Source organism: Pseudomonas sp. NPDC088444 (assembly GCF_044900175.1).
Classification (GTDB): domain Bacteria; phylum Pseudomonadota; class Gammaproteobacteria; order Pseudomonadales; family Pseudomonadaceae; genus Aquipseudomonas.
In genome coordinates, this window is the sequence record NZ_JBJDNK010000002.1 from 393,917 (window position 1) to 509,259 (window position 115,343).

The following is a 115,343-nucleotide window of genomic DNA, read 5'->3' on the forward strand; positions in this document are numbered from 1 at the left end:
GACTTCTTGTCGGACTCGACATATCCGGTATCGTTCCGCCCCCCTTGCCACATGCCGTTCCTGGCCTTCAACACACCGCTCACGCTGCGCTCACGTTTTTTTCACGTATCCAAAAACATACTCCCGCCCCTCTGTAGAGCGTCTCTTGAGCTGCCCAGCCACGCAGTTCGCGCTCTACGACCCACGCGGCGGCCAAAGGGTCGCCCGAAAGATCCATAGCGGGAGCGCCTGATGGCAACAACGAAACGGAGCACCACGACTCCGAAAGGCTTCGACTGGACTGGCCTGATCTGGCTTTTCGTCTTCTTCTGGTACTTTTCCGGCATCACCCAACTGTTGATTCAACTGACCGGCATCACCGGCTTCTCCGGGTTCCGTCAGGCGTTCGTGATGAGCGGCATCTGGCTGGCACCGATGCTGCTGTTCCCCAACAAGACCCGAATCATGGCCGCCGTTATCGGTGTGGTGCTGTGGGCCTGCTCGATGGCCAGCCTGGGTTACTTCTTCATTTATCAGCAGGAGTTCTCGCAAAGCGTCATCTTCATCATGTTCGAATCGAACATCTCGGAAGCCGGCGAGTACATGACCCAATACTTCGCCTGGTGGATCGTTCTGGCCTTCGTCGCCCATACCGCATTCGCGATCTTCCTGTGGACCCGCCTGCGCCCGGTGTACATGCCGCGAGGCCGCGCGCTGGTCGCCGCAACCGCGTTGTTGGTGGCGATTGTCGGCTACCCGCTGGCCAAACAAATGTCTCGCTTCGACACGACCGAAGCCGGCCTTGAAGCCTTCGAATCGCGCATCGAGCCCGCCGTGCCCTGGCAAATGCTGGTGGCCTATCACCGCTACACCCAGCAATTGAACAGCATGCAGGACATGCTCACCACCAGCAGCAACATCGCGCCGCTGAAAAACCTCAAGGACCAGCAGGCAGGCTTGCCGACAACGCTGGTGCTGGTGATCGGCGAATCGACCAACCGTGGCCGCATGCATTTATATGGCTACCCGCGGCAGACGACGCCAAACCTGGACGCGATGAAAGACGAGTTGCAGGTCTTCAACAATGTCATCACGCCGCGCCCCTACACCATCGAGGCATTGCAACAGGTACTGACCTTCGCCGACGAAGAAAACCCGGACCTGTACCTGAAAACCCCGTCCATCGTCAGCGTGATGAAACAGGCCGGTTACAAGACCTTCTGGATCACCAACCAGCAGACGATGACCAAACGCAATACCATGCTCACGACCTTCTCCGAGCAGGCCGACGAGCAGGTGTACCTGAACAACAACCGCAACCAGAACGCTCGCCAGTACGATGGCGATGTACTGGAACCGTTCGCCAAGGCGTTGACCGACGCAGCACCGCGCAAGTTGATCGTCGTGCACCTGCTGGGCACGCACATGAGCTATCAGTACCGGTATCCGCAGGAATACGAGAAATTCACCGGGCGTGACGGCGTCCCGGCAGCCATCGACGACAGCAAACTTGAGTTGTACAACAGCTACGACAATGCGGTGCTGTACAACGATTTCGTGGTATCGAGCCTGATCAAGACCTACAGCAAGGCCGACCCGAATGGCTTCCTGCTGTACCTGTCGGACCACGGCGAAGACGTCTACGACTCACCCGGCCATGACACCCTGGGTCGCAACGAGGCCAAACCGACGATTCCGATGTACACCGTGCCGTTCATTGCCTACGCCTCGCCCAAATGGCGTGAAACCCACAACTGGAACTTTGACAGCATCCACAACCGCCCCTATAGCAGCTCCAACCTGATTCACACGTGGGCGCAACTGGCGGGTCTGAGCTTCGATGAACTGGACACTACCAAGAGTTTGGTCAGCTTCGACTTCGTGGCACGTCCGCGCTTGATCGGTGATCCGTATGCTCAAAAAGGTTTGAGTGATTTTGCGGTGATGGAGAAGACCGCCAAGCAGGAAAACCCAACGCCCGAAGTGGCTGCCAAGTAATAACGCCGTGAGCACCAAGGGAGGGCTCTTTGTTTGACCTCGACCTGTGGGAGCCGGCTTGCTGGCGAACGCGATATTTCAGTTAACTATCAATGACTGACACGCCGCTTTCGCCAGCAAGCCGACTCCCACATTGGAACGGGGCGGGCAGCGAAGTCGTTACACGCCCGCCTTGCGCAACAACACCTGCGTCACCCGCCGCTCTTGCACCTGAACCACCTTCAGGTCCCAACCGTCGCACTGCACCTGATCACCGACCACCGGCAAACGGTCCAGCAGGCTCATGATCAGCCCTGCCAAGGTTTGATACTCATCACTGGCAGGCGCCCTGAAACCGATGCGCTCACGCAGATGGCTCAGGTTCATGGCGGCATTGGCCAAAACACCCTCCCCCTCCTCGACCAGATCCGGCGCTTCGGCCTCACTGGCATCCGGCAGTTCACCAGCAATGGACTCCAAGATGTCGGTCATGCTCAGAATGCCGACAAAATCGCCGAACTCGTTGACCACAAATGCAATGTGCGTCGACTCGGCGCGCATCTGGTCCAGCGCGTTGAGAATCGAGAAGCTATCCAGCAGGTTGATCGCGTTGCGGGTCAGGTGCTCAAGGTTGGGTTCAGCGCCCGCCAGCAGGGCGTTGAGAAGTTCCTTTTTATGCACGAAGCCCAACGGCTCTTCCACGCGGCCATTACGGATCAGCGGTAAACGCGAGTAGGACGACGCCATCAGTTGCTGACGGATCTGTGTTTCATCGTCCGCCAAGTCGATCATGTCGACGTCGTTGCGCGCGGTCATCACGGTGCGAATCGGGCGCTGCGCCAGTTGCAGCACGCCACTGATCATCACCCGCTCGCGACGCTCGAACACCGGTTCTTCACTGTCGCCTTCCAGCATGTCGACGATGTCCTCGCCCACCTCTTCCACACCCGGCTTGCGGCCGCCCAACAGACGCAACACGGCATGTGCCATCCGTTCACGACGCGGCAAATTCCCTTTCAGGCTGCGTTTGCGCCGCGAGCGGGCAATCTGGTTGAACACCTCGATGAGGATCGAGAAACCGATCGCCGCGTACAGGTAGCCCTTGGGAATATGAAAACCCAGGCCATCGGCGGTCAGACTGAAACCGATCATCATCAAGAAGCCCAGACACAGCATGATCACGGTCGGGTGGGCATTGACGAACGCCGTCAGCGGCTTGCTGGCAACGATCATGATGGCAATGGAGAACACCACAGCGATCATCATCACCGACAGTTCATCGACCATGCCCACGGCGGTGATCACAGCGTCGAGTGAGAACACCGCATCGAGTACCACGATCTGCGCGACGATCGGCCAGAACAGCGCATACGTCGTGCTGCCCGAGTGTTGAGCGACCTGGCCTTCCAGTCGTTCATGCAACTCCATGGTGGCCTTGAACAGCAGGAAAATGCCGCCGAACAGCATGATCAGATCACGCCCGGAGAAGCTTTTGCCGAAGACATCGAACAGCGGTTCGGTCAGGGTCACCATCCACGAAATACTGGCCAGCAGGCCAAGGCGCATGATCAACGCCAGCGACAGGCCCAATACACGGGCGCGGTCGCGCTGCTCCGGTGGCAGTTTGTCGGCAAGGATGGCGATGAACACCAGGTTATCGATACCCAGTACCAGTTCCAGCACGACCAGGGTCAGCAGGCCAAGCCATGCTGTGGGGTCCGCAAGCCATTCCATGGGTCAGTGTTTCCTTGTCAGAGGCAAGACAACGGGCACAGCAAAGCGCGACACACGTGAACGCGGGTCGGCAGCAGGGATCGTCATCGAGGGGAAGCGCGACGCGGCGCCACGGATAGAGAGAAAGGCATCACTGTTCAAGGAACAGGAGGGGCAACTGGGAGGTTCCAGTGAAGGAGACATGAGGGTCCTGAAATCAATACGGGAGGCGATCCTACATCGCCCTCTGAATCGTCTTACAGGATAGAACTGTTACAAATGTTTTGGATGGTGTTGCTCGGGCAACAGCTTTCGTCGGAACGCCGCCCGCACCAAGGCGGCTCCCACAAGGATCGCGCCAAGCCTAAATCTCGTGTGCGACGCAGAAACTGTGGGAGCCGGCTTGCTGGCGAAGGCGTCGTGTCAAAAACATTAACGTTGACTGACACGCCGCATTCGCCAGCAAGCCGGCTTCCTACAAAGACTGCGCACCACCAGTGCCAGTCGTTGTGCTCTTTCCTGAAGCAGCCTTAAAGCGCCTTTTGCCAGAACAGCGCACGGCCCATCTGCGGGTCGAGTTGGTAATCAGAGAAGCCCATCTTGCGGTAGGCGCCTTGCGCCACTTCGTTGCCTTCGAGCACTTCCAGCGTGATTTTGCAGCAACCGCGCTGACGGGCGATTTCTTCGACCTTGGCCAACATTTTCTGGCTGATGCCCTGACCACGCGCCGAACCGATCACAACCACATCGTGAACATTCACCAGCGGACGGCAGGCGAAGGTCGAAAAGCCTTCGAAGCAATTGACCAGCCCGACCGGCTCGCCGGAGATGAACGCCAGCACACTGAACGCGTGGGGACGCTTGGCCAGTTCAATCGCCAGTTGCTCACGGGTGTCCAGCGACAGGGACTGCCCACCGCCCATGGCGTCTTCAGCGTATTGATTGAGCAGGAAACCGATGGCTTCCGCGTGAACCGGGTTGCTATAGCTGGCTTGCAGGACCAGCACCTCAGGGGCTTGCATTGACTTCCTCTACCTCGGGGGTTATCAGGCAATGGATTGAACATCCGACTGCCGCGTGGTCCGGATTCTACCGTGGTGTGCACTAAAAGATCCCGAGACAAAAGTAGGAATTTTCTCGCCATGCACAGGAATCGGTCTCTGCTGCACCGAGAAAAGGCGACACGAGACAGAGCGTGACCGACCAGTCGCGAAAAACCCACGAACAGCTATGCTCCTCCAGCCACTATGGCTTGATTGTCGAACAATCCGACCGACGGTTTGAAACATCGGAATACGATGCTTGATGCGCCAGAACAGCGCATTCAGCTGTCAGAGAGATGCTGTAGTGATCTGCATTTTTCCCTACAAAAAACCGCCATGCCGCATGCCAGACATTTCCTTGAAAAAAAGTCGAAACTTCTGGCGATCGCCATGGGTCAGGTGATTAGAGCGCCTATGCTATTGGATGAAGCCCGAGCAGAGGCCGCTTTCACCCTGTCCTTCACTATGCAGTCGGTAAATGGGTATCGATTTTGCGTAGGTCTTGTGTGCCTGGCCATAGGACATGGCCAATTACAACTCAAGTGCTGTACCAACACTGCGTATCGAATGGGAGAAAACGATGATTAGTGCCGCTGTCAAAACCCAGAAGGGAGAGAGTTTTAATCAGCCGGCCAGCGAGCTGACCCATCTGCCGGTCTTCGCAACGACGAGCGCACCTGTGCTGCAACTGCCCCCTGTACAACCAGGCATGTCCATGGCGAACCGGAAAAAGATCCTGTTCGTCACCTCGGAAATGGCCGATCTGGTGAAAACCGGCGGACTGGGTGATGTGTCTGCTGCACTGCCGCGCGCCATGCGCCACCTGCACGATGTACGCGTGCTGATTCCCGGCTATCCACAGGTCATCAATAGCGGAAACCCGATTCACATCATCAGCCAACTGAGCGGCCATGCCGCACTGCCTCCCTGCAAGATCGGCCGTATGGACATGAAAGACGGCCTGGTCATTTATGTGTTGATCTGCCCGGAGCTCTATGAGCGCGAAGGTACGCCGTATGGCGACAACCATGGCCGCGACTGGTCTGACAACCACATCCGTTTCGCCCGCCTGGGCCTGGCCGCTGCCGATTTCGCAGCCGGTGCCGTGAAAACCCAGTGGTGCCCGGAGCTGGTCCACGCCCACGACTGGCCTGCCGGTCTGGCCCCTGCCTACATGAAGTGGCGCGGGCAGAACACGCCGAGCATTTTCACCATTCACAACCTGGCCTACCAGGGTTTCGTCAGCACCGCGTCGAGCCGCGAACTGGGCATTCCCGATGAAGCGCTCGGGCCGGACGGCATGGAGTTCTACGGTCGTCTGTCGTTCATCAAAGCGGGCATGGCCTATGCCAGCCACATCACCACCGTGAGCGCCACCTATGCGAAGGAAATCACCACCCCGGATTTCGGCTGCGGCCTGGAGGGATTCCTGCAAAGCAAGGCCAATCGCGGCCAGCTAAGCGGCATTCCCAACGGCATCGATGAAAGCTGGGACGCGGCCACCGACGACCACCTGATCTGCAACTTTGCCCCGAACGAGTGGACGCGCAAGGAGATCAACGCCGACCACGTACGTGAGTTGTTCGAGCTGGAACCCTCCACCGGCCCTCTGTTCGCCGTAGTGTCGCGTCTGGTCTATCAGAAGGGCCTGGACCTGACCATCGGCGTGGCTGAGCACATCGTCAACAACGGCGGCCAGATCGCGATCATTGGCCGTGGCGAGCCGGATGAAGAAGACGCCATGCGCGCCCTCGCCGCCCGCTTCCCCGGTCAGATCAGCGTGCGTGTCGGTTTCAACGAAACCGACGCCCGTCGCATGTTCGCGGGCAGTGACTTCCTGCTGATGCCCTCGCGTTACGAGCCCTGCGGCCTGAGCCAGATGTATGCCCAGCGCTTCGGGTCGCTGCCGGTGGCCCGTCGTACCGGTGGCCTGGCGGACACCATCGAGGACGGCTGCACCGGTTTCCTGTTCGACGAATCCACTGTGGAAAGCTACACCGAAGCGCTGACTCGCGCCTTCAACGTGTTCGCTAACCCGACGCTGCTCAACGCCATGCGTTGCCGCGCCATGGCCGCGCCGTTCGATTGGCACAAGGCCGTTGAACCCTACGCTGATCTGTACCAGGAACTGCTGAAAAAGAACGTGGGGACTGCACTGCATTATTGATTCATGAACCGAAAAAGGGGTAACGGATGCCTTCGCGCACGGATGAGAAGTGGCGCCACGGCGCCGTCTTGCTGGATCCCGAACACACCCGGTTTGCCCTTTGGGCACCGGACGCCTACCACGTCAGCGTCGAGATAGAAGGAGGGCCTTCACGGGCCCTGCTCCCGCAGGAGGACGGCTGGTTTGTCCTGGAAACTCGATGCTCGGCAGGCTCACGCTACCGCTACAAAATTGATGAAGACCTTCTCGTACCTGACCCGGCTTCCCGGGCTCAGGTCAGCGAGGTGCATGGCGCCAGCGTGGTCGTCGATCCGCACGCCTATTCATGGCAGCACGCGGGCTGGAGCGGACGGCCCTGGCATGAAGCGGTCATTTATGAGTTGCATGTCGGTGCCCTCGGCGGCTTTGCCGGGGTGGAACAGCGCCTGCAACATCTGGTGGACATCGGCGTCACCGCCATCGAACTGATGCCCATCGCGCAGTTCCCTGGCAATCGTAACTGGGGTTACGACGGTGTACTGCCCTATGCACCGCAGTCCTCCTATGGCACGCCAGAGCAGCTCAAGCACCTGATCGACACCGCCCATGGCGTGGGTCTGGCGGTGATTCTCGACGTCGTCTACAACCATTTCGGCCCGGACGGCAATTACCTGGGCCGCTATGCCAAACACTTCTTTCGCAGCGACAAGAAGACCCCGTGGGGCGACGCCATCGATTTTCGTCGTCGGGAGGTGCGCGACTTCTTCATCGACAACACCTTGATGTGGCTACAGGACTATCGCTTCGACGGACTGCGTTTCGATGCCGTGCACGCCATCGAGGACCCGACCTTCCTCAAGGAGCTAGCCGAGCGTGTTCGTCAGGACATCCCGCCGACGCGCCACGTCTGGCTGATGCTGGAGAACGAGTTCAACCAAGCCCATCGCCTGGAACAGGGCTACGACGCGCAATGGAATGACGACGGCCACAACACCCTGCACGTGTTGCTGACCGCCGAAACGGACGCCTACTACACCGACTTCGCTCAACAACCGACCCATAAACTGGCGCGCCTGCTGGGAGAAGGGTTTGTGTATCAAGGCGAACCCACTCGCCACGGGCACACCCGAGGAGAACCCAGCGCGCATCTGCCGCCCACCTCATTCGTGCTGTTCTTGCAGAACCACGACCAGATCGGCAACCGCGCGCTGGGCGAGCGATTGGTGCAACTGTGCGCCCCGCAAGCCTTGCAAGCGGCCACTGCTCTGCTGCTGCTGTCGCCGATGATCCCGTTGATGTTCATGGGGGATGAATGGGGCGCCTCCGAGCCATTCCTGTTCTTCACCGATTTCCATGACGAACTGGCCGATGCCGTGCGCGAAGGTCGTCGCGGGGAGTTTGCCGATTTCGCCGCGTTCGCCGACCCGGCCCAGCGCGAGCGGATTCCCGACCCCAACGCCTTGCAAACCTTCGAGGCCTCACGCCCGGCTTTCGATGCCCTGCTGCTGGAAACCGACAAGGGCCAGGACCACCGCAACTGGCTGGCGCTCTACAAAACCCTGCTGCAAGTTCGCCAGGATCACCTTGTCCCGCGCCTGAAGGGGGCGAGAGCGTTGGGCGCTGAGGTACTGGCCGACAAGGCTGTCAGCGCGCGCTGGAAAATGGGCGATGGTTCGGTGCTGCGCATCGACCTGAACCTGGGCGCTCACGCCGTGGAAATCGACCCGCACCGCGTGCAACAGGTTCTTCATGAATCACACCCAAAATCGGCAGAACTTTCCCAACGCGGCACCCTCAATCCCTACACGGCCATTGTCAGCCTGATATCGAGTGATGTGGTGGAGGAACAGGATGAGCAATGACCCACTGGAAATGCTGGCCGCTGAGGCCGGACTGTCAGTCGACTGGAAAGACGCCAACGCCCGCCCGCAACGGGTCAGCCCCGCGGTACTGCGCAAAGTGCTCGACGGCCTGGGCTACCCGGCCGAAAACGACGCCCAGATCGCCGAGAGCCTGAGACGCCTGCAAAGCGAAAGCCTCTCGGCCACCCCGCCACCGCTGTTGACGGTGGACCACGGCAGCAATCTGGACCTATCGGCGTGGTTCAAACCCGAGACGCCCTTCGTGCTGGAGCTGGAAGACGGCTCGCGGCTCGACGCCAAACTGACCGCCAACGCCGAGTTGCCCGCACTGGCGACCGTGGGCTATCAGCAACTGGCCATCGACGGCCAGCACCTGACCATTGCCGTCGCACCCAAAACCGCCTACACCCTGGCGATGGCCAGCGACGTCAGCGTGCCGCGCACCTGGGGCCTGACGCTGCAACTCTATTACCTGCACCGCGAAGGCGATGGCGGCTTTGGCGACACCCAGGCGCTGGAAGCCTTCGTGCGCTCGGCGGGTGAACGCGGCGCGGCAGCCGTCGCGATCAGCCCCGTGCACGCGATGTTCGCCAACGACAGCCAGAATTTCAGTCCTTACTCCCCGTCCAGCCGCTTGTTTCTCAACGCCCTGTATGCAGCTCCCGGCGCCATTCTTGGTGAACGCGCTGTCCGCGCGGCCATTGAACAAACCGGCCTGAGCGAAGAGCTGCATCGCCTCGAAACCCTGCCCTTGATCGACTGGCCCGCTGCCGCTGCCGCCAAATGGAAGCTCTATCGCGCGCTGTACGCAGCGTTCATCGGCGGCGCTCATCCGCTGCACGAGGACTTCAACAGCTTCCGCCATGCCGGTGGCGAAGCGCTGGAAAATCATTGCCGTTTCGAGGCCCTGCGTGACCAGCGCGAAACCCTGGGCATCAGTGGCAACTGGCATGAATGGCCTGAGCAGTACAAGAACCCGCGCAGCAAGGCCATCGACACCTTCGCGGCCCTGAACAGCGCGCAGATCGGTTTTCACGCCTTCGCTCAATGGTTGATCGCGCGAGGGCTGGAACGGGCGCAGACCGCCGCGAAAAGCAGCGGCATGAGCATCGGCCTGATCGGTGATCTGGCGGTCGGCGCCGACGGCGCAGGCAGCCAGGCCTGGAGCCGTCAGGACGAACTGCTCTCGGCACTGACCGTGGGCGCGCCGCCCGACATCCTCAACCGCGCAGGCCAGAGCTGGGGCATCTCGGCATTCTCACCCACGGGGCTCAAACGCAACGGTTTCCGCGCCTTCATCGAAATGCTGAGGGCCAACTTCGCCCACGCGGGCGGTCTGCGCATCGACCATGTGATGGGCCTGCAACGGTTGTGGGTCGTGCCGCTCGGCTCGCCTCCCAGTGAGGGTGCGTACCTGAATTACCCGCTGGACGACATGCTGCGCCTGCTGTGCCTGGAATCCTGGCGGCACAAGGCGGTGGTCCTCGGCGAAGACCTGGGCACCGTGCCTGACGGCCTGCATGAGAAGCTTTCCACTCGCGGCATTCTCGGCATGCGCGTGCTGTTGTTCGAACAGGACAACGGCCACTTCAAACCGATCATCAAATGGTCCGACGACGCGCTGGCGACCACCAGCACCCACGATCTACCCACCCTCACTGGCTGGCTCAGCGAGCTGGACATCGACTGGAACAAAACCCTCGGCCATATCGATGACGACACCGAGCGTCACTGGCGTGAAGGCCGTGAACGAGAATGTCAGGGTTTGCGGGCTGCGCTGCGGCAGAACTACGGCATGCATGACAGCAACGACAGCGACATCATCGACGGCAGCGTGCGTTATCTGGGCCACACCCGCGCGCCGCTGGTGCTGCTGCCCATCGAAGACGCGCTCGGGGTCGAGCAGCAGGCCAACCTGCCGGGCACCATCGACAGCCACCCCAACTGGCGGCGACGGTTGCCGGGGGACAGTGCCACATTGCTGGACAGCGCCAATGCCACCCGGCGGCTGGAAATCCTTGCACTGGCGCGGCGCCAAGCAGCGGAGCGTGATCAATGAGTGCTTCCGTCAACCCCCCGCTCAAGTCACTGCGTGCCACTCAACGCCTGCAATTCCACAAGGACTTCACCCTCGACCACGCCACGGCGCTGGTCCCCTACTTCGCGGCACTGGGCATCAGCCATCTTTACGCGTCCCCCCTGCTCAAGGCCCGCGCCGGTTCGATGCACGGCTATGACGTAGTCGATCCACGCATCATCAACCCCGAGCTGGGCGGTGAACCCGCGCTACGGCGTCTGGTGGCCGAACTGCGCAAGCACGGCATGGGGCTGATTCTGGACATTGTGTCCAACCACATGGCCGTCGGCGGCGCGGACAATCCCTGGTGGCTGGACCTGCTGGAATGGGGGCAACGCAGCCCGTATGCGAAGTTCTTCGATATCCAGTGGAACTCCCCTGACCCGCTGCTCAAAGGCCAGTTGCTGCAACCGTTTCTGGGTACCGATTACGGCACCGCGCTGCAAAACGGTGACGTGCCGCTGCGCTTCGATGCCGAGCAAGGCAGCTTTCGCGTCGAGCACTACCAGCACCACTTCCCAATCAACCCTGGCACTTACACGCCGTTGTTGAAGGCGGCGAAAAGGCCGGAGCTGGATGAGCTGGCCGAACGCTTCGCACACCTGGACAGCCAGCCTGATGCCTATGGACTGGCATTGATTGCCAAAGCGGATCTGGCCGCGTTGGTCAAGGCCAATCCGGCGTTGGCCGAGGCCATTGAAACCGGTCTGGCGCAGTTCGACTCCCGCGAGCCGCAGGGCTTCACGCGCCTGCATCAGTTGCTTGAGCGCCAGGATTATCGCTTGGCCAGTTGGCGCACTGCAGGCGATGACATCAACTGGCGGCGCTTCTTCGACATCAACGAACTGGGCGGACTGAAGGTCGAGCGCTCGCAAGTGTTCGAAGCCACCCACGGCAAGATTTTCCAGTTGATCGCCGAGGGCCTGGTGGACGGTTTGCGTATCGATCACATCGACGGTCTGGCTGATCCGCGCGGTTATTGCCGCAAGTTGCATCGACGCGTCGACAGTCTGCTACGCCTGCGCCCGAAAGGCACAGAGCTGAACCATGTGCCGATCTTCGTCGAGAAGATTCTTGGCGCTGACGAACAGGTACGTGCCGACTGGAACGTTGACGGCACCACCGGCTACGAATTCATGAATCAGGTCTCGCTGCTGCAACACGACCCGAAAGGTGAATCGGTGCTCGGCGAGCTATGGAGCCGCATCAGCGGGCGCACCGCAGACTTCAACCAAGAGGTGCGCGAGGCCCGCGATCTGGTGCTGCACGGCACTCTCGCCGGGGATTTCGAGAACCTCGCCCAAGCCTTACTGCAAGTGGCGCGCAGTGACGTCATGAGCCGCGACCTGACCCTCGGTGCGATCCGCCGTGCATTATTGGCGCTGGTGGGCAACTTCCCGGTCTATCGTACGTACATCACCGCCTGCGGGCGCTCGGATGAAGACGAGCGATTTTTTCAGCAGGCCATGGAGGGTGCACGAGCCACCCTCAGCGAAGGCGACTGGCCAGTGCTGGATTACCTGGCTCGCTGGCTTGGCGGCGAAAGCCTGCGTGATTACCCTACAGGTCCGTTGCGTGAGATGCGTCGCAAGGCGTGCAACCGCTTCCAGCAACTGACCTCCCCGGTGGCGGCCAAGTCGGTGGAAGACACCTCGTTCTACCGCAGTGCCGTGCTGCTCTCACGCAACGACGTGGGCTTTCATCCGCAACATTTCAGTGCACCCGTCGAGGCATTTCATGCGGCGTGCGTCGAACGCGGTGCACACTTCCCGAATAACCTGCTGACCACCGCCACTCACGATCACAAGCGCGGTGAAGACACGCGAACACGTCTGGCCGTGCTCAGCGAACATGCGCCGTGGTATGCCGAACAGGTCGAGCGCTGGCTGCAATTGTCCGCGCCCTTGAAGACCGGCGAGACACCGATCAGCCCCGGTGACGAGTTGATGCTGTACCAAGCGATTCTTGGCAGTTGGCCGCTGAACATGGACGGTGAAGGCGCTTTTGAGGACTACGCAAAACGCCTCACCCAATGGCAGGAAAAGGCCCTGCGCGAAGCCAAATTGCACAGCAGTTGGAGCGCGCCAAACGAGGCTTACGAGACGGCGTGCCGCGAGTTTCTGCAGACACTGCTGCTAAGCCCTGACGCCCTCGCTTTGCGCCAGTCCATCGGTGCCACAGCTAACCGGATTGCCCCGGCGGGCGCCTTGAACAGTCTGGCGCAAACTTTGCTGCGAATGACCGTGCCCGGTGTCCCTGATCTGTATCAGGGCACTGAATTCTGGGACTTCAGTTTGGTGGACCCGGACAACCGTCGTCCGGTGGATTACCCCGCTCGCCAGCGCGCGCTGACCGACGCCACGCCGCTCACCGAGCTGCTCGCCCAGTGGCAGGACGGCCGCATCAAACAGACGTTGATTGCGCAGGTGCTCATGCTGCGCAATCAACACCCGACCCTGTTCAGTGACGGCCACTATCAACCCCTTGAAGTGATCGGTGAAAAAGCCGCCCACGTCATGGCTTTTGCCCGGATAAAGGAGGATCAGCGGGCTATCGTTGTGGTTCCACGTTTGCCGGCTGAACTATTGGGCACCGCGCAAACTCCATTCATCAACGCGGCAAATTGGGGCGATACAAGAATCATCCTGCCGTTCGCTGATTCGAATCCAAATTGGAAGGGACTTTTTGCGCAAGCTACAGTCACAACCAACAAGGAATTGTCGCTCAGCGCAGCGCTCAAGGATTTTTCCGTCAATCTGCTTTTTCAAACCTTGTAATACCTGGGAGTGTCGAGATGAGTGCCGACGAAAAACGAATCAGCGAGCTAGCCCACCAGATCTGGGAATCCGAGGGTAAGCCCCACGGTAAAGATGCCATCCATTGGGAGCAGGCCCGCAAGCTGGCGGAGGCGGAAGCCAAGGCGCCGAAGAAAGCCGCGGCTCCAAAAGCCGCTAAAGCCAAGGCCGAACCTAAAGCGGCAACTGCAAAACCTGCGGCCAAAGCAGCGGCCAAACCTGCTGTGAAAGCGGCGGAAAAGCCAGCGGCAAAACCCAAGGCGCCCGCCAAGCCGAAAGCGGCCGCCAGCAGTGCCGAAGCAGCCCCCAAACCGGCTGCCAAGCCTGCCGCCAAACCCGCAGCCAAACCTGCTGTGAAAAAGGCCCCGGCCGCCAAGCCTCCCGCGCCTTGACTCGCTCACGGCGACGCTTCGCAGCACAGCAGACCTCTACCGCAGGGATCGCCTGAAAACGATCGTCTGAACCTGCGGTAACCCCTTTGCCCGTTTCAACCAATCACGCAGTTCCGGCCGCCTGCCCGCCGCCTGCGGTATAGGTGTTGTTCGCCTTCAGGAAATCATTCGACCGTCAGGAATCCCCATGAGCAAGCAAGACAAAAACACCGCCCCCAAGAATGACTCCAGCAAGGCCGACGTGCCGGAAATCAACCCCTCGCGCATTCGTGAAGGCCTGCCCTTCCCCCTCGGCGCGAACTGGGACGGATTGGGGGTCAACTTCGCGATTTTTTCGGCCAACGCGACCAAGGTCGAACTGTGCCTGTTCGACTCTTCCGGCGAGACGGAGCTTGAGCGCATCGAACTCCCCGAATACACCGACGAGATCTTTCACGGCTATCTGCCTGACGCCCACCCCGGGCTGGTTTACGGCTATCGCGTGTACGGTCCCTATGACCCGAAAAACGGTCATCGCTTCAACCACAACAAACTGCTGATCGACCCCTATGCCAAGCAATTGGTGGGCAAGCTCAAATGGTCAGAATCGCTGTTCGGCTACACCATCGGCCACCCGGATGGCGACCTCAGTTTCGACGAACGAGACAGCGCCCCCTTCGTGCCCAAGAGCAAGGTGATCGACCCGGCCTATACCTGGGGCCGGGATCAGCGGGTCAACGTGCCATGGGAAAAAACCATCCTATACGAGACCCATACCCGTGGCTTCACGATGCGGCACCCTTCGGTGCCAGATGAACTCAAAGGCACGTTTTCCGGGTTGATGGTCGATGAGGTCATCCAGCACATCAAGGGGCTGGGCGTGTCGTCCGTGGAACTGCTGCCGATTCATGCCTTCGTCAACGACCAGCACCTGCTGCAAAAAGGCATGACCAACTACTGGGGCTACAACAGCATCGCCTTCTTCGCCCCGGATCCGCGCTACCTGGCCCACGGCAAGATCGCCGAGTTCAAGGAAATGGTCGCGCATATGCACCACGCAGGGCTGGAGGTGATTCTCGACGTGGTCTACAACCACACCGCCGAAGGCAACGAGCTGGGGCCGACACTGTCCATGCGGGGCATCGACAACGCCTCGTATTACCGATTGATGCCTGACGACAAGCGCTTCTACATCAACGACTCCGGCACCGGCAACACGCTGGATTTGAGCCACCCGTGTGTGCTGCAAATGGTCACCGACTCCCTGCGCTACTGGGCCAGCGAGATGCACGTGGACGGCTTTCGTTTCGACCTGGCAACCATCCTCGGTCGGTATCACGACGGTTTCGACGAGCGCCACAGCTTCCTCGTCGCCTGCCGTCAGGACCCGGTGCTGCGTCAGGTCAAATTGATCGCCGAACCGTGGGACTGCGGCCCGGGCGGCTATCAGGTGGGGCACTTTGCGCCGGGCTGGGCCGAGTGGAACGACAAATTCCGCGACACGGTGCGCGCTTTCTGGAAAGGCGACGAAGGCCAGTTGGCGGACCTCGCCAGCCGCCTGACGGCCTCCGGCAACCTGTTCAACCAGCGCGGCCGCAGGCCGTTTGCTTCAGTCAACTTCGTCACCGCTCATGACGGCTTTACGTTGCACGATCTGGTGTCGTACAACGACAAGCACAACGAGGACAACGACGAGAACAATCAGGACGGCAGCAACGACAACCGCTCCTGGAACCATGGCGTCGAAGGCCCGACCGACGACCCGGAAATCAATGCGCTGCGCCTGCGTCAGATGCGCAACTTCTTTGCCACCCTGCTGTTCTCACAGGGCACGCCGATGATCGTGGCCGGGGACGAATTCGCTCGCACCCAGCACGGCAACAACAACGCCTATTGCCAGGACAGCGAGATCGGCTGGGTCAACTGGGACTGGGACGCTGACGGCACCGCGCTGCACACTTTCGTCAAACGCCTGATCAAGTTGCGTATCACCTACCCCGTCCTGCGTCGCGGGCGTTTCCTGGTGGGCGATTACAACGAAGAGCTGGGGGTCAAGGACGTGACCTGGCTGGCGCCAAACGGACAGGAAATGAGCATCGAGCAGTGGCACGACCGCAATGCGCGCTGCCTGGGCATGCTAATCGACGGGCGCGCGCAGGAGACCGGCATTCTGCGTCGTGGCGCTGACGCGACCATGCTGCTGGTGGTCAACTCGCACCATGAAGGGGTCAACTTTACCCTGCCGGAAGTCCCGGAGGGGGTGAACTGGATCAGCCTGATCGACACTAACCAGCCGGACATCAAAGGCAAGGACCGCTTCGAATTCGGCACCGAATACACCGTCAGCCCGCGTTCGCTCCTGCTGTTCGTACTGCACAAGGAAGATGAGGCTTAAGGCAGCGGCCTTCCTCTCTGCACATGGCGGGCGACGAGGGCATGCACTCGCCGCCCGCCATTGCGACACACTCTGCAACACCTACTACACTGAGCCGTGACCACGTCCCCCCTCCGCCCTCCTGACCGGGTGCCTGTCATGACCACACTCCCGCTCGTCGCTGCACGCCGTGGCTGGTCTTTCTGGTGGAAACCGCTGCTGTTCTTGCTGGTCGCCGCCGCTGGCCTGTACTACGTCAAATGGTCGCCGTACTACCTCAAATCCTTCGTTGCCGCCGACACCCACACCATCGGCGGCTCAATCATCAACGACAACCCCGCCAATCCATGGGCCGCAGCACTGGCCTATGCGCAGGTGTATTTTCTGGCGATCTGGAAAGCAGCCGTGCTGGCGGTGATTCTCGGCTCGCTGTTGCAAGTATTGATTCCCAGAGACTGGCTGCTACGCCTGTTCGGGCGCGCCGGGTTGGGCTCGACGATACGCGGCGGTCTGTTCGCTCTGCCCGGTATGATGTGCAGTTGCTGCGCCGCGCCCGTCGCGGCCGGCTTGCGCAAACAAAGGGTCTCGGTGGGGGCTGCGCTGGCGTTCTGGATCGCCAATCCTGTGTTGAATCCGGCCACGCTAGTGTTCATGGGCTTCGTCCTGGGCTGGGGATTCACTGCGCTGCGTCTGGTGGCGGGTATCGTGCTGGTCATCGGTGTGTCCCTTGTGGCGCAACGCATTGCCCCACCGGAAGTGCCGCCGGAAGAAGCCCTCGATGCCGTGAGCGACGCCGAGGCGCCGGACCATGGCAGCCTGCTCAGCCGCTGGGCCAAGACGCTGTGGCAACTGTTCTGGACCACCATCCCGATCTACGTCATCGCCGTGTTGGCGCTTGGCGCCGCCCGGGTCTGGCTGTTTCCCCACGTGGACGGCGCCATGGGCAACAGCCTGTTGTGGCTCGTCCCGCTGGCGATTGTCGGGACCCTGTTCGTGATTCCGACAGCGGCGGAAATTCCCATCGTGCAGACCTTGATGGCGCTCGGGCTGGGCACCGCCCCCGCCGTCGCACTGCTAATGACCTTACCCAGCGTGAGCCTGCCGTCACTATTAATGCTGCGTAAATCTTTCGACAGCAAGGTGCTGGTGACCGTGGGTGTGCTGACGATGGTGATTGGTGTTGTCAGCGGACTGGTGGGCGCGGCGATTCTGTAAAGGAAGCGCCTGACGGTCAACGCCGCCTGCCCGGCGGCGTTACTCTGCGCGGCGGATCAGAACACCTCGACCGCCAGCGACCCTCGTTCGACGAACTCGCCAATGGGCGACAGCGCCAACCCCAGCTCGCTCGCCATCGCCAAAAAGGCAGGTTCTGCGCCAGGCTCGACCGCCAATAACAGCCCGCCGCTGGTCTGGGGATCACAGAACAGCCATTTTTGCAGGTCGGTCAGTGGGCCGATGCGCTCGCCATAACTGTCGAAATTGCGATGAGTACCGCCAGGAATGCACTGTTGCTCGATGTACCCGTCAACATGGGCCAGACGCGGTACGGCCGAGGCATCAAGGCGCGCAGTGAGTCGGCTGCCATCGGCCATTTCCACCAGGTGCCCCAATAGACCAAAACCGGTCACATCGGTCATGGCCTTGACGCCGACCAGTTTCGAAAACCGGCTGCCGGGGGTGTTCAGGGTGCACATCACATCCCGCGCCACCCCGACGTCGGCCTCGCGCAACAGCCCCTTCTTCTCTGCGGTGGTGAGGATGCCAATGCCCAAGGGTTTGGTCAGAAACAACTTGCAGCCTGCAATGGCGGTGTCATTGCGCTTCATGAAGCGTTTTTCGACCAACCCGGTGACTGCCAGGCCGAAGATCGGCTCGGGCGCATCGATGGAGTGCCCACCGGCCAAGGGGATACCCGCCGCATCGCACACGGCGCGACCACCTCGGATGACCTCCCGGGCAATCTCCGGGGCCAGCACGTTGACCGGCCAGCCCAGAATGGCAATGGCCATCAACGGATTGCCGCCCATGGCGTAAATGTCGCTGATGGCGTTGGTGGCGGCGATGCGCCCGAAATCGAAAGGATCGTCGACGATGGGCATAAAGAAATCGGTGGTGGACACCACGCCCTTTTCATCATCGATCGCGTAAACCGCTGCGTCGTCTCGGGAGGCATTGCCCACCCAAAGGCGCGAATCGAGGTGCTGAGCGCCGGAACCGGCGAGGATCGTTTCCAGCACTTTTGGAGAAATCTTGCAGCCACAACCGGCGCCGTGGCTGTATTGGGTCAGACGAACCGAATCGCTCATAAATGACCTCCCGAGGTAGCGAGGCACTGAAGTTTATCAGAGGCTACACAAAGCGAAGGTTCGCCACCAAGGCGCAGAGGCAAGATCAGGATTGCGCCTTGATCAGTGCCTCCAGTGAGGTGTCGAACTTCTGCAGGGCGTTGACCTGAACAGCACGTTGTTCATTGATCTGTGCCGCAATTTCGGGGGCGCGTTTGGTGTGCGCCCAGATCGGCGACATGGATTTGGCATCGCTGCCTTCAGCCTTGCCGATGAACTTGAAGTTGCTGTCGAAGAACTCGGCGCTGATGCTCGCTTGCACGTCGGCGCTGCGTTCGGTGATCAGCGTGTTGCGGGTGTCGAGCAGCACGATTACATCAGGCCGTGCGGCCACGACGTCGTCCAGGTTTTCGTAGAACGCGACTTTGGAGAACTGCTTTTCCAGCGATTGCGCGAACCAGTTGATCGCCAACTCCGGATCGGAACTGTTCACGTAGGCCTCAGTAATGCGGCTGTCCGTCAGCTTCGCCACCAGACCGCTCTGAGCCGCAGTGTTGTAGCTTTTCATGTAGGCCAGGTTGGCAACCGTGTTTTCGGAGAAAATCACGCCCACGGTTTGCGTGCGCTTGAGGGTCACGCCCGATGCGACACCGGAAGCGTGGAACGGCGCGTCTGGCGCATTGGAATAACGGGGCGCACCGGGCACGGCACAACCGGCCAACACAGCGACAAGGGCAATCAGGGCAGCCATTTTGATTTTCACGGGGGAGACGTCTCCGAAACAGGGGCTCAGGGCATGGGGCCATGCTGAGCCTTTGTCGGGGAAATCAGAACTTGAGCGGGTCGATGGTGAACATTGATCAAAGCGATAATGCCGAGCACGTTTCGCGGCTCAGAACCTGGAACCGCCGAGCCACGGCAAAACGCTCACATCATAGGCGCCACCATGCTCACGACCCGCAACGCCAGCCCCTCATAAGCGTCGAGGGTGATGGTGAATTCGCCTTCTTCGGTCAGATCCCCTTCGACCCGTTCGTTGATGATGTCCACTACCGGCCCCGGTGCGATGCCCGGCAGGTGCAGGGTTTCGACCAACGGCTCGGCGCTGAAGTTGAGCGCGGTGATTTGCGTGCCCTTTCCCGCCGGGAGTTCATGAACCATGATCAACAGCCCCGGATGCTCGACATCGGGGATCAGGATCTGGCGACTGGCGGCGATGTCGTAGGCACGGCGTACAGCGAGGATTTTCTTCAGTTGCGAGGCGAATGAGTCCGGCTTCTGCAATTGCTCGGTGAGGCTGCCATACAAGGTCTTCGCGCGAGGCATGCCGCCTGCCGAGCGTTCGTTGTCGGGGTCCAAGTCCACCAGATCGTAGGCGCCTCGGTGGATCCAGCGGGTGTCACCATCGCCCATCAGGTGCTCGACCTGCTCGGCGGGCAGTGGCAAGGCGCCCACCAGGTCCCAGCCGGAGAGCGCGAAGACGCCCGGCTGCATGGCGTTGAACATCACCAGCAGCAAATGAATGTGGCGGATCCGTTCAATGTCGCTCAACGTGATGGCGTCCAGATCGCGAATGCCCAAGGCAGCAGTGATGATGCTGGCCGTGGTGCACGACACCCCGTTAGTGACGAACTTGAGGTTGTACGGCGCGTGTTCCCCTGCCAGTCGCTCGTACATTTCCTCGCGGATGTGCTCGCGCAGGATGTTGCCGGGAAAGGTCTGGCCCATGTACAGATACTGATCGTGGGCGTGCAACGTCCAGAAATGCACGAGTTCCAGGGTCAGTTCGTCGTGATTTTGCAGCGCATGAATCAGCGAAGCCGGGTCGATGCCGAATTCATGCACCTGGCGCAGCATCAGGCGTAGAAACTCGGTGCGCCCGGTCAGTAACGCGTGCTGATACGCCGGGCGCGTGATGAAGTCGTAAGACAGGTCGGCGCCGCCATGGGACATCGCGGCAATGTCATCGATGGTCAGGTTCAGCTCCTGAAAACTGAAGCCCCCTGCCTTGCGAATCGCCCCGGCCAGCAATTGGTTGCCGGTGATCGACAGCGGATGGCTTTCCGACCACGCCGTGCCTTCAGCCTTGCGCTCGACGCCGAGAAACCCGTTGGCATCCAGACGCAGAACCCGCGCGCCCATCACATCGATGGCGTGCAGGGCATCGCCGATGATCATCTGTTGCGCGGCGAAGCTGGGATCAAGCCAGTTCAGGGACGGCTGCCCTTCTTTGAAATAATGCAGGTAGACCCAGCGCCGGTCCTTGCCGTCAACTCCGGTGATCACCGGCGTAGCGCTCCAGTCAGTCTCCTTGACGCCCGGCTCGAAGAAGATCACCCGTTGCAGCTGGCCGACGATGTAATGTTTGTCCCGCAACGCATCGACGGTCGCCGGCGGCAAGTTCACCGCGTCACGTCCCGCTGGAACATCAGGCAACAACGGCCAGTCTTCTTCCTTGATCTCGACCATGTGGTACAGGCCCGGATAATCCTCGTACGCCAGTTCGGCGAGGCGGAAGTCGGCACCTTTGCCCGTGTGAGACGGAATGACGTCGTCGACGATCACGGCGTTGTGGGCGGCGGCGATGCGGCTGAGGTTGAGGAACTGGGCATCGGTGCCCAGCTCGGCATCGACCTCGAAGCTGATGCGGTCAAAATTGCCGTCAATGCTCGGGGTTTTCTGCCTCCCTTTGAGGCCACCGGAGGCTTTCAATGGGCCGTTGTGGATGCCCTGAATGCCGATTTCGGAGAGGGTGTGCCAGAGCTTTTCGTCACCCAGCGCCTCCAATACCGAGCCGCCATCGCGGGTAATGATCGACGCCGGATAAGCCGTGAACCAGACGGAGGCAATCGCCGAGGCGTCTCTAGGTCTGGCCTGCGCATAGGGCCGTTGCCAGAGGCGCCCCTGACCGCCATAGAGTTTTGCCCGTTGTTTTGCGGCGTTGAGCATCGATTGCCCAACCAGCCACTCCACGTACTGCGTGTCCGGTGTGGTCATGGGGTCTCCGTCTTCAAGAAGTTCGAACAGGCCGCCCGTCGTGCTCACAAAGTGGCTCGGAACGATCCTGTCTACGCCGTTGCTTATGTCTATGAGCACACATGGCCGTAAACGTTCGGCGCTTGAAGAAAGCGCAGCGAACGATGATTGTCCCTAGCATGAGGCTGGAGGACCTTGTGACCGATTGCGGATCTCTTATGAGAGCCGGCTTGCTGGCGAAGCGCTGTGTCTGTCAGCTCAGGTGTCGCTGATGCGCCGCAATCGCCACCAAGGCGGCTCCCACAAGGGCACGGCCATACCGGATATCGGTGTCAGGTGTGCGCAGCGTTGACGATGAACTCCCGATAACCGGACACCATCACGTACACCGCGAAGTAGCAGAAGATCGCTGCCGACACCCAGTAGGAATACTTCAGTAAGCGGTCGCCCAACAAACGACCGCCGTGGCTAGCAGCAAAGCAGATGAACGCGCACCAGGCCACGCCTGCGCTGAAGAAGCCAGACAGAAAAAACGCTGTGCTCAGGTTGCCGTGGCCGCCCGCCCGGGAAATCAGCGTGCCGCCCACCGCCGCGAACCAGAGAATGGCCGTGGGTGACGACACGGCCAGGAATATCCCTCGCGAGAATTCTCGCAAGCCGGATCGGTTGTCCGCGTCGCCCGCCACGGCCAGCTCGCTGTGGCTGCTCATGGCCGACAGGATCATCTTGATCGCAAACCCGATCAGCAGAACTGAACCGCCCAGCCACATCACCCAACGTACCCAGTCGTATTGCAGCAACACGGTCATGCCTGCCAAGGCGAGGACCGCGTAGAACAGATCACCGAAACAGGTGCCCAGCCCCAGCCAGAAACCCTGCAAATAGCCGCGCTGCATCGCCAGGGTGATCATTGCGATGTTGGCCACGCCAATGTCCAGGCACAGGGAGAGACTCAGTAAAAAGCCGCTGGTGAATTCCATATCGGGTATCCGTCGAGCTGCACGTCAAAGGGAACGAAAAACCGCGCGCAGGATAACGGGATTGACCGGTTTTGCCGATGGCGAAGTTGCCACTAACGGCTCGCATCGGCTGCGGTCTAGAATTCGATTCGCCCGTTTTGACCCTCGGATGCTGGAGCGCTGTGCGTGGAACTTCATATTGTCATTCATGGCCGCAAGGACCTGGCCAATCAGCTGTACGAACAATTGCGCGAAAGCATCGAATCAGGACGTCTTGCGCCCGGCGTGCAGCTTCCGCCAAGTCGGCTGCTCGCGGCCCAACTGGGGCTGTCGCGCAAGACCATTTCCGACACCTACAGCCGTCTGACCTACGAAAACTACCTGGTGGGCAAGATCGGCAGCGGCACCTTCGTCAACACCCTGAACACACCCTCGCCCCGCAACCAGAGCGCCACGCATCTGGCCAGCCAGAAGCGGGTCGACGCCTGGCAGAACCTCTCCCTGCCCCTGCGCCACCCGACGCGTGAAGGCACGTTGCGTTGCGACTTCATTGGCGGCGCGACGGCCAAGACTCAATTTCCTCTCGACGAATGGCGGCGCTGCACCCAGTACGCGTTGCGCCAGATGGCTCAGGCGCGAGGGTTCTACAGCCAGCCTGAAGGCGTCCCTGAGTTGCGAAGCGCGATCGCGGGACACATCGCGTTCGCGCGCGGGGTCAGGTGCGTGGCCGACGACATGGTGGTGTGCAACGGCGCACAGCAGGCACTGGACCTCGTCGCCCGGGTGTTGATCGAACCGGGTTGCACCGTGGCGATGGAAGACCCCGGTTACACGCCCGCCCGCCTGCTGTTCGCTGCACAGGGCGCAAACGTGGCGAGCATTCCAGTGGACGCTGAAGGCATCGTCGTGGAGCGCATCCCCGAAGACGCCCACGTGATTTATGTCACCCCGTCGCACCAAATGCCGTTGGGCATGCCCATGAGCCTGGCCCGGCGTCAGGCGTTGCTGGAAAAGGCCAGCCGAATCGGCGCGATCATCATCGAAGACGACTACGACAGTGAATTCCGCTATGAAGGCCGTCCGACCGACTCGTTGCAAAGCATGGACGCCTTTGGCGTGGTTGCGTATGTCGGCACCTTCTCCAAGACGCTGTTACCCGAACTGCGGCTGGGCTATGCGGTGCTGCCGAAGGCGATTCGCGAAGCGGTGATCAAAGCCAAGCAACTCAGCGACTGGCACACCAGCACCCTGCCCCAATGGGCGCTGGCCAAATTCATCAGCGACGGGCTGCTGAACAAACACATTCGCCGCTGCCATGGCGTCTACGCCGGGCGTCGCGAGCGAATTCTGGCGCGCTTCGCCAGCGACCTGTCACCGTGGATGGAAGCCATACCGTCCACGGCTGGCTTTCACATGGCGGTAATGTTCAAAGTGCCCGTCGATCTGCCGCTGTTGATCTCGCTGACCCGCAAAGTGGACATCGGCTTCTATTCGCTGACGGGTTTTTATCACGAAGTCACGCCCCGCAACGGCTTGATTCTGGGCTTCGGCGCCATTGAAACCCTGGACATCGACCCGGCGCTGGACCGGCTACGGGATGTACTGACGCAAATCACCTGAGCGCAATACGCCCGAACAGCCACCGGTTGCGGGCAAAAAAATGCAGTTGTATGATGTCCGTCAACAAAGAATGACCGACTTCCTTCCCGGTCATTCTTCACGCTTCATCCAACCCATCGATTGTCTTTCAGGCCACTGCCTGATGGCTTTGATCCAACAATCGTTTCGACCCAACAATAACAGGAGAAGCAGATGCCTAACGTTCTCGGCCAGAACTTCATCGGCGGCGCCCGCAGCGGCCTCGGCGAAGCCCGTCACAAGAGTCTGGATGCCACCACGGGCGAAGCCCTGCCTTATGCCTTCCACCAGGCAACCGACGGCGAAATCGACGCCGCCGCCCTCGCTGCCAAAGAAGCCTTCGCTGAATACCGCCAACTGAGCCCCGCTCGTCGCGCGGAATTCCTCGACGCCATCGCTGACGAACTGGACGCACTGGGCGATGACTTCGTTGCCCTCGTTTGCCAGGAAACCGCTCTGCCAGCGGGCCGTATCCAGGGCGAACGTGGTCGCACCAGCGGCCAGATGCGCCTGTTCGCCAAAGTGCTGCGCCGCGGTGACTTCCTCGGTGCGCGCATCGACCAGGCCCTGCCAGATCGCAAGCCGCTGCCTCGCGTTGACCTGCGTCAGTACCGCATCGGCGTCGGCCCGATTGCCGTGTTCGGCGCCAGCAACTTCCCGTTGGCGTTCTCCACCGCTGGCGGTGACACCGCTTCGGCACTGGCCGCCGGTTGCCCTGTGGTCGTCAAAGCCCACAGTGGCCACATGGCAACCGCTGATCTGGTCGGTCAGGCCATCGTCCGCGCCGCCGAGAAAACCGGCATGCCAAAAGGCGTGTTCAACATGATTTTCGGCAGTGGCGTCGGTGAAGGTCTGGTCAAGCACCCGGCCATTCAGGGCGTGGGCTTCACCGGTTCCCTGCACGGCGGTAACGCCCTGTGCAAACTGGCCGCCGAGCGTCCACAACCGATTCCGGTGTTCGCCGAGATGTCCAGCATCAACCCGGTGGTCCTGCTGCCAGGCGCACTCGCTGCCCGTGGCGCAACCATCGCTGGCGAACTGGCCGCGTCGGTCGTGCTGGGCGCAGGCCAGTTCTGCACCAACCCAGGTGTGGTGATCGGTATTCGCTCTCCAGCCCTGACCGCTTTCACCGAACAGCTAAAAGAGCACATGGGTGGCCAGGCGCCGCAAACCATGCTCAACGAAGGCGGCCTGCGCAGCTACAGCAAAGGCGTGCAGAAACTGCTCGCGCACCCGAGCGTCACGCACCTGGCCGGTAAGGCGCAGGAAGGCCGTCAGGCGCAGGCACAACTGTTCAAGGCCGACGTGAGCATGCTGCTCAACGGCGACGAACTGCTGCAAGAAGAAGTGTTCGGTCCGACCACCCTGCTGATCGAAGTGGCTGACGACGCTGAACTGAAAGCCGCGCTGCTGGCCCTGCGTGGCCAACTGACCGCGACGCTGATCGGTGAAACCGCCGACCTGCAAAAGTACCAGTGGCTGGTGCCGATGCTGGAAGAGAAAGTCGGCCGCATTCTGGTCAACGGCTACCCGACCGGTGTGGAAGTCTCTGACGCCATGGTCCACGGCGGCCCGTACCCAGCGACGTCCGACGCACGTGGCACCTCGGTGGGCACGTTGGCCATCGATCGCTTCCTGCGCCCGGTCTGCTACCAGAACTACCCGGACAGCCTGCTGCCTGCTGCTCTGCAAAACGCCAACCCGCTGGGACTCAAGCGCCTGGTCAACGGCGAATGGAGCAGCGACGTCATCGCCTGATGAGCGTCCGATGCGCCAATAAAAACGGCACGCTCTGAACAGGGCGTGCCGTTTTTTCATTCCAGAGGCGTTGTGCCCTATGCGCTCAATCGAGAAATCACATCATTCAACCCCACCGACAATTCATGCAGGTCCTGACTCGCGGTCTGGGTGCGCTGCACGTTGCTCTGGTTGGTCGTTGCAATGGCGGTGATTTCAGTGAGGTTGCGCGAGATGTCTTCGGCCACCGAGGTCTGCTCCTCTGCCGCCGTGGCGATCTGTCGGTTCATGTCACGAATCGCCTCCACCGCCTCGGTAATGCGTGCCAGCGAAGAACCGGCCAAGGCCACCTGATCGACACTTTCCTGACTGCGCGCCTGACCGCTTTCAATGGCCAGCGCTGCATCCACGGCACCGGTCTGCACCGAACTGATGATCTGATTGATTTCAGCCGTCGAGGCCGCCGTGCGCTGGGCCAGGGTGCGTACTTCATCCGCCACCACGGCAAAGCCGCGACCGGCATCCCCCGCCCGCGCCGCTTCAATTGCGGCGTTCAAGGCCAGCAGGTTGGTCTGCTCGGCGATGCCGCGAATCACTTCCAGCACCTTGCCGATGCGCCCGCTGTCGCTTTCCAGACGACGAATCACCTCCGCCGTGTTGCTGATCTCGGCGCGCATCTGACTGATCGCGGAGATGGTCGCACTCATGACCTTGCCGCCGTCCTGAGAACTGCGATCTGCCTCATCCGCGGCATTGGCCGCCTGCGCCGCATGACGCGCCACTTCCTGTGCCGTGGCAGACATTTCGGTCATCGCGGTGGCAACCTGATCGGTGCGCTCGAATTGCTCGTGGGTGCCCTGCGCCATCAATGCAGCGATGGCTTTCAACTCTCCACCGGCACTGTCCAGATCCGTGGTGCTGCGCTTCAGGCGAGTGAAGGTGTCAGCGAGGAAATCACGCAGGGTATTGGCGGCGACCGCCAGGCGCCCCAGTTCGTCCTGACGGGTCACGTTCACTCGGTCACTGAAACGCCCTTGGCTCAATTGCGCCACGTACTCGATCAACATGCTGATCGGGCCAACAATGTTGCGGTTGACCATCCACAGCGTCAGCACGCCCACCAGCAACGCTGAAGCTAGCATCACCAGGGTACCGATGAGAATGGTCTGGTCGGCGGTGCTGCTGATCACGGTCGCTTGCACATCGCTTTGTTTGCGCAGACTGACCACCAGTTCGCTCATCTGGTCACTGGCGGCGCGGTCCACACCTTTGACCGCCTGATCGCCCGCGACCGGGTCACCGCCAGCGGCCACGAAGGCATCACGGCCCTTGCGATAGGCCACACCCAGCGCCCGGTGCTCGTCACGCAGCTTGTCGACCTGATTTTTGGTAGCAGCATCCAGATCGTTCATCGCACTCAAACGGCCCAGCGTGTCCTGCACCTGACGCTCCTGATCCTCGAACTGGCCCCAGAATTTGTCGCGATCCGCCGCCTGTTTGCCACGCAGCAGCACGTTCTTCCACTCCTGCACCTGAACCTTGAACTGAAGATTGGCCTGATCGACCAGTTGGGACGCCTGCAGCGGGCCATCCAACAGGCCGCGATAGGCGTGAACGTTACTGGAGAGGAATTGGAAACAGGCCAGCGCGATCAACAGCACCAGCACCAGGCTGGCGCTGAGCAGCGCGAGGATCTGCAATCTCAGGGATTTGAACATATGGGGAATCTCGTCAGGGAGGACTGCGGTCTTCGGTCTGCCGGTATGGCAGTTGCCGAAAGTTGCCTGCTGGCCACATCCCTGTGCCGCCGTTTCAGCAACGCTCAAAACGGTGGGCTTACACAGGCTGATTCGACTTCGCGCGGGGGTTCTTTAAGCGCTGTGGGCGAGATCCGACAGGCGGTCTGAAAGCGTCAAGGGACAGTCGAAATGTGCAGTCAACAACCTGACGCGCCCCGCCCTAACGTGTTGAATTCAAAGCGATCGGCTCTGCACGCGTCGACAGCCAAACAGGTGTCGCCGGTTTATGCATCCTTCTGCCCAAACACCTGCGATGGCCTGCGCAGCACCGGGTCAAACGGATTGATCTTCTGCCCGATGGCGGCCGCTTCCCGTTTGAGCATCTCGACCACGGTCGGCATGCGTTCGGCGTTGAGCCGGTCGGTGATGGTCGCCACGCTCAGCGCCGCCACTGCACGCCCTTCTCGATCAAGAATCGGCACCGCGAGACCCGCCATGCCCTCCAGCACCCCGGTGTTGCGCGCGGCATAGCCCAGACGTCGGACGTTGTCGATTTCCGAGCGCAGCATGACTTCGTCGTACAGGTGAAAATCCCGCAGCCGTGGCAAGTTGTAGCGGATGACGGTGTCGCGCTCCTCCTCGGGCAGAAACGCCAGAATCGCCAAGCTACCCTGCCCCACCCCCAACGCCACCCGCCCACCGATGTCGCCGGTAAAGGTGCGAATCGGGTACGGCCCCTCGCTGCGGTCCAGGCACACCGCATCAAACCCGCTGCGCGCCAGCAAAAACAATGAATCCCCCAGCGAGGCCGACAGGCGCAGCAGGCTCGGCCGCACCACATCCCGCAGGTTACCGGTCTGCCCGGCTCTGGCAGCCAGCGCGAAGAATTCAAGGCTCAGGCGATAGCGTTTGCTGCGAGCGTCCTGCTCGACCATGCCTTCGTCCATCAGGCTGCGCAGCAGCCGGTGAGTCGTGGGTTGCGACAGGCCGATCTGCTGCGCCAGTTGCGTCACCCGCTCGCCGCCTTCAGGGCATTCGCCCAGGCAACGCAGCACCGCGAACAGTCGCGACACCGCGCCCACTCCTGTTTCTTTCGTTTCTTCATTCCGATCAGTGGAATTCATTTTTCACTTTTTCCTTTTTCTATCCATTGAGTGAATAAACTTGAAAATACTACTCGCTCAATGAAATTCGTCGTTGAGCCCATCCTATTCTTCGACCTAGGATCAGTCCACAGGGCGATTTGAACAACAGCGGCAGCCGACACCAGATCGAGCGCCAGCGTCCAGAGTGCTTCGACGTTGAAGTGACGTCGCAACGCGCATGTTTTCTCTCTTCGCATCTGCCCATAAAAAACGCATGCCGACGGCGTGCACGAACAAGAGGTGGAACGCAGCCATGGCATTTCTTCAGCTCCAGGCACTCTGCAAACGTTACGGCGCCGTCGACGCGGTGGTCGCCACGGATCTGTCGGTGGAACAAGGCGAATTCGTGTCCTTGCTCGGCCCTTCCGGCTGCGGCAAGACCACCACGCTGCAAATGATTGCCGGATTCGTCGACGTCACCTCGGGCAAAATCCTTCTCGATGGGCGCGACATCACCCACGCCAAACCGGCCAGCCGGGGCCTGGGCGTGGTGTTTCAGTCTTACGCGCTGTTTCCGCACATGACCGTTCGCGACAACGTCGCGTTCGGCCTGAAGATGCGCAAGGTGCCAGGCGCCGACATTCAGCGCCGCGTGGCACGGGTGCTGGAGCTGGTGCGGCTGGACAGACACGCCGAGCGCTACCCGCGCGAATTGTCTGGCGGCCAGCGCCAGCGGGTGGCGCTGGCCCGAGCGCTGGTGATCGAACCGCCGGTGCTGCTGCTGGACGAACCGCTGTCCAACCTTGACGCCAATCTGCGTGAAGAGATGCAGTTCGAGATCCGCCGTATTCAGCGCGAAGTGGGTATTACCACGCTGATGGTCACCCACGATCAGGCCGAAGCGCTGTCGATCAGTGACCGCGTGGTGGTCATGCAGGCCGGGCGCATCACCCAGATCGACGAGCCGTACAAACTGTACGAGCACCCGCGCACGCGGTTCATTTCCGGCTTCGTCGGCAAGGCCAATCTGCTGCGTGGCGATCGCGATCACAGCGGCGCGGCGCAAGTACGGGAGCAACATGGCGACGGCGAACTGACCCTGAGCCTGCGTCCGGAAAAGATCGACCTGGTGAGTGCCGGTGAAGGCCGTTTGCAGGGACGGATCATCACCCGCTACTTCCTCGGCAGTCAGTGGCTCTATCGCATCGAAACCCCGATTGGCGAGTTGACGGTGGTGCGTCGAAACAACGGCGATGCGCCCATGATCGAAGGCACCGCCGTGGGCCTGGACTGGCCCGCGCAACTGCTGCGGGTGCTCAGTGCTGACGAGGTGTCGGCATGAGTGCCACAACCCTGATGCGCGACAGCGGTCGCGGCTACCTGCTCTCGACCCCGGCACTGGCGCTGTTCGTCGGCCTGCTGGTGGTGCCGTTGCTGTTGACCCTGGTGCTGTCGTTCAACGTGTTCGACTACGAAGTGGGGGTCAAGGGCAATCACTGGACCTTCGCCCAGTACCTGAACCTGATCACCGACTCGTACTTCTACGAGATCTTCTTTCGCACGTTCTGGATCAGCGCACTGGTGACGCTGCTCTGCGTGCTGATCGGCGTTCCCGAGGCCTACATCCTCAGTCGCATGGGCACGCCGTGGCGCTCGATCTTTCTGATTCTGATCCTGACCCCGCTGCTGATCTCAGTGGTGGTGCGCGCCTTCGGCTGGAGCCTGTTGCTGGGCGCCGACGGCTTGATCAATCAGGCAATTCAGGCCTTGGGCGGGCGCCCGCTCAAGCTTCTCTATACCCCGTTCGCGGTGGTGCTGGCGCTGGTGCACGTGATGCTGCCGTTCATGATCATTCCGGTGTGGACCTCGTTGCAGAAACTCGACCGCTCCGCCGAGCAGGCCGCCCTGTCACTGGGCGCCAGCCAGGCCACAGTGATGCGTCAGGTGGTGCTGCCGCAGGTCATGCCCGGTGTGTTGTCCGGCACCCTGATCGTGTTCGGCCTGTCGGCCAGCTCCTTCGCGATCCCCGGCCTGCTGGGCGGTCGCCGTCTGAAGATGGTCGCCACCACGGTGTACGACCAGTACCTCTCGGAACTCAACTGGCCCATGGGCGCCGCCATTGCCGTCGCGCTGTTGCTGATCAACCTGCTGGTGATGCTGTCGTGGAACCGGCTGGTGGAAGGCCGCTATAAAAAATCCCTGGGGGAATGACCGATGTCCAAGAACGGCCCTCTGGCCCTGTCTTTTCACGCCCTGATCGTGGTGTTCATGCTAGCGCCGCTGCTGGTGGTGTGTCTGGTGGCGTTTACCCCGGAAAACACCTTGAGCCTGCCGTGGCATGGCTTTTCCCTGCGCTGGTTCCGTGCCGTTTTCGAACGCGCCGATTTCATTCAGTCGTTCTACAACAGCCTGATCCTGGCCGTGGTCGCTGCGACCCTGGCAACCCTGATCGCGGTCCCCGCTGCGCTGGCGATCACCCGCTATCAGTTTCCGGGGCGCGACTTCCTCAACGGCCTGTTTCTGTCACCGATCATCATTCCCCACCTGGTGCTGGGCGTGGCGATGCTGCGCCTGTTCGCACTGATGGGGGTCAACGGCAGCTTTGTCTGGCTGATGCTCGCTCACGTCGTGGTGATCACGCCCTATGTGCTGCGTCTGGTGATCGCGGCCGCCATCGGCATGGATCGCAGCGCCGAACAGGCGGCTGAATCGCTGGGTGCCAGTCGCTTCACGCTGTTCCGCCAGATCACCCTGCCAATGATCCTGCCAGGTGTGGCGGGTGGCTGGCTGTTGGCGTTCATCAACAGTTTCGACGAAGTGACGCTGTCAATCTTCGTCACCTCACCCTCGACGCAAACCTTGCCGGTGCGCATGTACGTCTACGCCACCGAATCCATCGACCCGATGATGGCCGCCGTGTCGGCGCTGGTCATCGCCCTGACGGCGGCCACGATGATCATCCTCGACCGGGTCTACGGCCTGGACCGCGTATTGGTGGGGCGTCACTGATGACCGACCTTTTGAACATTCACCGCTGCAGGGGCCTGAAGGGGAACGCACCATGGCATTACTGAAACGACTGGCCGAACACGACCGCCAGATTCTGTCCTTCACCCTCGACGGCCAGCCCGCCCACGGCCTGCAAGGCGATACCCTGCTGACCGCCGTGTTGACCTGTGCCGACCATCTGCGCGGCAGCGATTTTAGCGCCGAACCCCGGGCCGGGTTCTGCCTGATGGGCGCCTGTCAGGACTGTTGGGTCAGACTGGGCGATGGCCGCCGGGTGCGCGCTTGCGCCACACCGCTGGAAGCCGGACTCACGGTGGCCCGCGAACCGGGGCGCTGCCTATGAACGGATCGGACATCGTCATCGTCGGCGCAGGCCCTGCCGGTATCCGTGCCGCACAAACCCTGGTCGCCTACGGTATGCGCCCTTGCTTGATCGACGAAAGCCTGCGAGGCGGCGGCCAGATCTATCGGCGTCAGCCGGAGAACTTCAAGCGCTCGGCCAAAGCGCTCTACGGCTTCGAAGCGGCGAAAGCGCAAGCCGTGCATTCGACGCTGGATCGGCTGGCGAACGACATCGACTACCGCCCTGAAACCCTGGTGTGGAATGCCGAAGCGCAGACGCTGGACACCCTGTCGAATGGGGTCGCCACGCAGGTGAGCTACCGGCGCCTGATCGTCGCGACCGGCGCCACCGACCGGATATTGCCGGTGCCGGGCTGGACGTTACCCGGCGTGTACAGCCTCGGCGCTGCGCAGATCGCGCTGAAGTTTCAGGGCTGCGCCATTGGCGAGCGCGTGGTGTTCGCGGGCAGCGGGCCGTTGCTCTACCTGGTGGCGTATCAATACGCCAAGGCCGGTGCGAAGGTTGTCGCCGTACTCGACAGCTCGCCGCTGTCCGCCCAGACCCGCGCCCTGCCCGCGCTGCTGGGACAACCTGCCACGCTGGCCAAGGGCGTCTATTACCGAAGCTGGCTCACCGCCCATGGCATCACCGTGCATCAGGGCGTTGCGCTGGACAGCATTCAGGGGCAGCAACGGATCAACAGCGTGCAATGGCGCGAGGGTGAGCAACTCAGACGTCTGGATTGCGATGCCGTCGCGTTCGCCCACGCCTTGCGCAGCGAAACCCAATTGGCCGACCTGCTCGGCTGCGAGTTCAACTGGAGCCCGTTGAATCGGGCCTGGCTGCCCCGTCGCGATGCACAAGGCCGCAGCAGCCGGGAAGACGTTTATCTGGCGGGAGACGGCGCAGGCATCATGGGCGCCGACGCTGCGGAAATGGCCGGTGAACTGGCCGCGCTGACGTTACTGGCTGACACCGGGCATCAGACCGACAAGGCCCGCAGCGAGGAACTGCAACGCAAGCTCGACCGTATCCAGCGTTTTCGCCACGGCCTGGAAACCGCGTTCCCCTTCCCCGAACACTGGGCGGCCAACGCACCGGACGAGATGACCGTGTGCCGCTGCGAGGAAGTCAGCGCGGGGGACATTCGTCGCACCGTCGCCGAGGGGCATTGGGAGGTGAATCGGGTCAAGGCCATGTGTCGGGTCGGCATGGGCCGCTGTCAGGGGCGAATGTGCGGGATGGCGGCGACTGAGCTCGTCGCGCAGGCGTCGGGCAGGGAGATCTCCAGCGTTGGGCGTTTGCGCGGGCAAGCGCCGATCAAACCGCTGCCGTTTGGCGTGGAGATCGAACCATGAGTCGGCCACTCGAAGTGGATGCTGTGGTCATCGGCGGCGGCATTGTCGGTTCATCGGCTGCGCTGTTTCTGGCCAGAGCGGGCAAACGCGTGGCCTTGCTGGAACGGGATTTTTTCGGCTCGCACTCCAGCGGCGTCAACTATGGCGGTGTGCGGCGCCAGGGACGCCCGTTGTCGCAATTACCCTTATCGCAACGCGCTCACGGTCTCTGGACCGACTTGCAAAACCTGATCGGGATCGACGGCGAATACCTGCGCTCCGGCCATCTGAAGCTGGCACGCAGTGACAAGGACATGGCCGCGCTGGCGGCCTATGCACAGGCCTCGCGAGGCTTTGCCCTGAACCTGCAATTGCTGGATCGCGCGCAACTGCGCGCGCGCTTCCCGTGGGCAGGCGACGTCGCGGTGGGCGCCTCACTGTGCGCGGACGACGGCCACGCCAACCCGCGCCTCGTTTCTCCAGCGTTCGCCCTGGCAGCACGGCGGGCGGGGGCGCAAGCCTTCGAACAGGCGCACGTCACCAGCGTCAGCCATGACGGACACACCTTCGATGTACGCACCGCCAGCGGCCAGAATTTCCGCGCACCGTGGCTGTTGAACTGCGCTGGCGCCTGGGCGGCTGGATTGGCCGAACAGTTCGGCGAGCCGGTGCCGATGCGCTCCGGCCATCCGGCCATGCTGGTCACCGAACCACTGCCGATGTTCATGGACGTCAGCACGGGGGTCGAGGGCGGTGGCATTTACGCCCGGCAGGTGGCGCGGGGCAATTGCGTGCTCGGCGGCGGTCAGGGCTTTGCGCTTGATCCAACCCGGGCGCGGCCAGGCCAGGCGGCAATTCTGGAGATCCTGCGCAACGCCGTCGAACTGTACCCGCCGCTGGCGGGCGCTCAGGCGATTCGCACCTGGAGCGGCACCGAGGGTTACCTGCCGGATCGCGAACCCGTGCTCGGCGCCAGTGCTACGCAACCCGGTCTGTTGCACGGTTTCGGCTTTGCCGGTTCGGGCTTTCAGATTGGCCCGGCGGCAGGAGAAGCGCTGGCGCAGATGGTCTGCAAGGGCGCGCCGGACATCGCCCTCGATGCCTTCTCGATCACCCGTTTTCAAGCGGTACAGCCTGCCACTGCCGCGCCTCAAAGCGCGGACAACGTTATCCCTTTGCTCAGAGGAAGATCGCAGCCATGAACACCCTGAAAAAAATGAAACGTCTGGCCCTGACCGGCCTGCCACTGGCCGCCGCCACGCTGGCAGCGGCCACCGCCCACGCCGAAACCACGCTGTATCTGGGTATGAACGGCGGCACCATGGAACGCCTCTACGCCGATCAGGTGCTGCCTGCCTTCGAGAAGGCCAACAAAGTCAAGGTGGTGATCGTGCCGGGCACCTCCTCGGACATCCTCGCCAAAGTGCAGGCCAGCAGGGACAACCCGCAGATGCACGTCATGTTCCTCGACGACGGCATCATGTACCGGGCGATTTCCATGGGGCTGTGCGGCAAGCTGCAACCGAACGCAACCCTGGCCGACATCCCGGCCAAAGGCAAAATCAAGGACGAGGCAGTGGCCGTGAGCCTGGGCGTCACGGGCCTGGCCTACAACACCAAAATGTTTCAGGAAAACGGCTGGAGCGCACCGACGTCATGGGCGGACATGGCCGACAAGCGCTACAAGGACAAACTGGTATTCCAGTCACTGGCTTCCAGCACCTTCGGCCTGCACGGTTTCCTGATGTTCAACCGCTTGCAGGGCGGTAACGAAACCAACGTCGAACCGGGCTTCAAAGCCTGGCCGAAAACCGTCGGCCCGAACGTGCTGGAATACATCGCAAGCTCGGCGAAAATTTCCGAGATGGTCCAGACTGGCGAAGCCGCGCTGTTCCCGCTGACGCCGACCCAAGTGACGGCATTGAAGCTCAAGGGTGTGCCGGTGGAATACGCCCCGCCCAAGGAAGGCGGTGTGGTGTTGAACGTCGCCGAATGCACCATCGCCAACAACGATCAGCCGGAACTGGCGCAGAAACTGGCCGAGTTCCTGCTCACCCCCGAAGCCCAGGCTCCGGCGCTGGAGTTGGGCGACCAGATCCCGTCCAACCCGAAAACCCCGACCAGCGACCGCACCCGTGGGCAGGTCGAAGCGATGAACAAGTACCTGGAAACGGCCGTGACCATCGACTGGGATCAGGTCAACCAGATCCGCCCGGAATGGAACGCCCGCTGGAGCCGCACGATCGAGCGGTAGATCAGCGAGTGGAGATCCAGCAAGGCCCGGACACCTACACCGGCTCGCCTGTCCGGGCCTCGCGGGCTTCCATGATTCGTGGCAGATTCTGCTCGATCCAGGTGGTCAGCCCGTCAACCTGCACCGCCACTTCCTTGCCCAAGGGTGTCAGGCTGTACTCCACGTGAGGCGGCACCACGGGCAGGGCCTTGCGGTCGACGAAACCGTCCTGCTCCAGACTTTGCAGGGTTTGTGAGAGCATTTTTTCGCTCACCCCGCCAATCTTGCGCCGCAGTTCGCTGAAGCGGTGCATGCCGTCCAGCAACACCACCAGTACCAATACGCCCCAACGGCTACAGACGTGGTTGAGGATTTCTCGCGACGGGCAATCCCGCGCCAGGACTTCCCCCATGCGGATGCGCTCAAGCAGTGAAACGCTTTCGGGAGAGGGGCTGGACATATCGTTCATGGCACTTACCTTTTTGTGCGTACTTACGAAAGGTTAGCATGCGCTCTATGCTGGATGCACATCCCAACTCACTAAAGGAACTCCACATGATCGTCATCACGGGTGCATCGGGCCAACTGGGCCGTCTGGTCATCGAACGATTGCTGAAGAAAGTGGCGGCGTCGCACATCGTCGCGGCCGTGCGCAGCCCGGAAAAAGCGGCTGATCTCGCGGCGCTGGGCGTTCAGGTGCGCAAGGCCGATTACTCGCAACCTGACACGCTGGACGGTGCCTTTGCCGGGGCCGAGAAGGTGCTGCTGATTTCTTCCAGCGAAATTGGCCAGCGCTTTGCTCAACACAAGGCCGTGATCGACGCCGCCAAACGGGCCGGTGTGAAATTGCTGGGCTACACCAGCGTGCTGCGCGCCGACACCTCGTTGCTGGGGCTGGCCGCAGAACACCATCAGACGGAAATTGCCCTGACGCAATCCGGAGTGCCTGCGGTGGTGCTGCGCAATGGCTGGTATCACGAAAACTACACCGCTGGCATTGCGGGTGATCTGGCCCACGGCGCGCACTTCGGCAGCGCCGGTGAAGGTCGCATCAGTTCGGCAGCGCGGGCCGACTACGCCGCCGCAGCGGTTGCCGTGTTGACCGCCAGCGATTCACAGGCAGGCAAGACCTATGAGCTCGCAGGGGACAGCTCGTACACCTTGAGCGAATTCGCCGCTGAAGTGGCCCGACAAGCCGGTAAACCGGTGGTCTACACCGACCTTCCCGAAGCCCAGTACAAAGCCGCGCTGCTGAACGCCGGGTTGCCCGAGTTCGTGGCCGAACTGCTGGCCAACTCCGACGCGGCCGCTGCCAAAGGTGCGTTGTTCGATGACGGCCACCAGTTGAGCGCGTTGATCGGCCGGGCGACGACGCCGTTGAGCCAGAGCGTCGCCGAAGCGCTCTAACCCTCTCTGTAGCAGCCCGGCTCGCCGACGGCGGCGATTGAGAGGCCGCCGCCGCAGGCAAGCCATGCTGCTACGAATCCGATGCGTGCTCCTTCTCTCTGCAACACAAATCCCTTGTAGCCGTCCGGCTCGCCGGCGGTGGCGCGCTGCCGATGGCTGCCAACCGCTCTGGCTCAGTCCTCCGCCGACATTAAAATCTCGTGTCAAGGGCGAGAAAGGTTGGACGCTCACGATTTCCGACTTTAATCTTTGCCGCTTGTTTCAACGCGCGCCTTTCGAAGCCGTTCGTCAACGCCCCTTCTTAAGCGTCCCCTCCGAGAAAGCCCGAGCCGAGATTCAATGTCTTCCGTTTTGAACGTGCTGTTGCCCATCTTTGCCCTGATTCTGGTCGGTTATCTGTGTCGTCGCACCAACCGCCTTGGCCCGACCGCCGCGTCGGAGATCAACCGGATGGTGGTCTGGCTATGCCTGCCCGCGCTGCTGTTCACCGCCACGGCAACGGCCACTTGGGAGCAGATCTGGCACCCCGGTTTTGTCGCGGTCTTTACGCTGTCGACAATGGCAATGTTCGTCGTCACCCTCCTGCTGCTGCGCAAGAAAGCCGGCCATTTTGCCGACGCCAGCATCGACGCCTTGAGCGCGTCCTACGCCAACACCGGTTACATCGGCATCCCGCTGTGCGTAATGGTGCTCGGGCAAAGCGGGCTTGAACCGGCGTTGATCGCATCGTTATTGGTGGTCTGCGTACTGTTCGGTATCGCGCTGATCTGCATCGAGATTGGTTTGCAGAGTGAAGCCCATGTACACCGCATCGTGCTCAAGGTGCTGACCGCGCTGGCGAAAAATCCACTGGTCGTTTCGCCCATCCTCGGTGCCTGCTGGGCCTCAACGGGGATTCCGTTGCCCGGTGCACTGGACAAGTTTCTCAGCCTGCTCGGCGCGGCCACGACGCCCTGCGCACTGATTTCCCTCGGTCTGTTTCTGGCCCATAAACAAGAAGGCCCGCGCCATGGCACGAGCCTTCTTGTGCTGATCAAACTGATCGCCCATCCGTTGCTGACCTGGTTTCTGGCGTTCAAGGTCTTCCACCTGCCGCCGCTGTGGGCCAACAGCGCCCTGCTGCTCAGCGCCCTGCCCACTGGGACCGGCCCGTTCATGCTGGCCGAATACTACAAGCGCGAGGCGTCGGTGGTGTCCAGCACGATCCTGATTTCGACCATTGGTTCGCTGGTCACCCTGTCGCTGTGCATCTATTACATCAACGGATAAGCACCCTCACAGTCTGGATCAGACGAACATGCCGCCCGACGCTTCGATGCGCTGGGCGGTGATCCAGCGACCACCGTCGCCCAGCAACATCGCAATCGCCGCGCCGATGTCATCGGGCACGCCTGCACGCCCCATCGCCGTATTCGCCGCCACCCACGCGTTGACCTCAGTATTGTCACGCACCGTCCCGCCGCCGAAATCGGTCTCGATAGCGCCAGGAGCCAGGGCGTTGACGGTGATACCGCGAGGCCCCAGTTCGCGGGCCAGGTAACGGGTCCACACCTCGATCGCCCCTTTCATCGACGCATACGCCGCGTAGCCGATGGGCGAAAAGCGCGCCAAACCCGACGACACGTTGACGATGCGTCCGCCATCCGCGATCAGGGGCAAGAGCTTCTGGGTCAGGAAAAACGGCCCTTTGAAGTGGACCTTCATCAGTTGATCGAACTGCGACTCGGTAGTGTCCGCACAACTGGCGTACATCCCGACGCCAGCGTTGTTCACCAGAAAATCAAACCGCTCGGCCTTGAAATACGCGTTCAGCACAGCCGCAACCTGAGTGGCGAACGTGTCGAAACGGCTGCTGTCACCGACGTCCAGTTGCAGCATTTTTGCCTTGCCACCCAGCGCCTCGATTTCGGAGACGACCTTGTGCGCGTCGTCTTCGCGGCTGTGGTACGTGCCGATGATGTCCACGCCCTGACGTGCCAGATGCAGTGCAGCGTTCTTGCCCAGCCCGCGGCTGGCGCCAGTAATAATTGCGATCTTGTTGCTCATGTATCACCTCGAATGGGTTGTTTGCAGTTCATGAGGCGCACTGTATTGTTCGCAACTGCCCTAGATAAACCGGTGCAATTCGACAGCACTGATCGCACAGGCCGAACAATCAGGCGTAAGAGCATGAACACACTCGACTTGCTGAAGACCTTTGTCCGGGTCGCCGAACTGTCCAGTTTCACATTGGCCAGCGCTGCGCTGGGCCTGCCGCGCTCCAGTGTGTCCGAGCAGATTCGCGCCCTTGAGCAACTGCTCGATACGCGTCTGCTACAACGCACCACGCGCAAGGTCCAGACCACCCCGGACGGTCAGGCACTCTACGAACGCAGCAAGGATTTGCTGGCGCAAATGGATGAACTGGAGAGTCTGTTCCGTCAGGACAGCGCGGCGCTCTCTGGCCGCCTGCGGGTCGACATGCCCACCGCCGTGGCGCGTCGGCTGGTCATGCCACGGCTAGGTGAGTTCCTGGACCGCCATCCATTGATTGAAGTGGAGATCAGCAGCACAGACCGCCGCGTCGATCTGATTCGGGAGGGCTTCGATTGCGTGATGCGCGTCGGCGAATTGCCCGACACTTCACTGGTGGCCCGTAGCGTCGGGCATTTTCGGATGATCAATTGCGTGAGTGCCGAGTACGCGCAACGCTATGGCGTGCCGCAGACACTGGACGACCTCCAGCAACACCGGCTGATCAACTACGTGTCGGCCTTCGGCGCCAGCCAGGCCAGGTTCGAATACCATCGCGAGGGTAAAGACCATTACGTCACCATGCCCTGCAGCGTCACGGTCAATTACATCGAAGCCTACGAAGCCGCCTGCCTCGGCGGGCTAGGCATCGTGCAGGTGCCCTGTCTGTCCCATGATTACCAGCTTCGGCGCGGCGAACTGGTGGAAATCCTGCCTGACTTCCAACCTGCGCCGATGCCCGTCTCACTGCTCTACGCCCACCGCCGCCATGTGCCGCAACGCTGCCGGGTGTTCATGGACTGGATGGAAGCGTTGTTGCTGGAATACGGCGTTTTGCCCTGAAATCCCGGGACAGGGTGGGAGATGACTGTCGCTTCGGTGCAGCGTTGTGGCGCAGCAGACACGTAACCCTGTGGACGCGAATTCATTCGCGAAAGCGGAGTGCCAGGCGACTTAATAATGTCGCGGGTACCCACGCCTTCGCGAATGACTTCCCACAGGGGCTCATCTCACCAGCGTTCAAATCGCCCGGGTCTGCAAGGCATCGGCAATGAACTCCGCTTGCCGAATCGCCAGGGTCACGATGGTCAGCGTCGGGTTCTCCCCAGCGCTGGTGGTGAACTGGCTGCCATCGGAGATGAACAGGTTGGGAATCTCATGGCTTTGGCCGTGCTTGTTGCACACGCCATCCTGAGGCTTCTCACTCATCCTGCAGGTGCCCAGGTTGTGCGTCGAGGGGTATGGCGGCACCCGGAAGGTGTTCACCGCCCCCACCGACGAATACAACGCCTCCCCTTGTTTGAATGCATGCTCGCGCATGGCCACGTCATTGGGGTGATCGTCGTAATGCACGTTGGGCACCGGCAATCCGTACTTGTCCTTGACGCTGTCGTTGAGGGTGATGCGGTTGTTCTCCTGCGGCATGTCTTCGCCGACGATCCACATCCCGGCCAGCTTGCTGTATTGCTCCATCACGTCGGTGAAATCCCGCCCCCAGGCGCCCGGATTGAAGAACGCCGCAAGGAACGATGGCCCCAGGGAAATGGTTTCCATCTCGTAACCACCCACGAATCCGCGGTCCGGTTTGTGATGGATTTCGTCACTGATGATTCCGGCCATGATGGTGCCGCGATAAAAATGCACATCCTCCTTGAACGACGCGTAAACGCTGCCCGTGGTGTGGCGCATGTAATGCTTGCCCACCATGCCCGAGCCATTGGCCAGCCCATGAGGGAATTGGCTGCTGGCCGAATTGAGCAACAAGCGCGGCGTTTCGATCGAATTGCCCGCCACGGCCACGACCCGCGCTTTTTGCCGCTGCTCCTTGCCCAGACCGTCGAAATACACCACGGCGTTGACCCGGCCCTTATCGTCGTGCTCGATCTTCGCCGCATGGCATTGGGTGCGCAGCTCCAGTTTGCCCGTGGCCTCGGCGGCGGGGATTTCCGTGTACAAGGTCGACCACTTTGCACCCATCTTGCAGCCCTGGAAGCAGAAGCCCAGTTGCTGGCAACCGGCGCGACCTGCACGGGGTTTGCTGTTGATCGCCATGTGGCCGGTGGAGCACTCGGTGTAGCCCATTTTCTGCGCACCGTTGTACAGCACCTTGAAGTTATTGTTGCCCGGCAGGCCATCGATGTTATTCGTCCGGGTTACGCCCATCTTGTCTTCGGCGCGGGCGTAATACGGCTCCATTTCGGCGAGAGTGATCGGCCAGTTCAACAGGTTCGCGCCCTGCACTTGCCCATAAGTGTCCAATGCGCGGAATTCATGCTCCTGAAAGCGCAGGCTGGCACCCGCCCAGTGGGTGGTGGTGCCGCCGACGGTCTTGCAGATCCAGGCGGGCAGGTTCGGGAAATCCCTGGCCACCCGCCACGAGCCTGACGTGGTGCGCATGTCGCCCCAGGACAGTTGCGAGAACGAAGGCCATTCATCGTTGATGAACGTGCCCGGCGATTGCCGCGCTCCGGCTTCCAGCAGCACCACGGGTATGCCTTTCTGGCACAGCTCGTTGGCCAGCGTTCCGCCGCCTGCGCCCGAGCCGATGATCACCACCACTGAATCGTCGTCCAACGTGTAAGTCGTCATGATTGCGCTCCTCAGGCAGGCACAGCGGGACTGGCATCGACCGGCGGGTTCGGCAACCACTTGAGGTCGTTGAAACCGCGATGGATATAGCCGCCATGGGGGAAGGAGGCGCCTTCATAACCGAAGTGTTTGTAGGCCAGTTCGTTGCTGTACAGGCTGTTGACGGAGACCCCGCGTACCAGCGCGAAAAATGGCTCGCCCTGTATTTGTTTGAGCAAGCCCACTTGCTGGTCTTCGGGCAGCTTGCTCCAGTCGCCCCCGGCGCGCTGATCCAGATCGGCCAGGCCCTTTTTCAAGAGGTCGGCGATGCCGGGGTCTTGGGAGGCTTTTTCATCGAGGGCTTTGACGGAGAACGCATAGACAGCGTCTTCCATGGTGTCGTGGGGGAAGATGCGCCGGATGACCAGCAGCAAGCGGCTGCCGGTGGCGCTGTCGAGGGTGTTCATTTCCAACGCCCAGGTTCGGCTAGGCGCAAGCAGTGCAATGGGTCCGGAACCAAACAGCAGTGTTCCCAACAACAGCCCGCCGCTTCCCTGCAGAAAGCGGCGACGATCGAGCGTCAGGTCTTTCATGGCTTTTGTCCTTGTTATTTTTTTTGTCGGTGCATCAAGCTGTTTTGATAGTAGTCGGGCGAAAATCGGGTAGGTAATAGCGACCTACTACGTGGTTATAAGCCCGAAAATTTCATGATCGGGCACGGGATTAATGGATTGCGCCACCCCCTCTGTAGCAGTCCGGCTTGCCGGCGGTAGCGATTTGATGGGCGCTACCGCGGCAAGCCGGACTGCTACAGAGGCGGTGGAGTTCTTGTTCGTAGTAATCCGGTATTACCCGCTGCGCCCATGGGCTTTCTAGACTGGCGTCTCTTTCAATACGAGCGCCCTGCCATGTCTTTCGTCAGCGAAACCCAACCCGGTGTGTGCCTCACGCCCGATGCCGTCACTCAGGAGTACGTGTTCAACCACACGATGTTGCGGGTGAAGGACCCCGAGCGCTCGCTGGATTTCTACACGCGGGTATTGGGCATGCGGCTGCTGCGCAAGGTGGACTTTCCCGAGGCGAAGTTTTCGTTGTTGTTTCTGGCGATGACCCAGGGCGAACCCGTGCCAGACGACACATCAAGCCGCATGAGTTACACCTTCAGCCGCGAATCGGTGCTGGAACTGACCCACAACTGGGGCACGGAAAGCGATGACTCTCAGTACCACAACGGCAACAAGGATCCGCGTGGCTTCGGTCATATCTGCTTTTCCGTGCCGGACATCGAAGCGGCGTGCGCACGCTTCGAGTCGTTAGGCGTGCCCTTCGTCAAACGTCTGGATAAAGGCATGAAACACGTGGCCTTCATCAGCGATCCAGACGAATACTGGGTGGAAATCGTGCAGGCTGACCTGCTCGGCAACCTGGGGCAGTAAGCTTATTTCACCGCCTCGACCACCGCATCGAAGAACGCCAACGGCGCGATGAGGTTTCTGCGCAACGGTTTGGGCTGGTCACCAAAGGTCACGATCACCACCTGCTGCGCAGGGTTGATGTAGATGTTCTGGCCCTGCATGCCGATGGCCGAGTACGCACCGTCCCGAATCGATGCCTCGGTCTGAGCGGGCCACCACATGTAGCCATAATTCAGCGGTTTGCCGCCCTTGAGGGTCGTGGGCGATGTCGCTTCCTTGACCCACCCGTCCGGCAGGATCGACTGCCCGTTGATCTTGCCGCCATTCATGAAAAACAGCCCGAAGCGCCCAAAATCCCGCAGCGTGGCGCTGATGCCGCTGCCACCGATTTCCATGCCACCAGGCGAATCCAGCCACCATTTGGCGTCGTGTTCCATGCCAAAAGGCTGCCAGATTTTTTGCGTCAGGTAATTGGCCAACGGCATTTTGATCGCGCTGTGCACCACCTCGGCCAACACCTGACTTTCACCCGTGTTGTAGTTATTGGCCGCGCCCGGCTCGGCGATGCGAGTCAGACTGGCCATCAACGCCATGACCGAGCCGGGCGTCTGCGACATCTGCGCCCTGAGCAGCGCTCGGCGGTCCGAATCCGGATTGGTGAACGCTTCGGTCCACTTCACGCCTGAGGACATCATCAACACGTTGCGAATCGTCACGCCGTCGTACGCGCTGCCTTTGAGTCGCGGCACATAATCGACCACTTGTGAATCCAGGCTGTTGATCGAGCCGTCGTGCAGCGCGGCAGCGGCGAGCGTGGAGGTGATGGATTTGGCCATCGACATCGACATCCAGCGGGTCTTTTCGGTGTTGCCGCGCTGATAGGTTTCGTAGGCGATCTTGCCGTTCTTGAGCACCAGCATCGCGGTGACGCTGTCCAGCGCGACATAGTCGAACAGATCGTACTTTTTGCCCTGCCAGGTGAAGGCCACGTTTTCCAACTGCCTGGGCGCCATCGGCAACGGATAAGGGTGATTTCCTGCCGTAATGGTGCGCGTCGGGAACAGTCGGTCGATGTTGCGGTAGGTGCTGACCGCCAGATCCGGCAACATCGTGCCTTCGTACAACTGTTCCACGGTGCCGATGGGTTCGTGGGCATGAGGGTATTCGTAATCATCGGCCCAGGCGTCGAAGGCGGCACCGAGGGTCAATACACTCAAGGAAAAGGTCAGCGGCTGCATGCGTTGCAGGGGGCGGGATACTGCTCGTGCGAACATAAAACATCCTTGCTTTGGCCTGTTTGTCGGGCAGGTGCCCGCTGAAGGCGTGAATGGTGGGAGCCGGCTTGCTGGCGAAGGCTGTGGGTCAGTCGGCTCAACTGTGTCTGATATACAGCAATCGCCAGCAAGCGGAGCGCCACCCGGCCGTCTCCCACAAGAACGGTGTCTGACCGAGGGAATGTGATACTCCAAAACAAAACCACCGCCTGTTGGCGGTGGTTTTTTATCGCTTGCCGTTCAGGCTCAGACCTTGACGACCCAGCCCGCCGGGCCTTCGATCTCGCCGAACTGGATGCCGGTCAGCTCTTTGTACAGACGCTGAGTCACCGGGCCGACTTCAGTTTCACTATGGAACACGTGCAGCTTGTCTTTGTAGCTGATACCGCCAATCGGCGTGATCACGGCGGCGGTGCCACAGGCGCCCGCTTCCTTGAACTGGTCGATCTTGTCGATAAACACCTCGCCCTCGGTGACTTTCAGGCCCAGACGGGTCTCGGCCAGCTCGATCAGCGACAGGCGTGTGATGCCCGGCAGCACGGAAGGCGACTTCGGCGTGATGAACTGGTCATCGTGGGTGATGCCGAAGAAGTTGGCCGAACCGACTTCCTCGATCTTGGAGTGGGTCAACGGGTCAAGGTAGATGGCGTCGGCGAAGCCGTTTTTCTTCGCTTCGCTGCCCGGCATCATGCTCGCCGCGTAGTTGCCACCGACCTTGGCAGCGCCGGTGCCTTGCGGCGCAGCGCGGTCGTAGCTGGAGATCACAAAGTTGTGTGGCTTCATGCCGCCTTTGAAGTACGGGCCGACCGGGATGCAGAACACCGAGAAGATGAATTCCGGTGCCGTGCGAACGCCGATGTTGTCACCGACGCCAATCACGAACGGACGCAGGTACAGCGCGCCACCGGTGCCGTAAGGCGGGATGAAACGCTCGTTGGCGCGCACCACTTCCTTGCACGCTTCGATGAACTGTTCAGTCGACACGTGCGGCATCAGCAAACGCGAGCAGCTGCGCTGCATGCGCGCGGCGTTCTGGTCAGGGCGGAACAGGTTGATCGAACCGTCTTTGGCGCGGTAGGCCTTCAGGCCTTCGAAGCACTGCTGGCCATAGTGCAGCGCGGTGGAGCCTTCGCTGATGTGCAACACGTTGTCGTCGGTCAGGGTGCCTTTGTCCCACTCACCGTCGCGCCAGTGAGCCAGGTAGCGCTTGTCGGTCTTGATGTAGTCGAAACCCAGCTTGTCCCAGTTAATGCTTTCGTTACCCATGACACCCTCTATTTCCTGGCCAGCGCGCCCGTCGAACGCAGGGGCTGGCGTTTCATCAATATGGTCGTGAAGGCTCGGCAGAAGGCGCAGCCCTCACCGATGTTGCGCCATATTACTGATTTTTTGCCTGACAAACTGCCTCCAACGCGCATGCCATGAAAAAGAACGGCGAGCGGGTGAATCCAGCCCTTCAAAAAACTTCGCCAACCTGCGAGTCTTCCAGACTTTCCCGTTGATCGAGGCACCGGAGATGCTCAGGAAAGTTGCAGACCAGTGGTACGCGTTCAACACGATCGACGACGCCATTACCCTGATCACCGAACCCCACGTCACCCCATGGCTGCGCTGCAACATCTGGCACATTCGCGGGCGCGATCAGGACGTGGTCGTCGATACCGGCATGGGCATTTGCAGTTTGCGGGAAGCGGCGAAACACGTGTTCGGGCAGCGCATCAGCGCCGTCGCCAGCCATGTGCACCTGGATCACGTGGGCTGCCACCACGAATTCGACGAATGCCTGGTGCACAGCTCAGAGGCTGAGGGCCTGCGCACATCGGACGGCTATTTCACCCTGGTAGAGCCGGATTTCGACCCCAACGACTTCAGCCTGGCCACGCTGGGCGGGGAAAAGCTCGGCCCGATCATCAGCGCCCTGCCCTCACCCGACTACGACCTTGAGAGCTGGAAAATCCAGGCTGCCCACGTCACTCGGACGCTGGAAGAAGGCGACATCATCGACCTGGGCAACCGACATTTCGAAGTGCTGCACCTGCCCGGCCATTCGCCGGGCAGCATCGGTCTGTGGGAAGCCTCGACCCAGACGCTGTTTTCTGGCGATGCCATCTATGACGGTGAGTTGTTGGACAACCTTGCCCACTCCTCAATCGACGACTACATCCGCACCATGCAGCGCCTGCGCGAATTGCCAGTGCGCGTGGTGCATGGCGGCCATTGCAACAGCTTCGGCCGCGAGCGTTTGATCGAGCTGGTGGACGCGTATTTGAAGAAGTTCGACGAATAACCCTGAAAACAACCGATCAAGGAAGAGCCATGACTGAATCTGCCCCCTCGTTGCCCAAACACGGCGCCGTGCTCTTTGCCAAAGACCTGCCTCGGGTGGCCGCGTTTTACCGCGAACTGCTGGGAATGGCCCAGACCGTTACGGAAAACCGCCTGATTGTGCTGGAGTCCGAGGTATACCAACTGGTGATTCACGGCATTCCGAAAGCAGTGTGCGACCGAATCAATATCACCGACCCACCCGAACGCCGTGAAAACACGGCCCTCAAGCTGGTGTTCCCGGTGAAAAGCCTCGCCGAAACCCGCGCGGCGGCACCTGCGCTGGGCGGACACGTGGATGCGCCGTCTGGCCAGTTTTCAACCCGGGGATTTACGGCGTGTGATGGGTTTGATCCAGAGGGCAACGTGGTGCAGTTTCGCGAACGGGCATGAGTTTGCCGCACATCATTGTGGGAGCCGGCTTGCTGGCGAATGTGTTGTGCCAGCTATGAAAATATTGGCTGACACAACGCATTCGCCAGCAAGCCGGCTCACACAGTTACAGCGTTGGACACGCGATTTGGGGTCGGCGCGATACTTGTGGGAGCCGCCTTGGTGGCGAAAGCGGTTGATCAGGCGACATAGAATCTCCCACACGTTGGCGGTTATCCAGCACCCTGTGTGTCACCATCCTGCTATCTGTGGAGCCTGTATCAAAACCTGATCACCCGACGTGCAGATTCGCCAATCTTGCCTATGGTGTTGTAAGTCAGACGAAACAGGAGCAAGGCCATGGGCATCGAGCAACTCTTCGCGGATTTGGGCAGTCTTCCGAGCATCCCCAAAGTGGCTCAGGACCTGATTCAACAGTTCGACAACCCGTCGTCGAACCTGGAAAACATCGCCCGCAACATTGAGAAGGATCCGGTGATTTCGGCAAAAATTCTGCGCCTGGCCAACTCGGCGCGGTTTCGGGGGGCGCGGGAGTCGTCGAGTATCGAGGACGCCGCCATGCGGCTGGGCTTCAACACCCTGCGTACACTGGTGCTGGCGTCGGCGGTAACCGGCGCGTTCAAGGCCAGCGCCAGCTTCGACCTCAAAGGCTTTTGGCTGAAAAGCTTTCAAGTGGCCGGGATTGCCCGTCTGCTGGCCAAACAGTCCAAATCCGACGCTGAAATTGCCTTCACCTGTGGCGTCATGCATGACATTGGCGAACTGCTGATCCAGACCGGCGCGCCACAGGTGGCCGAGCGCATCAACAGCGTGACCAAAACCGGCACCACCAGCCGCGCGGCGCTGGAAACGTTGCAACTGGGCTTCGGCTACCCGGAAGTCGGGGCGGAACTGGCGCGGCGCTGGCAATTGCCACCCGTGATTCAACACGCCATTGCCTATCAGGCGCGTCCGATGCAGGCGCCCGGCGATGCGACCCATGCGCGGATCGTCGCGCAGGCCATCCTGGTTTCCGATGCCCTGGAAAACAACGGCGGCGCCACACCACAGGCGCAGCAAGCCGTCGATGGGCCGCTGTTCGAAGGCGTTGACCTAGACGCGCTGTTCGCTGCATTGCCTGCGGTGCTGGAGGCCGACAAGGCGTTTGCCGAGTTGTTGAGCTAAGCGGTGCACCCCGTTCCTGCGCCTGACCGCTTGCCCGGTGGGAGCGATTCATTTGCGATAGCGGTGAGTCAGCCTGAAGCGACGCTGGCTGTCCGGATGCAATCGCGAATGAATTCGCTCCCACGAGAGTCTGCAGCTGTCCTTGAAAGATGAACCCGCTTTAACCAGCGCTGACACTCCTCGTTTAATATCAGCCCACCCGCCGTATTCACGAGGCCCCGCCCATGCTCGACACGCCCACCCCCTCCAGCGTCGAATCCCTCTTGCACTGGATGAGTGACCGCTCCTTCGCCGTGCTGACCGGCGCGGGCATCAGCACCTCATCGGGCATCCCCGATTACCGCGACAGCGAAGGCGTGCGGCGCGGGCGCCAGCCCATGATGTTCCAGGAGTTCCTCAACGCGCCCGAAGCCCGTCGTCGGTATTGGGCGCGCGCCATGCTCGGCTGGCCTCGGGTGCGTGCCGCGCAGCCCAATGCCGCCCATGAGGCACTGGCGACCCTGGAGCAACATCGCGTGATCAGCGGTGTCATCACCCAGAATGTCGATACGCTGCACGATCAGGCCGCAAGCCACGACGTCATCGAATTGCACGGCAGCCTGCACTGGGTGCTGTGCCTGGATTGCCGCCAGCGCACCGCGCGAGACGTAATCCAGCTGACGCTAGTGGAACAGAATCCCTATATGGCTAAGGTCGCCGCGGTACAGGCCCCGGACGGCGACACCTTGCTGGACCCTGCCTTTGAAGAACACTTTCAAGTCCCCCATTGCCCCTACTGCGGCGGCCAGCGGATGAAGCCGGACGTGGTGTTCTTCGGCGAGAACGTTGCCCCAGCCACCGCCGCCAAAGCCATGGCCCGGGTTCAGCACGCCGATGGGCTGCTGGTCGTCGGCTCATCGCTGATGGCCTATTCGGCGTTTCGCCTGTGCCGCGCGGTGATCGATCAAGGCAAACCCTTGATCGCCATCAATCAGGGCAAGACCCGCGCCGATGAACTGCTGAATTGGAAAGTCGGCGATCCGTGCGAAGTGTTACTGCCGGAACTGGTGCAGCGAATCGTCGGACCGTCCACTGCCCGATAGCCTCATGGCATCGCCTGCCTGCCCCCACTTTCCGCACGACTCATCCCCCTCGAACACCGTCAAACCTCCGGCGCATCAAAAATGTTACAAAAAGGCAGCTTTTTGGCACATTTCTTTCAAGTGGAACGCCCGTACCACGAATAGCGGCCCAAACAGGCCGCAAAATCGTGGGTTAAGGCTGCCCACCGGTGCGCAACACGCACCACGGTGCAGGAGATGGACATCACCCTGTCCAATAACAGTGCAGGACGCTCACCAAAAGTTTCGCGTCCGTTCGATAAGGAATTCGATTCGTGTCTGACCTGTTCTCGCCATTTGCTGTACGCCTCCGCTGCTCATCACTGCCAGGATCGGCACGGGAAGCCTTGATCCTGCTTCAGCGCACCGTTTTGCCCTTCGCCGAAGGCATCCGCCAGCCTTAACGCTATACCCTCCGATTTTTTCTCATATACCGCCCGCCACGGCTTCGGCTTTCGCGGGACGTGATGCGTCTTTTTTATTGCCGTCACTGATATTCGTCCGTATTGGCCTCATTGAGAAACAAGAATAAGACGACCTTTTAAAACTTATACATTCGGGACATTCCCGTACACCTTGCGACAACAAAATATTAAATAGCCATCAATATCCGATGGACGCTGTCGCTCGCCCTTAAAAACAATATTCACAACCCTGTGACCCATAAGTCACATAACAAGGACTTTCTACGCATGCACTCTTAATTCTTTGACGCACCATTTCGAGTCTCAATTAACACGTTTGGTGCATTGATCATCGGCCTTCCAGGACCGGACTCTTTCGAATTCACTTCGTTCAGTTCGACGGGCAGGCTCATCCTGCGTTTTTTAATGAAGGCACTCGACAACCCTTATGAAACAGCCAATGAATCGTGAGATCGGTAAAAAATTACAAGAATGCGACATTAACGCCGAATCGGTGGAAACCCGCGCACCAGAGGCCCGTAGCTGGCATACCGGTTGCTAAATCAGTCCTGTAACCGTTGAAACACGGTCTCGTACATGAACGTACACAACAAAAATCAGGACATCGTCATGCCATCTTCTTAATCGCTTCACCGACACTCTTTCTGACCTGAAGCTGACCCGTATCCGTCCGCTAATGGATAACTTACGCCTGGTCATTGCGCAGGCGTCATGCAGTCGAACATTCGTGAAATGTTCGAACGGATCCGTATTGCCCTTCCATTTTCCGAGGGAGCTTTAATGAACGACGCGGTAAACATGAAAGCCATACCCGGGCCGCCCCCGAATGAACTTATTGCGGGGTGGCCGAGTATTCCTTTCAAGGAAAACACGTCGCGACCGGGCGGTTTGAACAGGTCGCACGTGTTGCTATTGATCGCAGCGTCAGTGCTCATTCACGGGGCCATCTGGTGGTATATGCAAACGGCAAAGGCCGATGTTCCGGAAGTTGCGCCGCAAGTTCCGGAAATGACCGTTGAACTGACCAGCCCGACGCCGCCGACACCGGAACCACCCCCTCCGGAACCGCCGCCGCCACCACCGCCACCGCCCCCGGAACCGGAGCAGCCCGTGGAGGATCCGGACGCGGTCAAGCCACCGCCCAAACCGGTGGAAAAGCCGAAAGTCGAGAAACCCAGGCCCGTCAAGAAACCGGAGCCGGTGAAAAAGCCGACACCGCCCGCGCCGCCCCTTCCGGCTGCGCCGAGCACGCCAGCCCCGCCGGCGCCGACACCTGCGCCACCCGCTCCCGCTGCGCCTGCCGCGCCGGCTGCCCCGGTCAAGGAGTCTGCAGCGATTTCAGGCCTCGCCAGCCTGGGCAACCCGCCGCCGGAATACCCCGGTGCGGCACTGCGCAAGGGCCTGGAAGGCCGGGTGATTCTGCGCATTAAGGTGTTGCCCAACGGCCGCGCAGGTTCAGTGGAGGTCACCAAGTCCAGCGGCAAACAGGTGCTCGACGATGCGGCCGTGGAAACGGTGCGCAACTGGAAATTCATTCCGGCCAAGCGCGGTGACACGCCCATTGAAGGCTTTGCGACCCAGACCATCGACTTCAAATTGCCGGAATGACCCGGCCAACCAACAGACAACTTTTATAGAGCGGGTGAGGTGTAACCATGAACGAATCGCTTTCTTCCATGATTGTTCCCGGTGTGTTGTGGGCGCTGGTGCTGTTCAGCGTGCTGAGCTGGGCCATGTTGCTGATCAAGTCGGCGCAGTACATGCGTCAGAAAACCCAGAACCGGCAGTTCAGCAAAGTGTTCTGGACCGCACCGGACCTGCTGACCGCCGCCGAGCACGCCAGTCAGTATCCGGGGTCGCTGGCGCGCATCGCCAACAGTGGCTTCGAAGCCATGTCGGTGGACGAACACCCACGCACCACCCAGCAACTGGCCCACACCATCAATCGTGCTGATCGCCTGGAGCGCAACCTGCGCCAGCAGATCCAGAAAGAGCGCCGGGCGCTGGAAGCCGGGCAAGCCATCCTCGCCAGTATCGGCAGCACCGCCCCGTTCATCGGCCTGTTCGGCACGGTGTGGGGGATCATGGAAGCGCTGCAAAGCATCGGCGCCAGCGGCTCAGCCAGCCTGGAAACGGTTGCGGGTCCCATCGGCCATGCGTTGATCGCCACCGCCGTGGGTATTGCGGCGGCGGTGCCCGCGGTGCTGATTTACAACTACTTCCTGCGTCGTCTGAAAGCCGCCGTCGGCGACATGGATGACTTCGCCCACGACTTCGACGCCCTCGCCCAGCGCAGCGCCTTCGCCGTCAACCGCCAGCCCATCGCTCAGAAGAATGGTCAGGCCGTTCGGGAGGCGAGCTGATGTCGTTTTCTACCCAAGACAGCGATGAAGTGCTCAGCGAAATGAACGTCACGCCGCTGGTGGACGTGATGCTCGTGCTGCTGGTGGTGTTCATCGTTACCGCACCGCTGATGACCAACGCCATCAAGGTCAACCTGCCGAAAACCGACGCCGTCGCCCCCGCAGAAAAGAAAGACCCGGTGGTGGTCAGCGTCGATCAGGACGGCAAGTTCTACCTGGCCAAATCCGAGATCGCGCCGGAGTCGCTGGAGCTCAGCCTCAAGGACGTCAAGGCCAAAGACCCGGAGGTGCGCGTGCAGTTGCAGGCCGACACCAGCGTCAACTATGGCCAGGTGGCGAAAGCCATGGCGTCCATCGAGCGCTCGGGGATCACGAAGATTTCCGTGATGACCTCCAAATGACGCCCCCATGAAGCAGGGCTGCGTCTGACGCGGCCCTGCTCACCCAACTCCCGATGTAACGGCCGTCCGTGGTTTTGCCATGGAGGGGAGCGGCTTGCTTGAAAAACGGAATTCCCGACCGCCACCACCGCGTCGGAGCAACGAGGGCTCACAAGGCCATTTCAATAACATCTGGAATAAGTCGGAAATTACCATGCTGATGAGTTTTCCCGGTTTTACCCTCAAGCCTTTGGTTCTGGCCGTACGACGGCAGCCTCGCGCATTGATCTGCGCCCTGGCCGTGGGCATCAGTCCGGCGTACGCCGCCGAGAGCACCGAAAGCAGCGTCGAAGCCGCGCCCGCCAGTGAGGCCGCCGTTCCGGCCGCCGCTGCCGTGCCTGCGACCACGCAGCTCAAACGGGTCGAAGTGACCGGTTCGGCCATACGCCGCGCAGATGCCGAAACGGCCGTGCCGGTGACGGTTCTGCGGGCTGATGAGCTGAAAAAGCAGGGCGTGACCACCACGGAGCAATTGGTGTCGCGGATCACCGGCAGCCAGTCGCTGTACAACAGCTCCGGCTCCGTGGGGGCTTCCACCGGTGGTGCCTCCTATGCCGACATGCGCGGCATCGGCGCGAACAAGACGCTGGTGCTGCTCAACGGACGTCGGCTGGCCAACAACGCCTTGTCTGGGGTCGGCACGCCCAATGGCAGTGCCATCGACCTGAACATGATTCCCTTCGCCGCCATTGACCGTGTAGAGGTGTTGCGCGACGGCGCGTCGGCCCTGTATGGCACCGACGCCATCGGCGGGGTGATCAACTTCATCACCAAAAAATCCCTTACCGACGGCACCCTCAGCCTGGGCGGCGATACTCCGACCGCCAGCGGCGGCGGTGCCAGCAAGGACACGAGCGCCAGTTGGGGCTTTGGTGATCTGGACGAAGACCGCTTCAACGTGATGGGCGTGTTCAACTACAGCAAACAGCAGAATCTGGACGCCAATGATCGCTCGTTCGCAAAAGACTACGTGCCCGGTCGCGGACTCAACCAGACTTCCGGCACCGCCTACCCCGGCAACTACTACCAAAACGGCAACGCGGCCAACCCGCTGGGCCCGAACTGCGCAGGCCCAAGTCTGGTCGGCGTCGACGGGATCTGCCGTTTCAGCACCCGCGAATACATCGACCTGATCCCGCAAACCGAGAAGACCTCGTTCTTCGGACGCGCCACCGGCAAGCTGGCCGAAGACCACAACGTCAGCCTCGAATACTTCTGGGCACGCAACAACAACGCTACCAGCATCGGCCCGGCGCCATTGACCGGGCTGAGCGTCGACCCGTCGTCGCCGTACTATCCGGGTAACGGCATCACTCCGGCGCCGACCAACTTCGCCCTTGACCCGACACAACCGGTGGACACCGCCTGGCGTGAAACCGCCGCAGGCCCGCGCGGCAGCAAGGACGAGAACACCAGCCAGCGCTTGCTGTTGACCTTCGACGGTAACGTCGGCGGCTGGGACTACAACGTAGGTGCCTCCTACAACCAGAACAAGGTCCTGTCTTCGGTGACCTCCGGCTACGTCAGCGACTCCGCCCTCAGGTCAGGTCTGGCCAGCGGCCTGCTGAACCCGTTCGGACCACAATCGGCCGCTGGGCAGCAGTTCATCAATGACAACACCTACCACGGCCAGTACTCCAGTGCGGTGGGCCGCGTGTACGGCTTCGACGGCAAGATCAGCCGTGAAATCGGTGACTGGTTCGGCGCAGGTCAAGCCGGGCTGGCGCTGGGCGGCGAGTACCGCAAAGAGAAGCTGCATCAGGACTACGAGGCATTCGTCGACGACATCAGCAGCCTGGGCCTCGACTCGGCGGGCAGTGTATCGGGGGATCGCAGCGTCAAAGCTGAATACGCCGAACTGAACGTGCCGGTGCTCGACAGTCTCGAACTGACCGCCGCGGTGCGTCACGACAAATACAGCGACTTCGGCAGCACCACCAATCCCAAATACTCGTTCCGCTTCCAGCCGTTCAAAGAACTGGTGATGCGCGGCGCGTACAGCGAAGGTTTCCGTGCACCGTCGTTGTATGAGCTGTATGCCCCGCAAAGCCTGAGTTACAGCCAGGGTTACTACGACGATCCGGTGCTGTGCGCCGGGGGCACCGTGCAGCCCGGCGGGCAGGCCGGGCGCGACTGTAATCAACAGTTCCTCAACTTGAGTGGCGGCAACCAGAACCTGTCGCCGGAAAAAGCCCGCAACGTGACCTTGGGCTTTGTTTATCAACCGACCAACAGCCTGTCCATGGGGCTGGACTTCTGGTGGATTCACATCTCCAACCAGATCCAGTCGTTCCCGGAATCCACGGTGTTCGATCAGGCCGACCTGTACGGCGACCGCATCATCCGCAATGCCGACGGTTCGATCGCCAATATCGTCACCGGCAACGCCAACCTGGGTATCGTCAAGACCAACGGTGTGGACGTTACGCTGGACTACCGCTTCCCGAACACCCCTTACGGGCAATTCGGTCTCGGCCTGACCGGCACCTACGTCGATCGCTATGACTTCCAGAACATCATCGATGGCCCATACACCGACAAGGTCGGTGACTTTCAGGGTGATGGCGTGATCGCGCGCTGGAAACATGTGCTGATCGGCACCTGGAACCTGGGCGACAGCCGCGCCTCGCTGACCAACCGCTTCACCACTGGTTACAACGACTATGACCGGTCCGCCAACGACCGCGTCGCGTCGTATTCGGTCTGGGACCTGTCGGTGGGCCACACCTTCGACAAGGTGCTGGACATCGACGCCGGGGTGCGAAACCTGTTCGATCGCGACCCGCCGTTCAGTAACCAGGCCTACAACTTCCAGTCCGGCTATGACCCGCGCTACGCCGACCCGCTGGGACGTACCCTGTTCGCCCGCGCCACGTACCACTTCTAAGCCTCCCCCCTGACGCGTTGTGCTCCGGCGCGTCAGGGTCATTTCTGCGAAATCGCGCCCCCGGCAGCTAGGTCTCATCCACCTTCCCCGGCCGGGGGATTTTTTCTCAGCGCCAGGCGTTGTACGAACCGTTGTGCGTCGACCCGTACCCCAAGGACTGTCCGACCATGTGCGTCTCCCCCCTTTCATTGCGACGGCTGCTGCCCGGCATCGCACTGCTTTACACCGTGGCGTTTTTCATCGCGTTTCTCAGTGGCGTGCCGCTGGCGATTGCCGCCCCTCAGCACGCCTTGACCGTGTACGGCGAGCCGCCGAAATACCCGGCGGATTTCAAGCATTTCGACTACGTCGACCCCTACGCGCCCAAAGGTGGCTCGCTGAGCCGCGCTGCCGAGGAAATCGGCCAGTTCAATTACCTGTCGCCCTACGTCGATCAGGGTATTTCCGTGAGCCAGATCGACGCCTGGGTTTACGCCCCACTGGCCTACCGCTCGCTGGACGAGCCCTACACCGTTTACGGGCTGGTGGCAGAAAAACTCGAACGCGACCCGAACAACCTCTGGGTGCGCTTCTACCTCAACCCCAAGGCACGCTTTGACGACGGCACACCGATCACCGCCGAAGACGTGCGCTACACCTATCAGACCCTGATCACCCAGGGTAGCTTCAGCTACCGACCGCTGTACGCCGACGTCAAGGACGCGGTGATCGAGGCCCCCGGGCAAATCCGTTTCGACTTCAAGAACAACCTCAACCGCACGTTGGCGCTGGACCTGGCCAGCATGCGCGTGTTGCCCGAGCACTGGTGGAAAACCCGCGACTTCACCAAAGGCGGTGGTTTCGAGCCGCTATTGGGCAGCGGGCCGTATCGGGTGTCGCGCGTCGATGCCGGGCGCAGCGTGAGTTTTCAGCGGGTGAAAGACTGGTGGGCCAAGAATTTACCCGTCAGCCGCGGGCTGTACAACTTCGACAGCTTGACCGTGAACTTCTACGGTGACACCGACGTTGCCCGGCAACTGGTGCAAGCAGGCACTTTCGATTACAACCGCGAGTTCTCATCGGCCGGTTACGTGGTTGGCTACACCGCACCGACGCTCGCGGACGGCCGCCTGCAAAAGACCATTCTGGCCAAGCAGCGCCCCGTCGCCGGGCAAGGCTTCGTGTTCAACCTCGATAAACCGATGTTCCAGGACCGTCGCGTGCGCGAGGCACTGGCGATGCTCTGGGACTTCGAATGGATCAATGGTCAGATCATGCGCAACTTCTATGTGCGCGAAGAAAGCTACTTCCCCAAAAGCGACATGGCGGCCACGGCGCTGCCCGACGCTCAAGAGCTGAAGATTCTGGAGCCGTTGCGCGGCAAGGTGCCCGACGAAGTGTTCACTCAGGTCTGGCACGCACCGAAAACCGACGGCAGCGGCTACATCCGCGACAAGCAGCTCAAGGCCCTGAAACTGCTGGCCGACGCCGGGTGGCACGCGAAAAACAACCGCCTGGTCAATGCCGCAGGCAAACCGCTGGAGTTCACCTTTCTCGATGGCCAGGGCGGTTTCGAACGGCTGGTGCTGCCCTACAAACGCGTGCTGGCGCAGATCGGCATCACCCTGAACTTCCGTCGTGTCGATTCGGCGCAGTACATGAACCGGCTCAACGCCCGCGACTACGACATGATCGTGGTCAGCCTGCCCAACAACGGCAACCCGATCCTTTCGCCGGGGCGCGAGTTGTACAACCTGTTCGGCTCACAAAGCGCGCGGCAGATAGGCAGCTCCAACGCCATGGTGCTGCGTGATCCCGCCGTGGACACCCTCATCGACGGCCTGGTGGCCGCCAACAGCCGCAACGACATGCTGCATTACGCCCGCGCGCTGGACCGGGTGCTGCTCTGGGGTTTCTACATGATTCCGAACTACTACTCGCAAGGCACCCCAGTGGTGTACGCCAACCGTTTTGGCAAACCAAAGGTCGAGCCGATCTACGACGTGGGGCTGGAAAGCTGGTGGCAGGTCAGCCCGGTGCCGCTGACCGATCAGCAGATGGCCGAGCGCATGGCCCCGCAAACCAGCGCGCAGCTCAGCGTGCCGTCCACCTCCGCCTCGGAGGAGCACTGACATGCTGGCGTATTCATTAAGACGGTTGGCGCTGATCATTCCGACGCTGCTGTGCATTCTGGTGGTCAACTTTCTCATCGTGCAGGCCGCACCGGGCGGTCCGGTGGAGCAGGCCATTGCGCGCGTCCAGGGCTTGGGGCCCGCAGGCGGTGTGGGCGGTGGTGGCGGCGAAATCGCTGCATCCGGTACGGTCAGCCGCAGCGCACAGGGGCTGGATCCGGAGTTGGTGGAAGCCATCAAACACCAATATGGCTTCGACAAACCGATGCACGAACGCTTGTGGCTGATGCTCACCCACTACGCACACCTGGACTTCGGCAACAGCTTCTTTCGCGGCACCACAGTCACCGGCCTGATCGCCCAGAAACTGCCCGTAACCCTGTCACTGGGCCTGTGGGCGACGCTGATCACCTATCTGGTGTCGATTCCGCTGGGCATCCGCAAGGCCGTGCACCACGGCAGCCGCTTCGATGTCTGGAGCAGCTCGCTGATCATCATCGGCTACGCCATTCCCGCGTTCCTGTTCGCCATTCTGCTGATCGTGCTGTTCGCCGGTGGCAGCTACTGGAGCTGGTTTCCGGCACAGGGGCTGTTTTCCGACGATTTCGACAGCCTGTCGACGCTGGGCAAGTTGCGCGACTACTCGTGGCATCTGGTGCTGCCGGTCAGCGCGCTGGTGATCGGCGGCTTTGCGACCTTGACCCTGCTGACCAAGAACAGCTTCCTCAACGAGATCAGCCGCCAATACGTGGTCACGGCGCGCGCCAAGGGGTTGAGTGAACGCCGGGTGCTGTACGGCCATGTGTTTCGCAACGCCATGTTGCTGGTGGTGGCGGGGATTCCGCAGGCGCTGATCGAGGTGTTCTTCGCCGGTTCTCTGTTGATCGAAACCATCTTCGGCCTGGATGGCATTGGCCGCATGAGCTACGAGGCCGCCGTGTCTCGGGATTACCCGGTGGTGTTCGGCACGTTGTTTCTGTTCACCCTGTTCGGCCTGTTGATCAAGCTGGTGGGCGACCTGTGCTACACGCTGGTCGACCCGCGCATCGACTTTTCCGCGAGGAGCGCCTGATGTTCGAGTTTTCTCCGCAAAGCAAACGGCGCATGGCCCTGTTCAAAGCGAACAGACGCGGCTGGTGGTCGCTGTGGGTCTTCGTCGCGCTGCTGGTGGTCTGCCTGTGTGGCGAACTGATCGCCAATGACCGGCCCCTGATCGTCAGCTATCAGGGCAACCTGTACTACCCGACGCTGCATCAATACCTGGAAACCGATTTCGGCGGGGAATTGCCCTTCGAACCCGACTACAGCAGCGATTACGTGCGCAAGCTGATCGCCGACAAAGGCGGCTGGATGCTGTTCGCGCCGATCCCCTTCAGTGACGACACCGTCAATTACGACCTCAAGGCACCTTCTCCCAGCCCACCCAGCGCCCGCAACTGGCTGGGTACTGACGATCAGGCTCGGGACGTCATGGCTCGCGTGTTGTTCGGCACGCGGGTGTCGATCCTGTTTGCCCTGGCGCTGACCCTGATCAGCACCGTCATCGGCGTGATTGCCGGTGCGATTCAGGGCTATTACGGCGGGTTGGCCGACCTGATGGGTCAGCGCTTGCAAGAGATCTGGTCCGGCCTGCCGGTGCTGTACCTGCTGATCATTCTGTCCGGGTTTGTCGAACCGAATTTCTGGTGGTTGCTGGGGATCATGGCGTTGTTCTCCTGGCTGGCGCTGGTCGACGTGGTGCGCGCCGAGTTCCTGCGCGGACGCAACCTTGAATACGTGAAAGCGGCCCGCGCACTGGGCCTGACCGACAGCGCGCTGATGCTGCGCCACATCCTGCCCAACGCCATGACCAGCACCCTCACCTACCTGCCCTTCATCGTGACCGGCGCCATCGCCACGCTGACCGCGCTGGATTTTCTCGGCTTCGGCATGCCCGCAGGCAGCGCCTCACTGGGTGAGCTGATTGGCCAGGCCAAACGCAACTTGCAAGCCCCCTGGCTGGGCCTGACCGCTTTCTGCGCGCTGGCGTTGATTCTTTCCCTGTTGGTGTTCATTGGCGAAGCCTGCCGTGACGCTTTCGACCCGCGAACCTGAGGCCTCTTGCGATGGATGAACAACACTCTGAAACCCTGATCGACATCCGCCAACTGCGCGTGGCCTTTAACGGCGCTGAAGTGGTCCACGGCATCGACCTGACCATCCGGCGCGGAGAGTGCCTGGCGTTGGTGGGTGAATCCGGTTCGGGCAAATCGGTCACGGCCCATTCGATCCTGCGCCTGCTGCCTGCGAAGAAAGTCAGCACCCAAGGCCAGATTCGCTACAACGGCGTCGACTTGTTGCACGCCACCGACCGCCAGTTGCGTGAACTGCGCGGCAACCGCATTGCAATGATCTTTCAGGAACCCATGACCTCGCTCAATCCACTGCACACCGTGGAAAAGCAGATCAACGAGATTCTGGCCCTGCACAAAGGTCTCAAAGGCAAAGCCGCCCGCGAGCGCACGCTGGAACTGCTGGAACTGGTGGGGATTCAGCAACCGCTCAAACGCCTCAAGGCCTACCCCCATCAACTGTCCGGCGGCCAACGGCAGCGGGTAATGATCGCCATGGCCCTGGCCAACGAGCCGGACCTGCTGATCGCGGATGAGCCGACCACCGCGCTGGACGTCACGGTGCAGCTGAAAATCCTTGAACTGCTCAAGTCGCTGCAAGCCCGGCTGGGTATGTCGCTGCTGCTGATCAGCCACGACCTCAACCTGGTGCGCCGCATCGCCCAGCGGGTCTGCGTGATGCGCAACGGCGAAATCGTCGAGCAAGCGGATTGTCAGACCCTGTTCACCGATCCTCAGCATGAATACAGCCGCCTGCTGATCAACGCCGAACCCGACGGCGAACCGGTGCCGAGCCAGCACCCTCACACGCTGCTGTCGGTGGATGCGCTGAAAGTCTGGTTCCCGTTGCCCAAATCGATGTTCAGCCGTGAACGGCAGTACATCAAAGCCGTGGACGGGGTCAGCTTCGAATTGCTCAAGGGCAAGACACTGGGGATCGTCGGCGAATCCGGCTCGGGCAAATCGACGCTGGGTCAGGCGATCCTGCGGTTGATCGATTCCGAGGGCAGTATCCGCTTTGCCAACAAGGAATTGAGCCTGCACAGCCAGCACCTGATGCGCCCGCTGCGCAAACGGATGCAGGTGGTGTTTCAAGACCCGTTCGGCAGCCTCAGCCCGCGTATGACGGTGCAACAGATCATCGCCGAAGGCTTGTTGACCCACGGCATCGGCACGCCTCAGGAACGGGAACAAACGGTGATTCGCGTGCTGCGGGAAGTGGGCCTCGACCCGGGCAGCCGCCATCGCTACCCCCACGAGTTTTCCGGCGGGCAGCGCCAACGCATTTCCATTGCTCGTGCGCTGGTGCTGGAGCCAGAGCTGATCCTGTTGGACGAACCCACCTCAGCGCTGGACCGCACCGTGCAAAAGCAGGTCGTCGCCCTGCTGCGCGATCTGCAAATCCGCCATGGCCTGACGTACCTGTTCATCAGCCACGACCTGGCGGTGGTCCACGCACTGGCCCACGACCTGATCGTGATCAAGGACGGCAAAGTGGTCGAACAAGGCGCCTCACGAGAGATCTTCGCCCGCCCGCAACAGACCTACACGCAAGAGCTGCTGAAGGCGTCGGGGTTGGTATTTGGCGACGATGCAGTGCACTGACCTTGGCCGACCAGGAAAACGAGGGCACAGAAACCTCAACGGTGCCGGATAAACCGCTTTCGCCAGCAAGCCGGCTCCCACAGGTTTAGCGTCGAACAAAAATTCTAAATCCGACGCAACCTTTGTGGGAGCCAACGGGCTGGCGAAAGCGGCTGACCAGACAGCATAGAATCACCCACAGATACCCTGTCGGCCCGGAATCTTCGGTCCGACGCCATCGTTGTGGGAGCCGGCTTGCTGGCGAAAGCGGTGGGTCAGTTACACAGTGGACTCATCCCTCTGGCGGCCCGCCCCTACCCCGCAAACGCCTCCACAATCACAATCTCCGCATGCGCCACGCCCAGCCGGTGGCTCATCGCTTCCTGGTACTCGGCCGAGTGATAACAAGCCAGCGCCTGCTCGTAGGATTCAAACTCGATGATCACCGTACGCTGTGGGGTCTTGCGCCCTTCCAGTGCTTCGGCGCGACCGCCACGGGCGAGAAACTTGCCGCCGTATTTGGCGAACGCCGCAGGGCCGCGCTGGGTGTATTCGGCGTATTGCGTTGGGTCAGTGATATCTACGTGAGCAATCCAGTAAGCCTTCATCGCACTCTCGCTGTTTGATCAATGGGTGGTTTCAAAACGGACGAATCTGTGAAATATTCTGTCTTATGGTATACCACGAAAAACCAGTGTAAGCATCTACACCACTGCACAGAGATCCCGAGTATGGCGTTCGACCGCATCGAAGACATCATCGAAGACTACCGCCAAGGCAAGATGGTCCTGCTGGTCGACGACGAGGACCGGGAAAACGAAGGCGACCTGCTGCTCGCCGCCGACCGTTGCACCGCACAGGCCATCAGTTTCATGGCCAATGAAGCGCGGGGCCTGATCTGCCTGACCCTGACCGACGAACACTGCCAGCGTCTGGGACTCGAACAGATGGTGCCGAGCAACGGCAGCGTGTTCTCCACCGCATTCACCGTGTCCATCGAAGCCGCAACCGGCGTGACTACCGGCATTTCTGCCGCCGACCGCGCCCGCACCGTGCAAGCGGCGGTGGCCGCCAATGCCACGGCTGAGGACGTCGTCCAGCCTGGCCATATCTTCCCGCTGCGCGCCCGCGAAGGTGGCGTGCTGACTCGCGCCGGTCATACCGAAGCCGGTTGCGATCTGGCGCGGCTGGCTGGTTTTACCCCTGCGTCGGTGATCGTCGAAGTTATGAATGACGACGGCACCATGGCCCGACGCCCGGACCTTGAGCGTTTCGCAGCGAAACACGGCATTCGCATCGGCACCATCGCCGACCTGATCCACTATCGCCTGAGCACCGAACACACGGTCGTGCGCATTGGTGAACGTGAGCTGCCGACTGTTCACGGCACCTTCCGCCTGATCAGCTACGAAGACCGTATTGAAGGCGGTGTGCACATGGCGATGGTCATGGGCGATGTGCGTCGCGACGAACCGACGCTGGTGCGGGTCCACGTGGTCGATCCTTTGCGCGACCTGGTGGGCGCCGAGTACAACGGCCCGCCCAACTGGACGCTATGGGCTGCCCTGCAAAAGGTCGCCGAGGAAGGTCGGGGCGTCGTCGTGGTGCTGGCCAATCATGAATCGTCTCAGGCACTGCTGGAGCGTATTCCGCAGCTCACGCAGGCCCCACGCCAGTACACCCGTTCCCAGTCACGGATTTATTCGGAAGTCGGCACCGGGGCCCAGATCCTGCAAGACATCGGCGTGGGCAAGCTGCGCCACCTAGGCCCACCACTGAAGTACGCCGGCCTCACCGGGTACGATCTGGAAGTGGTTGAAAGCATTCCGTTTTCGGTCTGAAACGACAGCTCATCAAAGCGGAAGCCTTTCACCGGTCAATACGGATTTGGCCCTGTAAACACGGGGTCGAATCCTACAAAAAAAATTTAAAAAACGCGGTTTACGGAACGGCAAAATGCTTGCAGAAAGTTTGGAATACCATAATATGACATTCCGTAGGCCTAAGCATTTGTCGTCAGGTGCGCCCGCGAGGGACAGCACAAATAAAAGCCCCTGACAGGCCCCGTTTTTTCAAGGTCCGAGGATGTCACCGTCCAGAGGCCCACTGCTCCCGACAGGCGGGCAATTGAAAGCCCGCTCAAAAACACAACAAATGAGGGCGTGAAAATGGTGTTGATTCAACGTGCAACAGCGGTCCTGACAGCAGGTGTGTTGGCGCTCTCTTGTCACGCAGCCATCGCTGCCGACAGCGTCAACTTCGTCAGTTGGGGCGGCTCCACCCAGGATGCGCAGAAAGAGGCCTGGGCCAACGCGTTCACCAAGAACACCGGCACCGCCGTGGTTCAGGACGGCCCGACTGACTACGGCAAACTCAAAGCCATGGTCGAGAGCGGCAACGTGTCGTGGGACGTGGTCGATGTCGAAGCCGACTTCGCCCTGCGCGCCGCCAGTGAAGGTCTGCTTGAACCGCTGGACTTCAGCGTGATCAAGAAAGACCGCATCGACCCGCGCTTCCAGTCCGACCACGGCGTCGGTTCCTTCTTCTTCTCCTTCGTGCTCGGCTACAACGAGAACAAGCTCGGTAGTGCCAAACCGCAAGACTGGTCAGCCCTGTTCGACACCAAGACCTACCCCGGCAAACGCGCCCTCTACAAATGGCCAAGCCCTGGCGTGCTGGAGCTGGCCCTGCTGGCCGACGGCGTACCCAAAGACAAGCTCTACCCGCTGGACCTGGACCGCGCCTTCAAGAAACTCGACACCATCAAGAAAGACATCGTCTGGTGGGGCGGCGGTGCGCAGTCCCAGCAACTGCTGGCCTCCGGTGAAGCATCGCTGGGTCAGTTCTGGAATGGCCGCACCTACGCGCTCAAGCAAGACGGCGCCCCGGTGGGTGTGAGCTGGAAGCAGAATCTGGTCATGGCGGATTTCCTCGTCGTGCCAAAGGGCGCGAAGAACAAGGCCGCCGCCATGAAGCTGATCGCCGAGGCGTCCAGCGCCAAAGGGCAGGCCGACTTCTCCAACCTGACCGCTTACGCACCTGTGAACCTGGACAGCGTGCAACGCCTTGATTCGACGTTGGCGAAGGATCTGCCGACCGCCTATCCTGACGATCAAATCACTCTCGACTTCGCGTACTGGGCCAAGAACGGTCCGGCCATCGCGACACGGTGGAACGAATGGCTGGTCAAGTAAAAATGACGGCCCTCGCGACCCGTCAAACCCAGCCAGCCGGTGGTGCATCCAGCACCGCCGGCGCGGTACCCGCTCAGGCCGTGGCGATGAAACAGACGCCCTCTTTGTCGCAACGCTGGAAAGGCAGCCGCAACCTGCTGCCCGCCCTGCTGTTTCTCGGCCTGTTTTTCTTCGCCCCTCTGATTGGCCTGCTGTTGCGCGGCGTGCTGGAACCGACGCCGGGCCTGGGCAACTACGAACAACTGTTTGCCAATTCGGCCTACGCCCGAGTGCTGTTCAACACCTTCTCCGTCGCCGGTCTGGTGACCCTGTTCAGCCTGCTGCTGGGCTTCCCGCTGGCGTGGGCAATCACGCTGGTGCCCCGTGGCTGGGGCCGCTGGATGCTCAACATCGTCCTGTTGTCGATGTGGACCAGCCTGTTGGCGCGGACCTATTCGTGGCTGGTGTTGCTGCAAGCGTCAGGCGTGATCAACAAGGCCCTGATCGCGATGGGCATCATCGATCAGCCGCTGGAAATGGTGCACAACCTGACCGGTGTGGTGATCGGCATGAGCTACATCATGATCCCGTTCATCGTGCTGCCGTTGCAGGCCACCATGGCGGCCATCGACCCGATGGTGTTGCAGGCCGGTTCCATTTGCGGCGCCAGCCCGTGGACCAATTTCTTCAGGGTGTTCCTGCCGCTGTGCCGCTCGGGGCTGTTTTCCGGGGGCCTGATGGTGTTCGTGATGTCGCTGGGTTACTACGTGACCCCCGCCCTGCTTGGCGGCGCCCAGGACATGATGCTGCCGGAGTTCATCGTTCAGCAGGTGCAATCGTTCCTCAATTGGGGCCTGGCCAGTGCCGCCGCCGCGTTGCTGATCGTGATCACCCTGGTGCTGTTCTACTTCTACCTCAAGCTGCAACCGGAATCGCCGGTCGGCTCGAACCACGCGAGGTAAACCGCCATGCTCCTGACACCCAATGCCATGAGCCCGCGCCTGCGCTGGGGCCTGTATTCGGTCACAGGCTTGATCGCGCTGTTTCTGCTGTTGCCCATCGTGTTCATCGTGCTGTTGTCGTTCGGCTCCTCGCAGTGGCTGGTGTTTCCCCCGCCGGGCTGGACGCTGAAGTGGTACATGCAGTTCTTCAACAATCCCGAGTGGATGAGCGCGGCGCTGGCCAGCCTGAAAGTCGCGGTGCTGACCACGATCTTCGCCGTGCTGCTGGGCCTGCCCACCGCCTTTGCGCTGGTGCGCGGGCGCTTCCCCGGTCGCGACATGCTTTACGGCCTGTTCACCCTGCCGATGATCGTGCCGCTGGTAATCATCGCTGTGGCGGTCTATGCGCTGTTCCTCAAACTCGGCTACACCGGCACGCTGTTGTCGTTCGTGGTCAGCCACGTCATCGTCGCGTTGCCGTTCACCATCATCTCGATCATCAACTCGTTGAAGTTGTTCGATCAGTCCATCGAGGACGCTGCGGTGATCTGTGGCGCGTCGCGGATGCAGGCCGTGTTCAAGGTGACCTTTCCGGCGATTCGTCCGGGCATGGTCGCCGGTGCCCTGTTCGCCTTTCTGGTGTCGTGGGATGAGGTGGTGCTTAGCGTGATGATGGCCAGCCCCACCCTGCAAACCCTGCCCGTCAAGATGTGGACCACTCTGCGCCAGGACCTGACCCCGGTGATTGCCGTCGCTTCGACGCTGCTGATCGGCCTGTCGGTGTTGGTCATGTTTATCGCCGCGACCCTGCGTCGCCGTAATGAAGCGAGGATGCCTAAATGAGTGCCGTGATCAAAGATGCCAAGCAACCCGCCCAGACCCTGGTCAGCCTGCGTAACCTGAACAAGCATTACGGCGACTTCGCGGCCGTGGACAACATCTCGCTGGACATCCAGGACGGCGAGTTCCTGACCTTCCTCGGCTCCAGCGGTTCGGGCAAAAGCACCACGCTGTCGATGCTGGCCGGTTTCGAAACACCCAGCTCGGGGGAGATTCTGGTGGCCGGTCAGTCGCTGGTGAACGTGCCACCGCACAAGCGCGACATCGGCATGGTGTTTCAGCGTTATTCGCTGTTCCCCCATCTCTCGGTGCGCGACAACATCGCCTTCCCGCTGACCATCCGCAAGCTGGCGGCGGCAGAGCGCGACAAGCGGGTCGACGCCATGCTCAAGCTGGTGCAACTGGACAAATTCGCACACCGCCGCCCTTCGCAACTGTCTGGCGGCCAACAGCAACGGGTCGCCATCGCCCGCGCGCTGGTCTATGAACCGCGCATTCTGCTGATGGACGAACCCCTGGGCGCGCTGGACAAAAAACTGCGCGAAGACCTGCAGGACGAACTGCGTCAACTGCATCGTCGGCTGGGCATCACCATCGTCTACGTGACCCACGATCAGGAAGAAGCCATGCGCCTGTCCCAGCGCATCGCGATCTTCAGCCACGGCAAGATTGTCGGTCTGGGCACCGGCTATGAGCTGTACCAGAACCCGCCGAATGCCTTTGTCGCCTCGTTCCTCGGTAACTCGAACTTCCTCAAGCTCAAGGCCCAGGGCAATGGCGTGGCAACGTTCGAAGGCCAGCCGCTGTCGATTCGACTGACCGCCGGACTGGTGATCGATCAGGATGTGCTGCTGATGATCCGCCCGGAAAAAGCCCAGGCGCTGAGCGTCGAACAAGCGAATGCACAACCGCTGCAAACCGGTTGGAATGAAGTCAGCGCCAAAGTCGGCGAAGTGCTGTTTCTGGGGGAAAGCCAGACTTGCACGGTCATGACCACAGGCGGCACCTCAATGACCGTCAAGGCGCTTTCGGCGGCGGGCATGCCGCTCAAGGCCGGCGATCAGGTGCGCGTGCGCTGGGCAACGGCGGACGCCTGCGTGTACACCGAATGGGCGGAAAGCGATTTGAACAAGGCGGCTGGCGCGCACTGACGCACCGCCCCGCCATCTACGACATTCGGGTCGCTGCCAACAGCGACCCGAACGTGTTTTGGCTTACCGCTTCCAGTCGCCCCCCTCGACGATCACCGCCGCCGGATCGGTGCCATCCGCCAGTTGGCTGCGCACGTACTGGTCGTAGAGTTTGAGCAGGTATTTTTCCTTGCCCAGCGTGGCCAGTTCGGTGTTCACCCAGTCCCGCAGCTCGACGTTACCCTTCTTGACCGCAGGCGCGATCGGCGCCTCGTCACCGAGTTTTTGCGCCAGCACGCGGTAACCCGGATTCTGTTTCGCCCAACTGAACAGCACCAGATTGTCTTGCGCGTAGGCATCGCCACGGCCGTTGGCCAGCGCCTGCAGCGATTCGGAGTTTTTCTCGAACTTCAGCAGTTTCCAGTCCGGGTGGTTCTTGGTCAGCCACAGATCAGCGGTGGTCCCGGTGGTAACGATGGTGGTCTTCTTCGCCAGGTCATCCAGCGTCTTCACGTCGCTCTTTTCAGGCACCAACGCCTGCACGGCCACGCGCAGATTCGGGTGGGTGAAGTCCACCACCTGAGCGCGCTCCGGGGTGACGGTCATGTTGGCCAGGATCAAATCCACCTTGTCGCTTTGCAGGAACGGAATCCGGCTGGCGGGCTCGACGACCACGAACTCGATCTTCTTCTCGTCACCGAGCAAGTCCTTGGCGAAACGACGTCCCAGGTCGGTGTCGAAACCAACGTAATCGCCCTTCTCGTTGACGAAGCCGAACGGCGGTTTGTCGCTGAACACCCCGACAATCAGCTTGTCGCGAGCTTTGATTTTGTCCAGATAACCGTCGGCGTGGGCAGTGACACCCGCCAGCAAGCCGATGGCCAACAGAGGAAAAGCGAGGGCAGTTTTAAGATTCACGAGGCGTTCCTTTTGGGCATGTTTTCGACATAGGAAAATTTCTCCAGAAACTGCTGCGCACGTGCGGTCTGCGGGGAGCTGAAGAAGGTATCGGGATGGCCCTGTTCGACGATACGGCCGCCGTCCATGAACAGGATCCGGTCCGCCACGGCACGGGCAAAGGCCATTTCGTGGGTGACGATCAACAGGGTCATGCCGCTGCGGGCCAGGTCGAGGATCACCTCCAGCACTTCCTTGACCATCTCAGGGTCCAGGGCGGCAGTGACTTCATCGAACAGCATGACTTTGGGATTCATGCACAAGGCGCGGACGATGGCGATGCGTTGTTGCTGACCACCGGACAATTGGCGAGGAAAGGCGTCGCGCTTGTCCAGCAAGCCGACTCGCGCCAACAACGTCTCCGCCTGTTGGAGTGCCTCGGCCCTGGGCCGTTTCTGCACGTTCACCGGGCCCAGCAGAATGTTGTCGAGCACGCTCATGTGCGGGAACAGGTGGTAACTCTGAAACACCATGCCGATCTGCTGACGAACCCTGCGCCAATCGGCGTTGGCGCCCAGCTCACGGCCCATAAACCGGTACTGCCCGGCGTGCCCCGACTCCAGACCGTTGAGGCAGCGCAGCAACGTGCTTTTGCCACAGCCACTGGGGCCGAGGATCACCAGCACCTCGTCTTCCTTGACGCGCAAATCCACGTCCTGCAACACCAGTGCATCGCCAAAACGCTTGCTGAAACCGGACAGTTCGATCAATGCACTCATGAATGACTCCAGCGTCGCTCAAGCACACGGGAGGCGGCCGAAAGCGGGTAGCAGACAAAAAAGAAAAACAGGAACAGAAAGCCGTAGATCAGCACCGACTCATAGGTGCGTTCGATGATCTGCTGGCCGATCTTGATCACCTCCACCACACCGATCAGCACCGCCAGCGAGCTGGTTTTGATGAGGCGGGTGAAGACGTTGATCATCGGCGGTGTCATGCGCTGCAACGCCTGAGGCAGCAAAACCCGGCCGTACAGCCCCGGCAGCCCGAGACCGATGGCCAACCCGGCTTCGCGCTGGCCTCGGGGAATGGAGCGCAATGCGCCACGCACCACCTCGCCGGTTTCACTGATGCCCCACAGCGACAGCACCAGCACCGCACACCAGAACCCCGGAAGGCTCCAGCCGAAGAAAATCGGCAATCCGAAAAAGAACAGGTACAGCCACACCAGCACCGGGATGGCCCTGAACGCCTCCAGATAAATCGTCAGCACCACGTCGACCCAGCGAACACCCAGATTGCGCAGCACGCCATACACCACACCGCCCAGGCTGCTGAAGACGATGGCCAACGCGGAAATGCCCAGCGTACGACCGACCCCCGTGAGCAGTTGCGGCGCGGACACCCACAACAACTCAAGACCCGAACTGGCCATGCTGAAGCCTCCTTTCGATGACCCGCAACAGCACAGACAGCGGCACGAACAACAACACGCAGAGCGCGGTCATGACGGCGAGCATTTCGTAGGTCTTGTAGTACAGCGCGATGTAATTCTTCGTCGTGTAGAGGATTTCCGGCACCGCCACGGCCGAGACCACTGTGGTCTCCTTGAGCAGAAACACGAAATTGGCGAATAACGCGGGCAGGCTGAGAATGCCCGCTTGCGGCAGGATGACGTGACGCAGCAATTGCCAGCGCGACAGGCCAATCGATAAACCCGATTCGATTTGCGATTTGGGCACCGCTTCCACCCCGGCGCGCAGGATTTCGGTCAGGTAGGCGCCGCCCAGAAACGTCATGGCGATCACCGCCGAGGTAAACCCGGAAATGCGAATGCCGATGCTCGGCAGCGCGAAATAGATGAAGAACAGTTGAATGAGCAACGGTGTATTGCGTGCCAGTTCGACATACCCGCGCACCAGCGGTTTGAGCACCGGCACGTTGAACACGCTGATGGTGGCATTTAACAGTGCGACACACAGCGACGTGGCAATGGCGATCAGACCGACCTGCAACGTCACGCCCACGGCGGTGACGAAAGCAGGCAGCGTAGACAGCGCGAAATCAAGATCGAAGTTCATCGGCGCCCACACTGATGCGCAGGGCCTGAAAGGAAAACGGTGGTCAGCACTGCTGCTCCTGAACGTAAAAACGGTATCAGGCGCTTTTGCAGGCTTTGTGCCATACGCGAATCCCCGTCTTCAGCAGACGAAAGCAGCCTCTGGCACACGCTAACTGATTGTTTTAAAGCGAAATTGCTGAACCCCTGTTGCTCCAGAAACAGTCGGATCATGGCGGGGGATACGGCTAACGAGAACGTCGCAGCAAGACTCGGTCCGTAACAGCATGGCTTGCCTGGGCGGCGCACGAGAGATCGCTGACGCCGGCAAGCCGGACTGCTACAAGGAGGCGCGTACGCCAGGTGCATCGCAGCGCGCCTCGGTCCGTAGCGGCGTTGACTCAGATGCGGAACGTCCCCACCAAGTGCTGCAAACGTGCGGTCTGGTGTTCGAGGTGGGAACAGGCGTCCAGCGTCGATTTGAGGTTGTCGACGCCTTCCTGGTTCAACGTGTTGATTTCGGTGATGTCGACATTGATCGACTCGACCACGGCGGTCTGTTCTTCGGTGGCCGTCGCCACGGACTGGTTCATGCCGTCGATTTCACCAATGCGGCGAGTCACGCTGTTCAGGCGCTCACCGGCCTGGTTGGCGATGGTCACGCTGCTTTCACTCTGGCGCTGGCTTTCGGTCATGTTGGCCACCGCATCGCGCGCGCCCACTTGCAGTTCTTCGATCATGCCCTGCACTTGCTGGGCCGAATCCTGAGTGCGGTGAGCCAGGTTGCGCACTTCATCGGCCACCACCGCAAACCCGCGGCCCGCTTCACCCGCACGGGCCGCTTCGATGGCCGCGTTCAGCGCCAGCAGGTTGGTTTGTTGGGAAATACCGGTGATTACTTCTAGAATCTGGCCGATGTTGGCGGTCTTGGCGTTCAGCGTCTCGATGTTGGCGCAGGATTCGCTGATCTTGTCCGACAGCTCGTTCATCGCCTTGATGGTCTGGGTCACGACACCCTGCCCTTCGCTGGCCAGTTGCGTGGCTTCGCTGGAGTGCTGCGAAGCCAATGCGGCGTTCTGGGCGATTTCCTGCGCAGCGGCGCCAAGCTGATTGATCGCTGCGGCAACGCTACTGGTACGGCTGGACTGCTGATCCGAGTTGCCCATGGACGAGTTGGACGCGCCCACCACGCGCGCTGCCACTTCGCCCAGTTGCCCGGCGGTGGACGCCACTTCGCGGATCGATCCGTGAATCCGTTCCACGAAGCGGTTGAACGACAGCGCCAGTGCGCCGAACTCATCCTGCGACACGATCGACAGGCGTTTGGTCAGGTCACCCTCACCGTCGGCGATATCCTGCATGGCGCGACCCATCTGGTGCAGCGGCTGCATCAGCACGCGGATCAGCAGGCCCAGCAACAGCATGATGATCGCCACCACAATCACCATCGCGGTGATCGCCGAGGCGCGGAACTCGCTGAGCATCGAGTAGGCGGCGTCGCGGTCCAGGACCAGCGCCACGTACCAGTTCGCAGAAGACAAGCCCTCGACTTTGGTGAACGAGATGAACTGTGCCTTGCCCGCCGACTGGATTTCCGCGACGCCCGGCGCGATCTTCGGCGCACCGTTGGGGTAGGCCTCGCTGACGTTTTTCAGGATCAGCTTGCTGTCCGGGTGAATCAGAATCTTGCCATCGGCGCTGACAATGTAGGCATAGCCATGGCCACCGAAATTCAGCGAGTTGATGGTTTTGGTAATGGCCTCCAGGGAAATATCGGCCCCCGCCACGCCAATCATCTGGCCCTGCTGGCGAACCGGCGTGGCCAGGGTCACCACCAGCTTGCCCGACGATGCGGCGATGTACGGCTCGGTGACGATGGTGCCTTGCGCCGCATCGGCGGCCTTGTACCAGCCCCGTGCACGCGGGTCGTAATCGGCGGCGCGGTTACCCGCAGGCACCGAGAACATCAGGCCGTCCTTGCCACCGAAGTAGCTCAGTTGGAAATTGTCCGGGTACACAGGCAGGCCCACAGCGCGCTTCAGGTTGTCAGGCGACGGGCCATCGACGGCGATCTGCTGCGCCATCGAATAGAGCAATTGCGTGCGGCTGTCGAGCCAGGTCTGAATGTTTTGTGTGGTCAGACTGCCCAGTTGTTGCAGTTCGGTGTCGACGTTGTTTTTCAGAGTTTCACGCTGACGGTAATCATTCACCAGAATGAAACACGAGAAAGCAACAACAACTATCAGTGCAGCGGCCAGCAGGATCTTTCTGCTGAAGCCCAGACTTTTGATCATATGATTGTGTCCATAACCAAGAATGACAGCGACGGGAATGCGTGGCCGATCAGGCGCGCGCCGCGCTTTTTACGGGGTTGTGCGAAGAAAGGGAAGACGCGGCCTGAAATATCTTTCGGCCGCTTGAACGCGAAGTTGAATACCGGTCGTCGAACCGTGTTAGTTGAAGTTGGCCGATGTTTTAGAACAAACGGTTAACGTAACTAGATCAGGATCCAATACGGCGCACTTAGTGCACCCATTAGGCGTGAGGTCGCTCGCGCCTAATGGGTCATGGAAACGATCAGCGGAAGTTAGTCTTGGCCAGTTCCAGCACCTGATCCGCCTTGCCGCTCATCACAGCCTTCAACATGAACAGGCTGAAACCCTTGGCCTGGGCCAGTTTGATTTTCGGCGGCAGGCCCAGCTCCTGTTTCGCCGTGACCACGTCCACCACCACCGGGCCGGGATGCTCAAAAGCCTTCTTCAACGCGTTGGGCAGGTCGGCGGAATCCTCCACGCGAATCCCCAGAATTCCGGCACCAATGGCGATGTTGGCGAAATTGGTGGCATGGAAATCGGTGTCATGGGGCACATACCCGCTGGCCTGCATTTCCATGGCGACAAAACCCAGCGAGCTGTTGTTGAACACCACGATCTTGATCGGCAGGTTGAGCTGGCGAATCGTGAGCAGGTCCCCCAGCAGCATCGACAAACCGCCGTCGCCACACAACGCCACCACTTGGCGCTGAGGAAACGCCGCCTTGGCGCCCAGCGCCTGGGGCATGGCGTTGGCCATGGAGCCGTGGTTGAACGATCCCAACAATGAACGCTGGCCGTTCATGGTCAGGTAGCGCGCCGCCCACAAGGTTGGCGTGCCGACGTCCACGGTGAAAATCGAGTCGGGATCGGCGTACGCGTCCACCATACGCGTCAAATACTGAGGATGGATCGGCTCACCGTGAGGCGACGGTGTGGCCAGTTCATCCAGTTCTTCGCGGGCCTTGGCATAGTGATCCAGCGCTTTGTCGAGAAACTTGCGATCGGTGTGCGCCTTGATCCGGGGTAACAGCGCAACGATGGTTTCGGCGATGCCCCCTTCCAGCCCCAGCATCAGAGGCGTGCGCCGACCGAGCGCAGCGGCGTCGATGTCGATCTGCACGATGTTGGCTTTTTCCGGATAGAAATTGCGGTATGGAAAATTGCTGCCGAGGATCAACAGCGTGTCGCAATTCATCATGGCGTGATAGCCGGAGCTGAAACCGATCAGCCCGGTCATGCCCACGTCGAACGGATTGGCGTACTCGATGTACTGTTTGCCGCGCAGGGCATGCACCACGGGGGCTGCGAGCTTTTCCGCCAGGGCGACGACTTGATCATGGGCCTCGGCGCAGCCTGCACCGGCCAGAATGGTCACGCTTTTGGAGGCATCCAGCAGCTCGACCAGCCGCAACAGGTCTTTTTCAGCCGGGATAACCCGCGCAGCGACGGGTTCAACCCAAGCAGGCTTGACGTCTGGCGCAGGCAACAAGGCGACATCGCCGGGGATCACGATCACCGCCACGCCACGTTGGCTGATCGCCGCACGCATCGCCCGTTCCAGAACACGGGGAAGCTGCTCGGCGCTGCTCACCGCCTCGACGAAGTGGCTGCACTCTTTGAACAGTTGGACGGGATGGGTTTCCTGAAAGTAATTCAGGCCTATTTCCGACGAGGGGATCTGCGCCGCGATGGCCAGTACCGGCACTCGGCTGCGATGGCAATCGTACAGGCCGTTGATCAGGTGCAGATTGCCCGGACCACAACTGCCTGCACACACCGCCAGTTTGCCCGTGGTGGCGGCTTCTGCGCCAGCAGCGAAGGCCGCCACTTCTTCGTGACGGGTGTGCATCCACTTGATCTTGCCCAGCCGCTGAAGGCTGTCGGTCAGGCCGTTCAGGCTGTCGCCACTGACGCCCCAGATCTTCGAGACGCCCGCGGCGGCGAGGGTGTGGGCAAGGTAATCGGCGATGGTTCTGCTGGACATGGGGCAGGTTCCTTGTCGAGTCGAATGGACCGCACGTTGCAACCTTCTGCAGCGCGCGTCGTTTCAAATCGACCTGTAGCACCGGTCAACAGTTCAGTGCTTGTCGGAATGTGCGAGTCTGCGGCGATCGTGACAGCGTCCAGTGTTCGCCCCGCCCCTCGTTGACAACGGTCTGCGGCTCATCAAGGCTGGCGGATTCCAACCCGGCAGGAGCAGGCCATGGCGAGCAAGGCAGAAATCGCGGCGTTTATCGCGCAAGAGTTTCCACAGACCCGGATCGTCGTTGAGGACGTGGGCGATCAGCGGGCGACGATTTCTCAGGTGGTCGATCAGTCGGACTTGCGCCCCGGTGGCACGGTGTCCGGGCCGACCCTGATGGCAGTGGCGGATGTGGCCTTGTACGTGGCGGTGCTCGGTGTCATCGGCATTGTGCCGCTGACGGTCACCACCAGCCTGACGATCAACTTCTTGCGCAAGCCCGAAGCCGGGCGGCGGATCATCGCGCAGTGTCAGTTGATGAAAGTCGGCAAGACCCTGGCCATTGGCGAGGTTTCGCTGTACTCCGAAGGGTTGGCCGATGCCGTGGCCCACGTGGTTGGCACTTACGCCATCCCGCCCCACCCCCTGCGCTAAGCCGGGCAAAACAGGGACGGGGAACGGGTCCTGAGAGCACTTTCTGTAGCAGCACGGCCGTGCTGCTACAAGGGATCGGCGCGAGTCATTCCGATCCAGCGGGTATTGAGGACTTCATGTCCACAATGTGCGCCCAAAGAAGGTCAACGCCCGGTCCCACGCCAGTTGCGCCCACACTGGGTCATACTGCGTCCCGGCAATACGTCCTGGCCCGACGGCGGTTTCGTTGGCAAAGGCATGGTGGGCCAGGTAACGATGGAATTCGATGTCCACCCCACCCTCGCCCAGCTTCTCTTCCAGTTTGTCGACGTTTTCCGCCGGAAAGAACTCATCCTGTGTCGCCCAGTGCGCTTGCACCGGCACCTTGATGGCGTTGGGGTCAAGGTATTCCAGCGGCGGCATGCCGTAGAACACCACGCCAGCCGACAACTCGGGAATGAAGTTCAGCGCCAGCAACGTCAATGCGCCTCCCATGCAGAAGCCGGTGACACCCACATTCGGCGTATGGCCCTTGAGGTACTGCACGGCGCCACGAATGTCCTGAGTGGCGGCGTCGGCAAAATCGAGTTTGCTCATCAGGTGATGAGCCTCCTCCTCTTCGACGGTCATTTCGCCCCGGTACAAATCCGGCACCAACGCCAGGTAACCGGCCGCCGCAAGGCGATCCGCCACGCCGCGAATCTGATCGTTCAGACCCCACCACTCCTGAATCACCACGATGGCCGGAGCGCCTTCGGTTTTCACCGGGCTGGCCAGGTAGCCGCTGACCTCCTTGCCATCCGGGCGGGTGTAAGTGATGGTTTTACCGCTGGCTGGTTGTGCTTTCGATTGCGTCACGTGAGTCTCCCGAAGCGGTGAAAAGAGTGATAGGTGTAGCACGCCGCTCGGAACGTTCAGCGGCGCGCTGCTGCTCGTCCACGCGCCTCTGGCGCAGTTGCTTGTGCAACGTGGCCACAGGCGGTGCGTACAAAAAGCCGAACGATACGCTGTTGTGACGTCCCTTGACCGCGTGGTGCATGAGGTGAGCCTGGTACAACCGGCGAAGGTAGCGATTGCGCGGTTTCGGACGAACCGGCCAGTGCCGATGCACGATGCCATCGTGCACCAGAATATAGATCAACCCGAACGCGGCAACCCCCGCCCCCACCCATTGCAGCGGGTCATAACCGCTGTTTCCCAGCACGATCAGGCCAACGGCCGCTGCGCCAAGCACCAGCAGGTAAATGTCATTGGTTTCGAACGCGCCCAGATGCTCTTCGTGGTGAGAGCGATGCAAAAACCAGCCCCAGCCGTGCATGACGTACTTGTGCGCAAGAAAACCGACACCCTCCATGGCGATCAGGGTGCAGAGGAAAATCGCGAAGTTGAAAATCATAAGAGGCGGCGTGGTCACGGGCATCTGGGGTCGAGGTGCAGCATACCGGCGCGGGGCGAAAAATCAAAAGTCACTGATCGCGCGAGCACCCTCGCTCTGTGTAGCAGTCCGGCTTGCCGGCGGCGGTGTGTCATTCATCGGATTCTTCTCTGGCTTTACGCTACCGCCGGCAAGCCGGACTGCTGCAGCGTCATTGCCCATTCAAAGATTTCACACCCAACGTTTGCTTTCCTGACCGACCGATGTAAAAAATGGCCCCAAGGGTGAATGGCGTTTTCATTCACTGTCCACATGCTGGCCTGCGACCACGACGGCCGGCATCGCTTTCAAGGAATTCAGAATGGCTCCAAGACAGGTAATCAACGCTTCGGTCAGTCCAAAAGGTAGCCTGGAGACGCTTTCACAACGTGAAGTCCAACAACTGAGCGCTGCTGGCTCAGGCAGTACGTACAGCCTTTTCCGCCAGTGCGCCCTGGCCATCCTCAACACGGGCGCGCATGTTGACAACGCCAAAACCATTCTCGAAGCCTACCAGGACTTCGAAGTGCGCATTCATCAACTGGACCGCGGCGTGCGCCTGGAGCTGCTGAACGCTCCGGCTGACGCCTTCGTTGACGGCGAAATGATCGCCAGCACTCGGGAAATGCTGTTCAGCGCCCTGCGCGACATCGTCTACACCGAAAGCGAACTGGACAGCCAGCGCATCGACCTGGACTCGTCCCAGGGCATCACCGATTACGTCTTCCACCTGCTGCGCAACGCCCGCACCCTGCGCGCGGGTGTCGAGCCGAAGATGGTGGTGTGCTGGGGTGGGCACTCGATCAACACCGAGGAATACAAATACACCAAGAAAGTCGGCCACGAACTGGGCCTGCGCAAGCTGGACATCTGCACCGGTTGCGGCCCTGGCGTGATGAAAGGCCCTATGAAGGGCGCGACCATCGCCCACGCCAAACAACGCATCAGCGGTGGCCGCTACCTGGGCCTGACCGAGCCGGGCATCATTGCGGCCGAAGCGCCGAACCCGATCGTCAACGAACTGGTCATCCTGCCAGACATCGAGAAGCGCCTGGAAGCCTTCGTCCGGGTCGGCCACGGCATCATCATTTTCCCGGGCGGCGCTGGTACGGCTGAAGAGTTCCTCTACCTGCTGGGCATCCTGATGCACCCGGACAACCAGGACCTGCCCTTCCCGGTCATCCTCACCGGCCCGAAAAGCACCGCGCCGTATCTGGAGCAACTGCACGCCTTCGTCAGCGCGACCTTGGGCGAGCAAGCGCACAAACATTACAAGATCATCATCGATGACCCGGCCGAAGTGGCGCGGCAAATGGTCGAAGGGCTGGCCGCCGTACGCCAGTTCCGCCGCGAGCGCGCCGACGCCTTCCACTTCAACTGGCTGCTGAAGATCGAAGAAAGCTTCCAGCGTCCTTTCGACCCGACCCACGCCAACATGGCCAGCCTGCAACTGCGCCGCGACCTGCCGCCCCACGAACTGGCGGCGAACCTGCGCCGGGCGTTTTCCGGGATCGTGGCGGGCAACGTCAAGGACAAGGGTATTCGCCTGATCGAAGAGCACGGGCCGTATGAAATCCACGGCGACGCCGAAGTCATGCAGCCGCTGGACAAACTGCTGCAAGCGTTCGTCGAACAGCACCGGATGAAACTGCCTGGCGGCGCGGCGTACGTGCCGTGTTACCGCGTCGTCTCCTGATACTGAATCCGCGTCGACTGGAACCTTCCGGCTCGGCGCGATCGTTGTGGGAGCCGGCTTGCTGGCGAAAGCGTCGTGTCAGTTGCGCATGTGTTGCCTGACACACCGTTTTCGCCAGCAAGCCGGCTCCCACATTTGGAAATTCCCGAATTTATGGCCCCTCAATGATCCACATCCGCCCCATGACGCCCGAAGACTTCGAACGCTTCTGGCCGACTTTCCAAACCGTGGTTAAAGCGCAGGAAACCTACGCCTACGACCCCGACCTGACCTATGAACAAGCGCTGCACCTGTGGCTCGAATACCCGCTGCACACGCTGATCGCCGAAGAAGACGGCGTACTGCTCGGCAGCTATTACCTCAAGGCCAACGCTGCCGGTCCTGGCGGTCACGTGTCCAATTGCGGTTACATGGTCACCAACGAGGCCCGCGGTCGCGGCGTGGCCCGAGCGATGTGCGAACACTCCCAGCAACTGGCAGTGGACAGCGGGTTCTCGGCGATGCAGTTCAATTCGGTGGTGGCGACCAACGAGGTCGCGGTCGCCCTGTGGAACAAGCTGGGTTTCGAGACCGTTGGCCGCTTGCCCCGTGCTTATCGCCACGCTCGCCACGGCCTGGTCGACTGCCTGGTGATGTTCAAATGGCTGGCGGACATGCCCGCGTCACGCAAGGCCAAAAGCCCGCTGTTGATCGGGCGCAAGAACATCGAGTCTGTGGTGTCGCGGCCTCGACGGGCCAAACCGGACACCCCGGCCTGATTTTCACCCCTCACTGGAACCCATTCCCGCCTGACGCCACTCAGTCCACACACTGTTTACTGCAGGGACGGCGTCAGCATGGTTTCACCTACCTCATCAATCCACCACTCTGCTTCAGTGGCCGCTGTGGTCGGCAGCACTCACGCTGGCTCCAGTGAAGGCCCTAAGCAGCGCCTCGGCTTTCGGGCGAAGATGGATGCGTTCAGCCAGTCCATCGCCCAGAAAGGGCGCCACCTCAAAGAAGGGTTCAAGGCCCGTCCTAGAGATGCGTCATCCACCCCACGCAGTTCTCGGGCGCAGCCCCCCGTCCAGCCGCCGCAACTGGAACGTGCGCAGTCCCATGCCAGTGGCCGGGGCGATTTCCCGCAACCACCTGAAATTCCGGCCCCGACGCCCCCCGTTGCACCGCCCGTCGCAGCGCCGCCTCATGCGCCGATCGAACTGTCGCCTCGCCTGACCATGCGACTGGAGGACCATCGCCTGATCGTCGGTGAGCCGGGGCGTGCCAATCGCACGGAGCAACTGCTGGACAGCGTCCTTAACAAGACGCAAGAGCGGTATCGAACACTTGAGAACCTGAGCGATCCCGCAGTCGCTGGCAAAACCGAATACCTGCTGACGGACTCCCGCCATCGCCTGTTGCATGCCCAGGCGAGCGATCTGGCGGTGTCAGTGTTCAAAAGCAGTGAAAACCGCCCCTACACGCGCCTCCATGTGGCGATGCCTGGCAATGCCCATCGCGCTCAGATCACAGGGGTACACGTGGACGCCGACGGCAATGCCTTCCGACTCCACGACAAGAAACTCTACGCGTTGGAGGAAGGCACCTGGAAGGACCGAGGTGTCGCTGTAGACTTGAAAAGTCTGCATGACATGGGGGGCGAATTGTACGCACTCGATGACGCCGGCCAGATCCGCCCTCTCAGTGCGCCAGACACGACGATTGCGTTCCAACATCCGGTTCAGGCGCTGGCCCATCTGGACGGTGCCCTTATCGCGCTCACCGCCGACAGCGACAATCAATTGCACCTCGAACGACGGGATGGTCTGGGCCATGGCATTCACGGGATTCACGCGCTCACCGACGCCAACGGCCCCCTGACCACTGACGCCGCCGACAAACCCACCGCCATCGCCGTACAGGGCAATCAGGTGCTGCTCAGCACGGCCACAGGCACGCTGCACCGGGTCGACATTCCCGACGACATGATCGAAGCGATTGCGACCGAGGAAGAAACCCGCGTGCTTGAACCGTTGTCGCTGGCCGATACACGCCATTCCGACGCCTTGCAGAACCTGCTGGGTCGGCACCAGTACGGTGAAATGTTCGTCGACAACAATCAACTGTTCGCACGGGTAAAAGACCATCGCGGCACTGAACACAGCGCCAGTTGGGATGCTCACTCACAAACCTTCCGTCCCGGCTGGAACCTGAGCCAGACCCTGGTGCTGGACCGCCAGCACGGCCTGCCGCGATTGACGCCTGCCCTGAATGAACAGATCCAGTTGGCCCGCGGCCGTATCGCGCAACACGACAACACGCTGCTCGCAGAGGACCCTCGAACCGGGGAATGGAAGAAAACCAGCGAAACCGACATCAAGTCGCTGATCGCCGCCCACGACGGTTTCGCCTACCTGATCGACAAGGACAACAAGCTCAAGCAACTGAAAGTCGCACCACAAGCCACCGCTCATGACATGGGCCAGGGTGTTGACCTGGCGCTGCCCGGACGGGCCACTGAAGCCAAGGGCACCCTCATGCGCGGCGCCGAACACCTGACCGTGGACAAGGTGGCTGTGCAGAATGACCAACGTTACATGACACTCAGCGGCGGCGAGCTGCGTCTGCACGATCAGAACGGCGAGCGGGCCAAACTGCCTCCCCTGCCGGGCAACGGTGACATCATCGGTATTGGCAGTTCGGGTCAGGACTGGTTCGCCCTCAAGGACGGCGCGCTTCATCAAATGTCCGGTCCGGGCGCTGATCCGAAAAACATGTCGACCACTCGTGCCTGGGCAACGGCGTCACTGGAAGGCCTGCCCGCCGGTGCGACCCTGCAAGATCTCAAGACCGATCACAAGGGCCATCTGCGGCTGCACATCAGCGTCCCGGGCGCCACGCCGGAAGATCCCGTGGCCGTCAGCGAGCACATCCGCCGACCGAACGGCCGTTGGGAGCCGGCCTCGGCAGAAGCCGAGCAGGCCGCGGACGCTGCGCCGCGTCCCCATGCCCACTTTGAAAACCTGGCGGGCAGCGAACTCCCCTTTACCCGCAAGAAAGGCGTCAAACTCAGCGCCAATATTGGCGGCCGCAATAATGTGGAGACCGCCAAACTTCGCAACTACGCGCCCAACTCGTTGACGCAGAACTACGTCACCTCGCATCTGGCGTCCACAGGCGCGTTCAAGGTCCCGGCCGACAGTATCCAGCACGCCTGGAAAGGGCGCGAAGGGTTGCGGGAGGTCTACACCCGCGAGGTCGATACGCTGCGCGGTCTGACGGCAGCCGCCGCAGCCCGCCCGGCCGAAGCGCCCGACTCAATGGCCGATCGACTGGCGACCTTGAGCCGGTCCCCTGTGTCGCCGCCGGTCGCGGAACTGGTCGATCTGATCACCTGGTTCCAGCGAACCGTCAACGAGGACATGCAGAAGACCCTGCGAGAACTGGCTGAAGCCAAAGGCGCGCTGCACAACAGCGGCGACATCAACCTCAACTTCCGGCCCGGCAAGCCTCCGCGTAACGACCTGTTCAACGAGGTCGCCCATGTATTGACAGACAGCGGCATAAAACCGGGCGATCCGCTCGGCGATTTGGTCGAAACACTGCAAAGCCGGAACTTCACCCTCGAACACCGCGATCCCGTATCAAGCTTCGACGACTCTCGCAAGCGTGGCGACAACCAGACCCTGCTCTGCGCACGGCTGGCGGCCAACGCACAGATCATGAAGCGCCTCAGCGCCCAGGTCGACGACCTGACGGCCAACCCCGGACGACCGCAGGCGGATCTGGACACCTTCGCCGCCCAGTTGGCTGCCTTGCACAACACCGATTACGACGGCAACCCGCTCAAGCGCTACACCGACGCGGGCTTCCGCAGCTATGGGGCGCTGGAGGCCAGCTACGACGCGACCAAGAGCCTGCTCAAATACATGCGCAAGGACAATCACCCGGTCAAACGCAACGTGCTGGAGGGGTTACAAACCACCCCCGCCGAGCTCACCCGCAATCTGACCCAGGCGTTGCGAGACCTCGAACCCCGCGAAAGTCTGAAGATCAACCGCAACTATGGGGGCGGCGTGACCGGGGGCATCAGCGGCCCCGCGGGCGATGCTTTCCTGGGCTTTCGCGGCTCCGTCGATCCAGAGCGAACCTACGGCATCACGTTCACCCGCTTCGACCGTGGCCTGAAAGTCTCGATCAACCGCGAAGGCGCCGTTAGCGGCACGGGCAGTTTTGGGTTTGGCGGCGGCAAATCGGACACCAAAACCACCGCCGGGGACAGTCACAACAACATTCAATCCAACAGCGGCTGGTTCGGCGGCAGCCTGGACGCGAAGTACAAATACGCCGACAACACCGCCCTGAGCTTTTTCGTGCGTGACGATGAAATGGACGCGTTCATGGACGACCTGCTCAATACGCGACTGCACAGCAGCCAGCGGCCGGAGCTCGCCGGGTTGAAGCCCATGGACCTGATGAACCGCAGCGTCGAACAGGAAGTGCGCACCACCGCCAAGCACAGCTTCGATCTGGAGCTGGGCGCCAATGTCGAGTCGCGCACCAACTACGGCCAGACCGACGCCGAACCCGTGGCGGGTTTCATGCGCTTCGGTGTCGGCCTGCTGGCCAGCCTGACGCTCATGAGCGCCGAACGGGAGCGCACTCAGGGGCGCGGCAACGACGGCTTGCAAACCGACATCTACAGCAGCAACCGTGCACGCTTTCTTGAAAAAGGCGCCGTGACGGGCTACGCGAGGATGTTCAGCTCCGTTTTCTCGGCGCGTCCGGACAACCTGTTCATTGCCGGTGGCGCGCCCGTTGGTATCGCGGCCACGCTGTCGGTGGACAACAAGACCGGCAAAACCTATGACGTGCGCTTCAAGGATGCCCTGCCCGTCCAGGCCAGTGATGTGAAGAGCCTGGCCAGCAGCCTTGAGAAGGCCTTTCCTGAGCTCAAGCAGAACAAACGTGACGACCAGCCCGTGACGGAGCGCCTGAACGCGCTACACGACCAGTACGGCAGCAAGACTGCGCAAAACGACGCCCAGCATTCGGCCCTGATGAGTCTGGCCCAGACTCGCCGTCAGCAGCTGGCCAACGTTAAAGGCTCGGCCTTGATGTCGCTGATGGACATGGTGGTCAAGCACAACAACGTCAATCGCGTGGACCAGAAAACAGTCAGCAAGCGGGGTATCGATGTGGTCAAGGAGATGCTGGGCAAGGACGTCAACCCGGGTAACGCAGAGCGCATTCACCAAATGATGAACGACGACCCGCAGCTCAAGGCACTGCTCGATGAAATGAAAAGCGCCAAGGGCACGACCCGGGCCGAGATCAAGCTGGAAGTGACCGACGCGGTGAAAAAGAACATTGAGGATGCGGCGATTGTCGGAAGGCTGTCCGATGAAGCGCTGAAAACCCAGCTATCGGACCGGGACAACTTGCGCATCAAAAGCATCGCGATCTTTCGCTCGGCGGCCAAGGAGGACTCACTGGGTGTTCCCCTGCCCTATGTGAGTTACAAGAGCGGCAGCAGCCTGGCCATCGAGCGCTTGATGGGGGAACTCACGTTTGAGTACGGCGCTGACCAGTTGAACCCGAAAAAAGTCACGGCCGACGGCGCCATCGCCGATCAAGGTGACACCACCGCAGCTCGTGAGCTGGGCCTGGAAGCGAGTGGTGAATTTCGCTTGCGCTAAATGCCCTCACACACCCTATCGACCTGGACCGAAGGAAGCAAAAAATGAGTCATGCCGCCATACTGCTCGACGCGCTGGGCAAACAACTGGGTACCGCTCTGCGACTGGAAAACGGCGTGTGTGCGCTGTTCGACCAGGAAAGGGAAGTTGCCATCATCGAAATCCCGCCATCGGGGGACGTCGCGATCCTGCATTGCAAGCTAGCGCTGCGCCCGGACCCCGGCCTGCATGCACGCCTGTTGCGCCTGAACTTCGACACGGGTGCCATGAGCGGCTGCTGGCTGGCTCTCGACGAGCGTTCAGACGTTCGGTTGTGCGCCGAACTGCCATTGGAGACGCTGAGCGAGGTGTCATTCGTGCACTGGGTGCAGGGATTCGTCAAACAAACTCACGACATCCCTCGTCTTTTACGCGCCCACACCGCCCCCGCAGCGGCAAGACGGATTGGCTGAACGGCTCGAAAAAACGCATGAAAGGCGGCGAACAGCGCCGACATGACGCTTTTCGCCATCTGCACGGCGTATCCGAAACTTGCCGGAATGCCATCTCTCTACGATTCTGTATACACGGCTCGATCAGCGGGCCGTGCTCACAATACGCGCCGGAGAGGCCAGCATGACGACCGTAGCCGAACTACTCAAACTGAAAGAAAAGCATCACGGTGAAGTGCATACCGTCAGACCGGATCAGATGGTCATCGACGCGATCAAGCTGATGGCCGAGAAAAACATCGGCGCCGTGCCCGTGGTTCAGGGCGCCAAGGTCGTCGGGATCGTCAGCGAGCGGGATTATGCGCGCAAGATGGAACTGGCCGGACGCGCCTCGGTGGGCACACCGATCAGCGAAATCATGACCCCCGAAGTGAAAACCATCACTCCGCAACATACCGTCGGTGAATGCATGAACATCATGACCAACGGCCGCCTGCGCCATCTGCCGGTGGTGGATGAGGGCCAGCTGGTGGGATTGCTGTCCATCGGCGATCTGGTCAAGGAAGCCATCGCCGAACAGGCGCGGCTGATCAAGAAGATGGAAGAGTACATTCGCGGGGAGAGTTACTGACGCCTCGACGCCACGCTGTCGTGCAATAAACACGGGATCCTGTGGGAGCGAATTCATTCGCGATTGGCCCCTACATTCGATGGATGACTGTCGGATGTACGACCGTCTCGCGAATGAATTCGCTCCCACAGGGTGTACCGCGAACGATTCGTACTGCTTCACTGCACCGGCAGGAAATTCAGGAACAACAGGCTTTGCGCATAGTTGAGGCCGATCCGGCGATAACGCTCGTCAAGCATCTGAGTCAGCAAGTCCAGCCGAGCCACGATCTTTCCGAACTCAGTGGCAAAGCTCAGATTGCTGCCTTCCTCTGAAATCTCGTTGGAGAACAGCATCAACTCGCCATTGGCATTCTGCCGCTGGCTCAACAACCAGGTCGCTTTTTCGATGTTACGCGCGGCGTTGCTGACGAACGTGGGATTGATCTGATCGGTCATGAAAAATTCCAGTCGCCCACCGTGCGCCGTCACCAGCATGCTGCCGATGGCATAGATGAACGCGCCGACCCGATCCCCCAAAAACTCCGGGCTCAAGGCATAACTCAAGGCTGCCAGGTCTCGACGGTTACCCAATTGCGGCAGCGGCTTTTTCTGCTCGATGGCCTCACGCACATTGCGTTCAGCCGAACGGGCATCGACAAAACCCGACTTGCGCCATTCCGCCGGATTTCGCAAATACAGCTTGTTCATCAATAGATAGAGGCTTTGCAGGTTGTCGTGCATGGCCAGGGTGGCCATTCGGTCAACGCTGGTCTGAAAGAATTCCTGTGGTCGGGTTTCACTGAACTGGGTCGCCATGTCGCGCCCGTCCTGACGGGTGCAACCCGCCGTGCAGAGCGCCAACAGGCACGCCGCGAGAGGTACGCACAGACGGCGGCGCATGTGGAAACAAGAGGAAACAGAAACCATCAATCCAACGCTTCAACGAACTGGACCCCACGCGGATCGTGGCGTCCCGGCCATGCATAGAGCGGCAAACCGGCAAAAAGTGCGACAGGCGCGCAAAATGCGTGCTGAGCACCCACTAACCGAAGCATGATTCGTGGTCTTTTTAGCGCGCACACATTTGACGCCGCCCTCGCCTTTCACCAAGCTAGCCGACTTCACTTGCTTTCAGGAAACACCCCGCGTGATGACCCCAAGCCTGCACTGGCGTCGCTTTCTGTTCTGCCTCACTCCGCTGATCGCCCTGCTCGCCGCTTGTGACGGCGGTGCTCCCAAGCCCAAGCCACCCGAGGCCACTACGTACGTCAGCGTTGAATGGGACAAACTACCGGAGGTCAACGACACCGACCTGATGGCCGGTTACAACAGTTGGTTTTCGGCGTGCAAGCGTCTGGCGAAAGACCCCGTGTGGGGCGCCACCTGCGCGCAGGCTGCGCAAGTACCGCAAGACCCTGCCGCCGTGCGCGACTTCCTCAAGAACGCACTACAGGTCTACAGCCTGCGCTCTTCGGAACACGGCGCCAACGGCCTGATCACGGGCTACTATGAGCCCATTTATAAAGGCAGCGAACAGCGTAACGACCAGCACCCGGTGGCGATCTACGGTGTGCCGGATGACCTGATCATCGTCAATCTGGACAGCATTTACCCGGAACTGAAAGGCAAGCGCCTGCGTGGGCGCCTGGACGGTCGCGTACTGCGTCCCTACGACGACGCCGCCACCATCGGCGAGAAAGGCGTCAATGCACCGGTGCTCGCCTGGCTGGAAAACCCCATTGACCTGCAATTCCTGCAAATCCAGGGCTCCGGCCGCGTGCAACTGGAAAGCGGTCGTCAGTTGCGCATCGCCTACGCCGACCAGAACGGTCACCCCTACAAACCGGTAGGCCGCTGGCTGGTGGAACAGGGCCAACTGACCAAGGATGAAGTGTCCATGGGACGGATTCGAGACTGGGCCATCGCCCACCCCGAGCGCGTGCCGGAATTGCTGGGCAGCAACCCCAGCTACGTGTTCTTCACCCTGCGCCCGGACAGCAATGAAGGCCCTCGCGGCTCGCTTAACGTGCCATTGACCGCCGGTTACAGCGTGGCCATCGACCGCAAGGTGATCCCGCTGGGCAGCCTGTTGTGGCTGTCGTCGACCCGCCCTGACGGCTCACCCCTCGTGCGTCCGGTCGCCGCGCAAGACACCGGGGGCGCCATCGCGGGCGAAGTGCGCGCCGACATGTTCTGGGGCACGGGCGATGCCGCGGGTGAACTGGCAGGCAACATGAAACAGCAAGGGCAGATCTGGATGCTGTGGCCCAAAGGCGCTCCTCTGCCCGACAATAAACCCAAAGGCTGACACAAGGATTTTCTGCGCATGAGCACCGAAATGACGGCCACGGAACAGGTCACGCTGACGGGCGACGCTGTGGCGTTGCAGCCACTTCAGGCAGCGCATGCAGCGGACCTGGTGCGCGCCGCCGAAGACGGCGAGTTGTGGAACATGAAGGTCACGGTCATTCCGGGACCTTCCACGGTCGATCAGTACCTCGCCACCGCCCTGGCCGGACGAGCAGCAGGCACCGTGATGCCGTTCGTCATCGTGCGTCGCGACTCCGGCCAGATCGTCGGCAGCACCCGCTTCTGGAAAATCGACCGCAAGAACCGCAAGCTGGAAATCGGCCACACCTGGCTGGGGCAATCGGTTCAGCGTTCCGGCCTGAACACCGAAATGAAATACCTGCTGCTCGAATATGCGTTCGAGGTCATGCACTGCGTGCGGGTGCAATTCACCACCGACGAACTCAACGAGAAATCCCGCGCAGCGATCCTGCGCATCGGCGCCACACAAGAGGGCATCGTACGCCATGAGCGGATCATGCCCGATGGCCGCAAGCGCAACTCGGTGCGGTTCAGCATCATCGATGACGAATGGCCTGACGTGAAGGCCATGTTGCAAACCAGAATGCAGCGTTTCGCCTGATGGCTTTGTGAGGCGAATCTGCAACGCAAATACCGGTTTCGGGTTGAACTGAAACCGGTTTCAGGTATAACAGGATGCTGATCCTACAAAACATCGCGTCCTTTCCTACATGACCAAGACTGATTCCCCACACGATTTCCACATGGGCTGGCTGCTCTTTGCCCTGGCCATGGGCGCTTTCGCCATCGGCACCACCGAATTCGCTTCGATGACATTGCTGCCCTTCATCGCCGGTGATTTCCAGATTACCCAGCCGTTGGCGGGCCATGCCATCAGCGCCTACGCACTGGGCGTGGTGGTCGGTTCCCCGGTGATCATGGTACTGGGCGTCCGGCTGGAGCGTCGCGCATTGCTGGTGGGACTGGCCGCACTCATCGGGATCGCCAATGCCCTGAGCGCCATCGCGCCGTCCCTGCCGTGGCTGGTGTTCTTCCGCTTCCTGAGCGGCTTCCCCCATGGCGCCTATTTTGGCGTCGCGATGCTGCTGGCCGCGTCACTGGTGCCGAAAAATCAGCGCGCACAAGCGGTGTCTCGCGTCTTTCTCGGCCTGACCATCGCCACCATCGTTGGAGTGCCGTTCGCCACCTGGATCGGTCAAAGCGTCGGCTGGCGCTGGGGGCTGGCGATCGTTGCGGTACTGGCGGCCGTTACTGCCGCGCTGATCCGCTCCCTTGCCCCGATCTCTCCAGCCCAGGCAGACGCCAGCCCGCTGCGCGAGCTGGGTGCATTGCGCTCCCGCCAGGTCTGGCTCACCCTGGGCATCGCCGGAATCGGTTTTGGCGGGGTGTTCTGCGTGTACACCTATCTGGCGGCCACGCTGATCGAGGTCACTCATACGTCGGGCATCATGATTCCCATCGTGATGGCCGTCTTCGGACTGGGGACCACCGTCGGTAATCTGGTCTGCGGGTGGGCGGCGGATCGCGCCACCATGCGCGCCGCCGGGATCTCCCTCAGCTTCACCGCACTGGTGCTGATGCTCTACCCATCCGCCACCGAGAATCTGTGGCTGCTGATCCCGCTGGTCTTTTTCATCGGCTGTGGCGTGGGCCTGGCCGCCATCCTGCAAACCCGTCTGATGGACGTTGCCCCTCACGCCCAATCACTGGCCGGGGCATTGGTCCAGAGCGCGTTCAACCTGGCCAATGCCATCGGTCCATGGGTCGGCGGAATCGTGATTTCCATGGGTTTCGGCCTTCCGGGCACGGGCTATGCCGCCGCTGCATTGACCCTGGGCGGGCTGGGCATGTGGTACTGGGCAATCGTCGATGCACGACGTACCGAACAACGGTTCGCAGGCCAGCAAGCCTGATCGCACGTGCGTCATCGTGTCACCCGAGCAGCGGCCTGAAAAACCTTGTCCGCCTCGCTCGGGCAGGCATAATCGCCGTACCTAAAGCGTGCGAAGAGTAATCCGGCCTTGAAACGTGCGACACCCAGCTCAGACCCGGTCGTGGCGAGCAGTTGTACCAATGGCTCAGTACGCCGCGCCTCCCGCCGTCTGGGTCAAATCTACGACGAAGCCTTCGTGGTGTGCGGTCTGAAGGCCACCCAATACTCCCTGTTGTCGCAAATTGCTCGCAGCGATGAACCTCGCATGCGCGATCTGGCCCAGGCGCTGGTGATGGACCTCTCGGCCCTCGGCCACACCCTCAAACCACTGGTGCGCGACGGACTGGTCGAGTTGCAGATCGATGAAACGGATCGCCGTAGCCGACGAGTGCTCCTGACTGCCGCAGGGCAGCAAAAATACCAGGAAGCACGGAAAATCTCCGAGCGCGTCTCGACCATTTTCGACAAGGCGTTTGGCGCCGAGGAAACGGCAAAGCTGAGGGAGGCGCTGGACTTCATTGCCTCCGAGGGATTTGCCCAATCACTGCTGAACGAACTGCAAGCCGGGCAGACTTGAACAACAGGAGTGGGTGAACAGGTCTCACGCCGCGAGTCCCAGCAGCGAAGCTGCCCTCTGCAGCCTCACCCCGAAGATGACACATCGCAAGAAGCCGAACACCGCTGGAATGAGTGGCTCGAAGACGACGACTGGCGCGTCAGCACGCCTTAACGCCCGACCTCGCCCTCGGGCCCCCCGTCAAGATCCGGCTCAGGGAACAACGTATCGACGCTAGGCCGGTACGGCCCTTTGGTCGGGGCCATCGCAGCAGACTCGGCCAGCTTCGTCGCCATTTCCCAATGCCGGTCTTCCTGGCCTTGAGGCCGACCCTCCGTTTCCCAAATCAATTGCGCAAGCTGACGAACCGCTTCTTCGTCCACACTCATACCTTCCCCCCTGCAACGCTGCGTCAACCACTTCTCGCTCGCAGGACCAACGCCCGCCCCTCTCAAGCTCATGACACATCGAGCGTCAAGCATCGGTCTGTCAGCAAGACGAGCGCCACTGAAATACACTCTGCCTGGCCAGAATAGACCGTTGGCATTGCGGCGCATCGTAGGAATACCACGACCACGCATTCTGGAGCCCTCTCAATCCCGATGCCTGAGCCAGAGGCTGACGATCAGCCCCACTCCCGCAGCCGCCCCCACTGCGGCCCACGGATGCGCCTCGACAAAACGCCGGGCGTTGACCGCTGCCTTTGCAAGCGGGGGGGCTGCATCCGCCGCCGGGGCCGGGGGCTCGGTCCGACTCAAGAACTCAGCCAGGCGCGCTCGGGCCAGACGAGTCCGGTCTTCACGCAGCACATCACCTGCCGCCAGCAAAGCGTTGGTTTCATTGATAAACGTATTTATCTGGTTGCGCGTCTTCCGATAGAGATCGTCGGTCAGCGACTCACTCAGGTCATCGATCATCTGGCTCATGGGCATTACCGGTCTCGGGTTATCGAAAACGGTTGACTCGGCGTTGACCGAATTCGTTCCGATCAGATTTCACGAGACGACAAGCAAGGAATGGGACGTCAACACGACGCGGGAGACGAGTCATAAAAACGAGCGGATACGAAAAAGCCCAACCTTTCCTTAGCCCGCTTCCCGTAGAGAATTGAGTTGCAACCACTCAGCAGCAAGCGTCCTGACAGTAATACACACTCGCCGAACTTATGAATCTTGTAGATCGATCGCTCCCTGATTTGTTCGACGCTCCCCTTATCCTGTTGGACTCGTGAGGCGGCTGAACGGCAAATAGAGGGAACGATGTCGTATGCGGATTGCTCCCATTCTATGGACATCGTTGCCTAACCAGACCTAAAGCTAACAAGCATGGCTCGGCTCGTAACGCATCCGCTCCGATGTTTGAACTCCCACCACGAGTACAGCGCTCTGTGCTTATGAAGAAGGCACGCCATGGAACAGCCCAACGATATGTTGCGCTGATTTCCTAATCTGCAGGGCGTCGATCAAGCTACGCAGCGCCCAGATTTGATGTTTCAACGGGAATAGCCCACCGGGGGCCTAATGCCAGGACGCAGCGAACCATTCGCTCATGCAGAAGAATTACTCGACGAGGCCTCGATGCCAAGCGGACGCCGCGCGTCCGCAGTGTTTCGACTGACTCTGAGCTTCATGCTTCTGATGGTGGTGACCTTTATGGGAGTAGAAGGGTGGAGGGCATGGCGGGATTATCGCCAGGCTTACGCCACCGCTCAAGACGCCGTCAAAAACCTGGCCCAAGCCACCGCTCAGCACGCAGAGGATGCAGTGCGACAAGTGGACGTAATCACAGCCGAACTGCGCGAGCGCGTTGAGGGTGATGGATTGACTCACATCAATATACCCAGAATTCGTGCCCTCCTCGATCAACAGACGAAAATCATGCCGCAATTGCAGGGCATTTTCGTGTACGGGCCGACCGGAGATTGGGTTGTCACCAACCAATACATTACCCCTGAAACTGCAAACAATGCTGACAGAGATTACTTCAACTACCATCGCACCCACTCTGGTCGAGGCATCCTTATTGGAGAGGTCGTGAAAAGCCGCTCCTCTCGTGAGCTAGTGATTCCGATTTCGCGCAGGTTGAACAACCCCGACGGATCCTTCGCAGGCGTGCTTCTTGGCACCATCAAGGTCAGTTACTTCCTCGACTACTACGGGGATTTCAAGATTGACGACAAAGGAGCCTTGGTACTGGCATTACGAAGTGGTCACGTCCTTGTTCGTCGTCCCTTTGTGTCACCCGCTACGGATCAGAGCCTGGCACAGAGCGAGATCTTTACACGGTACCTTCCCGAGTCGGATGAAGGTATTGCCGAAGTCACAGCGGTCATCGACAATACTCAACGTCTGTATGCTTACAAAGCCTTGGCTTCTTATCCCTTGGTGGTCGAGGCTGGTTTGTCACGAGATTCTTTCGTAGGGCCCTGGCAACACGACCTCATGAAAACCGGGCTAGTCCTACTGGCCTTGGTTGCAAGCCTGTGCGGCTTTGGCGCGATCGTATTGACTCAACTACGTGCGCGCTTCGTCCTGGAAAGCAAGGTTCGTAGTGCACACCTGGCCGTCCAGAATATGGCGTTAACCGACAGTCTGACCGGGCTGTGTAATCGGAGGAAATTGGACATCACATTGAATCAGGAGATCGAGCGAACTCGTCGCCAGAAAACCCAATTGGCGCTCATAATGCTTGATGTTGACTATTTCAAACGTTTCAACGACCGATATGGCCATCCCGCAGGTGACGACTGCCTGCAACAGGTCGGACGTGCGATCCAGCAAACCCTCAAACGGCCCGCAGATTTTGCTGCACGCTATGGCGGGGAAGAGTTCGCCGTGTTGTTGCCCGACACCGATTCGACCGGGGCCAGTCAAGTCACAGAAGAGATACTGCAAGCCATCCGAGACTTGAACATCGAGCACGAAGACCACCCCTGCCAGATAGTGACCGCCAGTGCGGGCATCACCACTGCCGCTCCAGACAAGGAGCCAACAACCGGGGCGGCCATGCTCAAATCGGCAGATGCTTTTTTGTACCTAGCCAAGCGTAAAGGGAGGAATCGCTGGTGCTCCAAAGAGACGATTGATGCAGAGAAATTCGTGGCGCAGCTTCCATTCGAGCTAAAACCTCGCTAGTTGACATCAGGAGCCTGCAACACCGGAATCCGAGCTTGTGCGATCGCCCGTTAATGCAATGCGTTGTGCATTCTGCAACACCTACCGAACGGAGGCCATGCATCGGATGGCCGCTGTATCAGGAGCGCCTGTGAACCCCAAATTACCCCCGTTTAAGTCAGTCAGCTGCGCCCAATGCCGGAATCTAGAAGATCTGGGGTTCAGCTTCACAATGGCCTTCCAGCCGATCTTCAACATTCGAACCGGGTTGCCTTACGCATACGAGGCCCTTGTTCGAGGTTTGAACGGCGAGTCTGCTGCAAACATCTTGGGGCTGGTGAATGACCACAACCGATACCGCTTTGATCAGGCGTGTCGAGTACGAGCAATCGAACTCGCAGCGGGGCTAGGTCTGCCGTCGATCCCAGACTGCAAGCTCAGTATTAATTTCCTGCCCAACGCTGTGTACAGGGCCGAGACTTGCATCCGAGCCACGTTGGAGGCCGCTCGCACGTTTGACTTCCCAGTTGAGCGTCTGATGTTCGAGGTAACCGAAGGCGAGCGAGTCGATGACCCTGAACATCTGAAATCCATCTTCCATGAGTACGAGCGCCAAGGATTCACCACTGCCATCGACGACTTCGGATCAGGTTATTCAGGCCTGAATTTCCTAGCGATGTTTCAGCCGAATGTCCTCAAGATCGACATGGCACTTACTCGCGGCATTGATCGAGACAACGTACGCCACGCCATTGTCGAGGGCATCGTCCTTGTGTCCGAACGACTAGGGATCACCGTCGTGGCTGAAGGCATCGAGACGTTGGAGGAACGAGACACGCTGCTGGCGTTGGGGATTGATCTCATGCAGGGCTATCTCTTTGCCAGACCCGTTGTAGGTGATCTGCAGACAATGCCGGAAGCGTTAACCTCGACGCTTCGCGGAACTTGATCCGGCCCATGTGCGCATGGGTTACCCCTCCCCGTGGGCAAGCCGACGCCCGGATAAGTACCACGCATCGGCTTGCCTTATCACTCGGTCGGCAATTCGGTATTGATGTAGGGAGGAACATCGGCCAATGCCAGCTTTCGGCACTGCGTGCTACGAGGCTGGGACCTGGGTGCCAGCGGCTCGAGCTTTTGCGGTAGGCCAGTTTTGAGTGCTCGCTCAATCGCCATCACAACCCTCACGTCTCGCCATCCCTCTTCGCAATCAGGCTCAGGTGCCAGGTCATTGAGAATGCAGCTGGAAAAATACGAGGTCTCGCCAGCGAACTGATCAACAACCGGATGAACATGCTCAGTGGTCTCGCCGTTGACCGTCGCCCGATAACTGATCGCGACGCCTTCGCCATACCCAAAGCACGGCGATGCCTCGATCTCGCCTTCGGTGCCGAGGAGCTGAAAGCGCTCAGTGTCCGGTAGTGTATAGCTCACGGTGAAGTGGGCCAGCCGCTCTTGCGGGAAACGCAACGAGACGGTCACTGTGTCCCACGAATCCAGCGGGGAGCCTGGCGTCTTTGAACCTAATGCCATGACCTCGATGGGCTCGGCGTTGAAAAGCTTTCTCACCATGTTCAAGGGATAAGGCCCCATGTCGGCCACGGGGCCAGCGGCGAAACCATTCTGGTTACGGTGGTTGCTGGCCTTAACCACTTGCGCGAAGGTGGACGTGAACACCCGAGGGTCACCGAACTCGCCCTTTTGCACACGTTCAATCATCTCAAGCGTCCCGGGCTCACAATGCAGCCGGTAAGCGACCATGAGTTTTGCGGCCGTCCGTTCTGCAACGTCCACCATCTCCCGGCATTCGGCTTCGGTAGTTGCCATGGGTTTTTCCAAAAGAACGTGGATGCCAGCGTTAAGCGCTGGGATCACATATTGGGTATGCAGGAAATTCGGTGTCGCGACGTAGACAGCGTCGATTTCCCCGGAAGCCAGAAGCTCGGGGTATTCAGCATACGTATAAGACTTCAGGCCATAGATCGATGCCAGATCCTGTGCCTTGACCGGATCGCCTGTGACCAAGGCTGTCATCATCGAATTGTCCGTCTGGCCAATCCCAGGCATGAAAGCGCCCTGCGAAATTGAACCTCCTGCCACCACGGCGTACCGTATCTTTCCGTCAGAGCTGGGCATCATTTCCTCCTGTTGCATCAATGAGTCGCATAGGGAGTGGGCAAGCTCGCCCTGACAAGGTTCCATCTTTATCAAGCGACATGCGGCAGAGTACTTCGAAGACTGCGAACGACTGGCAGCGGTGATCCGGCGATCTTTTACTCAGAACGATACCGGGCTGAATCAATCAACTTAGCCGACTGACTCGGAGCCAAGACGTTCTTACTCCGATTATCTGCGCATCCGATCCAGTGGAGCAAAAGCTTGGCTCGGTCTACGACCGGCAAAGCAATCCCTGTTTAAAGCGCTGAATGAACAATGCGGTGTGTAGGCCGCGCGCGCAGGCATTGGCTTGCGAGTCAAAGCTGCGAGCACAACGCTCAAACTCATTTGAAACATGCGCTTCGATACTTCCGACACCTTGGCTGTTGGTCGAGAGATTCCGAGAACCAGAGGCCATGAGCGATCTCCTGATCTGAATTTGCGAAACTGGCAGCAACTGGCGCTGCCGCCAGGAGAGAATTACAGCGCTGGGTCGATATCCTTCTCGGAGCCTTGGCCAAGGCCAGAGCCCAGGTCTGCGCCGGTTACCGGGTCGGATGTAAGATCGGATTTGGTACGTTCCTTCAGCATGGTCAGCGTGACCGAGTCATCTTCACTCAGCGTGATCGATGCCGTGCCGTCACCACCGTCCACCGCTGGATGAGGGTTCTCGACATATTCAAACTCGGTCTCGCTGTTCCAGGGCCCACGCACGTTCGGCTCGCCATTGGACATGCTGAAATAGGTACGGGTGAACTCCGGCATGCCCGGCAACTTGCCTTGCGGAAAGTTGGGCTGGATCGAATGCAGGGCTTTCTCGAACGAGAGCTGGTGGGCGATTTCGCGAGTCATCAGAAACCCCAGCGCATCCTTGATGCCAGGATCGGTGGTGACATTCATCAGGCGCTCATACACGATCTTGGCTCGGGCCTCTGCAGCGATATTGGAGCGGAAATCCGCCGTCGGTTCACCGATGGTGTCGATGTACGCAGCAGTCCAAGGAACGCCTGCGGAATTCACCAGAGGCGCGCCTCCCCCATAAAGCAGGCTGGTAATGTGTGAATCGTTGCCAGCACCATTGATATCGCGGTAGAGCTCGCCTTCAGCCTGAACGCCTTCGGCTAGCTTGCCCTTGGCGCCCTTGTTGAGCATGACGATGATCGACCCGATGATTTCCAGATGGCTCAGCTCTTCTGTGGCGATATCCAACAGCAGATCCTTGCGACCTGGATCTTCCTCGGCGAGCGCTTGGATGAAATAACGAGTGGCAGCCGCCAGTTCGCCCTGAGCTCCACCAAATTGCTCCAGAAGTAAATTAGCCAAACCCGGATTAGGCTCAGCGACGCGCACGGTATATTGCAAACGTTTGTTATGTAAGAACATGTTGTTACTCCCATCCGTAGCTATTTTAAGGCGAGTTCGGGCCGAAACCCGATATCGCTCACGGTTTACTCATCAGAAATCAACTTCAAACATAAAGCTGCTTAGCCGACCCTAAACTCACGATGCTCGACTTATACACAGTTTCAGTTTTGTACAGTTTCAGTCTCAAAGTGAGTTCGCGGCACCGAAATGGCGATGACGCAGTCCATCACTTTTTAGCGAGCGTCGCCGCTTGGTTACCGCCCTCTTCGGCGATGGCCGAAAGCTTCTCATCGGCGGCCTTTTCCTCTGCCAGCGTTTCGGCCAAGAGATTGGCAGCGTCCGTCATTCCAAGGTGTTTGGCCATCGCGATGAGCGTGCCGTAGCTCGCTATCTCGTAGTGCTCGACTTTCTGGCAGGCCCCGATTAACGCGGCGTCCAGCACCTCGCCCTTCTCGATTTCATCGAGCAGTTCCTTGCTCTCCTCCACGAGACCTTCCATGGCAACACATTTCATGCGCTTGAGCTTCAGTCCGGCTTGCTCGACGAGTTGATCAATGCGTTCGATCTGGCCTTGGGTTTCTTCGAGATGTGAAGCGAACGCCTCGGCGAGCTTGGGATTAGTGGACGCACGAGCAAGTCGTGGCAGTACTTTGGTGATCTGTTTTTCGGCGCTGTAAACATCAGATAGTTCGTGAATAAAGAGATCATCGACCGTCTTTCTACTCGCCATGTCATTATCCTCGTCTGGTGACGTCAGGTGAAATAAGCGCAACCCTTACGTGGGGTGCTAATTACTCGACCCTACGCAAACGGCGAGGGTTCGAAAAGGAAAAATCTTTTACCGACAGGTGGTAGTTATCACTATTTACATGCCCCGATGAGTCAATTCGAGTGAACGTTTCTGCCACTGTTTTCTCATACTTTTGGGCGTTAACGCCTTTGATGGAACGACGAGGAAATCGATATTGCCAAGTGTTTAAGCGCATGCGCGATCACCCTGTTTTTTTGATCAGGCAGTTTTGGGCGGAAGGTGCGTGTTCGGTTGGGGCATGGCGCTGAGCTCTGCTCGGAGCTCTCCTATCCGTTCCGAGATGGCACGACTGGTACCCAATGTAGCGACATCAATCCCGCCCACCGCCAAGTTGGCGCCGGTGGTTCGGTCGAGGATCCCTATGGTCAACTCATTGGGATTTTTTCCACCCTGTGGATTTTGCTCGGCGGGTTCTCTGCACTGATGCACTTCGCCGCGATGTCATTCCCCCGAGATAAATCGCGAACTCCTTCCCCCGCTAACCCTCACATGAGTAGGTTCGGGCTGCTGGAAGGGACGCAAAGGTGGAAGACCTGAAGATCGCCACGTACAACGTGAATGGCATCGGTGCCCGACTGCCCAATTTGTTGAAATGGCTTGAGCGCGAACAGCCTGACATCGTCTGCCTACAAGAGCTCAAGGCACCGGACAAAGCGTTCCCAAACAGCGACCTCGAAGCAGCGGGCTACGGCTCTGTGCACCTGGGCCAGAGTTCGTGGAACGGCGTCGCCATCCTGGCCCGTGACTCCGAACCCTTGCTGATCCGGAAGGGCTTGCCAGGGGAAGAGGAGGATGCCCAGGCACGCTACCTCGAGGCAGCAGCCCATGGCGTCATTGTCGCCTGTCTGTACCTGCCCAACGGTAATCCTCAGCCCGGCCCGAAATTCGACTACAAGCTCCGTTGGTTCGAACGCCTGATCGAGCACGCGAAATCATTGCAGGCCAGCGAGCATCCTGTCGTGCTGGCCGGGGATTTCAATGTGGTGCCGACTGACGAAGACATCTACAACCCACGTTCATGGCTCAAGGATGCCCTGCTTCAGCCCGAGAGTCGCGAATGCTATCGCCGGCTGCTGGCTCAAGGATGGATCGACTCGGTCAGGCACCTGTATCCGGACGAGCGCGTCTACACGTTTTGGGATTACTTTCGTCAGCACTGGCAGAAAAACTCTGGCCTGCGCATCGACCACCTCCTGCTCAACCCAGTATTGGCGCCACGTCTGGAAGATGCGGGCGTTGACGCTTGGGTGCGCGGCGAAGAGCACGCAAGCGATCACGCACCCACCTGGATTCGCATCGGGGATGCGCAACAGAAACCGGAAAAGAAAACCCGGAAGAGAAGCCAACCCGCTGCCTCGCCGCCAGCTCAGAGCGACACCCATTCGAGCCTCGAAGAATACAACCGCAAACGCGACTTCGACGCGACGTCCGAGCCATCGGGCGGCGGCGACCACAAACGTGGCTCGACGCGAAAGGCTTCCGATCAAGCGCTTCAGTTCTGCATTCAGAAGCACGACGCAACCCGGCTTCATTATGATTTTCGGCTGGAACTGAATGGCACGTTGAAGAGCTGGGCCGTACCCAAAGGCCCGTCCCTTGACCCCAAAGCAAAACGCTTGGCCGTGCATGTCGAAGATCACCCCATCGATTACGCGACGTTTGAAGGCAGCATCCCGGAGGGTCATTACGGGGCTGGCGATGTCATCGTGTGGGATCGGGGCATCTGGAAACCATTGCCAGACCCCGCCGAAGCGTACGCCAAAGGACGACTGGAATTCGAGTTGCAGGGCGAGAAGCTTGGCGGTGTGTGGAACCTGGTGAAGACCCATATCCCCGGCAAGCAGGAGCAATGGTTCCTGATCAAACATCAGGACGAGTTTGCCCGTGCTGAATCGGATTACGACATCGTCAAGGATAAGCCCGACAGCGTGTTGAGCGAACGGACAATCGTGGCCAGGAAACGAGGTGGCAAAGGCGCCGAGCCGAAACCCGTCGAGAAAGTGCCAGCACGCAAGAAAAGGCCTGCGAAAGCCGAGCTTGAGGGGGCACAGGCCGCAGACCTTCCTGACACTCTTAAACCAGAGCTGGCGACGCTGGTGGAGTCAGCCCCCGACGGCGACTGGCGCTACGAGATTAAGTTCGACGGCTATCGGGTAATGGCCAGGGTGGATGACGGGAAGGTGCAACTGTTAACCCGCAATGGTCATGACTGGACGCACAAGCTCCCGCGCCAAGCCGAAGCCATCGCCAGTCTCGGGCTGGCCTCTGCCTGGCTGGACGGCGAGATGGTGGTCGCCAACGAGGACGGTGTCCCTGACTTCCAGGCATTGCAGAACGCGCTCGAGTCCGAGCGCAGCGGCAATATCGTTTACTACCTGTTCGACATGCCCTTCCTCAACGGCATGGATTTACGCGAGGTGCCGGTCGAGCAAAGGCGCGCTGCCTTGGCCAAAGTGCTGGAGGCCAGCGAGGACGAAATACTCCGATTTTCCGAGGACTTTGGAGAGGCCCCCGACGCTCTGCTCAACAGCGCCTGTCAGATGAAGATGGAGGGCCTGATCGGCAAACGCGTCGGCAGCACTTATGTGTCGCGGCGTAGCGGTGATTGGATCAAGCTTAAGTGCAAGCGCCGGCAGGAGTTCGTGGTCGTTGGTTACACCGAACCAAAGGGCGCTCGGAACAAATTCGGTGCCCTCCTGCTAGGGCTTCACGATGCCGACAGCGGCGAACTGCGTTTTTCAGGGAAGGTCGGGACAGGCTTCAACGAAGCGACGCTGAACACCCTCTTTCATCAGCTCGTCCCGCTGGAAGTAAAGAAATCGACCGTGGTCAATCCACCTACTGGCTTTGAGGCCAAGGGTGTGCACTGGCTCAGGCCTCAGTTGCTGGCCGAAGTGGCATTCGCTGAGATCACGAAGGACGGCTCAGTCAGACACGCCGTGTTCCACGGTTTACGCACGGATAAGCCGGCCAAATCCATCACTGAAGAACGCCCTGCTCCGCCGTCAGACGTCGACAAGCCCTCGGATGCGAAAGCTGCTCTAAGCAAAACCGCCAAGGTTGCCCCAACTCAAAAATCAGAGTCCGTTGCCCGGTCGACATCAGGAAAGATCCGCTTAACCCACCCCGAGCGCATCATTGACCCCACTACCGGATCGACCAAGCGTGACTTGGCGGACTACTACATCAGCGTCTCCGATTGGTTGCTACCGCAGTTAGCGCAGCGCCCTGTCGCGCTGGTCAGGGCGCCCGAAGGCATTACCGGCGAGTTGTTCTTCCAGAAAAACGCTGATCGGTTGGCAATCCCGGGCATCGAAACGATGGGCAAGGAGTACACCGGCCATCCGGTCATGCTTATCAACACTCTCGAAGCCCTGATCGGGGCCGTGCAGATGAGCGCGATGGAGCTGCATACCTGGAACGCTGTCTCCAAAGATCTGGAGCGTCCCGACCGTTTCGTGCTCGACCTCGACCCTGATCCCGCTCTGCCGTGGAAGAGCATGGTGGAAGCCACCCAACTTACCCTGGCAGTACTTGATGAACTGGGATTGAAGTCATTTCTCAAAACCAGCGGCGGTAAAGGTATTCATCTCGTGGTGCCCCTGACTCCCAAAGCCGATTGGGAGGCTGTAAAAGGCTTCAGTCACGCCATCGTCAAGCACATCGCCAAACTGCTGCCTGATCGCTTCTCAGCCGTCTCTGGCCCGAAAAATCGGGTGGGTCGTATCTTCATTGATTATCTGCGCAATGGGCTGGGCGCTACGACGATCAGCGCCTACTCAGTCCGCACGCGGGAGGGCCTTCCAGTATCAGTACCCATCTTTCGCGAGGAGCTGCTTGAGATCAAAGGTGCCAATGTCTGGAGCATTCACAACCTTCATGCACGCCTCGGACAGCTGGACAGCGATCCATGGGCAGACCTGCCGACCACCCGGCAAACCATCACTGCCGAAATGCGTCGGCGGGTAGGCATCAAATAGCGGAATCACCTGAGGAGAAACATCATGGACAACTACCACATCACCAAAACCGATAGCGGCTGGGCACTCAAGAAACAAGGCGCTCCATCAACTATCACAGCGCATTCACTACCCGAGTAAGCTCAATATTGGAGCTGCGTAGATTTAGTGAGTGGTGTTTTGATTAGAGGAATCGTTAGGCGTCGTATCAGGATCGTTGACCTCATCAACGCCTAGCGCCTTGTACCGATTTCTGAGCGCCGCTAGCTCTTTCTGATCGAGGTTGTCCAAACTGAGCACTGCATTCTGAGCATCTTTGGTCACCCGCAAAAGCTCATCAATCTTGATGTGCAAGATATCTGTATCACGGTTTTGGGTGTTCTGGATCAGGAAAACCATCAAAAAGGTGATGATGGTGGTGGAGGTGTTGATCACTAGCTGCCAGGCATCGTTGTAGTGAAACCATGGCCCCGAAGCCGCCCACAAAACCACCAGCGCGATTGCAGTCAAAAACGTCTTCGGACTGCCCATCCATTTTGATAACCGCTCGGAAAACTTCCAGAATTTCATGATGGCACTCCCACGTTAGATAAATGATCTGACCTGAGTGACCACTGAAAATTCTTGTTACATCTAGACCGGAAGATCACCGGTAAGCAATTGCACAAGTGTCGAGGAACAGGCCGCGATCCCATCCAGATGCCCCATCACCAGTACACCACCGGTGCCATTGCCTTCTGCTGACTGTGCTCGAATCAGCCCCACCAAGTTACCTGCGTCATCAACCCACGTTTCGTCGCAGTGCTGTTGCAGCTCCTTCTGACAAACTTCTCGGACTTCTAGCTCTTCGCCACCTGGCCCCCAAGCCATCAGCAGTTGCTCCAAAAGTGTTGCTTCAGTCATCGACAGCTCTCATAACCGCAGTCTTACCAACGGTGCATGAGCTGCCGCTGATCCTGTTCCTCAGGAAAATCCTGAACGAACCCCGCATTCACCCCTCCGCTGTTTACTACCCCTAAAACTGCGGAGTCAGACCATGAGAGCACTTACCTACCACGGCGCCCATGATGTGAAAGTGGATACCGTTCCAGATCCCATCCTTGAACAACCGGATGACATCATCCTGCGGGTCACCGCGACGGCGATCTGCGGTTCGGATTTACACCTGTATCGCGGCAAGATTCCGACCGTTGAGCATGGCGATATCTTCGGTCATGAATTCATGGGCATCGTCGAAGAGACTGGCTCGGGCGTGACCGCTGTCCAGCCAGGTGATCGGGTTGTTATTCCTTTTGTGATTGCGTGCGGAGACTGTTTCTTCTGCCAGCAAGATCTGTTCGCTGCGTGCGAGACCACCAATACTGGGCGCGGAGCAATCATCAACAAGAAAGCCATTCCACCCGGCGCGGCGCTGTTCGGCTTCAGCCATCTGTATGGCGGGATCCCTGGAGGCCAGGCCGAATACGTGCGTGTCCCTAAGGCCAATACCGGCCCGTTCAAGGTGCCGGGGACACTCGCCGATGAGAAGGTGCTGTTTCTCTCGGACATTCTCCCCACTGCGTATCAGGCCGTGACTAACACGGGCATCGGCCAAGGCTCCAGCATCGCCATTTATGGCGCTGGCCCGGTGGGCCTTTTGTGCGCAGCGGTTGCCCGGATGCTGGGTGCGGATCGCATCTTCATGGTTGACCATCATCCTTACCGCCTCGCCTATGCGCAGGCTACCTACGGCGTGACACCGATTAACTTCGATGAGGATGATGACCCCGCCGACACGATTATTCGGCAGACTCCAGGCATGCGCGGCGTCGACGGCGTGGTGGATGCAGTCGGGTTCGAGGCCAAGGGCAGCACCACTGAAACAGTATTGGCCACTCTGAAACTCGAAGGCAGCAGCGGCAAGGCGCTACGTCAATGCATCGCGGCAGTCAGGCGCGGCGGCACTGTAAGTGTGCCCGGCGTCTACTCGGGCTTCATTCACGGTTTCCTGTTCGGAGACGCGTTCGACAAGGGGCTGACCTTCAAGATGGGCCAGACCCATGTTCAGCGGTTCCTTCCCGAGTTACTTGAACACATCGAAACCGGTCGTCTATCACCCGAGGCCATCATCACCCACCGAATGTCACTGGAGCAGGCGGCTGAGGGCTACAAGATCTTCGACAAGAAGCAAGAGGATTGCCGCAAGGTCATCCTCACTCCCGGGGACAGCACTATCGCGCTGCCAGACACTCAAGACGAGCTGGGCGCTCCCGTCCTTCAGTGACGCCCGCAGAAGGTAATCGACATGGAAACTCTATTTTCGATTGTTGTGCCGATCATCATTTTGCTGGTCGACTTATGGGCCATCACCAGCGTTTGGCGCTCGACGAAGGCATCGAGCACGAAAGCGGGTTGGACAGTGCTGATTTTGATTTTTCCGCTCGTGGGATTGGTGATTTGGGGCATCGCCGGCCCCCGAGGAATCGTCGAACCTCCGACGTCCAAGGAGCACAGCAAAGGTTAAGCCAGTGAATACCAATGGCCGTGCCGGTCTAAATCCTGGCGATAAGCCTGGTGTTGACGGGTTTCCGGATAATGAAGGTTCAACATCAAAGGACTCTGAAGAGGACCCCAACCGACAAGATGATGTGACCGACGTCGATATCGACAACGCAGAGTTCGATGACCCACCCAATCCTCGTTGAATCCATAATGAACGCCCCGCAAAAGCGGGGCTGACTCCTGCGGTTCCCTCCCTGCTCTCACTCGTTAAGCGCGCGACCACTCCACATCCGTGATGCCCAGCTTCCCCGCCTGCGCCTTGCTCGGTTTCGATATCAGGTCAGATCGGTGTTTCGGGATGAGCACTCCAAGCGCTTGATAATTCGCGTAAATAACAATCGCTTAGGCAGTATATTCATTCGAATATCTAATCTACCTCCCCTCAAACGGCACGTTGCGACTTATTCGGACGATCTCAAAATGCAGAAGGGAAGCATGCGGTCTAAGCTTGGCGATTACTTTTTTTCGTCCAACTGACAGATCGTACGCTTGGATTTTCTGGCGTTACAGGCGCATCAAATAAGGAACAATCGAGGACGCCATGAGACTTTCGGAATTCATTCTGCAGAATCTGGAGCCAATACTTCAGGCTTGGGAAGACTTCGCCAAAACGGTGGTAACACCGATGCCGCCATTGAGTTCCTCACGGCTCAGGAACCATGCCGAACAGATTCTCAGGACGGCGGCGAGGGACATGCAGACGCCTCAGACCTTGCGTCAGGAAATCGCAAAATCTCAGGGACATGGCCCCGCCAACGAGGGTGAGACGGCCGCACAATCGCATGCGCTCACCAGGCTGGAAGATGGGTTTAGCCTTGATCAGATGGTGGCGGAGTACCGTGCGCTGCGATCCAGCGTTCTGAGACTATGGCTGTCTGAGGGTTGCTCGGCAGACTCGCATCAGGCAGCCGATATCATTCGATTCAATGAGGCCATCGATCAAGCGTTGGTGGAATCCATTTCGGCCTATGGCAAAGCCGTAGCAGTCACCCGAAAAAGGGTGCTTGGCATATTGGGTCACGATCTGCGTTCCCCGCTTGGCGCGATATTGATGGCAAGTGATCTGCTATGTAAACGACCAAATCTCGCAACCAGGGAGACGACTCTGGCCGCGCAGATCTGGACGAGTGTCAATCGCGCCAATGAGATGGTGAACGACCTCCTCGATCTAGCGCGCAGCAACCTGGCTCCCGGGATCTCCCTTCACCTCGAAAACACAGAGCTCACCCAGGTTTGCGATTCAGTCGTTGCCGAAATACGCACTGCACACCCCGATGCCCGTATCGAGTTCGCACCCGGTCAAGAGATCGCCGGGCGGTTTGATTCGGTTCGGGTTGCGCAGGTCTTTTCGAATCTGATTGGCAACGCCGTTCAACACGGCGATGCGCAGTACCCTGTCCTCGTTCAACTCTCAAGCAATGGGCTGAGCGCGATTTTCAGTGTTTGCAACCGGGGAGAACTCATTCCACCCCACGCTATGCCCTACCTTTTCAACCCGGAGGGTCGCTATTCCACCTATGCTGCGCAGGACAAAGGCTCGTCTGCAGGCTTGGGGTTAGGCTTGTTCATCACCGCCCAGATCGTGGATGCACACGGAGGGCGAATCGAGGTCTCCTCAACCACCGAGGAAGGCACGGTTTTCACCGCTCATCTGCCGATCACCTAGGTTGCCTCTGGCGTGATGGTGCTGCGAAGCCAACCGATCGGGATGTATCGAAGATCGTCAGGGTTGGAGCCAGACATTTATGCAAGGCTTCGAGCGCTCAATGAGCTTTGGCTGGACTGGAAAACCCGCACATGCCCCTACGAATAGCTCATGCCCCTTTATTATCGATCGCGGCCGTCACCTGCTGGATGACGAGCGATGTGTCGAAGGGTTTAATGAATACGGCGATAAACAGATCTGGGCGCACGGCGCCGAGATGAGCTTGCGCTCCGCTCACAAGCACTAGCGGTGTGTCTTTGAACCGAGGTCTGGATTTGACCGCCTCGGCAAACTCGATTCCCGTCATACCCGGCATCATGAAGTCGGTGATGATCATGTCCGGTCTTTCCCTGTCCAGAATCTCCAGCGCTTTGATCGCACTCGCCGCCGTCACGGTCTGAAATCCCTCATCTTCCAACGCGAAGCTCAAGATATCCGCAATCAGATATTCATCATCGACGATCATGACTGTTTTCATTCTTCACCCGCACCTTCTGGCACCGACGAAGACCATGATGAGCACTCGCCCCGATGTCTCTGCAGCATGTTCTAGACCCTTCTCAACTCTATCCCCGTACCAGACATCACCACCTGCAAGATTGAGGGATCGAACGCGCTGTCCCTGACTTTCAGAATGGTGAGCTGTCTGTGGAGTTCAGCGCCTTTGCGTGCAAATTCGACGAGCAGCAAGTTATCGACTGTGCTGGACAGTTCAGGCGTTGAGTAATCGGCCATCGAGCTCATAAATTGGTGAAGCTCATACGTTGCCAATACAGTCACTCCACGAGATCGGAGCTGCTCCAGCAAGGCCACAAGCACGCCTCTCACCCGTGCCGGGTCTGCTGAAACTCTCTCGAACCCGCTGAGACTGTCGATAAAAACGCGTCTGACATTGTCACGATCCACAACCTGGAGCAGTTCATAGCAAACTTGATCGATAAGCCCAGTGCTGGTGGGCCGCCACATAATTTGCAGTGCACCCTTTTCCATCAGCCTGGGATACCCCAGTGCCAGCGCATCTGCCTTGCTTCTCACGCGCTGAGGAGATTCATGGAAGCCAAAATGCAGACCCGGCTCATCGGGCGTGCTGGCAGAAAGGAACTGAAGGCCAAGAGATGTCTTGCCGACGCCCGAAGGCCCAAGAACCAAGGTGATGGACGACTTCACCAGTCCATCTCCCAAGCTTTTATCCAGGGAAGAGATGCCACTGGTGACCCGCGCTGGTGAACTGTCTTCTGCGATGCGCAATGCAGGGAGAAGACTTTCCAAACGAGGATAAATCACGAGCCCGTGCTCGTTGATTTCGAACTCGTGTGAGCCAGAAACCGCTCCGCTGCCACGGGTTTTGCGTAGTTGAAGGCGACGCACGGAAGTAGCTCCGGTGCTATCTTCGCCCATTTGGATCACGCCATCCACCATGGTGTGCTCGGGGCTTCCCTCGTCTATCTGAGAACTGGTCAGAAACAGCACTGTGCATCCGGCAAACGCCGCATGCCCTTGCAAGGCGGAGATGAATTTTTTGGTATCGATGGGAGATTCGGCTTTTGATCGAGCATTCAGCAATCCGTCCAGTATCAGGAGCGTCGACTGCTGCCGACTGATTTCACGGCGCAGTAGCTTGACGACCTCGTCAAGTCCATCGGTCTCCAGAGTATCGAAGGCGCTGACAAATTGAATACTGCTCCCGACCTGCGCCTTGTCGAAAAAGGTCAGCGTGGATAAAAACTGGAACAGGCGATCATGTGGCTCGGCCAATAAAGACGCAAAAAGCATTCTCCCCCCACGCTTTACGTGGTTGAAGCCAATCTGGTTAGCCAGGATGGTTTTGCCTGACCCAGGCCGTCCCTGAATGATGTACGACGCACCGGAGACCAGCCCGCCCTTGAGCAACGTGTCAAGGCCAGGGACACCCGTTTCTAGGCGTTCAAGCTGTTTCACGTATCAGTCCTCTTGAGACCTCACAAGAATTCGCACGAGCCCTCAACCTTAAGCCTCTGACTGTTCGAAGGCTCGAGGGCCTCGGTCATCGACATAGATTCACTCGCACTCAATTCTGAGACCCGTATCAATCGGGACGATTCCCTACGAATCCTCGGCAGGTGCGATTAGGTCTATGTAGACCTCTCCGTTCGAGTTTCTGAATTCACCCGTCAACGTAAGGGGCCGTAACAGGCAGAAGCCATCTCGCGGCTGTAAACGCCAATCGCGGTGAGCTCTCAAGCGTGCGTATTCATGCTCTGATTCAAACCCTCGAGCGCCCAGGGGGTTGAAAGGAGGCCCTGCCCTCAGCCAAGACTAGGGAAGAACAATGTAATCGTTACGCTGAACTATCCCAGCATGTGGCCCTTCCACCAAATGCACGTACCGCCCACTGACGTCATCAACAGGCAAGCAGTCGTCCATATCCATCACGGCATCGGTGTGTGCTTGAGTCCAATGAGACAGTGCCTGCCGCTTCCCTTTTGCCATGGCCTCTCGCTTGTCCTTGGCCACCACTAAAAGGTAGTGATGCGCTTCGCCAAAGGTCTGTGACGCGTAGCCACCCAGGTTTATGAAATACAGCCGAGGTGAACCAGGGGATGGAGCTAATGAACTGAGTTCCACACGCCAATTTTCAACGCCATCGACGGCCATCCACGAGTCGATATGAACGCCCTTGGGACTGCCAAACCAGCCATCACGAAGCTGCGGGTAGGCTTGCTCCAGTGAATCAGCGACAACGAAAACGACGTCGTGAACTTCTATCTTCGCCCGAGGATGTTTGCCACCCAGCATCACCACAAAAAGCATTCAATGCCCATCCGTAACCACGTCTGTCACTCGTTAAAAAACACCGCGATCTTGTTACCGGTCGGATCTCTCAGGTACGCAACATAGAAGTTGGGCGTGTAGGCGGCTCGGGTTCCAGGAGCGCCTTCGTCCACTCCTGCCTGCGCCAGGCCGGCAGCATAAATCGCGTCTACCTCGGTCCGTGACCGAGCCCGGAACGCCGGCATCATCCCATTGCCCGCAGTGGCTGGTCCACCGTCGAAAGGGCGGCCGACATGCACCGTCCCTGGGCCATTCAATCGGTCGACCGTATCTGGGAGCGAGTAGCTACAGACCCCCTCGGAGTAGTCCTTTTCATACCCCAGCGGCAGAAGAATTGAATCGTAGAACGCCACGGATGCATCGACATCGTTTGCTCCGATCCACAGATAACTGAGCATGGTCGCCTCTAGGGATATTGTCAGGGATACATCATGAGACTCGCTCCGCGTAGCTAGATTCAGCAGTCGCGCCGACCTGGTTGAGCAACTCATTGATCTTGGACGCCAACGCCTCCAGGGCAAACGGCTTGACCAGGATTGCGGTGGCAGAGCTTGACGCCGTTGGATCACCTGCTGGGGGCTGGGCATAACCCGTCATGAACAAAACAGGAAGCTCGGGGCGACACACCCTTCCTTCACCAGCCATCTGACGCCCGTCGAGTCCTCCAGGAAGGCCAATATCTGTCACCAGCAAGTCTATGCGTGCATCTGATCGCAAGAGCTGGAGGCCGGCTTGGCTATCCGCTGCTTCGATAACCCTGTAGCCCATACTGCTTAACGCTTCGCTGACAAACAGCCGAACTGTGCGCTCATCATCAACCACCAACACCGTCTGCCCAGCGCCAATCATCGTGATCTGAGAACTTGGTTCTCTGATCGCCCCGCAGCTGATCTCAGTTGGATGGTAAGGCAGCTGCAGACTGACACATGTGCCAGTTCCAACCACCGAGGCAATGCTGATATGTCCGCCGGATTGCTTCGCAAAACCGTAGACCATGGATAAGCCAAGCCCTGAGCCCGATCCTACCGGCTTGGTCGTGAAAAATGGCTCGAAAGCCCTCGATAAGGCCTCAGAGCTCATGCCTGTACCATTGTCGGAGACGGTGATAGTCAGATAGGTACCTGGCGACAGCTCATGGTCTGATTCAGCGCCCTCCGCCATCGTTTGATTATCGGTTCGAATCAAGATTTGCCCCCCGGCCGGGAGGGCATCTCTCGAATTGATACAGAGATTGAGTAAGGAGTTTTCTACCTGTGCCTGGTCGACCAGACAGGTGCTGAATTCTGCATTGAGCTCAACTTTCAACTCGACAGTGGGCCCCACTGTTCGACGGATCAACTCCTCCATATCCGCAATCAGGAGATGCACGTCAGTAAGGACTGGGAGCAAGGTTTGACGGCGCGAGAAGGCCAAGAGCCTGTGGGTCAACGCAGCGGCGCGCTGCGCGGCACCGTATCCCACTGAAACGTATCGCTCGACATCGGCTATGCGCCCCTGACTCAATCGCAATTTGATCAAATCGAGGCTGCCAAGAACGCCGGCAAGCAGGTTATTGAAGTCGTGCGCGATTCCTCCGGTCAATTGCCCAATGGCTTCCATCTTCTGAGCTTGGCGGAGTGCAGCTTCAGCTGCCTCGCGTTCGGCTACTGCCGCCGCGATACGCGCTTCCAGCGTTCTATTGAGCTCTTTGATCTCGGTTTCAGCTTTCTTTCTAGCGCTCACATCTATGGATGAGCCGATCAGGCCAATGACCTCACCCGAGTCGTTAAAAAAAGGAGCTTTGGCGGACAACCAAGTGGTTTCCGATCCATCCGGCATGTCCACCCGCTCCTCGACCTGTTCGGCCACACCAGCGCGCATGATGCGTTGATCCGTCTCCATCACTTGAAGGGCCTGTACCTTATCCTCCAGAAATTCCAGATCTGTTTTGCCGATGTAGAACTCTGGCGGCTTACCAATCAGCTCGGTGGCGCCGTGATTGGCGATCAACATTCGCCCTTCGAGATCTTTGGCGTAAACAACACCGGGGACAGCCGCTGTGAAAGTTCGCAACAAGGCGGACATTCTGTCCCGTTCGGCTTCCGCGGCCTTGCGAGACTCTATATTCATCAGCACGCCTGGGAAGCGAATGGCTTGCCCCTGTGCATTCAACTGGGCCCGCCCATTGGCCTCGACCCACCTGTAGCAGCCGTCATCCTGACGAACACGGTACTCGCAACGAAACGCACCGCCACGCGCCATGGCGGACTCGATGTCCGATGCAAGTCGATCAACGTCTTCAGGATGGATGGAAGAGAACGCATCTGCGATGGGAATGCCGGATCTGCACCGATCTGCCGGCAGGCCGAAAGCGCGGGAGAATCGATCATCGGCTGTCACTCGGTCGTTAGGGATATCCCAAACCCAGGTGCCGATGATTGCACCCGCATCCAGTGCGAGCTGCAGCCGCTCAGAAATGTCGGCTTGACTATCATCCGCTTGAGGCAAGTGAGGAGAAGCCGCTGCTGTGAGAACTGCTGTGGGCTTGTCCTGATCCATTTACAACCTCGGTAAATTATTTGGCGATCACCCTCGAGAACACGTAACGAAGCGATCACAAGCAGGCATGGGCGATGTGTGTTACGCAGTGGAACGCTCCCATGCAGAGAATTCAATGGTGAGCAGGTGCCAGCAAGTATGACCGGTTCTCCATCCAGCGCCATTTCGAGGATTTGGAGCTTTAGGAGTTCACTCATAAGTAGGCCTTTCCCGACTTTTGGGCGACACCGTTGTAACCAGCTCAAAAGCTCCCCTCGTCAGAAGCGAGCAATACATAGATTGGGGCAACTTCCACAGGCTGACCCGTGCGGCCCAACGGCGTGTTTTCTCCAAAGTGTTTCACGCCTCAAGGGAGCTCCTGCTCATCGCCGCTGCTCATATCAGTATTCAGATCCGCAGCGCCGATAATCTTGCTCATGGCTCACTTCCTTCAGGTAGCACGAGCGTCTCAACCACCCAGCCAGCGTTGCAAGCGCCGTTGCCCGGCCCTTTGAAGCGTTTGCGCTGATCAGAGGGTCATTTCGTCCGGAGCGCTTTGATCAACTCAGCCTTGGTCATTTTCGAGCGTCCAGAAATATCGCGAGATCGCGCCTCTGTCATGAGACTCGATTTACTCTGACTTTCAAGTGATGACTTGGAATTGCGGTCATGTCCACTCCGCGTTTGCGCAGCCCTCTTGCCCGAGTCAGACTTGGCTTGGGCCTTCGCAGAGGCAGTTGTTGCTTTACCTGAACCGCCGCCTTTCTCACCTCCACCCGACTGCTTATTTACGGTGGCCCAGGCACGGGCCTCCGCTTCACCTTTGGGCGTGCCCCTATCCTCGTAGCTTTCTTCAATATGTTCCGCTTTTCGTTTCTGCTCCGCGGTGTACTTATCTTTGCTTCCACGTGGCATGGCTGATACCTCCGGGTCAAAAATCGAGGGTGCACGCTCGCACCTATGTGAGTAAGGAAGTCGATTGTGGAAGAAAGTTCACCGAGGCAGGACGAGTTAACGGTGGTTCATGGATTTGCGCTCACCATGTCTGACTTAGTGCGGTGCGTCGAAGACCGCATACGATGAGGCGAAATGGCCAACTCGCCGCACGTTGCACAAACCCATGGAGATCATGTTTGATCTGACTGACGACCGTTCTGAAGCTGCCACCGTTTCGGACTTATACCCCTGAGCGCTCTAAACACGCGCGTGAAATACGACTGATCTGAGAAGCCACATTCCTGCGCTATATGACAAATCGAGATGTTTCGTTGCGTTAACAACGCCTCAGCCTTGGAAATCTGCTCTTGGCGGAGCCAGATATGGGGTGGCACTCCAGTCGTATTCTTGAACGCTCGGGAGAAATGACTTCTTGAAATAGCACATTCGCGGGCCACCATTTCTATAGAGCAGCTGTGGGCCATATGATCGAGCATAAGGGCTTTCGCTCTTTCAACTTTCCACGCGGGCAGGCTTTCGGGAGTTCGTTTCATTCGGCCCATGGTCTGCCCCCTGAAAACGCGTCCAGTTCCTTGCCAACTGGTCTTTCAGCAGCTCCCGCCAACGTGGTCGTAGAGGCGTAGGTCGCCGCTACTAGCAACAAAAGCGTTACCCATTCGCGTGTTTTTCTCATGAAATAGTCCTGCATCGGTTGGTAGCTGATAGTCACGTGCAGATAGCAGGCAGTTGGGCTGGACAGTCAGAATGTTCGCTCATGATGGTTTCGCAACGGTTAAGTGACCATCGTCGGTTGGGATATGGGTGTTACACCTTGGTATGAAACGGTGGTCTTGGGATGGGTGAAACCCTGTCGCAAAACACGCCCGCCAATTGCTTTCCCGCGTCCGAAGAAAGCCAGTTCCTCATTAGGACGCGGGAAGGTGCGTTGCGCTATTGATCGAGATTGAATCGATACACTCGCAGCGGCCATTGCACGCGGGAGACCCCTTCATTGAACAGAGCAACGCGATCAACCTGTGCAGCTGGGAGATACAGACGCCCCTCCCGGTCGAAGGTTGGCGCGTCGACCCAGTGCAGGCTGGGATCCGACACGACTGTTTCGATCTTCCCGGACGTACGAATCCGCTTGACCGTATCAGTCGCAAGATCACTGAAATAGAAGTTGCCTTGCTTGTCCAGCGCGGTTCCCCCAACAGGTGGCAAATCACGCCAGAACTCGATCTTCTCGGCCAGCACTGCTGGTGACAGCTTCGGGTCGTTCAGCCAGCGGGTTTCGATCCGGTACCAAGGGCCTTCCAACGCGGCAAAGTACAACCACTTGCCGTCGTGGCTAGTCTCCAAGGGGTCAGAGTTGACACGCAACGCTTGGCCATTCGGCGCCCTGACAACCTTTCCGCTCAGCACGATATCGCGGTCTGTTGGGGCTTTGACCGCGGGGCTGGTATCGAGGACTCTACGCATGCTGTCGTTCTTCAGATCAAGAACAATGATTCCGGGCACCCCGGCGTCTGTTAGATAAGCGTGGTCACCGCTGAAGCGGATGTCATCGATGTAGCTGCCATCCCTTATGACATCAGAATTGAACGTAATGACCTTGGTCGTTTTGCCTGTGTGCAAGTCGACCACCACCAACTTGGCTGCACCTGGGATGACGTGGCCACCAAAGTCCGACACGCCTGCATCCACAATCCACATTTGCCCTTGATCGTCCCTGTGCAGGGCGTTCACGTTGACGAAGCGTTCTGATACCGGAATGGAGTTGTCGGTGCTGTTCCAGCGTGCGTCTGGAAACGCCTGGGGCCGTCGATTGGCATCCAGTCGGGAAACTGATGGCCCCTTCATGCCTGTCCATCTCGGACCCGCCACATAGACGTTATCAGCGTCATCGACCGCGACGGCATTCCATATTGCGTCATGGGTTTGCGCCACGACCTCCAGCGGTCTTTCGGCGGCCTGAGCCAATCCTGCGCAAGCCGTCAAGGCAAGGGCATGCAGCCACTTTTTTTGCTTCATATGCATTGCATTTCGCTCCGGTCAAAAAAGACGAGGCAATGATCATCTGCATGAGATACGCTGAAAATCGCCCATTTAAACGAATCAATTTCAGCGCTATGAAGAAAATTGTCCGGCTGGATGATCTCCAGGTTTTCGTCACCACTGTCAAACTCGGTAGCTTCTCCGCTGCTGCACGCCTACTGGATACCTCGCCCGCGTTTGCCAGCGCAGCGATTCAGCGTCTTGAAGCCAGTTTGGGCGTTCGGTTGTTCGTGCGCTCTACGCGGCGTCTACGTGTTTCAGATGATGGCGAGCGGTATCTGCCGCATGCTCAAGCTGCAATCAACGCTATGGAGAGCGGAGAAATGGCGCTTGATGAAGGTCGTGGAAACATCTCCGGACCTATTCGCCTGTCCATGCCTTCCGACCTTGGGCGCAATGTCCTTCTGCCTTGGCTCAATGAGTTTCAGAACGAACACCCGGACATCCAGCTGCAATTGCGCATCAGCGATCAGGTTGCGGATTTTTTCACTGATCAGATCGACGTAAGTATTCGCTACGGTCAGTTGGCGGACTCAAGCCTGATTGCATTGCCCTTGGCTCCTCTGAACACACGAACAGTGTGCGCTTCGCCAACCTACATCACTCGATTTGGCAAACCGGAGACCTTGGAAGATCTGGCCCGCCACAACTGTCTTCGATTCGTGATGAGTGAGCAAACGTATGAACGCTGGACGTTCCATACACGCGAAGGCGTCAAGACCGTTGCGGTGACCGGGGACAGGATTAGCGACGATGCGGACATCGTGCGTCGCTGGGGAGTGGAAGGTGCTGGCATCCTCTACAAGTCAAGAATCGACGTCAGCGCGGACCTGAAAGCGGGTAATCTCGTGGAGCTGTTTCCTCAAGATGTAGGTCAACCCGCACCGCTGCAGATGGTGTGCGCCCATCGCAACTTCCTGACGCCTGCAATACACAAGCTGCGAACTTTCTTGGCGATGAAATGCGACGACATGTTGATGGCACCATCGCCAGACGCCGCCCCTTAGTTTTTCGCAGCACCTCACGTCCTTGTGAGGATCAAGTAGCAGGTGCGGGACTATCAGGATGCGGGTTTGATGTAGCTCGCGGTACCATCGATCCAGTCTTGACGCTGGGGCGTGAAGATATCGATATCGATGGTGCCATCTTCCAGCGAATGGAATTCATGCGGGACGTTTGGAGGGAGAACGATGACTTGGCCAGCTTTTACGACAAACCGTTTGCCTTGAGAAAGTACTTCGACCGAGCCAGCAGTAATCCAGGTAATCTGCTCATTGACATGATGATGAAG

At 59.9% G+C, this 115,343-nt stretch carries 97 protein-coding genes and 2 pseudogenes (1 of these 99 cut by a window edge); 56 read left to right on the plus strand and 43 right to left on the minus strand.

Annotated elements, in window-relative coordinates; genetic code table 11:
* Positions 1 to 231: 231 nt before the first annotated feature.
* A complete protein-coding gene (locus ACI2KB_RS06235; RefSeq protein ID WP_404632475.1) occupies positions 232 to 1,977 on the plus strand; it encodes a phosphoethanolamine transferase CptA in 1,746 nt (581 codons plus the stop codon).
* 159 nt (positions 1,978 to 2,136) lie between these two features.
* On the opposite strand, the gene ACI2KB_RS06240 is transcribed toward ACI2KB_RS06235, so the two are convergent.
* Both ACI2KB_RS06240 and ACI2KB_RS06245 read right to left on the minus strand, forming a co-directional pair.
* Positions 2,137 to 3,690, minus strand: coding sequence for a TerC family protein (locus tag ACI2KB_RS06240; RefSeq protein ID WP_404632477.1), 1,554 nt, complete (start codon positions 3,688 to 3,690; stop codon positions 2,137 to 2,139).
* Between the two features lie 509 nt (positions 3,691 to 4,199).
* Positions 4,200 to 4,691 carry a GNAT family N-acetyltransferase gene (locus ACI2KB_RS06245; RefSeq protein WP_404632479.1) on the minus strand — a complete coding sequence of 164 codons (492 nt, stop codon included), beginning with the start codon at positions 4,689 to 4,691 and terminating at the stop codon, positions 4,200 to 4,202.
* Positions 4,692 to 5,292: 601 nt separating this feature from the next.
* On the opposite strand from ACI2KB_RS06245, the gene glgA reads away from it, so the two are divergent.
* From glgA to ACI2KB_RS06280, 7 genes are all read left to right on the plus strand, one after another.
* Positions 5,293 to 6,879, plus strand: a complete 1,587-nt coding sequence (gene glgA / locus ACI2KB_RS06250) for a glycogen synthase GlgA (RefSeq protein ID WP_404632481.1) — start codon at positions 5,293 to 5,295, stop codon at positions 6,877 to 6,879.
* A gap of 26 nt (positions 6,880 to 6,905) precedes the next feature.
* Positions 6,906 to 8,720, plus strand: coding sequence for a malto-oligosyltrehalose trehalohydrolase (gene treZ, locus ACI2KB_RS06255; RefSeq protein WP_404632483.1), 1,815 nt, complete (start codon positions 6,906 to 6,908; stop codon positions 8,718 to 8,720).
* A complete protein-coding gene (gene malQ / locus ACI2KB_RS06260; protein ID WP_404632485.1) occupies positions 8,710 to 10,779 on the plus strand; it encodes a 4-alpha-glucanotransferase in 2,070 nt (689 codons plus the stop codon). Before treZ ends, malQ begins: the two co-directional genes overlap by 11 nt.
* Entirely contained in the window at positions 10,776 to 13,574 is a 2,799-nt protein-coding gene (locus ACI2KB_RS06265) for a malto-oligosyltrehalose synthase (RefSeq protein ID WP_404632487.1), read from the plus strand. Before malQ ends, ACI2KB_RS06265 begins: the two co-directional genes overlap by 4 nt.
* A gap of 17 nt (positions 13,575 to 13,591) precedes the next feature.
* On the plus strand, positions 13,592 to 13,984 hold the full coding sequence (locus tag ACI2KB_RS06270) for a DUF2934 domain-containing protein (RefSeq protein WP_404632489.1): 393 nt from the start codon (positions 13,592 to 13,594) through the stop codon (positions 13,982 to 13,984).
* Between the two features lie 187 nt (positions 13,985 to 14,171).
* Positions 14,172 to 16,358: a glycogen debranching protein GlgX gene (glgX, locus tag ACI2KB_RS06275; protein ID WP_404632491.1), complete on the plus strand. Its 2,187-nt coding sequence runs from the start codon at positions 14,172 to 14,174 to the stop codon at positions 16,356 to 16,358.
* A 138-nt stretch (positions 16,359 to 16,496) separates the two neighbouring features.
* Positions 16,497 to 17,552: a permease gene (locus ACI2KB_RS06280; protein ID WP_404632493.1), complete on the plus strand. Its 1,056-nt coding sequence runs from the start codon at positions 16,497 to 16,499 to the stop codon at positions 17,550 to 17,552.
* Between the two features lie 56 nt (positions 17,553 to 17,608).
* Here the strand turns inward: ACI2KB_RS06280 and selD are convergent, their stop codons facing one another.
* From selD to ACI2KB_RS06300, 4 genes are all read right to left on the minus strand, one after another.
* A complete protein-coding gene (selD, locus tag ACI2KB_RS06285) occupies positions 17,609 to 18,643 on the minus strand; it encodes a selenide, water dikinase SelD (protein ID WP_404632495.1) in 1,035 nt (344 codons plus the stop codon).
* Positions 18,644 to 18,728: 85 nt separating this feature from the next.
* The gene (locus tag ACI2KB_RS06290) at positions 18,729 to 19,385 is read right to left on the minus strand and encodes an ATPase (RefSeq protein ID WP_404632497.1); all 657 of its coding nucleotides are present in this window, start codon (positions 19,383 to 19,385) and stop codon (positions 18,729 to 18,731) included.
* Positions 19,386 to 19,549: 164 nt separating this feature from the next.
* Entirely contained in the window at positions 19,550 to 21,619 is a 2,070-nt protein-coding gene (gene treS, locus ACI2KB_RS06295) for a maltose alpha-D-glucosyltransferase (protein WP_404632499.1), read from the minus strand.
* A 311-nt stretch (positions 21,620 to 21,930) separates the two neighbouring features.
* Positions 21,931 to 22,578: a LysE family translocator gene (locus tag ACI2KB_RS06300; RefSeq protein WP_404632501.1), complete on the minus strand. Its 648-nt coding sequence runs from the start codon at positions 22,576 to 22,578 to the stop codon at positions 21,931 to 21,933.
* Positions 22,579 to 22,743: 165 nt separating this feature from the next.
* On the opposite strand from ACI2KB_RS06300, the gene ACI2KB_RS06305 reads away from it, so the two are divergent.
* On the plus strand, positions 22,744 to 24,177 hold the full coding sequence (locus ACI2KB_RS06305; RefSeq protein WP_404632503.1) for a PLP-dependent aminotransferase family protein: 1,434 nt from the start codon (positions 22,744 to 22,746) through the stop codon (positions 24,175 to 24,177).
* Positions 24,178 to 24,369: 192 nt separating this feature from the next.
* Complete coding sequence (locus tag ACI2KB_RS06310) at positions 24,370 to 25,953, plus strand: aldehyde dehydrogenase (NADP(+)) (protein WP_404632505.1); 1,584 nt, start codon at positions 24,370 to 24,372, stop codon at positions 25,951 to 25,953.
* Between the two features lie 77 nt (positions 25,954 to 26,030).
* On the opposite strand, the gene ACI2KB_RS06315 is transcribed toward ACI2KB_RS06310, so the two are convergent.
* From ACI2KB_RS06315 to ACI2KB_RS06325, 3 genes are all read right to left on the minus strand, one after another.
* Complete coding sequence (locus ACI2KB_RS06315) at positions 26,031 to 27,650, minus strand: methyl-accepting chemotaxis protein (RefSeq protein WP_404632507.1); 1,620 nt, start codon at positions 27,648 to 27,650, stop codon at positions 26,031 to 26,033.
* Positions 27,651 to 27,955: 305 nt separating this feature from the next.
* A complete protein-coding gene (locus ACI2KB_RS06320) occupies positions 27,956 to 28,795 on the minus strand; it encodes an IclR family transcriptional regulator (protein WP_404632509.1) in 840 nt (279 codons plus the stop codon).
* Positions 28,792 to 29,076: a hypothetical protein gene (locus tag ACI2KB_RS06325; protein ID WP_404632511.1), complete on the minus strand. Its 285-nt coding sequence runs from the start codon at positions 29,074 to 29,076 to the stop codon at positions 28,792 to 28,794. The genes ACI2KB_RS06320 and ACI2KB_RS06325 overlap by 4 nt, the downstream gene beginning before the upstream one ends.
* Between ACI2KB_RS06325 and ACI2KB_RS06330 the strand changes: the two genes are divergently transcribed.
* From ACI2KB_RS06330 to ACI2KB_RS06360, 7 genes are read left to right on the plus strand one after another with little or no spacing between them, the layout of a single operon-like run.
* On the plus strand, positions 29,070 to 30,098 hold the full coding sequence (locus tag ACI2KB_RS06330) for an ABC transporter ATP-binding protein (protein ID WP_404632513.1): 1,029 nt from the start codon (positions 29,070 to 29,072) through the stop codon (positions 30,096 to 30,098). The genes ACI2KB_RS06325 and ACI2KB_RS06330 overlap by 7 nt on opposite strands.
* A complete protein-coding gene (locus ACI2KB_RS06335; RefSeq protein WP_404632515.1) occupies positions 30,095 to 30,967 on the plus strand; it encodes an ABC transporter permease in 873 nt (290 codons plus the stop codon). Before ACI2KB_RS06330 ends, ACI2KB_RS06335 begins: the two co-directional genes overlap by 4 nt.
* Positions 30,968 to 30,970: 3 nt before the next feature.
* Complete coding sequence (locus ACI2KB_RS06340) at positions 30,971 to 31,765, plus strand: ABC transporter permease (protein ID WP_404632517.1); 795 nt, start codon at positions 30,971 to 30,973, stop codon at positions 31,763 to 31,765.
* Positions 31,766 to 31,817: 52 nt separating this feature from the next.
* Positions 31,818 to 32,108, plus strand: a complete 291-nt coding sequence (locus ACI2KB_RS06345; protein WP_404632519.1) for a (2Fe-2S)-binding protein — start codon at positions 31,818 to 31,820, stop codon at positions 32,106 to 32,108.
* The gene (locus ACI2KB_RS06350; protein ID WP_404632521.1) at positions 32,105 to 33,466 is read left to right on the plus strand and encodes an FAD-dependent oxidoreductase; all 1,362 of its coding nucleotides are present in this window, start codon (positions 32,105 to 32,107) and stop codon (positions 33,464 to 33,466) included. The genes ACI2KB_RS06345 and ACI2KB_RS06350 overlap by 4 nt, the downstream gene beginning before the upstream one ends.
* Positions 33,463 to 34,647 carry an NAD(P)/FAD-dependent oxidoreductase gene (locus ACI2KB_RS06355; RefSeq protein WP_404632523.1) on the plus strand — a complete coding sequence of 395 codons (1,185 nt, stop codon included), beginning with the start codon at positions 33,463 to 33,465 and terminating at the stop codon, positions 34,645 to 34,647. The genes ACI2KB_RS06350 and ACI2KB_RS06355 overlap by 4 nt, the downstream gene beginning before the upstream one ends.
* A gap of 5 nt (positions 34,648 to 34,652) precedes the next feature.
* Positions 34,653 to 35,699, plus strand: a complete 1,047-nt coding sequence (locus ACI2KB_RS06360; RefSeq protein WP_404632788.1) for an ABC transporter substrate-binding protein — start codon at positions 34,653 to 34,655, stop codon at positions 35,697 to 35,699.
* A gap of 34 nt (positions 35,700 to 35,733) precedes the next feature.
* Here ACI2KB_RS06360 and ACI2KB_RS06365 read toward each other — a convergent pair whose 3' ends face one another.
* Positions 35,734 to 36,147 carry a winged helix-turn-helix transcriptional regulator gene (locus ACI2KB_RS06365; RefSeq protein ID WP_404632525.1) on the minus strand — a complete coding sequence of 138 codons (414 nt, stop codon included), beginning with the start codon at positions 36,145 to 36,147 and terminating at the stop codon, positions 35,734 to 35,736.
* 86 nt (positions 36,148 to 36,233) lie between these two features.
* Between ACI2KB_RS06365 and ACI2KB_RS06370 the strand changes: the two genes are divergently transcribed.
* Both ACI2KB_RS06370 and ACI2KB_RS06375 read left to right on the plus strand, forming a co-directional pair.
* Positions 36,234 to 37,085 carry an SDR family oxidoreductase gene (locus ACI2KB_RS06370; RefSeq protein WP_404632527.1) on the plus strand — a complete coding sequence of 284 codons (852 nt, stop codon included), beginning with the start codon at positions 36,234 to 36,236 and terminating at the stop codon, positions 37,083 to 37,085.
* 339 nt (positions 37,086 to 37,424) lie between these two features.
* Positions 37,425 to 38,354: an AEC family transporter gene (locus ACI2KB_RS06375; protein WP_404632529.1), complete on the plus strand. Its 930-nt coding sequence runs from the start codon at positions 37,425 to 37,427 to the stop codon at positions 38,352 to 38,354.
* An 18-nt stretch (positions 38,355 to 38,372) separates the two neighbouring features.
* Here ACI2KB_RS06375 and ACI2KB_RS06380 read toward each other — a convergent pair whose 3' ends face one another.
* Positions 38,373 to 39,131 (minus strand): SDR family NAD(P)-dependent oxidoreductase, encoded by a 759-nt coding sequence (locus ACI2KB_RS06380; RefSeq protein WP_404632531.1) that lies wholly within the window; start codon positions 39,129 to 39,131, stop codon positions 38,373 to 38,375.
* A 123-nt stretch (positions 39,132 to 39,254) separates the two neighbouring features.
* Between ACI2KB_RS06380 and ACI2KB_RS06385 the strand changes: the two genes are divergently transcribed.
* The gene (locus tag ACI2KB_RS06385) at positions 39,255 to 40,160 is read left to right on the plus strand and encodes a LysR family transcriptional regulator (protein WP_404632533.1); all 906 of its coding nucleotides are present in this window, start codon (positions 39,255 to 39,257) and stop codon (positions 40,158 to 40,160) included.
* Positions 40,161 to 40,337: 177 nt separating this feature from the next.
* Here the strand turns inward: ACI2KB_RS06385 and ACI2KB_RS06390 are convergent, their stop codons facing one another.
* Entirely contained in the window at positions 40,338 to 41,906 is a 1,569-nt protein-coding gene (locus ACI2KB_RS06390; protein ID WP_404632535.1) for a GMC family oxidoreductase, read from the minus strand.
* Between the two features lie 11 nt (positions 41,907 to 41,917).
* A complete protein-coding gene (locus ACI2KB_RS06395; protein ID WP_404632537.1) occupies positions 41,918 to 42,478 on the minus strand; it encodes a tat (twin-arginine translocation) pathway signal sequence in 561 nt (186 codons plus the stop codon).
* Positions 42,479 to 42,793: 315 nt separating this feature from the next.
* Between ACI2KB_RS06395 and gloA the strand changes: the two genes are divergently transcribed.
* Positions 42,794 to 43,321, plus strand: coding sequence for a lactoylglutathione lyase (gene gloA / locus ACI2KB_RS06400; protein ID WP_404632540.1), 528 nt, complete (start codon positions 42,794 to 42,796; stop codon positions 43,319 to 43,321).
* A gap of 2 nt (positions 43,322 to 43,323) precedes the next feature.
* Here gloA and ACI2KB_RS06405 read toward each other — a convergent pair whose 3' ends face one another.
* Both ACI2KB_RS06405 and ACI2KB_RS06410 read right to left on the minus strand, forming a co-directional pair.
* Complete coding sequence (locus ACI2KB_RS06405) at positions 43,324 to 44,574, minus strand: serine hydrolase domain-containing protein (protein ID WP_404632542.1); 1,251 nt, start codon at positions 44,572 to 44,574, stop codon at positions 43,324 to 43,326.
* Positions 44,575 to 44,820: 246 nt separating this feature from the next.
* Positions 44,821 to 45,840 carry a branched-chain amino acid aminotransferase gene (locus ACI2KB_RS06410; RefSeq protein WP_404632544.1) on the minus strand — a complete coding sequence of 340 codons (1,020 nt, stop codon included), beginning with the start codon at positions 45,838 to 45,840 and terminating at the stop codon, positions 44,821 to 44,823.
* A gap of 250 nt (positions 45,841 to 46,090) precedes the next feature.
* On the opposite strand from ACI2KB_RS06410, the gene ACI2KB_RS06415 reads away from it, so the two are divergent.
* From ACI2KB_RS06415 to ACI2KB_RS06470, 12 genes are all read left to right on the plus strand, one after another.
* Positions 46,091 to 46,861: an MBL fold metallo-hydrolase gene (locus ACI2KB_RS06415; protein ID WP_404632546.1), complete on the plus strand. Its 771-nt coding sequence runs from the start codon at positions 46,091 to 46,093 to the stop codon at positions 46,859 to 46,861.
* A gap of 29 nt (positions 46,862 to 46,890) precedes the next feature.
* Positions 46,891 to 47,292, plus strand: a complete 402-nt coding sequence (locus ACI2KB_RS06420; protein ID WP_404632548.1) for a VOC family protein — start codon at positions 46,891 to 46,893, stop codon at positions 47,290 to 47,292.
* A 339-nt stretch (positions 47,293 to 47,631) separates the two neighbouring features.
* Complete coding sequence (locus tag ACI2KB_RS06425) at positions 47,632 to 48,456, plus strand: HDOD domain-containing protein (protein WP_404632550.1); 825 nt, start codon at positions 47,632 to 47,634, stop codon at positions 48,454 to 48,456.
* A 224-nt stretch (positions 48,457 to 48,680) separates the two neighbouring features.
* Entirely contained in the window at positions 48,681 to 49,538 is an 858-nt protein-coding gene (locus ACI2KB_RS06430) for an NAD-dependent protein deacetylase (RefSeq protein ID WP_404632552.1), read from the plus strand.
* 1,223 nt (positions 49,539 to 50,761) lie between these two features.
* Positions 50,762 to 51,589, plus strand: coding sequence for an energy transducer TonB (locus tag ACI2KB_RS06435; protein WP_404632790.1), 828 nt, complete (start codon positions 50,762 to 50,764; stop codon positions 51,587 to 51,589).
* A gap of 47 nt (positions 51,590 to 51,636) precedes the next feature.
* Positions 51,637 to 52,344, plus strand: a complete 708-nt coding sequence (locus ACI2KB_RS06440) for a MotA/TolQ/ExbB proton channel family protein (RefSeq protein ID WP_404632554.1) — start codon at positions 51,637 to 51,639, stop codon at positions 52,342 to 52,344.
* Positions 52,344 to 52,745, plus strand: coding sequence for an ExbD/TolR family protein (locus ACI2KB_RS06445; RefSeq protein WP_404632556.1), 402 nt, complete (start codon positions 52,344 to 52,346; stop codon positions 52,743 to 52,745). Before ACI2KB_RS06440 ends, ACI2KB_RS06445 begins: the two co-directional genes overlap by 1 nt.
* Before the next feature lie 193 nt (positions 52,746 to 52,938).
* Positions 52,939 to 55,671, plus strand: a complete 2,733-nt coding sequence (locus ACI2KB_RS06450; protein WP_404632558.1) for a TonB-dependent receptor — start codon at positions 52,939 to 52,941, stop codon at positions 55,669 to 55,671.
* A 167-nt stretch (positions 55,672 to 55,838) separates the two neighbouring features.
* A complete protein-coding gene (locus ACI2KB_RS06455) occupies positions 55,839 to 57,782 on the plus strand; it encodes an extracellular solute-binding protein (protein WP_404632560.1) in 1,944 nt (647 codons plus the stop codon).
* A 1-nt stretch (position 57,783) separates the two neighbouring features.
* Complete coding sequence (locus ACI2KB_RS06460; RefSeq protein ID WP_404632562.1) at positions 57,784 to 58,854, plus strand: microcin C ABC transporter permease YejB; 1,071 nt, start codon at positions 57,784 to 57,786, stop codon at positions 58,852 to 58,854.
* The gene (locus tag ACI2KB_RS06465; RefSeq protein WP_404632564.1) at positions 58,854 to 59,876 is read left to right on the plus strand and encodes an ABC transporter permease; all 1,023 of its coding nucleotides are present in this window, start codon (positions 58,854 to 58,856) and stop codon (positions 59,874 to 59,876) included. The genes ACI2KB_RS06460 and ACI2KB_RS06465 overlap by 1 nt, the downstream gene beginning before the upstream one ends.
* Before the next feature lie 11 nt (positions 59,877 to 59,887).
* Positions 59,888 to 61,498 carry an ABC transporter ATP-binding protein gene (locus tag ACI2KB_RS06470; protein WP_404632566.1) on the plus strand — a complete coding sequence of 537 codons (1,611 nt, stop codon included), beginning with the start codon at positions 59,888 to 59,890 and terminating at the stop codon, positions 61,496 to 61,498.
* A gap of 293 nt (positions 61,499 to 61,791) precedes the next feature.
* Here ACI2KB_RS06470 and ACI2KB_RS06475 read toward each other — a convergent pair whose 3' ends face one another.
* The gene (locus tag ACI2KB_RS06475) at positions 61,792 to 62,085 is read right to left on the minus strand and encodes a DUF1330 domain-containing protein (RefSeq protein ID WP_404632568.1); all 294 of its coding nucleotides are present in this window, start codon (positions 62,083 to 62,085) and stop codon (positions 61,792 to 61,794) included.
* Positions 62,086 to 62,208: 123 nt separating this feature from the next.
* Here ACI2KB_RS06475 and ribBA point away from each other — a divergent pair, with 123 nt between their 5' ends.
* The 5 genes from ribBA (at position 62,209) to ACI2KB_RS06500 (ending at position 67,582) form a co-directional block, all read left to right on the plus strand.
* Positions 62,209 to 63,318, plus strand: a complete 1,110-nt coding sequence (gene ribBA, locus ACI2KB_RS06480) for a bifunctional 3,4-dihydroxy-2-butanone-4-phosphate synthase/GTP cyclohydrolase II (protein WP_404632570.1) — start codon at positions 62,209 to 62,211, stop codon at positions 63,316 to 63,318.
* A gap of 327 nt (positions 63,319 to 63,645) precedes the next feature.
* Complete coding sequence (locus ACI2KB_RS06485; protein ID WP_404632572.1) at positions 63,646 to 64,671, plus strand: ABC transporter substrate-binding protein; 1,026 nt, start codon at positions 63,646 to 63,648, stop codon at positions 64,669 to 64,671.
* Complete coding sequence (locus ACI2KB_RS06490; protein ID WP_404632574.1) at positions 64,656 to 65,612, plus strand: ABC transporter permease; 957 nt, start codon at positions 64,656 to 64,658, stop codon at positions 65,610 to 65,612. The genes ACI2KB_RS06485 and ACI2KB_RS06490 overlap by 16 nt, the downstream gene beginning before the upstream one ends.
* 6 nt (positions 65,613 to 65,618) lie before the next feature.
* Positions 65,619 to 66,434 (plus strand): ABC transporter permease, encoded by an 816-nt coding sequence (locus ACI2KB_RS06495; protein ID WP_404632576.1) that lies wholly within the window; start codon positions 65,619 to 65,621, stop codon positions 66,432 to 66,434.
* Complete coding sequence (locus tag ACI2KB_RS06500; RefSeq protein ID WP_404632578.1) at positions 66,431 to 67,582, plus strand: ABC transporter ATP-binding protein; 1,152 nt, start codon at positions 66,431 to 66,433, stop codon at positions 67,580 to 67,582. Before ACI2KB_RS06495 ends, ACI2KB_RS06500 begins: the two co-directional genes overlap by 4 nt.
* A gap of 63 nt (positions 67,583 to 67,645) precedes the next feature.
* Here the strand turns inward: ACI2KB_RS06500 and ACI2KB_RS06505 are convergent, their stop codons facing one another.
* The 7 genes and pseudogenes from ACI2KB_RS06505 to poxB all read right to left on the minus strand — a co-directional run bounded on the left by ACI2KB_RS06505 (position 67,646) and on the right by poxB (position 74,816).
* Complete coding sequence (locus tag ACI2KB_RS06505; RefSeq protein WP_404632580.1) at positions 67,646 to 68,479, minus strand: transporter substrate-binding domain-containing protein; 834 nt, start codon at positions 68,477 to 68,479, stop codon at positions 67,646 to 67,648.
* Positions 68,476 to 69,237: an amino acid ABC transporter ATP-binding protein gene (locus ACI2KB_RS06510; RefSeq protein ID WP_404632582.1), complete on the minus strand. Its 762-nt coding sequence runs from the start codon at positions 69,235 to 69,237 to the stop codon at positions 68,476 to 68,478. The genes ACI2KB_RS06505 and ACI2KB_RS06510 overlap by 4 nt, the downstream gene beginning before the upstream one ends.
* Positions 69,234 to 69,893, minus strand: a complete 660-nt coding sequence (locus tag ACI2KB_RS06515) for an amino acid ABC transporter permease (protein WP_404632584.1) — start codon at positions 69,891 to 69,893, stop codon at positions 69,234 to 69,236. Before ACI2KB_RS06515 ends, ACI2KB_RS06510 begins: the two co-directional genes overlap by 4 nt.
* Complete coding sequence (locus ACI2KB_RS06520) at positions 69,874 to 70,539, minus strand: amino acid ABC transporter permease (RefSeq protein WP_404632586.1); 666 nt, start codon at positions 70,537 to 70,539, stop codon at positions 69,874 to 69,876. The genes ACI2KB_RS06515 and ACI2KB_RS06520 overlap by 20 nt, the downstream gene beginning before the upstream one ends.
* A gap of 379 nt (positions 70,540 to 70,918) precedes the next feature.
* Entirely contained in the window at positions 70,919 to 71,683 is a 765-nt protein-coding gene (locus ACI2KB_RS06525) for a methyl-accepting chemotaxis protein (RefSeq protein WP_404632792.1), read from the minus strand.
* A gap of 93 nt (positions 71,684 to 71,776) precedes the next feature.
* Positions 71,777 to 72,811: pseudogene (locus tag ACI2KB_RS06530) on the minus strand (cache domain-containing protein); the annotation flags it as partial.
* Positions 72,812 to 73,094: 283 nt separating this feature from the next.
* Complete coding sequence (poxB, locus tag ACI2KB_RS06535) at positions 73,095 to 74,816, minus strand: ubiquinone-dependent pyruvate dehydrogenase (RefSeq protein WP_404632588.1); 1,722 nt, start codon at positions 74,814 to 74,816, stop codon at positions 73,095 to 73,097.
* A 219-nt stretch (positions 74,817 to 75,035) separates the two neighbouring features.
* Between poxB and ACI2KB_RS06540 the strand changes: the two genes are divergently transcribed.
* The gene (locus ACI2KB_RS06540) at positions 75,036 to 75,449 is read left to right on the plus strand and encodes a PaaI family thioesterase (protein WP_404632590.1); all 414 of its coding nucleotides are present in this window, start codon (positions 75,036 to 75,038) and stop codon (positions 75,447 to 75,449) included.
* A gap of 114 nt (positions 75,450 to 75,563) precedes the next feature.
* On the opposite strand, the gene ACI2KB_RS06545 is transcribed toward ACI2KB_RS06540, so the two are convergent.
* Together ACI2KB_RS06545 and ACI2KB_RS06550 are read right to left on the minus strand one after the other, a co-directional pair.
* Entirely contained in the window at positions 75,564 to 76,286 is a 723-nt protein-coding gene (locus ACI2KB_RS06545; RefSeq protein ID WP_404632592.1) for a dienelactone hydrolase family protein, read from the minus strand.
* Positions 76,252 to 76,824, minus strand: coding sequence for a sterol desaturase family protein (locus tag ACI2KB_RS06550; protein ID WP_404632594.1), 573 nt, complete (start codon positions 76,822 to 76,824; stop codon positions 76,252 to 76,254). Before ACI2KB_RS06550 ends, ACI2KB_RS06545 begins: the two co-directional genes overlap by 35 nt.
* A 340-nt stretch (positions 76,825 to 77,164) precedes the next feature.
* On the opposite strand from ACI2KB_RS06550, the gene ppnN reads away from it, so the two are divergent.
* The 5 genes from ppnN to ACI2KB_RS06575 all read left to right on the plus strand — a co-directional run bounded on the left by ppnN (position 77,165) and on the right by ACI2KB_RS06575 (position 85,278).
* Complete coding sequence (ppnN, locus tag ACI2KB_RS06555; RefSeq protein WP_404632596.1) at positions 77,165 to 78,538, plus strand: nucleotide 5'-monophosphate nucleosidase PpnN; 1,374 nt, start codon at positions 77,165 to 77,167, stop codon at positions 78,536 to 78,538.
* Positions 78,539 to 78,702: 164 nt separating this feature from the next.
* On the plus strand, positions 78,703 to 79,296 hold the full coding sequence (locus ACI2KB_RS06560) for a GNAT family N-acetyltransferase (RefSeq protein WP_404632598.1): 594 nt from the start codon (positions 78,703 to 78,705) through the stop codon (positions 79,294 to 79,296).
* A gap of 78 nt (positions 79,297 to 79,374) precedes the next feature.
* Positions 79,375 to 84,216, plus strand: a complete 4,842-nt coding sequence (locus ACI2KB_RS06565) for an AvrE-family type 3 secretion system effector (protein ID WP_404632600.1) — start codon at positions 79,375 to 79,377, stop codon at positions 84,214 to 84,216.
* Positions 84,217 to 84,260: 44 nt separating this feature from the next.
* Entirely contained in the window at positions 84,261 to 84,668 is a 408-nt protein-coding gene (locus ACI2KB_RS06570) for a type III secretion system chaperone (RefSeq protein WP_404632602.1), read from the plus strand.
* 163 nt (positions 84,669 to 84,831) lie between these two features.
* Positions 84,832 to 85,278, plus strand: coding sequence for a CBS domain-containing protein (locus ACI2KB_RS06575; protein ID WP_404632604.1), 447 nt, complete (start codon positions 84,832 to 84,834; stop codon positions 85,276 to 85,278).
* Positions 85,279 to 85,436: 158 nt separating this feature from the next.
* Here ACI2KB_RS06575 and ACI2KB_RS06580 read toward each other — a convergent pair whose 3' ends face one another.
* Positions 85,437 to 86,159: a hypothetical protein gene (locus tag ACI2KB_RS06580; RefSeq protein WP_404632606.1), complete on the minus strand. Its 723-nt coding sequence runs from the start codon at positions 86,157 to 86,159 to the stop codon at positions 85,437 to 85,439.
* Between the two features lie 250 nt (positions 86,160 to 86,409).
* Here ACI2KB_RS06580 and ACI2KB_RS06585 point away from each other — a divergent pair, with 250 nt between their 5' ends.
* The 4 genes from ACI2KB_RS06585 (at position 86,410) to ACI2KB_RS06600 (ending at position 90,100) form a co-directional block, all read left to right on the plus strand.
* Positions 86,410 to 87,567 carry a murein transglycosylase A gene (locus tag ACI2KB_RS06585; RefSeq protein ID WP_404632794.1) on the plus strand — a complete coding sequence of 386 codons (1,158 nt, stop codon included), beginning with the start codon at positions 86,410 to 86,412 and terminating at the stop codon, positions 87,565 to 87,567.
* Between the two features lie 18 nt (positions 87,568 to 87,585).
* A complete protein-coding gene (locus ACI2KB_RS06590; RefSeq protein ID WP_404632608.1) occupies positions 87,586 to 88,191 on the plus strand; it encodes a GNAT family N-acetyltransferase in 606 nt (201 codons plus the stop codon).
* 142 nt (positions 88,192 to 88,333) lie between these two features.
* Positions 88,334 to 89,503, plus strand: coding sequence for an MFS transporter (locus tag ACI2KB_RS06595; protein WP_404632610.1), 1,170 nt, complete (start codon positions 88,334 to 88,336; stop codon positions 89,501 to 89,503).
* A 108-nt stretch (positions 89,504 to 89,611) separates the two neighbouring features.
* Positions 89,612 to 90,100: a MarR family winged helix-turn-helix transcriptional regulator gene (locus ACI2KB_RS06600; RefSeq protein ID WP_404632612.1), complete on the plus strand. Its 489-nt coding sequence runs from the start codon at positions 89,612 to 89,614 to the stop codon at positions 90,098 to 90,100.
* A gap of 149 nt (positions 90,101 to 90,249) precedes the next feature.
* Here the strand turns inward: ACI2KB_RS06600 and ACI2KB_RS06605 are convergent, their stop codons facing one another.
* On the minus strand, positions 90,250 to 90,468 hold the full coding sequence (locus ACI2KB_RS06605) for a DUF2934 domain-containing protein (RefSeq protein ID WP_404632614.1): 219 nt from the start codon (positions 90,466 to 90,468) through the stop codon (positions 90,250 to 90,252).
* Positions 90,469 to 90,672: 204 nt separating this feature from the next.
* A complete protein-coding gene (locus ACI2KB_RS06610; RefSeq protein WP_404632616.1) occupies positions 90,673 to 91,005 on the minus strand; it encodes a hypothetical protein in 333 nt (110 codons plus the stop codon).
* 594 nt (positions 91,006 to 91,599) lie between these two features.
* Between ACI2KB_RS06610 and ACI2KB_RS06615 the strand changes: the two genes are divergently transcribed.
* Together ACI2KB_RS06615 and ACI2KB_RS06620 are read left to right on the plus strand one after the other, a co-directional pair.
* Positions 91,600 to 93,213 carry a sensor domain-containing diguanylate cyclase gene (locus tag ACI2KB_RS06615; RefSeq protein ID WP_404632618.1) on the plus strand — a complete coding sequence of 538 codons (1,614 nt, stop codon included), beginning with the start codon at positions 91,600 to 91,602 and terminating at the stop codon, positions 93,211 to 93,213.
* Between the two features lie 106 nt (positions 93,214 to 93,319).
* Positions 93,320 to 94,141: an EAL domain-containing protein gene (locus ACI2KB_RS06620; protein WP_404632620.1), complete on the plus strand. Its 822-nt coding sequence runs from the start codon at positions 93,320 to 93,322 to the stop codon at positions 94,139 to 94,141.
* An 80-nt stretch (positions 94,142 to 94,221) separates the two neighbouring features.
* On the opposite strand, the gene ACI2KB_RS06625 is transcribed toward ACI2KB_RS06620, so the two are convergent.
* From ACI2KB_RS06625 to ACI2KB_RS06635, 3 genes are all read right to left on the minus strand, one after another.
* The gene (locus tag ACI2KB_RS06625) at positions 94,222 to 95,328 is read right to left on the minus strand and encodes a Gfo/Idh/MocA family protein (RefSeq protein ID WP_404632622.1); all 1,107 of its coding nucleotides are present in this window, start codon (positions 95,326 to 95,328) and stop codon (positions 94,222 to 94,224) included.
* Positions 95,329 to 95,829: 501 nt separating this feature from the next.
* The gene (locus tag ACI2KB_RS06630) at positions 95,830 to 96,732 is read right to left on the minus strand and encodes a manganese catalase family protein (protein ID WP_404632624.1); all 903 of its coding nucleotides are present in this window, start codon (positions 96,730 to 96,732) and stop codon (positions 95,830 to 95,832) included.
* 208 nt (positions 96,733 to 96,940) lie between these two features.
* A complete protein-coding gene (locus tag ACI2KB_RS06635) occupies positions 96,941 to 97,444 on the minus strand; it encodes a ferritin-like domain-containing protein (protein WP_404632626.1) in 504 nt (167 codons plus the stop codon).
* A gap of 605 nt (positions 97,445 to 98,049) precedes the next feature.
* Here ACI2KB_RS06635 and ligD point away from each other — a divergent pair.
* Positions 98,050 to 101,505 (plus strand): DNA ligase D, encoded by a 3,456-nt coding sequence (gene ligD / locus ACI2KB_RS06640; protein WP_404632628.1) that lies wholly within the window; start codon positions 98,050 to 98,052, stop codon positions 101,503 to 101,505.
* Positions 101,506 to 101,649: 144 nt separating this feature from the next.
* Here ligD and ACI2KB_RS06645 read toward each other — a convergent pair whose 3' ends face one another.
* Complete coding sequence (locus ACI2KB_RS06645; RefSeq protein ID WP_404632630.1) at positions 101,650 to 102,054, minus strand: low affinity iron permease family protein; 405 nt, start codon at positions 102,052 to 102,054, stop codon at positions 101,650 to 101,652.
* A 63-nt stretch (positions 102,055 to 102,117) separates the two neighbouring features.
* Positions 102,118 to 102,387 (minus strand): hypothetical protein, encoded by a 270-nt coding sequence (locus ACI2KB_RS06650; protein ID WP_404632632.1) that lies wholly within the window; start codon positions 102,385 to 102,387, stop codon positions 102,118 to 102,120.
* A gap of 133 nt (positions 102,388 to 102,520) precedes the next feature.
* Between ACI2KB_RS06650 and ACI2KB_RS06655 the strand changes: the two genes are divergently transcribed.
* From ACI2KB_RS06655 to ACI2KB_RS06670, 4 genes are all read left to right on the plus strand, one after another.
* Complete coding sequence (locus ACI2KB_RS06655) at positions 102,521 to 103,747, plus strand: zinc-dependent alcohol dehydrogenase (RefSeq protein WP_404632634.1); 1,227 nt, start codon at positions 102,521 to 102,523, stop codon at positions 103,745 to 103,747.
* Between the two features lie 21 nt (positions 103,748 to 103,768).
* Entirely contained in the window at positions 103,769 to 103,987 is a 219-nt protein-coding gene (locus ACI2KB_RS06660; protein ID WP_404632636.1) for a PLD nuclease N-terminal domain-containing protein, read from the plus strand.
* Between the two features lie 4 nt (positions 103,988 to 103,991).
* Complete coding sequence (locus tag ACI2KB_RS06665; protein ID WP_404632638.1) at positions 103,992 to 104,168, plus strand: hypothetical protein; 177 nt, start codon at positions 103,992 to 103,994, stop codon at positions 104,166 to 104,168.
* A 398-nt stretch (positions 104,169 to 104,566) separates the two neighbouring features.
* Positions 104,567 to 105,691 (plus strand): sensor histidine kinase, encoded by a 1,125-nt coding sequence (locus ACI2KB_RS06670; RefSeq protein WP_404632640.1) that lies wholly within the window; start codon positions 104,567 to 104,569, stop codon positions 105,689 to 105,691.
* A gap of 148 nt (positions 105,692 to 105,839) precedes the next feature.
* Here the strand turns inward: ACI2KB_RS06670 and ACI2KB_RS06675 are convergent, their stop codons facing one another.
* From ACI2KB_RS06675 to ACI2KB_RS06715, 9 genes and pseudogenes are all read right to left on the minus strand, one after another.
* On the minus strand, positions 105,840 to 106,208 hold the full coding sequence (locus ACI2KB_RS06675) for a response regulator (protein WP_404632642.1): 369 nt from the start codon (positions 106,206 to 106,208) through the stop codon (positions 105,840 to 105,842).
* A 71-nt stretch (positions 106,209 to 106,279) separates the two neighbouring features.
* On the minus strand, positions 106,280 to 107,668 hold the full coding sequence (locus tag ACI2KB_RS06680; protein ID WP_404632644.1) for an RAD55 family ATPase: 1,389 nt from the start codon (positions 107,666 to 107,668) through the stop codon (positions 106,280 to 106,282).
* A gap of 357 nt (positions 107,669 to 108,025) precedes the next feature.
* The gene (locus ACI2KB_RS06685; protein ID WP_404632646.1) at positions 108,026 to 108,520 is read right to left on the minus strand and encodes a DUF1543 domain-containing protein; all 495 of its coding nucleotides are present in this window, start codon (positions 108,518 to 108,520) and stop codon (positions 108,026 to 108,028) included.
* A 26-nt stretch (positions 108,521 to 108,546) separates the two neighbouring features.
* Positions 108,547 to 108,939 carry a VOC family protein gene (locus ACI2KB_RS06690; RefSeq protein ID WP_404632648.1) on the minus strand — a complete coding sequence of 131 codons (393 nt, stop codon included), beginning with the start codon at positions 108,937 to 108,939 and terminating at the stop codon, positions 108,547 to 108,549.
* Between the two features lie 31 nt (positions 108,940 to 108,970).
* Entirely contained in the window at positions 108,971 to 111,079 is a 2,109-nt protein-coding gene (locus ACI2KB_RS06695; protein WP_404632650.1) for a PAS domain-containing protein, read from the minus strand.
* A gap of 241 nt (positions 111,080 to 111,320) precedes the next feature.
* A pseudogene (locus ACI2KB_RS06700) lies at positions 111,321 to 111,422 on the minus strand (NAD(P)-dependent oxidoreductase); the annotation flags it as partial.
* A 173-nt stretch (positions 111,423 to 111,595) separates the two neighbouring features.
* On the minus strand, positions 111,596 to 111,973 hold the full coding sequence (locus ACI2KB_RS06705; protein WP_404632652.1) for a termination factor Rho: 378 nt from the start codon (positions 111,971 to 111,973) through the stop codon (positions 111,596 to 111,598).
* 212 nt (positions 111,974 to 112,185) lie between these two features.
* Complete coding sequence (locus ACI2KB_RS06710) at positions 112,186 to 112,557, minus strand: helix-turn-helix transcriptional regulator (RefSeq protein ID WP_404632654.1); 372 nt, start codon at positions 112,555 to 112,557, stop codon at positions 112,186 to 112,188.
* A 388-nt stretch (positions 112,558 to 112,945) separates the two neighbouring features.
* On the minus strand, positions 112,946 to 114,034 hold the full coding sequence (locus ACI2KB_RS06715) for an L-dopachrome tautomerase-related protein (RefSeq protein ID WP_404632656.1): 1,089 nt from the start codon (positions 114,032 to 114,034) through the stop codon (positions 112,946 to 112,948).
* A 44-nt stretch (positions 114,035 to 114,078) separates the two neighbouring features.
* Between ACI2KB_RS06715 and ACI2KB_RS06720 the strand changes: the two genes are divergently transcribed.
* A complete protein-coding gene (locus tag ACI2KB_RS06720; protein WP_404632658.1) occupies positions 114,079 to 115,059 on the plus strand; it encodes a LysR family transcriptional regulator in 981 nt (326 codons plus the stop codon).
* Positions 115,060 to 115,112: 53 nt separating this feature from the next.
* Here the strand turns inward: ACI2KB_RS06720 and ACI2KB_RS06725 are convergent, their stop codons facing one another.
* Positions 115,113 to 115,343 carry the 3' portion of a cupin domain-containing protein gene (locus ACI2KB_RS06725; protein ID WP_404632660.1) on the minus strand. 261 nt of this gene lie beyond the right edge of the window, so only the last 231 of its 492 coding nucleotides appear in the window; its start codon lies beyond the right edge, outside the window; its stop codon occupies positions 115,113 to 115,115.

Excerpts from the sequence above, each read along its gene's own strand:
- ACI2KB_RS06235 (WP_404632475.1), top strand. The coding sequence starts at position 232 with ATGGCAACAACGAAACGGAGCACCACGACTCCGAAAGGCTTCGACTGG.
- ACI2KB_RS06240 (WP_404632477.1), bottom strand. The coding sequence starts at position 3,690 with ATGGAATGGCTTGCGGACCCCACAGCATGGCTTGGCCTGCTGACCCTG.
- ACI2KB_RS06245 (WP_404632479.1), bottom strand. The coding sequence starts at position 4,691 with ATGCAAGCCCCTGAGGTGCTGGTCCTGCAAGCCAGCTATAGCAACCCG.
- glgA (WP_404632481.1), top strand. The coding sequence starts at position 5,293 with ATGATTAGTGCCGCTGTCAAAACCCAGAAGGGAGAGAGTTTTAATCAG.
- treZ (WP_404632483.1), top strand. The coding sequence starts at position 6,906 with ATGCCTTCGCGCACGGATGAGAAGTGGCGCCACGGCGCCGTCTTGCTG.
- malQ (WP_404632485.1), top strand. The coding sequence starts at position 8,710 with ATGAGCAATGACCCACTGGAAATGCTGGCCGCTGAGGCCGGACTGTCA.
- ACI2KB_RS06265 (WP_404632487.1), top strand. The coding sequence starts at position 10,776 with ATGAGTGCTTCCGTCAACCCCCCGCTCAAGTCACTGCGTGCCACTCAA.
- ACI2KB_RS06270 (WP_404632489.1), top strand. The coding sequence starts at position 13,592 with ATGAGTGCCGACGAAAAACGAATCAGCGAGCTAGCCCACCAGATCTGG.
- glgX (WP_404632491.1), top strand. The coding sequence starts at position 14,172 with ATGAGCAAGCAAGACAAAAACACCGCCCCCAAGAATGACTCCAGCAAG.
- ACI2KB_RS06280 (WP_404632493.1), top strand. The coding sequence starts at position 16,497 with ATGACCACACTCCCGCTCGTCGCTGCACGCCGTGGCTGGTCTTTCTGG.
- selD (WP_404632495.1), bottom strand. The coding sequence starts at position 18,643 with ATGAGCGATTCGGTTCGTCTGACCCAATACAGCCACGGCGCCGGTTGT.
- treS (WP_404632499.1), bottom strand. The coding sequence starts at position 21,619 with ATGACCACACCGGACACGCAGTACGTGGAGTGGCTGGTTGGGCAATCG.
- ACI2KB_RS06300 (WP_404632501.1), bottom strand. The coding sequence starts at position 22,578 with ATGGAATTCACCAGCGGCTTTTTACTGAGTCTCTCCCTGTGCCTGGAC.
- ACI2KB_RS06310 (WP_404632505.1), top strand. The coding sequence starts at position 24,370 with ATGCCTAACGTTCTCGGCCAGAACTTCATCGGCGGCGCCCGCAGCGGC.
- ACI2KB_RS06315 (WP_404632507.1), bottom strand. The coding sequence starts at position 27,650 with ATGTTCAAATCCCTGAGATTGCAGATCCTCGCGCTGCTCAGCGCCAGC.
- ACI2KB_RS06320 (WP_404632509.1), bottom strand. The coding sequence starts at position 28,795 with ATGAATTCCACTGATCGGAATGAAGAAACGAAAGAAACAGGAGTGGGC.
- ACI2KB_RS06330 (WP_404632513.1), top strand. The coding sequence starts at position 29,070 with ATGGCATTTCTTCAGCTCCAGGCACTCTGCAAACGTTACGGCGCCGTC.
- ACI2KB_RS06325 (WP_404632511.1), bottom strand. The coding sequence starts at position 29,076 with ATGCCATGGCTGCGTTCCACCTCTTGTTCGTGCACGCCGTCGGCATGC.
- ACI2KB_RS06335 (WP_404632515.1), top strand. The coding sequence starts at position 30,095 with ATGAGTGCCACAACCCTGATGCGCGACAGCGGTCGCGGCTACCTGCTC.
- ACI2KB_RS06340 (WP_404632517.1), top strand. The coding sequence starts at position 30,971 with ATGTCCAAGAACGGCCCTCTGGCCCTGTCTTTTCACGCCCTGATCGTG.
- ACI2KB_RS06345 (WP_404632519.1), top strand. The coding sequence starts at position 31,818 with ATGGCATTACTGAAACGACTGGCCGAACACGACCGCCAGATTCTGTCC.
- ACI2KB_RS06350 (WP_404632521.1), top strand. The coding sequence starts at position 32,105 with ATGAACGGATCGGACATCGTCATCGTCGGCGCAGGCCCTGCCGGTATC.
- ACI2KB_RS06355 (WP_404632523.1), top strand. The coding sequence starts at position 33,463 with ATGAGTCGGCCACTCGAAGTGGATGCTGTGGTCATCGGCGGCGGCATT.
- ACI2KB_RS06365 (WP_404632525.1), bottom strand. The coding sequence starts at position 36,147 with ATGAACGATATGTCCAGCCCCTCTCCCGAAAGCGTTTCACTGCTTGAG.
- ACI2KB_RS06370 (WP_404632527.1), top strand. The coding sequence starts at position 36,234 with ATGATCGTCATCACGGGTGCATCGGGCCAACTGGGCCGTCTGGTCATC.
- ACI2KB_RS06375 (WP_404632529.1), top strand. The coding sequence starts at position 37,425 with ATGTCTTCCGTTTTGAACGTGCTGTTGCCCATCTTTGCCCTGATTCTG.
- ACI2KB_RS06380 (WP_404632531.1), bottom strand. The coding sequence starts at position 39,131 with ATGAGCAACAAGATCGCAATTATTACTGGCGCCAGCCGCGGGCTGGGC.
- ACI2KB_RS06385 (WP_404632533.1), top strand. The coding sequence starts at position 39,255 with ATGAACACACTCGACTTGCTGAAGACCTTTGTCCGGGTCGCCGAACTG.
- ACI2KB_RS06390 (WP_404632535.1), bottom strand. The coding sequence starts at position 41,906 with ATGACGACTTACACGTTGGACGACGATTCAGTGGTGGTGATCATCGGC.
- ACI2KB_RS06395 (WP_404632537.1), bottom strand. The coding sequence starts at position 42,478 with ATGAAAGACCTGACGCTCGATCGTCGCCGCTTTCTGCAGGGAAGCGGC.
- gloA (WP_404632540.1), top strand. The coding sequence starts at position 42,794 with ATGTCTTTCGTCAGCGAAACCCAACCCGGTGTGTGCCTCACGCCCGAT.
- ACI2KB_RS06405 (WP_404632542.1), bottom strand. The coding sequence starts at position 44,574 with ATGTTCGCACGAGCAGTATCCCGCCCCCTGCAACGCATGCAGCCGCTG.
- ACI2KB_RS06410 (WP_404632544.1), bottom strand. The coding sequence starts at position 45,840 with ATGGGTAACGAAAGCATTAACTGGGACAAGCTGGGTTTCGACTACATC.
- ACI2KB_RS06415 (WP_404632546.1), top strand. The coding sequence starts at position 46,091 with ATGCTCAGGAAAGTTGCAGACCAGTGGTACGCGTTCAACACGATCGAC.
- ACI2KB_RS06420 (WP_404632548.1), top strand. The coding sequence starts at position 46,891 with ATGACTGAATCTGCCCCCTCGTTGCCCAAACACGGCGCCGTGCTCTTT.
- ACI2KB_RS06425 (WP_404632550.1), top strand. The coding sequence starts at position 47,632 with ATGGGCATCGAGCAACTCTTCGCGGATTTGGGCAGTCTTCCGAGCATC.
- ACI2KB_RS06430 (WP_404632552.1), top strand. The coding sequence starts at position 48,681 with ATGCTCGACACGCCCACCCCCTCCAGCGTCGAATCCCTCTTGCACTGG.
- ACI2KB_RS06435 (WP_404632790.1), top strand. The coding sequence starts at position 50,762 with ATGAACGACGCGGTAAACATGAAAGCCATACCCGGGCCGCCCCCGAAT.
- ACI2KB_RS06440 (WP_404632554.1), top strand. The coding sequence starts at position 51,637 with ATGAACGAATCGCTTTCTTCCATGATTGTTCCCGGTGTGTTGTGGGCG.
- ACI2KB_RS06445 (WP_404632556.1), top strand. The coding sequence starts at position 52,344 with ATGTCGTTTTCTACCCAAGACAGCGATGAAGTGCTCAGCGAAATGAAC.
- ACI2KB_RS06450 (WP_404632558.1), top strand. The coding sequence starts at position 52,939 with ATGCTGATGAGTTTTCCCGGTTTTACCCTCAAGCCTTTGGTTCTGGCC.
- ACI2KB_RS06455 (WP_404632560.1), top strand. The coding sequence starts at position 55,839 with ATGTGCGTCTCCCCCCTTTCATTGCGACGGCTGCTGCCCGGCATCGCA.
- ACI2KB_RS06460 (WP_404632562.1), top strand. The coding sequence starts at position 57,784 with ATGCTGGCGTATTCATTAAGACGGTTGGCGCTGATCATTCCGACGCTG.
- ACI2KB_RS06465 (WP_404632564.1), top strand. The coding sequence starts at position 58,854 with ATGTTCGAGTTTTCTCCGCAAAGCAAACGGCGCATGGCCCTGTTCAAA.
- ACI2KB_RS06470 (WP_404632566.1), top strand. The coding sequence starts at position 59,888 with ATGGATGAACAACACTCTGAAACCCTGATCGACATCCGCCAACTGCGC.
- ACI2KB_RS06475 (WP_404632568.1), bottom strand. The coding sequence starts at position 62,085 with ATGAAGGCTTACTGGATTGCTCACGTAGATATCACTGACCCAACGCAA.
- ribBA (WP_404632570.1), top strand. The coding sequence starts at position 62,209 with ATGGCGTTCGACCGCATCGAAGACATCATCGAAGACTACCGCCAAGGC.
- ACI2KB_RS06485 (WP_404632572.1), top strand. The coding sequence starts at position 63,646 with ATGGTGTTGATTCAACGTGCAACAGCGGTCCTGACAGCAGGTGTGTTG.
- ACI2KB_RS06490 (WP_404632574.1), top strand. The coding sequence starts at position 64,656 with ATGGCTGGTCAAGTAAAAATGACGGCCCTCGCGACCCGTCAAACCCAG.
- ACI2KB_RS06495 (WP_404632576.1), top strand. The coding sequence starts at position 65,619 with ATGCTCCTGACACCCAATGCCATGAGCCCGCGCCTGCGCTGGGGCCTG.
- ACI2KB_RS06500 (WP_404632578.1), top strand. The coding sequence starts at position 66,431 with ATGAGTGCCGTGATCAAAGATGCCAAGCAACCCGCCCAGACCCTGGTC.
- ACI2KB_RS06510 (WP_404632582.1), bottom strand. The coding sequence starts at position 69,237 with ATGAGTGCATTGATCGAACTGTCCGGTTTCAGCAAGCGTTTTGGCGAT.
- ACI2KB_RS06515 (WP_404632584.1), bottom strand. The coding sequence starts at position 69,893 with ATGGCCAGTTCGGGTCTTGAGTTGTTGTGGGTGTCCGCGCCGCAACTG.
- ACI2KB_RS06520 (WP_404632586.1), bottom strand. The coding sequence starts at position 70,539 with ATGAACTTCGATCTTGATTTCGCGCTGTCTACGCTGCCTGCTTTCGTC.
- ACI2KB_RS06525 (WP_404632792.1), bottom strand. The coding sequence starts at position 71,683 with ATGGGCAACTCGGATCAGCAGTCCAGCCGTACCAGTAGCGTTGCCGCA.
- poxB (WP_404632588.1), bottom strand. The coding sequence starts at position 74,816 with ATGTCCAGCAGAACCATCGCCGATTACCTTGCCCACACCCTCGCCGCC.
- ACI2KB_RS06540 (WP_404632590.1), top strand. The coding sequence starts at position 75,036 with ATGGCGAGCAAGGCAGAAATCGCGGCGTTTATCGCGCAAGAGTTTCCA.
- ACI2KB_RS06550 (WP_404632594.1), bottom strand. The coding sequence starts at position 76,824 with ATGATTTTCAACTTCGCGATTTTCCTCTGCACCCTGATCGCCATGGAG.
- ppnN (WP_404632596.1), top strand. The coding sequence starts at position 77,165 with ATGGCTCCAAGACAGGTAATCAACGCTTCGGTCAGTCCAAAAGGTAGC.
- ACI2KB_RS06560 (WP_404632598.1), top strand. The coding sequence starts at position 78,703 with ATGATCCACATCCGCCCCATGACGCCCGAAGACTTCGAACGCTTCTGG.
- ACI2KB_RS06565 (WP_404632600.1), top strand. The coding sequence starts at position 79,375 with ATGGTTTCACCTACCTCATCAATCCACCACTCTGCTTCAGTGGCCGCT.
- ACI2KB_RS06570 (WP_404632602.1), top strand. The coding sequence starts at position 84,261 with ATGAGTCATGCCGCCATACTGCTCGACGCGCTGGGCAAACAACTGGGT.
- ACI2KB_RS06575 (WP_404632604.1), top strand. The coding sequence starts at position 84,832 with ATGACGACCGTAGCCGAACTACTCAAACTGAAAGAAAAGCATCACGGT.
- ACI2KB_RS06580 (WP_404632606.1), bottom strand. The coding sequence starts at position 86,159 with ATGCGCCGCCGTCTGTGCGTACCTCTCGCGGCGTGCCTGTTGGCGCTC.
- ACI2KB_RS06585 (WP_404632794.1), top strand. The coding sequence starts at position 86,410 with ATGACCCCAAGCCTGCACTGGCGTCGCTTTCTGTTCTGCCTCACTCCG.
- ACI2KB_RS06590 (WP_404632608.1), top strand. The coding sequence starts at position 87,586 with ATGAGCACCGAAATGACGGCCACGGAACAGGTCACGCTGACGGGCGAC.
- ACI2KB_RS06595 (WP_404632610.1), top strand. The coding sequence starts at position 88,334 with ATGGGCTGGCTGCTCTTTGCCCTGGCCATGGGCGCTTTCGCCATCGGC.
- ACI2KB_RS06605 (WP_404632614.1), bottom strand. The coding sequence starts at position 90,468 with ATGAGTGTGGACGAAGAAGCGGTTCGTCAGCTTGCGCAATTGATTTGG.
- ACI2KB_RS06610 (WP_404632616.1), bottom strand. The coding sequence starts at position 91,005 with ATGAGCCAGATGATCGATGACCTGAGTGAGTCGCTGACCGACGATCTC.
- ACI2KB_RS06615 (WP_404632618.1), top strand. The coding sequence starts at position 91,600 with ATGCCAGGACGCAGCGAACCATTCGCTCATGCAGAAGAATTACTCGAC.
- ACI2KB_RS06620 (WP_404632620.1), top strand. The coding sequence starts at position 93,320 with ATGGCCGCTGTATCAGGAGCGCCTGTGAACCCCAAATTACCCCCGTTT.
- ACI2KB_RS06625 (WP_404632622.1), bottom strand. The coding sequence starts at position 95,328 with ATGCCCAGCTCTGACGGAAAGATACGGTACGCCGTGGTGGCAGGAGGT.
- ACI2KB_RS06630 (WP_404632624.1), bottom strand. The coding sequence starts at position 96,732 with ATGTTCTTACATAACAAACGTTTGCAATATACCGTGCGCGTCGCTGAG.
- ACI2KB_RS06635 (WP_404632626.1), bottom strand. The coding sequence starts at position 97,444 with ATGGCGAGTAGAAAGACGGTCGATGATCTCTTTATTCACGAACTATCT.
- ACI2KB_RS06645 (WP_404632630.1), bottom strand. The coding sequence starts at position 102,054 with ATGAAATTCTGGAAGTTTTCCGAGCGGTTATCAAAATGGATGGGCAGT.
- ACI2KB_RS06650 (WP_404632632.1), bottom strand. The coding sequence starts at position 102,387 with ATGACTGAAGCAACACTTTTGGAGCAACTGCTGATGGCTTGGGGGCCA.
- ACI2KB_RS06655 (WP_404632634.1), top strand. The coding sequence starts at position 102,521 with ATGAGAGCACTTACCTACCACGGCGCCCATGATGTGAAAGTGGATACC.
- ACI2KB_RS06660 (WP_404632636.1), top strand. The coding sequence starts at position 103,769 with ATGGAAACTCTATTTTCGATTGTTGTGCCGATCATCATTTTGCTGGTC.
- ACI2KB_RS06670 (WP_404632640.1), top strand. The coding sequence starts at position 104,567 with ATGAGACTTTCGGAATTCATTCTGCAGAATCTGGAGCCAATACTTCAG.
- ACI2KB_RS06675 (WP_404632642.1), bottom strand. The coding sequence starts at position 106,208 with ATGAAAACAGTCATGATCGTCGATGATGAATATCTGATTGCGGATATC.
- ACI2KB_RS06685 (WP_404632646.1), bottom strand. The coding sequence starts at position 108,520 with ATGCTTTTTGTGGTGATGCTGGGTGGCAAACATCCTCGGGCGAAGATA.
- ACI2KB_RS06690 (WP_404632648.1), bottom strand. The coding sequence starts at position 108,939 with ATGCTCAGTTATCTGTGGATCGGAGCAAACGATGTCGATGCATCCGTG.
- ACI2KB_RS06695 (WP_404632650.1), bottom strand. The coding sequence starts at position 111,079 with ATGGATCAGGACAAGCCCACAGCAGTTCTCACAGCAGCGGCTTCTCCT.
- ACI2KB_RS06705 (WP_404632652.1), bottom strand. The coding sequence starts at position 111,973 with ATGCCACGTGGAAGCAAAGATAAGTACACCGCGGAGCAGAAACGAAAA.
- ACI2KB_RS06710 (WP_404632654.1), bottom strand. The coding sequence starts at position 112,557 with ATGGGCCGAATGAAACGAACTCCCGAAAGCCTGCCCGCGTGGAAAGTT.
- ACI2KB_RS06715 (WP_404632656.1), bottom strand. The coding sequence starts at position 114,034 with ATGCATATGAAGCAAAAAAAGTGGCTGCATGCCCTTGCCTTGACGGCT.
- ACI2KB_RS06720 (WP_404632658.1), top strand. The coding sequence starts at position 114,079 with ATGAGATACGCTGAAAATCGCCCATTTAAACGAATCAATTTCAGCGCT.